The 113,941-nt window shown below is 54.9% G+C and carries 110 protein-coding genes and 1 pseudogene (1 of these 111 cut by a window edge); 74 read left to right on the top strand and 37 right to left on the bottom strand.

Features of this window, described 5'->3' with window-relative positions:
• The 5 genes from ABVT36_RS08770 to ABVT36_RS08790 all read right to left on the bottom strand — a co-directional run.
• Positions 1-450, bottom strand: a 450-nt coding sequence (locus tag ABVT36_RS08770; protein WP_368456223.1) for a hypothetical protein, incomplete at its 3' end; no start/stop codon positions are given.
• The gene (locus tag ABVT36_RS08775) at positions 443-886 is read right to left on the bottom strand and encodes a hypothetical protein (RefSeq protein ID WP_368456224.1); all 444 of its coding nucleotides are present in this window, start codon (positions 884-886) and stop codon (positions 443-445) included. The genes ABVT36_RS08775 and ABVT36_RS08770, both read right to left, overlap by 8 nt.
• Positions 883-1,374: an HNH endonuclease gene (locus tag ABVT36_RS08780; RefSeq protein WP_367152917.1), complete on the bottom strand. Its 492-nt coding sequence runs from the start codon at positions 1,372-1,374 to the stop codon at positions 883-885. The genes ABVT36_RS08775 and ABVT36_RS08780 overlap by 4 nt, the downstream gene beginning before the upstream one ends.
• Positions 1,371-1,760, bottom strand: a complete 390-nt coding sequence (locus ABVT36_RS08785; RefSeq protein ID WP_368456225.1) for a hypothetical protein — start codon at positions 1,758-1,760, stop codon at positions 1,371-1,373. Before ABVT36_RS08785 ends, ABVT36_RS08780 begins: the two co-directional genes overlap by 4 nt.
• 255 nt (positions 1,761-2,015) lie before the next feature.
• Entirely contained in the window at positions 2,016-2,693 is a 678-nt protein-coding gene (locus ABVT36_RS08790) for a helix-turn-helix domain-containing protein (RefSeq protein WP_368456226.1), read from the bottom strand.
• A 96-nt stretch (positions 2,694-2,789) separates the two neighbouring features.
• Between ABVT36_RS08790 and ABVT36_RS08795 the strand changes: the two genes are divergently transcribed.
• The 12 genes from ABVT36_RS08795 (at position 2,790) to ABVT36_RS08850 (ending at position 8,843) form a co-directional block, all read left to right on the top strand.
• Positions 2,790-3,053: a Cro/CI family transcriptional regulator gene (locus ABVT36_RS08795; RefSeq protein ID WP_368456227.1), complete on the top strand. Its 264-nt coding sequence runs from the start codon at positions 2,790-2,792 to the stop codon at positions 3,051-3,053.
• A 51-nt stretch (positions 3,054-3,104) separates the two neighbouring features.
• Complete coding sequence (locus ABVT36_RS08800; protein WP_368456228.1) at positions 3,105-3,251, top strand: hypothetical protein; 147 nt, start codon at positions 3,105-3,107, stop codon at positions 3,249-3,251.
• 18 nt (positions 3,252-3,269) lie between these two features.
• The gene (locus tag ABVT36_RS08805) at positions 3,270-3,446 is read left to right on the top strand and encodes a hypothetical protein (protein WP_368456229.1); all 177 of its coding nucleotides are present in this window, start codon (positions 3,270-3,272) and stop codon (positions 3,444-3,446) included.
• 37 nt (positions 3,447-3,483) lie between these two features.
• Complete coding sequence (locus ABVT36_RS08810) at positions 3,484-4,338, top strand: helix-turn-helix domain-containing protein (protein ID WP_368456230.1); 855 nt, start codon at positions 3,484-3,486, stop codon at positions 4,336-4,338.
• Positions 4,289-4,663: a hypothetical protein gene (locus tag ABVT36_RS08815; RefSeq protein WP_368456231.1), complete on the top strand. Its 375-nt coding sequence runs from the start codon at positions 4,289-4,291 to the stop codon at positions 4,661-4,663. Before ABVT36_RS08810 ends, ABVT36_RS08815 begins: the two co-directional genes overlap by 50 nt.
• A gap of 11 nt (positions 4,664-4,674) precedes the next feature.
• Complete coding sequence (locus tag ABVT36_RS08820; RefSeq protein WP_368456232.1) at positions 4,675-4,920, top strand: hypothetical protein; 246 nt, start codon at positions 4,675-4,677, stop codon at positions 4,918-4,920.
• Entirely contained in the window at positions 4,910-5,404 is a 495-nt protein-coding gene (locus ABVT36_RS08825) for a recombination protein NinB (RefSeq protein ID WP_368456348.1), read from the top strand. The genes ABVT36_RS08820 and ABVT36_RS08825 overlap by 11 nt, the downstream gene beginning before the upstream one ends.
• A complete protein-coding gene (locus ABVT36_RS08830; protein ID WP_368456233.1) occupies positions 5,376-5,816 on the top strand; it encodes a hypothetical protein in 441 nt (146 codons plus the stop codon). The genes ABVT36_RS08825 and ABVT36_RS08830 overlap by 29 nt, the downstream gene beginning before the upstream one ends.
• A gap of 22 nt (positions 5,817-5,838) precedes the next feature.
• The gene (locus ABVT36_RS08835) at positions 5,839-6,492 is read left to right on the top strand and encodes a hypothetical protein (RefSeq protein ID WP_368456234.1); all 654 of its coding nucleotides are present in this window, start codon (positions 5,839-5,841) and stop codon (positions 6,490-6,492) included.
• A gap of 369 nt (positions 6,493-6,861) precedes the next feature.
• Entirely contained in the window at positions 6,862-7,239 is a 378-nt protein-coding gene (locus tag ABVT36_RS08840; RefSeq protein WP_368456235.1) for a D-Ala-D-Ala carboxypeptidase family metallohydrolase, read from the top strand.
• Positions 7,240-7,394: 155 nt separating this feature from the next.
• The gene (locus ABVT36_RS08845) at positions 7,395-8,312 is read left to right on the top strand and encodes an alpha/beta fold hydrolase (RefSeq protein WP_368456236.1); all 918 of its coding nucleotides are present in this window, start codon (positions 7,395-7,397) and stop codon (positions 8,310-8,312) included.
• Between the two features lie 111 nt (positions 8,313-8,423).
• Complete coding sequence (locus tag ABVT36_RS08850) at positions 8,424-8,843, top strand: MAPEG family protein (protein WP_368456237.1); 420 nt, start codon at positions 8,424-8,426, stop codon at positions 8,841-8,843.
• A gap of 291 nt (positions 8,844-9,134) precedes the next feature.
• Here ABVT36_RS08850 and ABVT36_RS08855 read toward each other — a convergent pair whose 3' ends face one another.
• Entirely contained in the window at positions 9,135-9,572 is a 438-nt protein-coding gene (locus ABVT36_RS08855; RefSeq protein ID WP_368456238.1) for a hypothetical protein, read from the bottom strand.
• A gap of 362 nt (positions 9,573-9,934) precedes the next feature.
• Here ABVT36_RS08855 and ABVT36_RS08860 point away from each other — a divergent pair, with 362 nt between their 5' ends.
• From ABVT36_RS08860 to ABVT36_RS08940, 17 genes are read left to right on the top strand one after another with little or no spacing between them, the layout of a single operon-like run.
• A complete protein-coding gene (locus ABVT36_RS08860) occupies positions 9,935-10,312 on the top strand; it encodes a 3TM-type holin (RefSeq protein WP_368456239.1) in 378 nt (125 codons plus the stop codon).
• Positions 10,309-10,533, top strand: coding sequence for a holin (locus tag ABVT36_RS08865; RefSeq protein WP_368456240.1), 225 nt, complete (start codon positions 10,309-10,311; stop codon positions 10,531-10,533). The genes ABVT36_RS08860 and ABVT36_RS08865 overlap by 4 nt, the downstream gene beginning before the upstream one ends.
• Positions 10,523-10,771, top strand: a complete 249-nt coding sequence (locus ABVT36_RS08870; RefSeq protein WP_368456241.1) for a hypothetical protein — start codon at positions 10,523-10,525, stop codon at positions 10,769-10,771. Before ABVT36_RS08865 ends, ABVT36_RS08870 begins: the two co-directional genes overlap by 11 nt.
• Before the next feature lie 12 nt (positions 10,772-10,783).
• Positions 10,784-11,308 (top strand): DNA-packaging protein, encoded by a 525-nt coding sequence (locus ABVT36_RS08875; protein ID WP_368456242.1) that lies wholly within the window; start codon positions 10,784-10,786, stop codon positions 11,306-11,308.
• Positions 11,301-12,782 (top strand): phage terminase large subunit, encoded by a 1,482-nt coding sequence (locus ABVT36_RS08880; protein ID WP_368456243.1) that lies wholly within the window; start codon positions 11,301-11,303, stop codon positions 12,780-12,782. The genes ABVT36_RS08875 and ABVT36_RS08880 overlap by 8 nt, the downstream gene beginning before the upstream one ends.
• Positions 12,782-14,818, top strand: coding sequence for a hypothetical protein (locus ABVT36_RS08885; protein WP_368456244.1), 2,037 nt, complete (start codon positions 12,782-12,784; stop codon positions 14,816-14,818). Before ABVT36_RS08880 ends, ABVT36_RS08885 begins: the two co-directional genes overlap by 1 nt.
• 9 nt (positions 14,819-14,827) lie before the next feature.
• Complete coding sequence (locus ABVT36_RS08890; RefSeq protein ID WP_367148969.1) at positions 14,828-15,073, top strand: hypothetical protein; 246 nt, start codon at positions 14,828-14,830, stop codon at positions 15,071-15,073.
• 6 nt (positions 15,074-15,079) lie between these two features.
• Entirely contained in the window at positions 15,080-16,081 is a 1,002-nt protein-coding gene (locus tag ABVT36_RS08895; protein WP_368456245.1) for a hypothetical protein, read from the top strand.
• A gap of 9 nt (positions 16,082-16,090) precedes the next feature.
• Positions 16,091-17,008, top strand: coding sequence for a DUF5309 family protein (locus tag ABVT36_RS08900; RefSeq protein WP_368456247.1), 918 nt, complete (start codon positions 16,091-16,093; stop codon positions 17,006-17,008).
• 54 nt (positions 17,009-17,062) lie between these two features.
• Entirely contained in the window at positions 17,063-17,392 is a 330-nt protein-coding gene (locus ABVT36_RS08905; protein ID WP_368456248.1) for a hypothetical protein, read from the top strand.
• Positions 17,393-18,004 carry a hypothetical protein gene (locus ABVT36_RS08910; protein ID WP_368456249.1) on the top strand — a complete coding sequence of 204 codons (612 nt, stop codon included), beginning with the start codon at positions 17,393-17,395 and terminating at the stop codon, positions 18,002-18,004.
• 16 nt (positions 18,005-18,020) lie between these two features.
• A complete protein-coding gene (locus tag ABVT36_RS08915) occupies positions 18,021-18,812 on the top strand; it encodes a hypothetical protein (RefSeq protein WP_368456250.1) in 792 nt (263 codons plus the stop codon).
• Positions 18,809-20,344, top strand: coding sequence for a hypothetical protein (locus tag ABVT36_RS08920; RefSeq protein ID WP_368456251.1), 1,536 nt, complete (start codon positions 18,809-18,811; stop codon positions 20,342-20,344). Before ABVT36_RS08915 ends, ABVT36_RS08920 begins: the two co-directional genes overlap by 4 nt.
• Positions 20,341-23,427 (top strand): hypothetical protein, encoded by a 3,087-nt coding sequence (locus ABVT36_RS08925; RefSeq protein ID WP_368456252.1) that lies wholly within the window; start codon positions 20,341-20,343, stop codon positions 23,425-23,427. The genes ABVT36_RS08920 and ABVT36_RS08925 overlap by 4 nt, the downstream gene beginning before the upstream one ends.
• A gap of 9 nt (positions 23,428-23,436) precedes the next feature.
• Positions 23,437-23,820, top strand: a complete 384-nt coding sequence (locus tag ABVT36_RS08930; RefSeq protein WP_367148980.1) for a hypothetical protein — start codon at positions 23,437-23,439, stop codon at positions 23,818-23,820.
• Between the two features lie 29 nt (positions 23,821-23,849).
• Positions 23,850-24,362 (top strand): hypothetical protein, encoded by a 513-nt coding sequence (locus tag ABVT36_RS08935; protein WP_368456253.1) that lies wholly within the window; start codon positions 23,850-23,852, stop codon positions 24,360-24,362.
• A gap of 9 nt (positions 24,363-24,371) precedes the next feature.
• A complete protein-coding gene (locus ABVT36_RS08940; protein ID WP_368456255.1) occupies positions 24,372-25,322 on the top strand; it encodes a hypothetical protein in 951 nt (316 codons plus the stop codon).
• On the opposite strand, the gene ABVT36_RS08945 is transcribed toward ABVT36_RS08940, so the two are convergent.
• Positions 25,319-25,585, bottom strand: a complete 267-nt coding sequence (locus ABVT36_RS08945; protein WP_368456256.1) for a hypothetical protein — start codon at positions 25,583-25,585, stop codon at positions 25,319-25,321. The two genes, ABVT36_RS08940 and ABVT36_RS08945, sit on opposite strands and share 4 nt — an antisense overlap.
• Positions 25,586-25,649: 64 nt before the next feature.
• Here ABVT36_RS08945 and ABVT36_RS08950 point away from each other — a divergent pair, with 64 nt between their 5' ends.
• From ABVT36_RS08950 to ABVT36_RS08960, 3 genes are all read left to right on the top strand, one after another.
• On the top strand, positions 25,650-26,684 hold the full coding sequence (locus ABVT36_RS08950) for a hypothetical protein (RefSeq protein WP_368456257.1): 1,035 nt from the start codon (positions 25,650-25,652) through the stop codon (positions 26,682-26,684).
• Between the two features lie 230 nt (positions 26,685-26,914).
• Entirely contained in the window at positions 26,915-28,807 is a 1,893-nt protein-coding gene (locus tag ABVT36_RS08955; RefSeq protein ID WP_368456258.1) for a hypothetical protein, read from the top strand.
• 374 nt (positions 28,808-29,181) lie between these two features.
• Positions 29,182-29,592: a hypothetical protein gene (locus tag ABVT36_RS08960; RefSeq protein WP_368456259.1), complete on the top strand. Its 411-nt coding sequence runs from the start codon at positions 29,182-29,184 to the stop codon at positions 29,590-29,592.
• A gap of 9 nt (positions 29,593-29,601) precedes the next feature.
• Here the strand turns inward: ABVT36_RS08960 and ABVT36_RS08965 are convergent, their stop codons facing one another.
• From ABVT36_RS08965 to ABVT36_RS08975, 3 genes are all read right to left on the bottom strand, one after another.
• Positions 29,602-30,006, bottom strand: a complete 405-nt coding sequence (locus ABVT36_RS08965) for a thermonuclease family protein (RefSeq protein ID WP_368456260.1) — start codon at positions 30,004-30,006, stop codon at positions 29,602-29,604.
• Positions 30,007-30,130: 124 nt separating this feature from the next.
• Complete coding sequence (locus tag ABVT36_RS08970; protein ID WP_368456261.1) at positions 30,131-30,739, bottom strand: hypothetical protein; 609 nt, start codon at positions 30,737-30,739, stop codon at positions 30,131-30,133.
• Positions 30,711-31,652 (bottom strand): DNA-processing protein DprA, encoded by a 942-nt coding sequence (locus ABVT36_RS08975; RefSeq protein ID WP_368456262.1) that lies wholly within the window; start codon positions 31,650-31,652, stop codon positions 30,711-30,713. Before ABVT36_RS08975 ends, ABVT36_RS08970 begins: the two co-directional genes overlap by 29 nt.
• 1,556 nt (positions 31,653-33,208) lie before the next feature.
• Here ABVT36_RS08975 and ABVT36_RS08980 point away from each other — a divergent pair.
• From ABVT36_RS08980 to ABVT36_RS09015, 8 genes and pseudogenes are all read left to right on the top strand, one after another.
• Entirely contained in the window at positions 33,209-33,754 is a 546-nt protein-coding gene (locus tag ABVT36_RS08980; RefSeq protein WP_367152753.1) for a hypothetical protein, read from the top strand.
• The gene (locus ABVT36_RS08985) at positions 33,751-34,125 is read left to right on the top strand and encodes a hypothetical protein (protein WP_368456263.1); all 375 of its coding nucleotides are present in this window, start codon (positions 33,751-33,753) and stop codon (positions 34,123-34,125) included. Before ABVT36_RS08980 ends, ABVT36_RS08985 begins: the two co-directional genes overlap by 4 nt.
• 117 nt (positions 34,126-34,242) lie before the next feature.
• On the top strand, positions 34,243-34,515 hold the full coding sequence (locus ABVT36_RS08990) for a hypothetical protein (RefSeq protein ID WP_368456264.1): 273 nt from the start codon (positions 34,243-34,245) through the stop codon (positions 34,513-34,515).
• A gap of 110 nt (positions 34,516-34,625) precedes the next feature.
• Positions 34,626-35,339 (top strand): DUF4386 domain-containing protein, encoded by a 714-nt coding sequence (locus ABVT36_RS08995; protein ID WP_368456265.1) that lies wholly within the window; start codon positions 34,626-34,628, stop codon positions 35,337-35,339.
• 144 nt (positions 35,340-35,483) lie between these two features.
• A pseudogene (locus ABVT36_RS09000) lies at positions 35,484-35,681 on the top strand (IS3 family transposase); the annotation flags it as partial.
• Positions 35,682-35,799: 118 nt separating this feature from the next.
• Positions 35,800-36,222, top strand: coding sequence for a GFA family protein (locus ABVT36_RS09005; RefSeq protein ID WP_368456266.1), 423 nt, complete (start codon positions 35,800-35,802; stop codon positions 36,220-36,222).
• A 471-nt stretch (positions 36,223-36,693) separates the two neighbouring features.
• Positions 36,694-37,176 (top strand): GFA family protein, encoded by a 483-nt coding sequence (locus tag ABVT36_RS09010; protein ID WP_368456267.1) that lies wholly within the window; start codon positions 36,694-36,696, stop codon positions 37,174-37,176.
• Between the two features lie 176 nt (positions 37,177-37,352).
• Positions 37,353-38,351, top strand: a complete 999-nt coding sequence (locus tag ABVT36_RS09015; protein WP_368456268.1) for a hypothetical protein — start codon at positions 37,353-37,355, stop codon at positions 38,349-38,351.
• A 110-nt stretch (positions 38,352-38,461) separates the two neighbouring features.
• Here ABVT36_RS09015 and ABVT36_RS09020 read toward each other — a convergent pair whose 3' ends face one another.
• On the bottom strand, positions 38,462-38,701 hold the full coding sequence (locus tag ABVT36_RS09020; RefSeq protein WP_368456269.1) for a hypothetical protein: 240 nt from the start codon (positions 38,699-38,701) through the stop codon (positions 38,462-38,464).
• Between the two features lie 27 nt (positions 38,702-38,728).
• On the opposite strand from ABVT36_RS09020, the gene ABVT36_RS09025 reads away from it, so the two are divergent.
• Positions 38,729-39,349: a hypothetical protein gene (locus ABVT36_RS09025; protein WP_368456270.1), complete on the top strand. Its 621-nt coding sequence runs from the start codon at positions 38,729-38,731 to the stop codon at positions 39,347-39,349.
• 575 nt (positions 39,350-39,924) lie between these two features.
• Complete coding sequence (locus ABVT36_RS09030) at positions 39,925-40,314, top strand: hypothetical protein (protein WP_368456271.1); 390 nt, start codon at positions 39,925-39,927, stop codon at positions 40,312-40,314.
• A 198-nt stretch (positions 40,315-40,512) separates the two neighbouring features.
• Here ABVT36_RS09030 and ABVT36_RS09035 read toward each other — a convergent pair whose 3' ends face one another.
• Complete coding sequence (locus tag ABVT36_RS09035; protein WP_368456272.1) at positions 40,513-41,289, bottom strand: outer membrane beta-barrel protein; 777 nt, start codon at positions 41,287-41,289, stop codon at positions 40,513-40,515.
• A gap of 673 nt (positions 41,290-41,962) precedes the next feature.
• On the opposite strand from ABVT36_RS09035, the gene ABVT36_RS09040 reads away from it, so the two are divergent.
• Both ABVT36_RS09040 and ABVT36_RS09045 read left to right on the top strand, forming a co-directional pair.
• On the top strand, positions 41,963-43,063 hold the full coding sequence (locus ABVT36_RS09040; RefSeq protein ID WP_368456273.1) for a MipA/OmpV family protein: 1,101 nt from the start codon (positions 41,963-41,965) through the stop codon (positions 43,061-43,063).
• Between the two features lie 442 nt (positions 43,064-43,505).
• A complete protein-coding gene (locus tag ABVT36_RS09045; protein ID WP_368456274.1) occupies positions 43,506-43,958 on the top strand; it encodes a YHS domain-containing (seleno)protein in 453 nt (150 codons plus the stop codon).
• A 240-nt stretch (positions 43,959-44,198) separates the two neighbouring features.
• Here the strand turns inward: ABVT36_RS09045 and ABVT36_RS09050 are convergent, their stop codons facing one another.
• On the bottom strand, positions 44,199-47,615 hold the full coding sequence (locus ABVT36_RS09050) for a beta strand repeat-containing protein (protein WP_368456275.1): 3,417 nt from the start codon (positions 47,613-47,615) through the stop codon (positions 44,199-44,201).
• 342 nt (positions 47,616-47,957) lie between these two features.
• On the opposite strand from ABVT36_RS09050, the gene nadA reads away from it, so the two are divergent.
• Positions 47,958-49,016: a quinolinate synthase NadA gene (nadA, locus tag ABVT36_RS09055; protein ID WP_368456276.1), complete on the top strand. Its 1,059-nt coding sequence runs from the start codon at positions 47,958-47,960 to the stop codon at positions 49,014-49,016.
• 19 nt (positions 49,017-49,035) lie between these two features.
• Here nadA and ABVT36_RS09060 read toward each other — a convergent pair whose 3' ends face one another.
• Positions 49,036-50,529, bottom strand: coding sequence for a M48 family metalloprotease (locus tag ABVT36_RS09060; RefSeq protein WP_367152319.1), 1,494 nt, complete (start codon positions 50,527-50,529; stop codon positions 49,036-49,038).
• Positions 50,530-50,756: 227 nt separating this feature from the next.
• Between ABVT36_RS09060 and ABVT36_RS09065 the strand changes: the two genes are divergently transcribed.
• The 3 genes from ABVT36_RS09065 to ABVT36_RS09075 all read left to right on the top strand — a co-directional run bounded on the left by ABVT36_RS09065 (position 50,757) and on the right by ABVT36_RS09075 (position 53,396).
• Positions 50,757-51,038 (top strand): sulfurtransferase TusA family protein, encoded by a 282-nt coding sequence (locus tag ABVT36_RS09065; RefSeq protein ID WP_368456350.1) that lies wholly within the window; start codon positions 50,757-50,759, stop codon positions 51,036-51,038.
• 19 nt (positions 51,039-51,057) lie between these two features.
• On the top strand, positions 51,058-52,173 hold the full coding sequence (locus ABVT36_RS09070; protein WP_367152318.1) for an AI-2E family transporter: 1,116 nt from the start codon (positions 51,058-51,060) through the stop codon (positions 52,171-52,173).
• 116 nt (positions 52,174-52,289) lie between these two features.
• A complete protein-coding gene (locus ABVT36_RS09075; RefSeq protein ID WP_367152316.1) occupies positions 52,290-53,396 on the top strand; it encodes a phosphoribosylaminoimidazolesuccinocarboxamide synthase in 1,107 nt (368 codons plus the stop codon).
• A gap of 127 nt (positions 53,397-53,523) precedes the next feature.
• Here the strand turns inward: ABVT36_RS09075 and ABVT36_RS09080 are convergent, their stop codons facing one another.
• From ABVT36_RS09080 to ABVT36_RS09100, 5 genes are all read right to left on the bottom strand, one after another.
• Complete coding sequence (locus ABVT36_RS09080) at positions 53,524-55,593, bottom strand: S8 family peptidase (RefSeq protein WP_368456277.1); 2,070 nt, start codon at positions 55,591-55,593, stop codon at positions 53,524-53,526.
• An 885-nt stretch (positions 55,594-56,478) separates the two neighbouring features.
• Positions 56,479-57,792, bottom strand: a complete 1,314-nt coding sequence (locus tag ABVT36_RS09085; protein WP_368456278.1) for a lysine N(6)-hydroxylase/L-ornithine N(5)-oxygenase family protein — start codon at positions 57,790-57,792, stop codon at positions 56,479-56,481.
• On the bottom strand, positions 57,789-59,621 hold the full coding sequence (locus ABVT36_RS09090) for an IucA/IucC family siderophore biosynthesis protein (protein WP_368456279.1): 1,833 nt from the start codon (positions 59,619-59,621) through the stop codon (positions 57,789-57,791). The genes ABVT36_RS09085 and ABVT36_RS09090 overlap by 4 nt, the downstream gene beginning before the upstream one ends.
• Positions 59,618-60,610 (bottom strand): GNAT family N-acetyltransferase, encoded by a 993-nt coding sequence (locus tag ABVT36_RS09095; protein WP_368456280.1) that lies wholly within the window; start codon positions 60,608-60,610, stop codon positions 59,618-59,620. The genes ABVT36_RS09090 and ABVT36_RS09095 overlap by 4 nt, the downstream gene beginning before the upstream one ends.
• A 330-nt stretch (positions 60,611-60,940) precedes the next feature.
• Complete coding sequence (locus tag ABVT36_RS09100) at positions 60,941-62,776, bottom strand: IucA/IucC family siderophore biosynthesis protein (protein ID WP_368456281.1); 1,836 nt, start codon at positions 62,774-62,776, stop codon at positions 60,941-60,943.
• Here ABVT36_RS09100 and ABVT36_RS09105 point away from each other — a divergent pair.
• Positions 62,775-62,924: a hypothetical protein gene (locus ABVT36_RS09105; protein ID WP_368456282.1), complete on the top strand. Its 150-nt coding sequence runs from the start codon at positions 62,775-62,777 to the stop codon at positions 62,922-62,924. The genes ABVT36_RS09100 and ABVT36_RS09105 overlap by 2 nt on opposite strands.
• A 90-nt stretch (positions 62,925-63,014) precedes the next feature.
• Entirely contained in the window at positions 63,015-64,229 is a 1,215-nt protein-coding gene (locus tag ABVT36_RS09110; RefSeq protein ID WP_368456283.1) for an MFS transporter, read from the top strand.
• A 205-nt stretch (positions 64,230-64,434) separates the two neighbouring features.
• Here the strand turns inward: ABVT36_RS09110 and ABVT36_RS09115 are convergent, their stop codons facing one another.
• From ABVT36_RS09115 to ABVT36_RS09180, 14 genes are all read right to left on the bottom strand, one after another.
• Positions 64,435-64,728 carry a DUF1540 domain-containing protein gene (locus tag ABVT36_RS09115; RefSeq protein ID WP_367150707.1) on the bottom strand — a complete coding sequence of 98 codons (294 nt, stop codon included), beginning with the start codon at positions 64,726-64,728 and terminating at the stop codon, positions 64,435-64,437.
• A gap of 69 nt (positions 64,729-64,797) precedes the next feature.
• The gene (locus ABVT36_RS09120) at positions 64,798-65,328 is read right to left on the bottom strand and encodes a GNAT family N-acetyltransferase (protein ID WP_368456284.1); all 531 of its coding nucleotides are present in this window, start codon (positions 65,326-65,328) and stop codon (positions 64,798-64,800) included.
• Between the two features lie 149 nt (positions 65,329-65,477).
• Positions 65,478-67,841: an autotransporter outer membrane beta-barrel domain-containing protein gene (locus tag ABVT36_RS09125; protein ID WP_368456285.1), complete on the bottom strand. Its 2,364-nt coding sequence runs from the start codon at positions 67,839-67,841 to the stop codon at positions 65,478-65,480.
• 324 nt (positions 67,842-68,165) lie between these two features.
• Positions 68,166-68,327, bottom strand: coding sequence for a hypothetical protein (locus ABVT36_RS09130; RefSeq protein WP_368456286.1), 162 nt, complete (start codon positions 68,325-68,327; stop codon positions 68,166-68,168).
• Between the two features lie 175 nt (positions 68,328-68,502).
• Positions 68,503-70,395: an FG-GAP repeat domain-containing protein gene (locus tag ABVT36_RS09135; protein WP_368456287.1), complete on the bottom strand. Its 1,893-nt coding sequence runs from the start codon at positions 70,393-70,395 to the stop codon at positions 68,503-68,505.
• 79 nt (positions 70,396-70,474) lie between these two features.
• Positions 70,475-71,233: a transposase gene (locus ABVT36_RS09140; RefSeq protein ID WP_368456288.1), complete on the bottom strand. Its 759-nt coding sequence runs from the start codon at positions 71,231-71,233 to the stop codon at positions 70,475-70,477.
• Complete coding sequence (locus tag ABVT36_RS09145; RefSeq protein WP_368456289.1) at positions 71,217-71,567, bottom strand: hypothetical protein; 351 nt, start codon at positions 71,565-71,567, stop codon at positions 71,217-71,219. Before ABVT36_RS09145 ends, ABVT36_RS09140 begins: the two co-directional genes overlap by 17 nt.
• 677 nt (positions 71,568-72,244) lie before the next feature.
• Positions 72,245-73,798 (bottom strand): sulfotransferase, encoded by a 1,554-nt coding sequence (locus ABVT36_RS09150; protein WP_368456291.1) that lies wholly within the window; start codon positions 73,796-73,798, stop codon positions 72,245-72,247.
• Positions 73,795-74,775, bottom strand: a complete 981-nt coding sequence (locus tag ABVT36_RS09155; RefSeq protein ID WP_368456292.1) for a class I SAM-dependent methyltransferase — start codon at positions 74,773-74,775, stop codon at positions 73,795-73,797. The genes ABVT36_RS09150 and ABVT36_RS09155 overlap by 4 nt, the downstream gene beginning before the upstream one ends.
• A gap of 106 nt (positions 74,776-74,881) precedes the next feature.
• On the bottom strand, positions 74,882-77,812 hold the full coding sequence (locus ABVT36_RS09160) for a TonB-dependent receptor (RefSeq protein WP_368456293.1): 2,931 nt from the start codon (positions 77,810-77,812) through the stop codon (positions 74,882-74,884).
• Positions 77,813-78,667: 855 nt separating this feature from the next.
• Positions 78,668-81,433 carry a TonB-dependent receptor plug domain-containing protein gene (locus ABVT36_RS09165; protein ID WP_368456294.1) on the bottom strand — a complete coding sequence of 922 codons (2,766 nt, stop codon included), beginning with the start codon at positions 81,431-81,433 and terminating at the stop codon, positions 78,668-78,670.
• Between the two features lie 234 nt (positions 81,434-81,667).
• Positions 81,668-84,649 (bottom strand): TonB-dependent receptor, encoded by a 2,982-nt coding sequence (locus ABVT36_RS09170; protein ID WP_368456295.1) that lies wholly within the window; start codon positions 84,647-84,649, stop codon positions 81,668-81,670.
• 140 nt (positions 84,650-84,789) lie between these two features.
• Positions 84,790-85,839, bottom strand: a complete 1,050-nt coding sequence (locus ABVT36_RS09175) for a FecR domain-containing protein (protein ID WP_368456296.1) — start codon at positions 85,837-85,839, stop codon at positions 84,790-84,792.
• 358 nt (positions 85,840-86,197) lie between these two features.
• Positions 86,198-86,725 carry an RNA polymerase sigma factor gene (locus ABVT36_RS09180; protein WP_368456297.1) on the bottom strand — a complete coding sequence of 176 codons (528 nt, stop codon included), beginning with the start codon at positions 86,723-86,725 and terminating at the stop codon, positions 86,198-86,200.
• A gap of 208 nt (positions 86,726-86,933) precedes the next feature.
• Here ABVT36_RS09180 and dnaX point away from each other — a divergent pair, with 208 nt between their 5' ends.
• The 10 genes from dnaX (at position 86,934) to ABVT36_RS09230 (ending at position 95,144) form a co-directional block, all read left to right on the top strand.
• Entirely contained in the window at positions 86,934-88,871 is a 1,938-nt protein-coding gene (dnaX, locus tag ABVT36_RS09185) for a DNA polymerase III subunit gamma/tau (RefSeq protein ID WP_368456298.1), read from the top strand.
• Positions 88,868-89,212, top strand: a complete 345-nt coding sequence (locus ABVT36_RS09190) for a YbaB/EbfC family nucleoid-associated protein (protein WP_368456299.1) — start codon at positions 88,868-88,870, stop codon at positions 89,210-89,212. Before dnaX ends, ABVT36_RS09190 begins: the two co-directional genes overlap by 4 nt.
• 27 nt (positions 89,213-89,239) lie before the next feature.
• Positions 89,240-89,842, top strand: a complete 603-nt coding sequence (gene recR / locus ABVT36_RS09195) for a recombination mediator RecR (RefSeq protein ID WP_367150728.1) — start codon at positions 89,240-89,242, stop codon at positions 89,840-89,842.
• Between the two features lie 7 nt (positions 89,843-89,849).
• The gene (rnd, locus tag ABVT36_RS09200; protein ID WP_368456300.1) at positions 89,850-90,980 is read left to right on the top strand and encodes a ribonuclease D; all 1,131 of its coding nucleotides are present in this window, start codon (positions 89,850-89,852) and stop codon (positions 90,978-90,980) included.
• 2 nt (positions 90,981-90,982) lie between these two features.
• A complete protein-coding gene (locus tag ABVT36_RS09205) occupies positions 90,983-91,264 on the top strand; it encodes a YcgL domain-containing protein (RefSeq protein WP_367150765.1) in 282 nt (93 codons plus the stop codon).
• Between the two features lie 8 nt (positions 91,265-91,272).
• The gene (locus ABVT36_RS09210) at positions 91,273-91,728 is read left to right on the top strand and encodes a YcgN family cysteine cluster protein (RefSeq protein ID WP_367150731.1); all 456 of its coding nucleotides are present in this window, start codon (positions 91,273-91,275) and stop codon (positions 91,726-91,728) included.
• Between the two features lie 16 nt (positions 91,729-91,744).
• A complete protein-coding gene (locus tag ABVT36_RS09215; protein ID WP_368456301.1) occupies positions 91,745-92,125 on the top strand; it encodes a hypothetical protein in 381 nt (126 codons plus the stop codon).
• A 168-nt stretch (positions 92,126-92,293) separates the two neighbouring features.
• Positions 92,294-92,992, top strand: coding sequence for a YEATS-associated helix-containing protein (locus ABVT36_RS09220; protein ID WP_368456302.1), 699 nt, complete (start codon positions 92,294-92,296; stop codon positions 92,990-92,992).
• Between the two features lie 113 nt (positions 92,993-93,105).
• The gene (locus tag ABVT36_RS09225; RefSeq protein WP_368456303.1) at positions 93,106-93,951 is read left to right on the top strand and encodes an AAA family ATPase; all 846 of its coding nucleotides are present in this window, start codon (positions 93,106-93,108) and stop codon (positions 93,949-93,951) included.
• Positions 93,952-93,962: 11 nt separating this feature from the next.
• Positions 93,963-95,144, top strand: coding sequence for a VWA domain-containing protein (locus ABVT36_RS09230; RefSeq protein WP_368456304.1), 1,182 nt, complete (start codon positions 93,963-93,965; stop codon positions 95,142-95,144).
• Between the two features lie 174 nt (positions 95,145-95,318).
• Here ABVT36_RS09230 and ABVT36_RS09235 read toward each other — a convergent pair whose 3' ends face one another.
• Positions 95,319-96,800, bottom strand: a complete 1,482-nt coding sequence (locus ABVT36_RS09235; RefSeq protein ID WP_368456305.1) for a peptide MFS transporter — start codon at positions 96,798-96,800, stop codon at positions 95,319-95,321.
• Positions 96,801-96,963: 163 nt separating this feature from the next.
• Between ABVT36_RS09235 and hrpA the strand changes: the two genes are divergently transcribed.
• The 7 genes from hrpA to ABVT36_RS09270 all read left to right on the top strand — a co-directional run bounded on the left by hrpA (position 96,964) and on the right by ABVT36_RS09270 (position 106,609).
• Positions 96,964-100,884 (top strand): ATP-dependent RNA helicase HrpA, encoded by a 3,921-nt coding sequence (hrpA, locus tag ABVT36_RS09240; RefSeq protein WP_368456306.1) that lies wholly within the window; start codon positions 96,964-96,966, stop codon positions 100,882-100,884.
• Between the two features lie 385 nt (positions 100,885-101,269).
• Entirely contained in the window at positions 101,270-101,608 is a 339-nt protein-coding gene (locus ABVT36_RS09245) for a hypothetical protein (RefSeq protein ID WP_368456307.1), read from the top strand.
• Positions 101,609-101,698: 90 nt separating this feature from the next.
• A complete protein-coding gene (locus ABVT36_RS09250) occupies positions 101,699-102,574 on the top strand; it encodes a DUF692 domain-containing protein (protein ID WP_368456308.1) in 876 nt (291 codons plus the stop codon).
• On the top strand, positions 102,555-103,352 hold the full coding sequence (locus ABVT36_RS09255) for a DUF2063 domain-containing protein (RefSeq protein WP_368456309.1): 798 nt from the start codon (positions 102,555-102,557) through the stop codon (positions 103,350-103,352). The genes ABVT36_RS09250 and ABVT36_RS09255 overlap by 20 nt, the downstream gene beginning before the upstream one ends.
• A gap of 201 nt (positions 103,353-103,553) precedes the next feature.
• Positions 103,554-104,522 carry an MlaA family lipoprotein gene (locus ABVT36_RS09260; RefSeq protein ID WP_368456310.1) on the top strand — a complete coding sequence of 323 codons (969 nt, stop codon included), beginning with the start codon at positions 103,554-103,556 and terminating at the stop codon, positions 104,520-104,522.
• 33 nt (positions 104,523-104,555) lie between these two features.
• Positions 104,556-105,740 carry a PP2C family protein-serine/threonine phosphatase gene (locus tag ABVT36_RS09265; RefSeq protein ID WP_368456311.1) on the top strand — a complete coding sequence of 395 codons (1,185 nt, stop codon included), beginning with the start codon at positions 104,556-104,558 and terminating at the stop codon, positions 105,738-105,740.
• Positions 105,741-106,090: 350 nt separating this feature from the next.
• Entirely contained in the window at positions 106,091-106,609 is a 519-nt protein-coding gene (locus ABVT36_RS09270; protein ID WP_368456313.1) for an STAS domain-containing protein, read from the top strand.
• Between the two features lie 33 nt (positions 106,610-106,642).
• On the opposite strand, the gene ABVT36_RS09275 is transcribed toward ABVT36_RS09270, so the two are convergent.
• The 3 genes from ABVT36_RS09275 to dusA form a co-directional block, all read right to left on the bottom strand.
• Entirely contained in the window at positions 106,643-107,104 is a 462-nt protein-coding gene (locus ABVT36_RS09275; protein ID WP_368456315.1) for a TerB family tellurite resistance protein, read from the bottom strand.
• A complete protein-coding gene (gene tal, locus ABVT36_RS09280) occupies positions 107,076-108,065 on the bottom strand; it encodes a transaldolase (RefSeq protein ID WP_368456316.1) in 990 nt (329 codons plus the stop codon). Before tal ends, ABVT36_RS09275 begins: the two co-directional genes overlap by 29 nt.
• Positions 108,066-108,134: 69 nt before the next feature.
• Entirely contained in the window at positions 108,135-109,112 is a 978-nt protein-coding gene (gene dusA, locus ABVT36_RS09285) for a tRNA dihydrouridine(20/20a) synthase DusA (protein WP_368456318.1), read from the bottom strand.
• A gap of 513 nt (positions 109,113-109,625) precedes the next feature.
• Between dusA and ABVT36_RS09290 the strand changes: the two genes are divergently transcribed.
• From ABVT36_RS09290 to ABVT36_RS09320, 7 genes are all read left to right on the top strand, one after another.
• On the top strand, positions 109,626-110,129 hold the full coding sequence (locus tag ABVT36_RS09290; RefSeq protein ID WP_368456319.1) for an N-acetyltransferase family protein: 504 nt from the start codon (positions 109,626-109,628) through the stop codon (positions 110,127-110,129).
• A gap of 124 nt (positions 110,130-110,253) precedes the next feature.
• Positions 110,254-111,111, top strand: coding sequence for a delta-class carbonic anhydrase (locus tag ABVT36_RS09295; RefSeq protein WP_368456321.1), 858 nt, complete (start codon positions 110,254-110,256; stop codon positions 111,109-111,111).
• A 142-nt stretch (positions 111,112-111,253) separates the two neighbouring features.
• Positions 111,254-111,643, top strand: coding sequence for a VOC family protein (locus ABVT36_RS09300; RefSeq protein ID WP_368456323.1), 390 nt, complete (start codon positions 111,254-111,256; stop codon positions 111,641-111,643).
• Between the two features lie 198 nt (positions 111,644-111,841).
• On the top strand, positions 111,842-112,057 hold the full coding sequence (locus tag ABVT36_RS09305) for a hypothetical protein (protein WP_368456324.1): 216 nt from the start codon (positions 111,842-111,844) through the stop codon (positions 112,055-112,057).
• A 126-nt stretch (positions 112,058-112,183) separates the two neighbouring features.
• Positions 112,184-112,372, top strand: a complete 189-nt coding sequence (locus tag ABVT36_RS09310) for a hypothetical protein (RefSeq protein ID WP_368456325.1) — start codon at positions 112,184-112,186, stop codon at positions 112,370-112,372.
• 215 nt (positions 112,373-112,587) lie between these two features.
• Positions 112,588-113,145: a flavodoxin family protein gene (locus ABVT36_RS09315; RefSeq protein WP_368456326.1), complete on the top strand. Its 558-nt coding sequence runs from the start codon at positions 112,588-112,590 to the stop codon at positions 113,143-113,145.
• A gap of 718 nt (positions 113,146-113,863) precedes the next feature.
• Positions 113,864-113,941 carry the 5' portion of a multidrug effflux MFS transporter gene (locus ABVT36_RS09320; protein ID WP_367150758.1) on the top strand. 1,116 nt of this gene lie beyond the right edge of the window, so the window shows 78 of its 1,194 coding nt (coding positions 1-78); the start codon lies at positions 113,864-113,866; its stop codon lies beyond the right edge, outside the window.

Here is a 113,941-nt window from a genome sequence, read left to right on the forward strand (position 1 = left end):
GGCGCGCCACATCAGCATCCGCTTTGGATATTGAGTCCATGGCCCTTGCTTGCCCCACAGGCCAGCTTTCTCAGCATCGGCTTGGCTGAATGTTTGGGTATGCGATTTTTTCTCACCGCGACGCCACACTGTGCAGGCAGCTGTCATGGTTTGGTCGTCGAAGGACTCTTGGTGGCCCCCAAAGGCGGGATGGTTCTGGACCAAGGCCAGCAGGGCATCGCCGTAGATAGAAGGCTTCCCGTTAATGACCGCGATATTCTGCAGGGCCTGAATAGGGTTAAGCCCCAGCTCCACACCCATCATCATGGCTACCAGTGCGTCCTGCGGCTTGTTTTGGTATTGCTTGGGAACCATTTGGCTGGTTGCCAGCATGTTGGCCATATTCATGGCCTCACTCATGTTTTGTGGCTGTAATGCAAAGCCACCGGTTTTTGCAGTTTCCCTAGACATGAATATCTTCACACTCCCAGTTGATTTTGCGTTTAACCGCTTCCTGCTGCGGTTGCCTTTGTCGTTGTGGGGCAGGGAAGGGAATCACTTCCCCGCGTTTTGCCCCGCCTAGATCACAGATGGCATCCTCTTCAGCCCAGCTGGTGTCACGCAGCACCAGTGACAGGCGTTCCCGCATAATGGCTTGGGTTTCATCAACCCACTCCCAGCGCTTCAGGTCGCCGACCGGAAAAGGATTTTCACAGTGACCCCAGAGCTGATAGGAGCGGCGGCAGCGCTCGCGAATGGCTTTGCAGACCCCTTTCCACCAGTCCATGTCACAAGCGCGAACCACGGTTACGTTCAGGCCCGGAAACAGGTAGCTGGCCCGACGGCTGGCTGCGACCACAATGGCGCTAATGCTGGCTGTATCGAGGTTGAGCCGTATGGGTTTCATTGTTCAGCCACCTCCGCTCGCATTGCTTCGCGCAGCCGAACCTTCTCAATTACCGGGAGATTGTCAGCTTTCTGGTTGCAGGATTTATGAGCCAATACCAAATTCTCTAATCTGTTCGGGCCGCGTTGACTGAGTGCAACCAGGTGCTCCACGGTGGCATCTGTATCAAGTGGCTTCCCGCAGTAAAAACACTCATCGCCGTCGCGCTTCAAAAGCTGCAGCTTGCGTTTATTCCCATAAAAGCGCTTTGTTGGTTTTCCCTTCCCGGCCCACTTTCCATTGGAGAAATACGCGTTTAAAGCCTCCGTAACGAGTGGGCTGCTGACAGAGAGCCTCCCCTTACTGTTTCGATAGACGACGCCGACGCCTTTAGAACAACGGAAACGAATCACCTCATATTCATTGGTGATCGGCAGCATCTCTGCGCCCTGGTTGCCAAGCCATTTCATGAAGCTGATGATTCGTTTTTCAGAGAGGCGGTTGATCATTCCAGCCAACCCCAGCAGCGAGCCTCGGCTGAGAACTCCTCAAAGTGCTCCTCGGCAATGTGCGCTATGGCTTTGCGGGCAGCCTCTTGGAGCTTGATTCCTGCCTTTGCTGCGTCTTGAAGTGATAACCAGCCGATGTATTCAGGGCCGGTGCTATCGGAGCTCTCGGCCAGGCTGTCGATCCGGTCTGCCATTTCATCGGCGAATAATTCGTAGGCGCGCACGGCAGCTTTGCTCAAAATGCCGCGCTCTTTTAATAAGCGGTACTCGATGAATTCGGCGACTGCCTCGATGTCCTTTTGGGTGATTTCCCGCTGGTTGTCCTGGTGGCACTCGTAGTCGGGCAGGGCTTCCTCTACTGGCCTGGCTGAGCTGGTGGCGTACATAACTGTTGTCCCTATTGCGTATCTGTTGTTCTAAATTCAAGGATGCCTGACTACATTAATGTAAGCATGCTTGATTAATTGGGTCAAGCATACCTTCATCGTTATTTGCGACCAACTTTGTGGATTTGGTCAAGAAAAACTTCTGTCGAAATGATTGAGTCGGGAGCTAAAAAATGCTTTCAGCAAAAATTGTGCTGAAGAAAGGAGGCTCTATTTATTGGGTGTGTATGCCGGCCGAGGTATTAAGATAGCTTTTTAAACTTGCAGGATTATGTCTTTAACGACGCCAACTATGTGGCAGTTACCATTGATCTCAATGGGCCCGTAGGTAGGGTTTAGGGCGCGTAAGTATCTATTAGGTCCGTCAATGACCAGTTTCTTGAGCATGGCCTCTTCTTCATTGTCTAGTTTGGCGACAACGATGGAGCCATTTTCGTATCCGGCGTCTGGGTCCACTATGACAATGTAGCCTTCTGGGATTGATAGGCCAACAGGGGAGGTCATAGAGTCACCTTTAACACGCAGTGCAAAAGCGCTTGGGCCAACTTTGGATATTGTGTTGACCATCTCTTCGCCCTGACCAGGCGGGTAAGGGTCAATTACTTCTCCCCACTCCCCTGCTTGAACATGGGAAATTAGGGGTACAGGGTCTCGAATTTCCGGCCCAGGCTTAACATTGGTTTCATATGTGCCCGACTTCTCGGCGACCCCTGCAGTCCTCATTGGGCCCTTTCCACTGATCAGCCACTCATATGCAAAGCCAGTTGCTTGGGCAACCATGAGAACATTTTGCGCCTTAGGCGACTTTGTTTTTCCATCTTCCCACTGTGAAATTGATTGAGGCTTGATGCCTCCGCATAGCTTTCCAAGCTGTCCTTGGGTTAGCCCTGCTTCTTTACGTGCAAACTTTAAGCGTTCATGGATTAGTTTCATGTAAGGAATCCTTACATATTGGCTATCAGGAATGCTTGACATACTTAAATCAGGCATGCTTTACTTTGATGGTGCCCATGTCATGGTTAAATCGAAATGACCAAAGAACAGGCAATAGGGTTTTTCGGGAGCCCATCCGCCTTAGCAAAATCATTGAATATCACGCCACAGTCGGTTTCGCAGTGGGCGTCAATTCCGGCATACCGGCAATTCCAGATCGCACTGCTATCAAGTGGATCGTTGAAGCCAGATGAAGAGCTTCTTCCGCCAGAAAAAAATATAGCGACAAACACCCATGGCCACCGAGTTCAAAGCGTAGCTGAATACAAGGACTCAAAGGCCGCAGAAATACCAGCATAGGGATACCAAATGTACGCAGACCCAAAACATCTCAGAGACCGAGAGATCAAGTTGCGCGTTGACGACGCCACTTACCAGCTCATTGAGGCCATGGCCCAGTATCACCGCACCCAAAAGGCTGTCCTGGTGAGGGAGCTCGTCGAGGCCCAGTTAGAGCAATTCAGTGATGAGAATAGCAATACAGGACAAGCGGCCTGAAGGCCCCGGAGAGGGTCTATGAAGGAACTGACAACACATTTGAGTCAAGAGCACGTCAAAAAGCTGCAGAATTTGGCTGAAAAAACCGGCAAAACTACTGAAAAGCTTGTCGCTGAGTTAGTTGAGCAAGAGTTAAAGATTCGGACGAAACCTAGAAGTTCAAAGGGGAATCTCCGAGCGTTTAGGAGGGCCTAACGAGGCCCTGAAACGTCACTGGTAAGGGGGGCGCACAATGAGTATGGAACTGATGGTCAAAGCCATGAAGCTCAAGGTGGGGAATCCTCTGCGTAAGCTGGTGCTTTTGAAGCTGGCCGACAACGCTAGCGACCAAGGCGAATGCTGGCCTAGCTATCAACATATTGCTGATCAGTGTGAGATAAGTCGGCGCTCTGTAATTGCCCACATCAAGGCTTTAGAGAAAAGTGGATTTCTGGAGATCAATAACCGGAAATCAACGAATTCCGACAAGCTGAATGCCAGTAATTTGTTTGTGCTGACCCTGGATAAGGGTGGTGAATCTCCTGCACCAGGTGGTGAATCTCCTGCACCAGGGGGTGGTGAATCTCCTGCACCCAGAACCAGTCACTCTCTTGAACCAGTCAATGAACCTAATACTTCCTCGCAAGAGCCAGCCGAGGAAAAGCGAGTCAAAGCGTCAGACGAGGATTACACCCTGGCCAACTTTATCCTCGAAGGTGTCCGTAGGCTCCAGCCCAAATTTAAACCACCCGACCTGGACAGGTGGGCTGACGACTGCCGGAAACTGCGTGAGCTGGATAATCGTTCACCTCGAGAGATAGCCCGCGTGTTCTATTGGGCTAACAACGATGATTTTTGGCAATCCAACATCCTCAGCCCGGCCAAGTTGCGCAAGCAGTTTGACCAGTTGCAAATCAAAGCAAGTCAATGCAAGGGAGCCTGGAATGAAAACCATTCGCCAAGCCCTGGCAACCGCCTCCAGGAGCAACATCGACAGATCAACGCCGCAGCCGCTAGAGCCCAGGCACGAAGAACTGCTGCTGGCCCTGTGGAAGCGGATGAACCAGCTGTACGGCCACAAGTGGTCGTCTCAGCATGCGCTACATGATTCGAAGGCGGATGAGGTGGCGCACCGCTACAGCGAGGATTTCTTGTTGTGGGCGAAGAAGACCTGGGGATTGAGTGAGGTGGCGTGGCAGCGAGGTATGCGTTACGTCGAGTTTCGCAACCAGGAGGCCGCCCGACAGGGGGAGACAGATCAGTGGCCACCGAACTACGCCGAGTTTGTTGGCATGTGTCAGCCAACAGCCGGATCGCAGATGTACCGAAGGTTTGAGCCCCTGAAGCTGCCTGACAAGAGCGCGCAGGAGCGCTCCAGGTCAATTGGTAGCAAGACACTGGGCGACCTGAGATCCCTGCTTGCGGAGGCTTGAGGAGAGTACCTATGTCCTGGATGACTGTAAGCGACATTGCACGGCGGCTGAAATTCGCGAGCGAGGAAAGCCCGCTGGCCGTGTTTCGTGTGAATAAATCAGCAGGGGGCCACGGAGGTATGTACGACGCCGTATTCGCCAATACTGTCGCTGCGCAACATCGCATTGAAACAGGCATTGGCCTAGTGGGTGTGTTTTCCAGCCCATCCCAGTTTACAGAGAAATTAGAGCGGAGCGGATCGAGTGATGGAAGGTGAATTCTGGGTGGTGCGGACTCCGGTACAGAAGGCCAATGCTCTGGACCACCTGAACCGCCTGAAGCCAAATTCTGAGAAGCCCATGGCGGTCAAGGTGGAACCGTTCAGGGCAACTCGCAGCACCTTACAGAACCGATTCTTGTGGGGCTGGGTATATGCGGAGATCACCCGCCAGCTGGATGAGGCCGGCATAGTCATCCCTTGCGATGACGGCAGAGAGCATCCCTACACCAAGGAGCTGCTGCACGAGATATTCAAGCAGAAGTTCCTAGCCATTGGCAGCATCGAGGCGAAGGGCAAAAGCATCACGCTGTACGGCTCTACCACGAAGCTGACGAAAAAGAAGTTCTCGGAGTATTTGGAGGATGTGCGCCGTTTCGTCTTTGATTTTTGGCACATCACTGTGACGGACCCCTATGCGGGGGAATACAAGGCCATTTGGGGAGAGTTGAGCCGTGGGTGTAAAGATCACAAGTGCGGATAAATGGTTCTCAAGGTGTGTACGGGAAAGGGCTGGGTGGCGGTGTGAGGGCTGTCAAAGCGAATACCCTGAAAACAGCGCCGGGCTGCAATGTTCTCACTTTCATGGGCGGGGCAGCTACGCCGTTCGGTTCGACCCAGACAACGCTTTTGCACATTGCACCCGCTGTCACTACTTCTTTGAGGGTAACCCTCACGAGTTCACCCGGTGGGTAAGGGAAAGGCTCGGGGAGGGCGCCTACGACATCCTGCTGGAGAAAAAGCAGGTGGTCGACAATGCCCGATTCGCCAGGCGGGATGTGAAGCAAAGACACAAGAGCGAAATATCGAGGCATTACCGAGAGGAGTACCGCCGTATGCAGGTGCTGAGGAAGGGTGGCGATATGGAACGAATAGAGTTTGCCGGATATTTTTGAGGCGTATCATTACGGTCAAACCATGAGATTTCATACCGCTCGTCAAGCATGGCATGATGCTTTCGATAGCCCCTCACAGCAATCCGATTACGCGGCAGCCCTTAAAGCCCAAGCGGTGTTCGGTCGGAGTGCCAAGCGCTATACGGACGAGATTCGAGATGAAGATGGCAAAATAACGGCCAGGATGCCGGCACAGACTCTCTATGCGGTCGAAACAAGAGTAGGGAAGGGTAGTAGCGATCGGATCATGGACGCCTGTGAAAAGGGCCTGGTTCAAAACGCGGTTGCCAGGCTACGCCAAACCGACCCACTGGCCTACAGCTGGGGTATGGCTGCCTATGCGCCACCCGCAGCGCGGTTCAAAGAGCGTGCGGCGCTCCTTCACTACTTAATGACCGAGTTTGACCAATGGGGTGAGTCGCACAATCGAACCCAGGTCAGCAAGCTGGCCTTCTTCTGCATCAACGCCTGCGCCCTTAGGGATGTGAACGGCCGGCCTATCGACCTGAGCCAAGCTCGGACTATCCTGGGGTGCAGTAAAGCGAAATGGGACCAGGAGTGGGTAAGGATCTGGAAGCGCTTTCAGCGGCGCCTGGACCCGTTACCGCCAAGAGCGCTGGGTCCGGTGGCTGAACTCGTAGAAGATTATCGAAAGCGTTGCCAGCAGCTGGGTTGACAAGTTTGTCCTGAGGGGGTATAAAAACTCTAGCATGCCGTTTTTGCGCATTGCAGACTAAGAACCCGCTTAATGGCGGGTTTTTTTGTGTCCGAAATTCGACCGTTTGCTCCGAAGTAGCTACCCCTATGGATGAATTCCTCAAGTGCTTTGCAATAGCCAAGCGTTGGAACAGGTGGGTGCTCTATAACGATTTCCATTTGAAGCACGTAGTGGTTCACCCTGATGATTTCGAATTGATGGGGTTTCCTCAAGATTGGTTAGGAATTCCAGTTAAGCCGCTGGGCCAAGAGTGATTTAACGCCAATAGCCACCACAGTCAATATTCTAAGCCCGCCCAATGCGGGCTTTTTCATTTCTGGTGATCCTATGTTCAAGAACGACTACTTCACGGAAGAGGAGTTGGCTTGCCGTTGTTGTGGCAAGAACCACTTCTCGGATAACACCTTGCACCGATTGATCAGGGTGAGGGAGCGGTTTGCCAAACCGATGGTGATCACCTCAGGTTATCGCTGCCCGGCCCATTGCGCCAAGATCGGCTCCACCATGACGCATACCACGGGGCAGGCGGTGGATGTATCAGTTGCTGGTGGGCGGGCCTATGAGCTGCTGAGTATCGCGCAGGATGAGGGGTTTACCGGTATTGGTGTGAAGCAGAAGGGCGCTCATAGCAGCCGATTCTTGCACCTGGATGACCTTGAACCCGTACCGGGCGAGCGGGCCCGGCCTACTGTGTGGAGCTATTAGCCGCTTTCTGGATTGTATGAAATTTGCTCAATTTCATGGTTTGAATAGTACTTTGGCGAAGTGGCACCAGGTTGCCTCTGGCGTAGGAATTAGGATAATAAGTTTATGGTGATCAATATATAAATCTTAGATAAATTCTCCATTAGGAAGGTAGGATGAACTGTTACAGTTACCCAGCTTTGTATATTGACAAAATTCCAAGTTTTTCTAAGCCGAATCCAGAGTCTGTCTTCCATAGCCAATGGTTGAATTTGGAAAAAAGCAGAGTCAGATATATTCGGGTAGGGAATTCAGAAGCAAAGAATACTGTTGTTCTTATGCCCGATCCTCCAAATACAATTGAACATATGGAGGAACTGATAAAAATACTTGAAAAAACTTTTCAAGTTATTGCGTTTGAAGGTGCTGGGTTTGGCTTTTCAACAGCCTCTTTGTCCTATAGCTTTACCATTGAAGACAATGCCGATGTCATTATTCAGTTGCTGGAAAAGCTTAATATAAAAAATGCCATACTGGCTCTTACATGCATTGCAGCACTGCCGGCATTATTGGTGGCCAATAAACGTCCCGATATTGTGGTTGGCCTAGTGCTGGGACAAGTGCCTTCTCTGAACGAGGCTAAATGCTGGGCTAAGCGCGTTGACTTTAAAGGTCTTATCGGTACGCCATATGTTGGGCAAATTTTACTAAGATTTCTGCGGAGGAGACTAGCTGATACTTGGTATAAAAATGCGTTACTAAAGGGGGCAGATAGGAACCTCTATACTAATAGGGCAGTTGATTCATTCCGAAGAGGTGCCAGATTTTCACTTGCATCGGCTTTTCAAGCGCTTTTGCGTGATAGAACACCTGAGTCTGAGTTGATCGCCACCCAAAACGCTATAGTTTTGTGGGGTACATCAGACAAAACTCACAAAAAAACTAATAAGAGTTCCATTTTGAGTTTGCTGCCAAACGGTAAAATAATAGAGCTGCAGAATTGTGCGCACTTCCCAGATATTGAACTGCCAAAAAATTTTGCTGAATGTGTTGTCGAAATAGCGGAAAGTCTTTCATCTAAAAATCGACTTTGATATAAAGTTAAACTAGAAGTCCGTTTTATTCAAAAATTATTTATTCGTCGGCAGCCAGTGTGATTACCGCTATATAAATGTTATGCATAACTAAGAAGCTAGGTACCTGATATGACACATAGTTTAATTTTTGTGCCCGTCGCTATGCAAATAGCACTTACACTGTGGCTCTATATCGTCTTGGCAAGTGCGAAATCGAAAGCCATAAAGCGCGGTGAAGTCAAGGAAGAACGTAGAGCGTTACATGATGACGCTTGGCCCGACAGCGTGCTTCAAATCAATAACAGTATTCGAAATCAATTTGAAGTGCCCGTATTATTCTATATTCTCATTGGCGTTATATGGAGTATTGGCGCCGTCAACACCTATATATACATCGCAGCTTGGGTTTTCGTTATAAGTAGATTTATTCATGCGGCAGTGCATACTGGGTCAAACTATGTCCCACTGCGGCGGAATGTATTCATGTTGGGCTGTTTTGTTCTTATTGGACTGCTGGTTTTCATGGTGTACAAATTGGCAACTAGTTGAAAATACAATTTCAAGAAATTCAATACGGTACTTCGAGTTTAACTATCGCATTCACTGGGGAATTTACGTTAGAAAGCTTCTGCGATTTTTGCATATGCGATGATGGTAGGCGACTAACAAACTAGCGAAGCACAACTCCTTATACCAATCCTCAACCACCCAAACCGGCCACCGAGCCGGTTTTTTTATGCCTGGAGAAAGCTACTTCCCCAGGTCTTACTTGGAACTACCTTCATCAGAGTCAGAGGCCAAAATAAAGCATTCTAAAATCTTGACCTTTGAATATCCTGACTAGTTATTTACTTCACTCTTTGAGAAATTAGTACGTTTGTAGGGGTTGGATGTCAAAATGTAAGTCGCCCAAACGTATGGCCAAGGGATAACAAGTAGATCGATGATGATTCCGATCGTATTCGCATTTACAAGTTCGGCGGCTACAGGGTCGATTTCTCCTGCCAGCCAAAGTTGTGCCCCAACTGCAAGCATCCAAATTGCTTTATAGGTTAACTGCATCAACAGCACTGGTAGCATTTTCAGTGGGTGTAAAACGCCGAATAGGGATAGTAAGGTGAGAGCCCCCCAAAAACTGAATGCTACTCCTTCCAAGGGGTCCCATATTTCACCTGGGTTGATGATGGTCGGCCATACACTAAAGCCAAATACTACAGCTATAAAAAGATAAAATGCTCTTAATATATTTATTCTCCACCTTGAGACTTCTTTTTGCATGGTTTTCTCCTTCATTTTTAACGTTGCACTATGTGCTCCTGGCGTGTTTTTTATCTTTCGCCAACTATCGAAGAAATTAAAGTATTTTGGTTTAATATTTGTTTCTCATGTGGCCCTTGATGCCGGCCAGCAAGACTGGGGATACCAGAACTGTTAGAGCACTTAACATAAGTAAATTTCCAGTATGTATATTTAGGCCGTGAGGGATGCCCCAGAAGTTCTGGTCTTTCACAAACTAACCTAAAGCATATTCTAATACAACGGTATTTGCCCAAAGATGGCTTGAGGTTAAACGTGCGCTTTGGAGGACAAGAGGTGGGCCGCTTCCGCTCTCACCCCATTTTTTCAATTTGGAGCTAATGATGCTAGGTGCAATTAGTGCTATCTCTGGTTTGATCGGCAAGGCCGTTGATAAGGCGTTTCCGGACAAGTCCGAGGCGAATAGGCTCAAGGCGGAGATTGACCGCCAGTTGATCGCAATGGAACGCAAGGAGCTGGAATCGGCGACCAGTGTGATTACGGCCGAGGCGGGCGGGGAGAGCTGGCTTCAGCGTTGCTGGCGTCCTATTGCCATGCTGACCTTTGTTAGCTTAGTGGTGGCGCATTGGTTGGGATGGACCGCACCCAACCTCAGCGAGGAGCAAACACTAGCGCTGCTGGAGATCGTAAAGATCGGCCTGGGTGGTTATGTGGTGGGCCGCAGTGCTGAAAAAGCCATCAAGACATGGAAACAGTCATGACCGTTCACGACCTGATGCGAGAGGTGGCTGAGAAGGCTGGCCACGCCACAACGGTAACAGCAGGCGCTATCGGTAGTCTCTATAGCCTGTTTACTCAAAACCCCATTGGCTTCATCTGTGCTTTGGTAGCGGTCGCCTCCTTTGTGATGAATTGGTACTACAGCTACCAACGCCACAAGATGGCCAGAGAGCGTAACAGGAGAGAACGTAATGGCGCGTAAAGACCGCAAAGCACCTAAAGCTTCCGTTGAGAAGCGGGGCCTGATTGCGACCCTCTTCAAAGGTCAGCCGGATCCCTTCAAGCCCGGAGTGCTGGTACGTATCGAAACAAAAACCTTGCGCGTACTGGAGAGTGACCGGGAGACGGTGACTTTCAATGTGGATGGCATGCCGTCTGTGTGGAAGCGCGTCTGGTTAAACAACTATGACAGTGGTCATATCTTCATTCTTCCCCAGTGAGACGAGAACACTATGGCTGCACCCAAAGGTAATCAGTTCTGGAAGGCCAGGACAAGGCACGGCCGCGAGAAGTTGTTCTCCAGCGCTGACGCTTTGTGGGAGGCTTGCTGCCAGTACTTCGAGTGGGTGGAGGCCAACCCCCTTTGGGAAGACAAGATCGTCAGCTCCAACGGTGAGCCTGTCAGCATGCCCATGTTTAAGATGCGGGCCATGACCATTGAAGGGCTTTGCCTGTTTTTGGGAATCACCACAAGATGCTGGCAGCGTTGGCGGGAGAACGAAAGTGAAGATTTCGTTCGAGTCGTAGAGAGGGTTGATAACGTGGTTCGAGAGCAGAAGTTCACAGGCGCTGCGGCAGGGCTTCTCAACTCCAACATCATCGCTCGCGACCTGGGCCTGAAGGATCAATCCACACAGGAGCTGACCGGCAAGGACGGCGGCCCCATCAAGCATGAACACCGCATGACCCCGACAAGGGCCCGGGAGGTGCTGGAGCGTCACGGCATAGACCCGGAGACAGTCGGCGGCGGTGACTGAGGCGGAGGAAGTAGAGCTCGCTGAGGCCCTGGAGGTCTTGGAGCGCGAGCGGGCGTTTCTGCAGGGTATCCCCGCACGCCTTCGATGTATTTTCAGCGCCAGGCAGCGAACCATCATCCTGGTCGGTGGCCGTGGATCTGCCAAGTCTTATACAGCCGCAAAGTTTGTGGCGAGGCGCATTGATTCCGGTCAGCGCTGGATGATGGCGCGGGAGTTCCAAAACAGTATTGATGATTCCGTCCACGCACTGGTGAAGGCGCAGGTCGACGAGTTGCAATTGTCGGGCTGTCGCTACGACGGAACCCGAGTGTATGGCCCTTGCGGTGGTGAGGGTTTTTATCGGGGTCTTGCGCGTAACCTGGAGTCGATGAAATCCACCTTTGCGCTCGATGGCGTATGGGTGGAGGAGGCGGCAACCCTGTCGGAAAAGAGCCTGGATCTTCTGGCGCCCACGGTACGGGAAGAGGGCTCGCAGCTGCTGTTTACTCTGAATCGGGGTGCCAGTGCTGATCCGTTTGCCAAGCGGTACCTGGCCCCCTATGAGAAGCATCTGGCAAAGGATGGCATCTATCAGGATGACGACCTGCTGATTATCGAGATCAACTACCCGGACAACCCCTGGTTCCCGGAGGTGTTGGAACGGGACCGCACGCGGGACTTTGAATTACTACCCCGGGCGAAATACAACCACATTTGGCTGGGTGCCTACGCCGATACCGTGGACAACGCCATCATAGAACCCGAGTGGTTCGATGCCTGTGTGGATGCCCACAAAAAGCTGGGCTTCGAGCCTGTTGGCCAGGAGCGTATCGGCTATGACCCCGCTGATGCCGGCGATGCAAAAGCAGTGGCCCATGTTCACGGCTCAGTGGTGTTGGATGTGCGATCAACCGATGCCGGTGATGTGGACAGTGCGACCAACTGGGCCCTGAGTTACGCCAATCAGCGCAAGCCAGACGCCTTTATCTGGGATGTGGTCGGTATTGGCGCCGGCCTTAAAGGGCAGGTCAGTAGCGGCATGGCCGGCAAGAAAATCGAGCTGGTGGGCTTCAATGGTGCTGCTATTCCGGAATCCCCCGACGCTATCTACAAGCCGGAAGATGGCGAGATAGCGGAGCCAAAGACCAATCGAGAGACATTCGCGAATCGGAGAGCCCAGTTCTACTGGATGTTGCGGGATCGGATGTTCAAGACCTGGCTGGCGGTGGAAAAGGGCAGGTATATCAGCCCCGATGAGCTGATCAGCATCCGTGGTGATATTGAGGAGATGGCGCAGCTGCGTTCCGAGGTGTGCCGTATCCCACGCAAATACGTGGCCGGCGGCAAGATTCAACTGCTGAGCAAGCCCGATATGAAAAAGCTGGGGATCGAGTCCCCGAACATGGCCGACGCACTGATGATGTGCATGGCCGAAGTGGCAGTCGATGATGACGACTTCGACTACTCCCGCTCTAACCCTGGAATCCGTTACTGATGGCAAAAAGCAAAACCGACATTCTGAAGCTGGCCGAGCAGTGCATCCGGTTATCTGAGGGTGACGATGATTCCACCAACACGGATGACCGTGCCAAGGCGTACAAGTATTACTACGGCGAGCCCTTCGGTAATGAACGTGAGGACCGTTCCGACTATGTGAGCCGCGATGTGTTCGATGCGGTGGAGGACACCAAGGAGATCCTGCTGGAGGTATTTGGCTCCAACCGGGAGACGGTGAGGTTCACCCCGCAGGACCAGGACGATGTGTTGCAGGCCAAGCTCCGCACCAGCTACTGCAATCGAGTGTTCAACAAAAACAACGCCGGCTATTCCGTCCTGCACGATTCCATCCAGGATGCGCTGCTGGCCAAGAACTGCACGGCGAAGGTGTATTGGAGTGAGGAGACCGAATATAAAACCAAGCTGATGCAAGGCATTCCCCCGGAGGACTATGCACAGCTGGAACACTCGGACGCCGAGATCATTCAGGCCGAGCAGGACGAAACCACTGGCCTGATTGATGCCGAGGTCAGAGTCCCGGTGGATGCCTCCCACATCGCTGTTGAGATTATTGCGCCTGAGCGGGTGATTCGGGATCCGAACGCTACCGAGCCGGGCGAGGCCCGTTTCTGGGGTGAGAAAAGCGATGTGACCCGTGCCGAGCTGGTGGAGATGGGTTTTGATCCTGAGCTGGTTGCCGGCCTGACCGCCGATGGCGACGCCCAGCACGAGATGGAAGAGCAAGCACGCGAGGGTGTGGCCACTGGTGAGGATCTATTGGGCGAGCCCTCACAGGAGACACTGGAGCTCTATGAGCTGTTTATCTGGTGGGACGCCGAGGACGATGGCACCGCCCAGTTGCACCAGGTGTTCAAGGTGGGCAACAGCCTCCTCGATGTGGAGGAGGTCCAGCGCATGCCGTATTTCAATTGGGCGGCGTTGCGGGTCGCGCATCGATACGACGGTCTGTCCACCTGCGACATCATTGGCGATATTCAAAAGCTCAAATCCACCATCAAGCGTCAGATCGTCGATAACCTGATGATCACCAACAACCAGTCTCGCATTGCCCGCCAGGGTGTTTTTGTGAACCCCGCCGACTGGATTGATAACCCGGTGGGTGCGACTCACTGGGTGAAGAAAGACTTCAACGGCACTATGGCCGATGTGGCCTTGCCCGCGCCGGCGCCCCAGCTCTCCGCGCACACCATGCCCACGCTTGAGATACTGAACCAGGACAAAGAGCACCGGGCCGGTGTTTCGCGTCTGACTGCCGGCCTTAACCAAGCCGTGATCAGCAATCAAAATGCTGACGACATGATCAACCGCATGACCACCGCCGCCATGCGCCGTGTTATGGGCATGGCCAGGCGCTATGCCGAACTGTTCCTGATTCCGATCTTCCAGGAAATCTACACCCTGGGTCTTGAGCATGACCAGCAGGGCCTGATGGCGGAGGTGGATGGCGAATGGCAGCAGCTGGTACCACAGCAGCTGGGGGACGCGGTGGATATGGAAGTGACTACGGCGCTCACTCCTGACGATGCCGAGAGTCGTGCGCGAACACTGCTAGTGCTGCACAACACTCTGAGTCAGGGGATGCAGCTGGATCCGTCCATGGCCACACTCTATGGCCCCCAGAACAAGTACGCGCTGTTGCGCGAAGTATTTAAGCTCTCCGGTCAACCATCGCCGGAGTTCCTGACCGACCCACAATCTGACCTGGCGGGGCTGCAGAACCAATTGGCACAGATGGGCCAGCAGATGCAGCAGCTGCAAATGCAGAATCAGCAACTGCAAGGTGTGGTGCAGCAGGTCAACCAGGCCGAGCTAGATATTAAGCAGACCGACGCCCAGACCCGTGCAGCCAAGGTGCAAGGCGACCTGTCCTTGAAGGCGCAGAAGCAGCGCCAGGAATTCACACTCGGTGAGCGCAAGCAGACATTGGCCGAGGATGCCGAGGCGCATGAGCAGATGATTGACGAGGCCGAGCTGGTGCTGGAGCGCACCCAACAGCGTCCTGTCAGCGTATAGGAAACTCCCATGAAAAAGCTTTTGAAGCGGGTCGGATCGACCTGCCTGCACCCGCTTGACCGCAAGGCGCGGGCCCGGGAACTGCTGGAACAGCCGGTTTTTCAGCAGGCGGTCAAAGATGTGATGGCGGACCTGCAGCGGGAGTGGCTGTACTGCGAAAACGCCAATCAGCGGGAAGAGCTGCACCGCCAGACCCGCGCTTTGTCCCGCGTTACGGAAAAGTTAAAAGCCTATTACCAACCAATCGAGGAATAACCAGTCATGCTGGACTCCGAAGATACAGAGCGCAACGCGCTCGACAACGCACTTTCCGAAGTCATGGGCGAGGTGGAGGAGCCGAAAGGCCAACCAGAAACCGAGACCGCAGATGAGGAAGAATCCCAACCTGAAGCTGACACTGAAACCGAGGAAGAGGTTGAGACCGAGGACTCCGAAGAGGAGCAGACCGAGGACGATGCCGATACTGAGGAAGAAGAGTTAGAGAACACCGAAGATGACGAGAGTGGCACTGAGCTGTCCGACGACGCCACGCTCAATATCGACGGCGAAGAGGTATCGGTTAAGCAGGTGAAAGCCTGGCGCGATGCCGAGAAAAACTTTCAGGTGGGGTACACCAAGAAGTATCAAAAGCTGGCCGAAACCCAGAAGAGCGCGGACTCCAAGCTGGAGCAATCGGAGCAAATTCTGGGATTCCTGGAGGCGCAATTGAAAGCGCCGTTACAGCAGTTTCAGGGTATTGACTGGCAAGCGCTGCAAGTCAGCGACCCGGCCAAATACCAGGCGCTGCAGGGCCAGTTTCAGCAGGCCATGACTAGCCACCGGCAAGTAGAGCAGGCCGTCAAGCAACTACAGGACAAGGCGAAAGAGCAGCGCGATTCCGAGTTTCAGCGCAAGGCTCAAGAGGCTGTCGCCACCCTGAAGGAGATGCACGCGGACTGGAGCAACACACTGTATCACCAGGTACTGGACTACGCCGTGGAAAGCGGCGTGCCGCGTGAAGAGATCGCGCAGGAGGTCCGCCCCTGGGTGATTAATGCATTGCTTGCCAATATGCGCTCCGCAAAGGCGCAAAAGGTCAAGGCTGAACCCAAACCCCAATCTGTTAAGAGAACTATCAAGCAAAAGGCAGCATCGAAGCCCCGCACCCAGGCGCAGAAGCGCGCCGATCAACTGAAGCGTGACCGCACTTTGGCCGCCAAAGGTGATCGCAGCGCCCAGAACCGGGTGATTGCGGCAGAGGTGGATGCCCAGCTTGGGCTCTGAGGAATTCCCATGACGACTACTTATGATTCCGTCGGCAATGCCGAGGACTTCAAAGACGCGATCTTTGATACCAAAACCATCGACACCCCCTATATGAACATCGCCAAGAAAGCCAAGGCGACCGGCAAGCTGCACGAGTGGCAGCAGCGCGACCTGACTGCGGCCGGTGACAATGCGGTTGTGGAAGGTGACGATAATCCCACCAAGACCTACACCCCGACTGTGCTGCGCTCCAATCGCGTGCAGCTGATGGACAAGGCCTTCAAAATCTCCGATACCCTGGAGGAGATTAAAAAGCACGGCCGCAAATCCGAGTTGCGCGACCAGTCAGCAGTAAAGCTGCGGGAACTCAAGAACGATGGCGAGCACGCCATGACCGGTATGCCCACTCAGGCCGCAGTGGCCGGTGATGGTTCCAGCACGGCGGCACGTATGGCGGGCCTCGCTGGTCAAGTGCATGCGGACAACCGCGTGGATCACTCCGGGGATGGCGGCACTACAGCGACCAAATTCACAGCCGCCAACGGAGAGGCCTCTATCAAGAAGGGTCAACTGGCGGCGTACAATTCCGGCGGCAACCCGGATACGCTGTTGATCAATCCGGAGCACGCGGACGCTATTGCCGGCTTTGCTCAGCAGACCGGCCGCAACCGCGATATTGAGGACAAGCGCCTTGTGGACTGTATCGACATTATTGACACGCCACACGGCTCCCTGTCGGTGGTGAAGGGCCGCTTCATGGACAGCACCACCATTCTCGGGATCGACTCCGAGTACGCTGATGTGGCCGTCCTGCAGCCGGCCAAGCTGAAGACTCTGGCGGTCACTGGTCACTCCCAGCCGATGATGTGGAAATGGGAGGGTTGTGGCGATGTCCTCAACAATAAGACGTGGTTTGTGATCGACCATATCGATCCAGCCGCTTAATTCATAAATCGCAGCAGCAGGGCGCCTCCGGGCGCCTTTTTTATTGGGTGGATGATGACTAGAACCGTAGAAGACTTCCGTGTCGAGGATGGCAAGGTCTATCAGGTGCGTCGGGACGATGATGCCGCCTTTCGCGCCATGATGGAAAACTGCCGGCACCAGGTTGAGGCAGGTGCGGTTGATGGTGAATACCGTCGCACACGTTTTCGTATCCCTAACACAGTACAGATGGAAATCTGGAAGAAACACGGCAGGGAAATGGACGCGGCCAGCTACGGGAAAATGTCTCCGGCCATGCAGCGCAGGTTTGATCGGATCATCCATAGCGAATATCCCCAGTGTGTTGTGGGGGGATGGTCCCAAAAATACTTCCAGGGGGCCTAAATGGCGATTTCCAACTATAGGGAACTGCAGCAAGCCGTTGCGGACTGGATAAGTCGCGGTGATGACGATGAGATCCTGGCGCGGGTGCCCGACTTTATCCGGTTGGGTGAGGCGCGCCTCTTTCGCGAACTGCGTATTGCCGAAAACTCCAGTATCGCTGTGAAGGATCGCCTCGCGACTGATGGTGACGAGTGGGCGCTTCCCGACGGCTACAGGCAGGCGAAGCGATTCTACGTCAATGGTAAGCCGCTGAGCAGGCTCACGGACGTACAGTTCTTTAGCAAACCAGCCAAGGTCGGCACGCCAACCAGCTTTATTCGCCATGGCGATACGCTAAAGGTATGGCCGGTTCCCGATGCGGATTATCGCTGGATGCTTTCGTATTGGCGGGGTTTCGAGTTGTCTACTACCGAGACCTCAAATGCGGTGCTAAGCGTCGCGCCTGACGCCTACCTGTTTGGTGCTCTGGTGGCCGCCGAGCCATTCCTTGAGAACGATCAACGGATAAGTTTGTGGGAATCACAATTTGCCAACGCTATTGAAATGCTCAACGACGCGGCCAGTACGGAAGAGATTTCCGGTTCCGCGTCCATATCGAGCGCGGCCTACTAAAAAGTGAGAGCGGTCCATGGCTTTAGAAAACGCTACGAACATTTCTGAACTGGTGGCGACAAACCCGGTTCGCGGGGACGCCGCCGGCACGGCCGATGACCATGTGCGGTTGATTAAAGCTGCGCTCAAAAGCAGTTTTGGCGGTTTCACTGGTACCGAGAATGTCACCTTGTCAGAGGAAAGGGTCAACGCCCTGCCGGCAGGTGTGTCTGCTGTCAGTACCGCTCTTGGTGTGGCGATTCTGCCTCATCTGGAGCAAAAGGGGTCTATCAAGCCCTGGCTTACCAGCTACGCACCCATTCCCGAAGGCTGGCAATTGGCGGATGGCACCAATGATACGCCCGATCTGCGCGGTAGGGCCGTTATCGGTGCGGACACCACATACGAAGAGGGCAGCAATTACGGTAGTGCCACGGCCGACACGAGCGAGGCAGGTGACCACAACCACGACGGGACGACTGAGGGGCACGCGGTAACCATCGAGGAGATGCCGAGCCACGGTCACGGCGCGGGTAGTCAACGGGTGCTCGCCTATCCTGGCAATGAAGGCTCGAACTTCGGTCCTGACTATGACCCTTCCGACAAAGATGGCAAGACCCTCACCATTCAAAGCGAGGGTGGCGGAAAGCCCCATGCTCACGGGATTTCCAATAGTGGAGCACATAAACACGAGGTCAGCACTATTCCGCCTAGCATGGCGCTGAGCTGGATCATTAAGACCTCCGAAGTGACCTCTGAATCGATTGGCACAGCGATTGCTGACGCCATGATCGAGGCCGGCTTGAGTGACGCGGATCCGGGCGAATGACATTGATACCAGTACGGCAACTCGGTGAGCGTGGCGTCAATGCGGACTCGCCTGCCTATGAATTGCAGATAAACGAATTCAGCCAGGCGCAAAACGTCCGCTTTTCCAATGGCGCTGCCCAGACCATGCCGGCTCCTGTCTCTATTGAATCCCTCGCGGATGTGGCGGTATGGGGCACCGGTTGGATCGCCAACGAGACACCGCAGCTCGCCTACGCCAGCGCGAGCCGGCTCTACTTTCGTGAGAACGAAGCCTTTGTCGATCGTACAGGCTCCGCTTTTACCGATGGGGGTTATACGGGGAGTGATTGGCATTCCACCACCTGGGGTGAGTCCGTTATTTTCAATAATGGCGTGGATGTACCACAGATCAAGGGCCCCAATGATATAGCGTTTATCGACCTACCCAATTGGCCCTCGGACCTGCGAGCCGACTGTGTGCGGCCTTATAAAAATTTTCTGATCGCGCTGGGGGTTATAGAGGGCGGAGTGGAATACCCTAATACTGTGCGCTGGAGTGATGAGGCTGAGCCGGGCGCTGTACCTGAGACGTGGGACGTTGCCGATACATCCAATCTGGCGGGCGCCAATCCGATTGATTCCGGGGCGAGTAAACTGGTCGACTGCCTTCCAATGGGCTCCGCCAACATCGTCTACAGCCGTGATGCCACCTATTTGATGCAGCTGGTGGGTGGAGAGTATGTGTTTTCCTTCGAAACTATTTTCGATCAAGGAATACTCTGCCGCGATGCCGTGGCGGCGTTTGACCGGCAGCACTTTGTGGTGGGCGCCACAGAGATTTTCGTACATGACGGCCTTTCCATAAGGCCCATGGCGCACCGTCGGGTCAACCGGACCTTTTACGGTGAGCTTGGTCAACGCGAGTCTGTACGCTGTGTCACCAACCATAAAACCAAAGAAATCTGGACCATCTACAGCACCAACGCCGAGGGTCCGGCGAATCGGGCGCTGGTGTACAACTGGCTGGATGATACTTTCACCTTTTGCGACCTGCCCAAAGTACATTGCGCGTTCTTTGCGGCCAAAGCCGGTGAGGTCATTACGTTTGATGACCTGGATGCGATGGGTGTCTCTTTTTCAGACCTCAACCTGACATTTGGTGAGCTGACCGACACCTCCTATTTCCCGGTGATGTACTACCTCACTGACACGGACCTCATGGAAACAGACTTTCTGGCGACGGGTGATGCCACCCAATCGGTGTACCTGGAGCGCTCGGGTATCGACCTCGATCAAGTATTGCCACAAGCGGCGGGTAGATTGAAAAGCCTGCGCCGCATTATTCCGCAGTTTAGTGGTGTAGGGCAGGTGAAGATCACAGTGGGCGGCGCCAAGACCGCCACGGGTCCAGTGCGCTGGAAAAACCCCAAGGTCTTCGACGTTGCGAGCGGCCTGGACCTGCACTTTCGTATAAAGGCGCGTTATCTGGCCATCAAGGTGGAGTCTGTGAGCGGTGGTTTCTGGCGGCTGACCGGCTGGGATCTTGATTTAATGCCGGCGGATGGACGATGAGTTATAGAACGGGGCCCGGTGTCCCGCGTTCCCTGGCTGAACTCTGGCAGTTTATACGCCGTGAATTCATGTCCATCGAGCGTTTGTACACCCGTGTCGAGAAAGAGACGAAGGATGCCCAAGGTGATGCGGATGATGCGCGCACGCGGGCTGACAACGCTGCACAGGCAGCCGCTACCGCCAAGACTGACGCCGAGGAAGCCCTCGAAGATCTCGATAACATCGCTGCGGATGGCCAGCTTCACCCTGCAGAGAAACTGACTGCGAATCGGGAATACAATGAGATTATTGCAGAGCAATCCGGTATTGAGATCCAGGCCGAGACTTTGGGCATATCAACCGAGAAAGTCAATTACAGCAGTGCAATTTCTGCGCTCACTAGCTATCTGCAGGGCCTGACGCCAACCTGGAATGCAACCAATAGCACCACGAGTATTGGTCGCAGCACCTGGAACGGAAAATGGCAGGAGGTTTATAGCCGTCGACAAATCCTGCTGAATAAGATTTCTGCCATATTGGAGTCGTTGATCAATGACGCTCAGGCCGATGTTGATGCCGCGCTGGAGGACTTGAGTAGCATCGCTGCCGATGGAATTCTGCACCAGAATGAAAAACTACTTGTCATTCGTGAATATGCACAACTGTTCTCAGAGCAACCCGGGATTGCAGCGCAGGCGGATCGTGCCGGAATCACAACTGAGAAATCCAGCTACGCTGGCAGCTTAAATACGCTTGATCTTTATCTAGATACCCTGAGCCCCGCCTGGAATGACACTGATGCGGCGACGCCTATCAATCGCATTCTCTGGAACCTGAATTGGCAGGAGGTATACGGTGCGCGACAAGCCCTGCTCAATGCTATTGCGCAGCAGGCGCGGGATTCGGGTGTAACCGGCGCCGCCCTGCAGTTCAAGTGGGATGGCCGGCCCCTGGGATTGGCCTGGCCCCAAAGCACCAACTATGCCGGCGGCACCAAATTTACGTTTAATGCTTCGGTAGGACGCGGTTATATCCATGTGTTGGCCAACGATGCCGAGGGCGGCGCCCGGGTTGGTTTTAATGGTGCCCAGGTTGGGGTAATGAGCGGACAGGACGGCGTTAGCCAGTGGTACAGCTTTCCCGTCACGCTACAGACAGGGGTCAATGAAATCTCTGTATGGGCCAGTTCCGGCGATGGCGGCACCTATGGAGGAATCGTCGTCACCCTGGGCGGCAGTGGCGATCCCGAGGCACTGCTGGATGCCTCCGCTGCCGACGCCAAGGCCGCCGCTGCCCGGGATGCGGCCGACGGTGCGAAAGCGGATGCCGAAACAGCACTGGCTGACCTGGGGGATATTGCCGCGGACAGCAAACTACACCCGGCGGAAAAACCCCAGGTCATCCGCGAGTACAGCCAGCTATTGGCGGAGCAGGCAGGTAACGAGGCAGAGGCAAACCGTTACAACATCACCACCGAGAAAACCGCCTACAGTGGTGCCATCACCGCGCTATCGGATTACCTCAGCGGAACTGGCTGGGACAATACCGCCAGCGTCACGTCCATTAATCGCAGCACCTGGGACACCAAATGGCGGGCGGTCTATACCGCACGACAAACCCTACTCAACAAAATCGACCAGATTGCCGGCTCCCTGGCGGATTGGGGGAAAGTCTACGGCCCTGGCAAGCCGGAAGACGGTGCCACTGTGGGCGCCACGGCCCAGGAGTGGGCGCAGATCCGCACCATGCGTCATACCGTACTTGAAGACTTTTCCGATCCGGTGTGGATGGGCGCCTGGGAGGTGCCAATTGGTGACGCCTCGATGCTGGCTGACTATACGGCGGCAGGCGGTAGCGCTAACGTAAAAGTCGGTGGTAGCGCGGCGCTATTGGGTAAGGCTGAATCGGACGGCGGAGTGTATATGTATAGCGGGACAAAAGTACCGTTTGATCCAGAAAAACTCTACCGTGTTGAGTGCCGTGTATTTGTTTATAACGAGGGCGACTTGTCGCGGTTGTTGTACCTCGGCGTAGCGGGTTTCGACAAGCTCGGCAACCTCTGCAATACAAACGGAGCAGAAACAATCAGTGGGCAGCACTACCTGACCGCGGCGGGCGTAACGGCCAGCGCACATGGCCCGGATTCCTGGAAAAAGTACGTTTCCTACTTTAAAGGCAATGCCACTGGAAACTACGTGGCCGGCAGCGGTATCGGCAGCCCGGCGCAACTGCAAAGAGATGTACGCTATTTTAGCCCACTGATTCTGGCGAACTATAGCGAAAAACCCGGCCGCACAATTGTTGACTATTTCAAAATCGATGTGGTGGAAATTCAGGACCAGCGCAATCTACCCCTGATCCAATCCGGCATTGCCAGTCTGCCCACCAGCTCCGCGCTGTCGGCTGTCGATGCCGGCAGCACCGCCAGGATCAATATTGCCGCCCATAACGTGCAGTTTGATTTTGGTCTGGTCAGTTACAACGCCGGCAGTATTAGCGGGCTGTCGTTCAGCCGGAAATACTATGTCTACTGCGATGACCCAGGCACCAAAGGTGGGGCCGTCACTTATAAAGCCACCAGGAACTTTCATACGCTTGCCGCCCACACCTGGCGTCGCCAGGTGGGCACTATCACCACACCTGCCAATGGCGGCGGCAGTACCACACCGCCGGACCCCTGGTGCGTTGCCGCAGGCATGTGGTTGCGGGATGACCTAAAAGCGGAACACTGTAGCGTGGACGATCTAATCGACTGTTGGGATACCAGACAACCGGATATTCACAAGGGCGCTATTCAGGCCGTGAAACCCCAGGACGACGTGCCCTGTGTCCAGCTCACCACCAGCAGTGGTGCCAAGATAATCTGCAGCCGGGAAACCCCGGTCACCGACCGCGAGGGCGTCGTCTACGAAGCCCAGAATGCCCGGGGTGTCCTGCTCGGTGTTCTGCATAACGACGACCCCCTCGCCTGGGAAACCGTTACCCATGTCCAATGCGCAGGCCTGCGCACCGTGTACAAGATCAGTGTGGGGGGCATCAGCTATGCGGCTGGCATCGATCCCCAACACCGGGTGATTACCCACAACCAACCGCACAAGCCATAGGAAACAGACATGCCAAGCTTTTCCCCTTTGGATACGGTGCCCGGACTGGAATCCTGGCAATTTGCCTATGTGATCGATGATGGCCACTCCGCCGGCACCATCCTGCGGGCCTCAGTGACACAAACCAACGAGATGGCCAACAGCGAATCCCCCGCGACAGCAGTACTAAAATGCACCATTGCGGTCATCGACGACCAAAACAACGTGCAGGCCGACGCGGCCGGCGATCAGATGGATCGAATCTATGTGACCACTAAAACCTTGCAGACTGACGGAGGCGAAATACAGGTCGCCAATGAAGTCAGCGACCTGGTGTCCAGCTGTATTGTCGATGTGTGCAATCGCCTAGCAGTGCACCAGTCGATCGCGACAATGGGAATACCGGGTGCCTGAAGGCCATTAGAAAGTCGGAATGACTGATTATGATCAATTACAGTTACAACCCCTATTTACCTGACTGGGAAGTTGAGAAGGCGGAGCTACTGCCTTTGCTGGAGCAGTCCGGGCAACAGAACGGTGGCCTAAACCCGATGCAGGGCTGGAATATGTACCAGCAATTTGCGGGTGGCGAATCTGTGGCGGGAAGCTCAGCCGGGAGTGGCTCGAGCTGGATGGCTTCAATGGGGCCTTGGGCAGCGCTGGCGGCAATCATTGCCATTAACGAGAATCATGCCCAAAAGAATGGTTATAGGGACGAGAAAACCAGTGACTACGCACTTGATCTAATTGACGGCAAAGTGTTTGAGCAGGACGCGCATCAACGCTGGGCGCCAGCACTGGACAAGTTGGACGGGAAGCTCGGCACCAATACCGGCGATACCATGCGCATGGTGGGGGATCTGGCTACATTTGATTTTTCCAACGCTGGAAAATCGTTTGAGGATTCCCTTAAAAAGGATCCACTGGTCAAGGGGATACTGAGTCTCTTTTCATAGGGTGAAATTATGAGTTTTCTGGACAGTCTTTTTGGTGGCAATGGCGAGAGTAAAAGCCACACTTTCCTGGATGGAGATCAGCTTCCCTACTTGCAGGATATATGGGGCCAGGCTCAACAACTATACAATTCTGGACAGTCGCCGGTAGCGGATCTATCGCCTCAGATGCAGCAGTACATTCAGGCGGCGATGGGTTTTGGCAATACGGCCCAGGGATATGGCAACCAAATGGCGGATATGGCTGGTGGGTTCGGGAATACCGCCAACGCCATGCAGGACTATTTGAGCCAGGTGATGGGGAATGGGGGATTCAACGCCCCTATGCAGAACGGTGTGAATATGGACACCGTAAACTCACTGATTGATAACGACCTGCTGGATTCGCAAATCACCGCCAGTACCCGGGATATATATCGTGGTCTGAATGAACAGCAGTTGCCGGGTATCGCCTCCAGTGCCGTGAGTAGCGGTAATGCTGGTTCCAGTCGCAGAGGAGTTGCCGAGGCCATCGCACAGCGGGGAGCGGATGATCGCGCCTCTGATGTGGCCGCTGGTATTCGCTCCAATGCCTACAACCAGGCGGTGAACGTCGCAGCAAACCAAGCAGCCGGCAACCAGAATGCCGCGCTCAATACCAACAGCCTCAACGCCAATGTGGCTGGCAACAGCTTGAACACGGCCGGCAACCTTTACAACAACAGCATGGGCAATGCCTTCAACTTTGGCTATGGCGGTATCAACGCGATGGGGCAGGGTGGGAATGCGATGCAGAACTATATGCAGCAGGTCGCGATGGCACCTTGGCAAAAGCTCCAGCTTTACCAGGGCGCAATCGGTAATCCGATACTGCTGAGCCAGTCAACCCAGGCCCAGAATGGTTCACCACTGGGGGCGCTGGGTGGGTTTATGACTGGTTTTGGGGATATGTGGACGGCATTTAAGACGCCTGGAAATTCCTAGCTACAACTACCGGATAAACGCTCTTCAATTACTCGTCCAGCCTCGTTGAGCAGGTAGCGCCGGTAACAAGTGTATGATGTGCCATCAATGAAGACGGTACGCTCAAATTCGATCATACGCCCGCTTTCTAAAGTCGTTTCTCCTGTTGGGGTTCCGAACTCCATAACCAATTCGGACAGGCTGGCACCCTGCCAACTATTAATATTGGCTTGTGAAGCGCATCCAGCTACTGCCAACGAAAAAAGAATTGCTATTACCCGCATACAGTCCCCCTTTTTTGGGGATTCAAGCAAATACCATTTTTCTGGTCAATCAATAGGTTGAATTATGCGACCAATATTAACGATTGGGGAGCCACGCGGCGCCCTGGACTCACTTTTTGTTGGGGCGAAACAGTCACCGCTGATAGATCCAAATGACCCCTATGCGATGGCTATGGATGATTCCAATCAGCGAGCGATCGAGGCCGAGGACCGTATCGCCAAGTTGAAAGGTGACAAGTTAGGCGGTATTGGGCGAATGCTATCGGCCATGAGCGCCGGTTACCATGGACGCGATCCTTCACAGGTGTTTGCCGCGCACAATGCCCGTCTGGACCAACTGCAGGCAATCGCCGACCGGAACCGCCAGCGGGCCGGTGATCTGAATCTGCAAAAGGTCATGCAAGAACAGAAAGCCATGGCGGCCGAAGTAGAGGCGCCTGCAGCTGTACGAGAGTATCAATACTGGAAAGCCTTGCCGCCTGAAGAGCAGGAGAAGTATCTGACACTGCGCCGCGATACCGTCGAGCGTATGGGCAACCAGCTCTACAATACCGCCGGCGGAAAGCCCGTTGAAATGCTCAGCGATGAACAGCTGCAGCAAATCCTCAAAGACCGGGCAAACACCAAGGCTGCGGAAGTCACAGCGGGTGAAGAAGCCAGGAATCAGGCCAATAGGGAAGACTTAGCTAAAACTAATCGCACTGCATTCAGCGCCTATCAGGCCGCTGTAGACGGGCTGTCAAAGGGTCTTGAAGGCACTACCACCAACCCCATCGCCGGCCGCTTTCCAGCGTTTAGCGCCGGAGCGCAGATCGCCGATGGCGCTATCTCGGCCATGGCGCCCATCTTGAAATCGTTATTCCGCGAGTCTGGCGAAGGCACCTTTACTGACAAGGATCAGGAGTTGCTGATTGAAATGCTTCCCACCCGTAAAGACCATCCAGAAGCACGCCGGGCCAAAATGGAAATGGTCGATAACATCGTGCGGGCCAAGCTGGGTATAGACCGTGCTGATATTCAGCGTGATGGTCCCGAATCAGCCGCTGATGCCAATGGCGGCCAGGCCAAACTGACAACCGTAAACTGGAGTGACATGTAATGCCGATGGAAGTAATACTACCGAGCGGAGTCGTCATAAAGGGCGTTCCTGATGGGACCGGAAAGGATGAAATCCGGCGCAAAGCCATCGCTGCCGGCTTGGCGACCGCTGGGGACTTTGAGGCAGCAGGGCCGACAACACAGGGCGCCATAACAGGCTCTCGCGGAAGCTTTCGAGACCCCGCTCCCATAGCAGACGCAGCAGCGGTGATTTCTCCGGCACTAGAGTTCATGGCGGCAGTGAATCGTGGTGCGACGGAGCTGGCCGATTTCTTGACCACTGATCAGATCAATGCGGTTAGCGAGCTGGCTGGATCCGAGTTTCGCGTCCCGAGTCTGACTGATGCGCTCAGTGCGGGAACTGCCGGCAATTTCATGGAAGAGGGCCTTGCGAAAGATGTTGTTCGGGCTGGAGGTGAGTTTGCGCCTGCGGCCGTATCTGGCGGCGCCTTGGTCCGTAATGCTGCCCAGCAGCTGCCGGCAATGGCATCACGCTCAGAGGGGGCATTGTCTGGAGCATTGCGAGAGGCGGGCAAAAGCGGTGCCGCCGCTGATGCGGCACTTGGTGGGCTGGCTGGTGCCGGGACTGAGTTGGGGGGTGCTGCCGGGGAGGCCGTGGGCGGTGAGACTGGCCGCCAGGTGGGTGAAATGCTGGGTGCGCTGGCTTTGCCGGTCGCCGCCGGTGCTTCGGCTTCCCGGCTAGCCAGGATGCCACAAAAGCCGACTGCAGCACTGGCCGACGAGGATGGCATCACACGCGAGGGCGCACGGCTGGTGGCGTCTGGCAAGATCGATGCGAAGCAGGCCCAGCTTGCAGTGGAAACTGCCGAGCAGCAGGCTCGCCGTCGGGCATTCGAGCGCGTTGGGGTGAAGCCTACCCGGGCACAGCTGACCCGCTCCGCTGACGACTTCCGCGAACAGCAGGAACTGGGAAAGCACTCCGGTGCGATTCGTAATGCCCTGGAAGAGCAGGACTCACAGCTCACTCAGCGAGTCGACGAGCTGGCCGGTGCCACGGGCGGCGCCAGCCGTGAAGCGCATGAGACTGGCTATGCAATTGAGGATGCCATCACTCGCCGGTTGCTGTTCGAAGACGAGTTGGTTTCGGGGCTCTACCGACAAGCCGACGAGGCGGCGAAGGGTGGCGTCGAGGTCTCGCTCAATGGATTTGAGCAAGCGCTACGGGCCAATGCGGCCAAAGATCCGGCGATCAACAATGTGTTGAGGTCCATTGTAGGCACTCTGCGCGCCCAGGGCATAATCGCGCCCAAAGGGCTGAAGGTGCAGGCCAGGGTATCGCCAGAGCAGGCAGAGCGGATGATTCGGCAGGAGATCAACCAGCACCACAGCGCCACCAACGGGCTAGGCAAGCAGGTTCTACACGACCTGAAGAGCGCACTGGACGAAGATGTATTCAGAGCTGCTGGCGACGACTTCTACAAGCAGGCACGCAATGCCATGTCCCGCTCGCGCAAGGCGCTGGAACAGGTGAAGAAGCATAAGTTCTACCAGAACAATAAATCCGTCGTGAAGCAGATACTCGAGGGGGGCATAGCGCCAGAGGACATTTTTGGCAGGCTGGTGGTCGGCAAGGGCGGCAAAGTGGATGACTTGAAGCTGCTGAAAACCTACCTCAACAGCGGCGACGGTGAGCTGGGTGAGGCGGGTAAGTCGGCCTGGAATGACCTGCGCGCACAGACTCTGGTGCATCTCCGTGACCGCGCGACCAAGGCCTTGGCCACCAACCAGAAGGGTGAGCGCACATTCAGTGGCGCTGAGTTCCGCAAGGCTATCGATGGGATCGGCAAACCGAAGCTGAAAGAGATCCTGGAGCCTGAGGAGCTATCCGCGCTTGAGGCTATAGCCAGGGTCGGTGAGCTACGCATCCCGGTACCAGGTACTGCGCTTGGGGATGGACCGACAGGCGTGGCGGTAAATTCTCTGAAAGAAAGCCTTGGGGTAATTGAGCGGGCAACATTGAGGTTACTGGAACTTGGATACAAGGGGCGGCGGGCTCGCGGCGTTCTGGATGCTGAGATTATAGATATGCCAGTAATATCCCAAAGGAGGGAAGGCAAATCACTCGCCCCTTTGGTTGGGGCCTTAGATGTGGTTAATCAGTAGCCACTTATGAAAAATGCCAGTCTTTCACAAAGGGTGCGATAAAGATAGCTGCCAAGCCAAGTGCAAAAGAAATTTCTTCGATTAGCTGTCTGGTTTTCTCATTCATTTGGATATTATATCTCGACTCACGATATAAGATTGTTTAAATCGACAGGACAGATGGATTTTGTGCCAAAAGAATGTGAGCGCAAAGGTGGCTTAAAAAGGAAAACCGAATCCAGACACAAACGCCTTAAGTGGGAGCTGCGCTTGAAGATAGTTCTCTGTGCAATATAAAATCACCGATACAATAGCATTGAGTTGCTTCAGAATTAGTAATCGGAATAATAGCGGTCACATTGCGTACTATATAAACTTTGAGTAAAAGGAAAATTATGAGCAGCTATACAAAAAAGCAGATGTTGTTATATATAACTTTAGCTGGAAGCTTATCTTCTATTGTTACGTATCTTTCTCCCGATGTCTATGACAAGTATATATCCAGAGGAGACAACAGCCCTGTGGTAAAATCGGAGGGTGGGTTGGTTAGCATAAGCTACGATCAAAAAACAGGTTTGCTTGATTCTATTAGATCGTCCAAACCAAGCATATCGCTATCTCAATTTAAGATGTTGAGGAAGGGGATGACATACAAAGAAGTGGAATCTATTTTGGGGCAAAAAAGTGATGTATATTTTAGTGGTCAGTCTTTTGAGATGCACGGATGGGGAAGTGAGCATTTTCTTTATATAACAACAACCTTTGAAAGTGGAAAATTGGTTACAATGTCTCAATATAATTTGTGATCTGTAAGATCATTTACCGCACCAATTCCGCCTCTTGCCCCCATGATACTCATACCCGAGGCCAGCGGTTATAAGCAGCTGATCTAGCCGCTTACCATCTACCCATACCTCGGCTAATAACCTGAAATACTTGTCCCGCTCTATCTCCTCAAGGCGAACTTCCTGGGCACCACGGAGCAGGGTGACGGCGAATTGTTTGGCTTTTCGCGCCAGTTCCTTTTCAGCCTGGCACTTGCCCCGCAACTCCGGGGTGTCTACCCCTTTGACTCTGACGCCGATGCGCTTGCCGACTATATCGGGCCATCCTGGGACATTGGCTGTGAAGGAGTCACCGTCGTAGATTGAGACTACCTCTACGGGTCGAGCGAGGGCCAGGGTAGGGAGGAAGAGGAGGGTAAGGATCAGTGTTCTCATGGTGTAAGGATACCTCTAAGGACCAGACCCTGCCTATGGCCTTTGCTGTCGCGAGAGAGCTTACAATACTGTCTAAAAATACAGTTAAAATCAATCGTGCCAATCGGAATAATCAAAAAAGCAGCTATGGTCTTTCACACCGAGCCACGAATAATCCAACAATTTCGCTTTTCGGATAATGAGCTTTCAACTTAGTCTGCGTGGCCTTGAAATGACTTCCGGTGGTCAACACATCATCAAATATTATCAATTTAGCACCCGGCGGCAGTGGAGGCTGTCCGCGATCGTCAATTTGGTAGTAATTCACCAAGTCTTTCGGAGGCAGTCGGGCGCCCGCTACATGAAAAGGGCTGAGAGACTGCGTTTGCCGCACCAGTTCTAAAAATTGAACTTCGGGCCTTAATTTACGTAAGTAGTGAAGAATACGAATCATTCTATCGTCGTACTCTGGGTGGCCCTTTTGTTTCGAGGGTGGTACCGGGACAAAGATATAGTCTTGAAAGCTATTGTGGTCCGCCAATAGCCGAGCTACCTTCTGCTCTGCCTGCGTTTTATACTTTTGCCACCTTGCCCCTGGCGGTTTTTTAAGGTTGTAGATGAGTTTGTTTGTCGGACTGTGGCTCCAAACGTCGCCTTTAATGTATTTTTTTGGGGTGTAATGGCCGAAGTAGAAGCAGCGGTCATGGGCTTCCAGGTACCAGTGGTCACAACGGGTCTCGTCGTCGATTTCCATCAGAAGGCGTTTGCGGTTTGTCATGGGCGTGCAGATGGCTGCGTATGTCGTCGTAGTCTTTTACTCGTATGGCTCCCCGAGCCTGGTATTTAGCTGGCCACTTGATAGCGTTGTTACGGAAACAGCTATCCAGGATAAACAGCTTGCGGCCCTGTTTCAAGGCGGCACGCGCCTGATACAGGGTGCCGGAGGTATCGGAAGCTTCCACAATCACTGTCGCCTGGGACAAGGCCGACATGGTTACATTGCGGGCGGGGAAGAACTGGCGATTGCTGCGGTAGTCTCTCTCCTCATAATGCAGAAATGGCACTTGGCTGATGATCAGGTGCTCCTTTGCGATATGCTCTTGAAGCTGACGATTTTGCTTTGGATAGAAGTGAGAGAGAGGAGTGCCAATAACTGCTATTGTTTTGCCGCCCATTTCAAGGGCGGCGTTGTGAGCTGCAGTATCCACTCCTTCAGCAAGCCCAGAAACTACAGTAAAACCATCCTCTACCAAATGGCGAGTAAGCCTAACGGCTCGACGCCGACCCTCCTCTGTCACCTTTCGAGCGCCAACCACAGCCACGGATGGTGTATGGACTAAATCCCACCAGCCTTGGTAATAGAAAAGCTCTAGAGGGTGGTCAGCGTCGCGCAAGCTCTCTGGATATTCAGTAGTGCCGTGGATACAGACCCCAAAGCGGGCAACGTCACGGCGCTTCAAGGTTTCCTTTAACCGCAAAGCCAGCTGGACCACCTTTTCATCTGTAAGGAAAGCCGAAGGGGTGGCGCCACCGGCGCGCTCGAATTTACTCGCAATCGTCTTGAAAGAGGCTCCTTTCTCCAGCCAAAGAGCCTCATAGGCGGCCATCTCTTTGTTAGGTGAGATAGCTTCCTCTGTGAAATCTTTTCTAAAGTCCAGGACCTGCATGATATTGTATTTACCTCTTCTTCAGATGCTTCTGGCTTATGAGAAACCATAAACCTCAACTTACAAACGATTTCTAACTTAGAGTTCTCTGAACAACTTCTTGAAGCTCTAACTTCACGTTCTTTCTGCAATGTCTGAATGTTCTCTCAACAATACAGGAGCTATCTCTTTGTTAGGTGAGATAGCTTCCTCTGTGAAACCTTTCTCAAAGTCCAGGTCCTAGGTGTTTGACTACTTTAGGATAAACCAACATTCTTTCAACACCTAACTTTATGTTTTTTTTAATTATTCTTCTATGACCTTGTCTACATACATACGCTCAAGCCTGACGTTCTCTAACCTCAGCTTTCATATGCGCTAAAGCTGCGACACATCCCGACCACCAAATTTGGCCCTCCAGCCATAGTAGATTGGGAAGCACTGAAATCATAGATTTAAAGATAAAAGTTCAATAAAAACAATAAGTTAGTCAGTCCTTGTCGGTCAACCTACCCAATAGTAGTCAAACGCCTATGATACTCATATCCTAGGCCCGCTCCTATTCAGCCTGAGACTTGCCTCGCAACTCCTGGGTGTCTACCCCTTTGACTCTGACGCCGATGCGCTTGCCGACTATATCGGGTTGTCCTGGTATAGGGGGTAGAAATACTGTGTGAATATACAGCTTGCCTGTCCCAAAACGTGCCTTTTAGAACCAAAAATCAATAACTTAGAAGTTCCTTTACGCGACAGTGTGGGACACGTGAAAGCCCCTAACTTGTTGAAATTGATAGAAAAAAACTAATATCAAGGGAAGTCTTTTAACCAATTGGTCGCTGGTTCGAATCCAGCACGACCCACCAATAAAATCCTTCAAAATCAATAAGTTGAAGGATCATAAGAGCGGCATCAAGCGAGTTGATACCGCTCTTTTTCGTTTAAGGTGTCAACCTAAAATCAGTAGTTTCAGTTCTGAAGCTCGATACCCTCTGTTTTTACCCCTAAAGCAAAAGATCAGCGCTGATGGCCGCGGAGACTGCCTTCCAGTGTGGGTAGTATGCTGGAAGGCCCCGTTTTGACCGTTCACGCTCTTTTCAATGTGCTCAGTATATGAAAAGGGCAAAAAGTCCCTGGCCCAGAAACAGGGACAGATAAGGTATTCCCCCATTTCGTTGACCAGCCAAAAGCCCAAAACCGCGCAGGCGTGGGGAGGAGTACATTTAGACTGCGAAGGTATTCGTTTCATAAGCAAAAAGCCGAGTGCAGGCCCGGCTTGTTCACCCTTGTAGGTAGTATTCAGAATTCAGGTTTTGCCAAGGGCCGAACTAAAGAGCCACGACTGACATCCACAGAAAACCTTGTCTAACTTATTGATTCTCATGAGGGCGAAAAGTGTTCAAGACCCACTGGTTGTATCAGGCGACTTGAACCAATGGTCTGCTATAACTGGTTGCGTATTAAGCAGAACTCTATAACCTATTGCAAACTATAAACTTGGTTAGGGATTTGCGTGTAATAGACTAGAAATATTAGCCATATGATAATGAACCACTGGCTCTTTAATAAACTGTTATGCTATGAAGCAGCTAAAGTACTGTTTCCTTCTATTTTTGCTTGTCAGTAGTAAAGTACTGGCATGCTCACCAGTTCGTCCAACTATCATTCCGCCATTATCACCAGATGGTGAGTTTCAATATATTTATCCTGATTTCCAAAAAGACTTGGAGAATTCTGTCTGTACGGCAACAGATGTTGCGGTTGTAAAACTTCATAGTGATTCGCTATCTGAGTCAGAAGAAGGCCAAATTATTGCTGTGGCAATTTTGGAATTGCTCCATGGCTGGGGCTATCAGTCTGGTCGTTATATGAAGTACGTAAGAAATGAGACTTCTTGTGGGAAGCTTGAGGAAATTACGGGGTCGGGCTGGTTTGTAGTGCTATTGAACCGTAATGAAGTATATGGTGTAATTTCTTATAGCACTGTAGTGGAGCAAATCAAGTCCAGAGGTGAGCCCGAGTACGTGTACTCGGCAATAGGCCTGCTCAAGAACCAGTATAAAATCCTGGGCAGTGAAGCTACGGCCCTCCGCGCCTGCCGTGGGCGTTACGTGCACCAAGTATGACTACTTATCAAGAAGAAATAGAAGGCAGAGAATTCGACTGGTACGCCGAGGATATCGATGGAAATATCGGATTGTTCTCTACGGTAGGTGAAGGGTTCGTTCCTGATAGTATACTGGCAAACTTCACTAGCCATGATGAGATATCGAATTCACTGGATTCTCCCAACTGGGGTAGCCCTGAAGTATGGTCTGATTTCTCTAAGTTGGGCTTCTACGTCTATGATTGGGATCTGCCTGGAGGCCCATACATACAGCGGGGAGAAGCTGTTGCAACAATGTCTATCGAGCTAAAGAATAAAGTTCTTTCTATAGTGGGTGTCCCCAAATTAAACGTCAGGTTCTCCAAATTAAAGGTTGTGCAAGGTGTCTAGTCCAGCATGTAACAAAGCCAAGCACGATCGCCAGCAAAGTTGGCTGAACCTACATTCCGCAGCTTCGCTGCTCCTTTCTGCCCGTGTTGGCGGCTTTATGCATCATGGGAGAGATAGTTGCTAATCGATATCGGTCTATTTCAAGAGGATGAATTGCTCCAGCAAAGTAAGATCAAAGTCACCGAGCAAGAGCAGATTGATGAAAATGGAGCTATATCGCTGAAACGTCAACTTATCGAAGATGTCGCCCGTATTGAATTGCGGGTTTACGAGAATGGTGAGCAGCAAATCAAATCGAATCTTGATATGCCTGTGCATCAATCGGATGACTGGGAGTCAATTGAGTTGGCGCAGTATACATTGGCGTTTAGGTGTAGTCTAAATACATAACAAGTTAGTGTTGTTCGTTACAGCCGCAAAAAGCGTGCCTTCCACGGGACGCGCTATGCAGATTCCAAACTAAGGCGTTAGATACAGATGTCGATAAAAGGGAATTTTTGATGGAAAATGTTCAATCGTCACTTAAGCTATATGTTAAGCATTTAGGTGCCGCTTATTTAATTTATATAATTTTAGGGATGTCCAATTCGATGCTTTTCAAGGAGGGAATATACGACTTCTCGGTATTCGATGAAACAGAAGCAAGATTTAGATTTGCTCAGGCTATCGATATTATTATGTTTATCGCTGTTATTTGGGCATCTTGGGCGCAGTACTTAGTTACAAAAACAGTAAACAAAAACATTGCTCTTGTGGCACTGCTTTTCAGATTTGGAGAGGGGCTTCTCGGCTTTGTCGCAACAATTGTTATATTGAGCGTCATAGTGGTTTTAAAGAACCAGGAATACTCGACTGTATTTAAGCATGAACAATTGCACGTATTGGCAAGTATTTTTGTGAAAATGAGCGGTTCGATGTGGGATGTTTTGTTAATCATAATGGGTATCGGTGCAACTATTTTTATGTATTTATTTTACGTATCAAGTTATGTACCGAAGTGGTTGGCTCTTTGGGGAGCTTTCACATACATCTCGATGATAGTCTATGGATTCTCGAATATACTATTACTTAGTCCGCCTGAAGTATTGAGAGATCTGATGCTGCCAGGTGCTTTGTTTGAAATCACATTTGGCCTATGGTTATTAATCAAAGGTATTAGTATTGTCCAGAGCAGCAAAAAGATGCATAACAAGCCGCTGCAGGCCGACAGCTAACTTTGTGCACTTTATGCGCGGTCGCCGCGCTCCAGTTTTCACGCAGACTGAGCACAAGGCAAGCTGCCCCAGCCAGCGGTGATAAGAATTACTATGAAAGCAATGGTTTACTTTTTAGCTTTCGGGTTTTTGCTGGGCTGTACTCCGATGGAAAGGCGGCTCCGTAGTTTGAAAAGCGAATAAATGCCACCTCTCGGCTACGATTCAATCGCCGAAGCGCGGCGAGATGTCGGCTACTACCTGATGACCTACTACAACTGGGAACGCCGACATCAGCACAACGATGGTGTGCCTCCCGCAGAGATGGAAGAAAATCTTAACGTACTGTCCGGAAATACTTGAATACTACATTAAGGTTGGTTATAGATAACTTAACGGAGTGGGATAACAGAGAAGATTCTGATTGCGAAAAAAATTTATATATCGATCAATGTATAGTCAATATAGTTAGGGGTAAATTATGAGTAAAAGGGCCGAAGCCAAGGGAGCTTGTTTGTGTGGAGAGGTTAAAATCGAAGCATTATCTATGTGCCCGGAGAACGTCGGAGCCTGTCATTGTAATATGTGCAGAAAATGGGGTGGTGGCCCCCTTTTGGCAGTTGACTGTAATATGGAAGTAAATTTTGCGGGGGAACATAATATCTTTACTTATTCTTCCTCAGAATGGGCAGAGCGTGGATTTTGCTCACTCTGTGGAACACATCTTTTCTATAAATTAAAGAAAAATGATCAATATATAGTTCCTGTTGGATTATTTGATGAAGTGCAGAAGTTAAATTTTGACCACCAGATCTTTATTGAAGAAAAGCCGAAATATTATACGTTCGCCAATGAAACAACAAATATGACAGGAGAAGAGGTTTTTGCCCAATTTTCAGATTAAACCTTCTAGGTTAGAAAAACTAAGGATAGTTTTCGATCGAACCGGCAATGATAATTGCTAGTCAGATCTGATATTTGCTTGGAAAGCAGGGGTGAAGAAGGATATTCTACAAAGCAAGTTTCCGTGCTTATAGAGCTAAAAAGAATGTTAAACATTAAGACAAAAAATTTCATATAGGCTCGGCCTAGATTAACTTGTTTGAGAAATTTTACGCCGAAGATAATTATTTTTAATAGGCATGGTGCTCCCATAAGAAAATAGCAAGTACGATTCGGGTCAGAAAACTGAACGTGGTGCGCGGTCTTTTTCGGTTTGAAGTTATCCGGCTAGGAGTTTTTGGTAGCGCATCGGATAGTTGATAAAAATATGCTACAGCTTGTTTTATTGGAAAGTTGTACGGAGCAATATCTTAGCGCAAAATCCTGTAAGAAGAATAAATCGAGATGCCTATGACTTACAAAATTCAGTATAGTGAACTCGATTATTGCTTATTTATATGCTGCGGTTTTGGAGAAAGTTATTGGATTGCTAGATATCTATGGGGAGATTGACTTGGTCAAGGGTGAATGTAATTGCGGATCTGTCGCTTTTAAAGTGAATCTGAATGTCTCGGATGTATATGTCTGCCACTGCTCTATATGCAGAAAATCCACAGGTAGTGGAGGAATCGCCGTGGCTGTCGTGGAAAATAAATATTTTAGTTGGCTTAAAGGAGAGAGTGAAATTAGCTATTGGTCTAAGCCTGGACATGACTGGCATACGAGCTTTTGTAAGATATGTGGCTCCGTCCTTCCAGGAAAAAATGATGAAAGTAGAATGTATTTGCCAGTTGGCACCTTTACTTCCGGTGATAAAAAACTAAAGGTGGCGCATCATTTATTTGTAGATTCAAAAGCATCATGGGAGAAAATATGTGATTCAAGTAAGCAACACCCTCGAGCCTACGAGAGTTAGAGTAACTGCTAAAGCTGGTAAATGGCGTGGCTATATAGACGTTTAATCAATATTGAATTTATTGCGATATTGTGTTTTAAAGGTCTCGCGGTTTCAAGTAATAACTGCGTTTATTGGTATTTATTTTATGACTAATACCTAGAGTCAGGTTAACTGCTCCAACCAAGAGGAATGCTATGAAGTTAGCAGTATATATTGTTTTAGGGATGATTAGTTATTTAGTTCATGCTTCGGATTTAAAATCTGGATATTACCTAAAATGGGATACAGATCATACCGAGAGAAAAATAAGGCCTGTCTATCCAATTAGCACTGAAAAAATTGGTCTATATAATACATACTATATTGAGGTGGAAGATCAAAAACCTCAAAGTGTTTGCTATTTTACTTCAAGTCGGCCAAGCAATAAGTCTGATTTTGGCTCTCATTGTATTAAGTTTGCTTATGAGAAAAATAGTATCTATAGAACTTTCGTAAATATTGATGGCGAACGAATAAGTAACAATGAAGGAGTATACGCTGTTAAGTATATTCTGGATGGACAGGAGTATCCTACTAAAAAACAAAATTTCGGAGAATCCAATAACCTGATTGAGGATAAGTCAGGTAGTGCTGAATATTATTTTAAACGTGATGAACTTGGAAGACGGTATAGTGAAGTAAGGAAGAATGCCAATGGCGATGTAGTATTAGAGCATAATGGATTCTATGAAGCTCGATTCATTTTTGATGCAAATGATTATGCTGCTTATCGAAGAGGATTTGATAGAGATGGAAATATTATGGAGGGAAAATATGGATATGCTACAGCTCATTTTTGGTTTGATGAGAACGGAAATTTTGAAAAAGAAGAGTTTAGGAATTCTTCCGGAAAGTTGGTTCTAGGACCTTCTAATAGATTTGCAAGAATTGAGTATAAAAATATCGATAGTTTTGGAAATTGGCACGAAGTTAATTTGTATGATGCTAGTGGAGAACTTTTAAAAGATTCCCCCGCTATACTTTTAGCAAGGTATCATAGAAATGCGCGTAGGGAGTCAATAAGTTACTATGACTCAAAAATGAACCCATCTGAAAATGCTCAAGGTATAAATAAATATTTATATATTTATGACAAAGTAGGACATCTGATTGAGAGAAAGGGGTATTCTCTTAAAGATGAATTGGTTGAATAGAGAGGTTAGAAAAGCGTTGGTGGAGAAATTTAAATCTATATATCTTTCGTTTATGTTTGCGCCACTCATATCAAAATTCAATCACTCAAACCGGCCGCTGAACTGGTACTTTATGCTTGGAGATCATTATGCACTTTAGCGGCCATGAGGTAGGCAGCGCCACCACGACCGGACAAGGAGTGGATGTCTCTGTGTTCCTGAGCCGTGCTTATGTACTGCCGAGCAGCGCGCTGGAATAGGGTTTTATCGGCATCGGCATCGGCATCGGCATCGGCATCGGCATCGGCATCGGCATCGGCATCGGCATCGGCACGAAGCAGAAGGACACTTATGGCGGCCGATTTCTCCATCTGGAGGACCTTATATTTCTGAGCAGTGTGAAAGCATCCTACAGTCTGGAGCTATTAGCCGCCTGTTTGTACTGTGAAAAACTTATTAAATGGGCTATGGGCGCGCAAGTCATGTGCCATGCTGGTAAGGGCAATCACCCATTGAATTTGAAATGGATGGGGAAAATGAGTGTTCATTCGTTTCGCAAAAGGCTTAAAGCGGCTCAGTCTCGCTTGCACCGGGAACAGCTATACAGAGCGTGGTCTTCTGCTGTTGGGATAATCGCACTTTTGCTCGCTATCGGGCTATCTGGCTTCATCCCTGACGTGGGCTTTCCCAGCACGGCAGATCAATGGCTTTACCTTGCATGGGTATTTTCTGCTTGGTTAGGTTGTATAGGGCTCCTTATCTTCGGCTTGGTGCCTGAGCCGTCCAGACGGGTTCGAGGCCTTATTTTCGTTGGCCTGTGGGCTGGGAATATAGCGGTTGCTACTGGCGTTACGCTGGCGCCCCCGGCCTTAATCGTGCTGCTCTTGCCTGTCGTGATTGGTGCCATAATTATATGGCGAGCTTTTGGAAATAGTTTTGCAATCATCTACCTATGCATACCATTTCTGGCAGTGGTCGGTAGTGTGGTGTATCAATCTTATGAAGCCACAGCTATATAACAGAGTACAATATCTCAGAGGCTATATTTTTCCGGCTTGGTATTAAATATTTGAACGAGCTAAGCTGCCGAAAGCTATTCAGAAAACGCGTTAGTGTTCAGGAATTCCGTGTGGGTTAACCTGATTTCAATGAAGTCACGGATGAAGAGGTGCAGGCGGTGATGCATCGACTGAACAACCGCCCGAGAAAGACGAGGGGTTGTCGATCACCAAACGAACTATTGATGGGGCAGAGAGCAGATTTACTCGCTGCGCAACGAAATCGCAGTTATTACTTGAAACCATGATAGTCATCGAAGCCGTTATGTAGGAATAGCCTCGAAATAAATAAAAGTAAGTTCAATCGTGTACTATCGTACAATTTATATTGAAAGTCTGGATAGAAAAAGGCTTGCTGCTTTACGGATAATAATTAATATGGATAATGGGCCGCGGAAAAGTCCAGTGAGATAAGTATTTGGGTCAGGTTAAGGCAGTTTATTGATTGCTTGGTCGCTCCAAAACCGGTTGCTATACGGAATTATCCCGCTTAGAGCAATTCCACAATCGATTTATTTTAAGAAGAGAGAGTTACTATGGCATTTACTGATGCCCAACTTGGGCACGCAATGAGTCAAAACCTGGTTGATTCGGGGGTGATGACAGCCGATCAAGCAAAGGTTTTACTTGAAGACCCAACAGAAAACAACGTTCGCGATAGTTTAACGGAACAACAGCTTGCGAACTTTCAAAAGTATTGGCAGTTACTGGGTGACTGGATGGCCAAAGATGGTGGAAATATAGCTGAAACCACTGGCAATAATGTGCCTGGGCGGGATGGAGGAAACCCCGGAGGCCTGGGCCCCAGGGCGTTGTACAACGATGCATTCCGAGATGTGAACCAGCACATTAATCAGCCGGGCTTTCTGCCTGTTAAAGCGGTATCAAACCAGCTGCGATTTGTATCATTTTTCTGCGAAGAATAGGCGGGTTTAAGCTGATCTCCCCTCCGCTAACCATCGTATATGGTTGGAAGGAAAAAGAGGATTTGGAAGTTTTAGTCGGCTAATAGAATGATTGCCGACGACTTGATGCAAAGAGTCAGCTTTACAAATGTATCGTGCCAATAACAGTGGCCTTATCCGGGTGTGTCCACCTGAATAAGGCCACCACGGCAGAGGTAATTAGAATAACCAGCGTGTGCCGATTTCAGCAATCAGGCTGTCAACTTCCACTTCAAATTGCGCGTCGAACAAGCCGGCGTCAACTTCTACTTTATCGGTCTGCCGCCAGCGTAGCCCGCCGTAGAAAGACAGTTGCTGGTTCAGCTCGTAGTCGAGGCCGGCCATCAGCTGATAGGCCAACACACTGTCATCATCATCGATAATTGCGACACCGGAGGGACTGTAATCCACGTCTACCCAAGCGTTGCCGATACCCGCACCGATATAGGGGTTTAATACCCAGTCGGTTGCAAATTCATAGAGAACATTGAGGAACAGGTAGTCGGTGCGGAATTCACCCTGCCCTGAGGCGACCAGTTCGCTTACGCTAATGCCCAGGTTGTCCGGCGCCCCGCTCACCAGAACGCCTGCGTCCTCCCCGCCCAGTGGAATGTCGGACGCGCTCACCCCGCGATGGGACTCCACGTCGTTTTGTACTCGCGCAAACTCCGCCTCAAAACGAAGTTGATTGGTTTGCCATCCCAGCGAAAAGCCTATGGCTGAACCGCTGTCCACACTGGTATTCCAGCCGACGTCGGTACCGGCGGGCAGAACAGTGCCTGCGGGAATATCAGTACCCGGCCCGGTAGTAAAATCGCTGGAAAAGCTGCCGGAGGTGGAAACATTATCCATATCGCTATAGCCAATATTGCCACTCAGATAAAAATCTTCTGCCTGGGCCAGGGCGGAGAAGGTGGTGGCTGCTATAGCTGCCAGTAAATAATGTCCTTTTAACATGGTGGATACCTTAGCTTAAGAAATTAGTGGTCAGATGCCATCACATCTACGCGGGAACTGATAAGGTGGATTTATCAATAAGGTCGGGCGACGCCTATTGCTGCATGGATCAAAGTTTTGGAAAAAATACAGTCCGACGGTGATCTAAAAACCTTTGTCAATTGTAATTTAGTGATTTGGCTGTTTGATAGTTTTGGGGTTGCGCAATTCCCTCTCGCCTCACGTGGTGCGTGCTATGGTGCTTAAACTTAGGCTCAGATAGAGAAATAGAGCAGCCAATAGTAAATAGTGCTATAGGATTCAGTAGTTTATAAAATAATCAATGTGAGGCTCTGATGGGTAGTTTTCTCGCTGCAGCACAGACATATTGCTCTGCGCGGTATCTGCACCGCTTGGGGGGATTAGCCGTATACGGCTTGCGCGGCCTTTCTCTGTGCCTGTAACCGATGAGGCCACGTAAGTTCAACAGCGCGGCTTATGTAATCCGTCGGTGTATCACCAACAGCTTGTAGAGAAAGCTTTCCCTGGCTTTTCTGAATTTTTTCAGCAGCCTGCTAAACTTCACCTGGTTACTTATGGGATACGGGGTTTTGATTGGATTAGTGGATGATCCGAACTCGAATGCCGGCCGTAAAAAGAAAAAGTCCGTTAACAGGGAATCTGTAGCTTAGCAATGACCAGTAAAATTCTCCTATCGACACTGCTTTTTCTCTATTCCGCGGCTTCTGTCGCGGAAGTTACTGTGCGACTGCTGAATGCCCCGGAAGAAGGATCATTGGTGTTGCAGGTTTATGACGATCCAGATGCATTTGGCGACTTTCGCAACCCGGCCAGGGAAGAACGCTATTCAATCCAGCCGGATGGAAGCTACCGCTTGTCGGATCTCCCAGCGGGCCAGATTGTGGTTCTGGCCTATGTGGACGAGAATGACAACGGGGTATTGGACAGGAATTTCATAGGTATTCCACGGGAGCCTATGGGCCTGTCCAACAACTACCAGCCCAAGGGCCCCCCCAGTTTCCAACGGGCGGCCTTTTACGCAGCAAACGACCAGGCTATCAGTCTGGATATCGAGCTCTACAGTGTTCTGGGTGAATTCGGTCAGTGGGGCGTTGGTCTCGGCGTAATAGGGCGCAGCAGCCCCTACCGGGGTTCGGATACCAATGTGACCCAGGTAATACCGGCGATCACTTACTTTGGGGAGCGGTTGCAATGGATAGGCCCGGAGCTGCGCTATGGCATTGCAGGCAGCGACAAGCTGCGGCTGGCGGTCATCGCCGCGTATCGGCTTGGTGCCTATGAGGAAGACGATAGTTATGTGCTGGAGGGGCTCGGCGACCGAGAGGATACGCTGTTTGGTGGTATCGGCCTGATTTACGAAGCCTGGAACGGCTTTGAGCTGGATCTTCAATACACCCATGACCTGCTCGACAGGTCGGGTGGTGGCCTGGCGGAAGTGAGGCTCTCGAGGGGATTTCACCTGGGTAACTGGCGCCTGGTTCCCAGGCTCGGTATCAACTGGCTTAGCTCAGAGCTTGCGAATTATGACTATGGTGTGCCGGTATCCGCAGCAGAGCCCGGCAGACCGGCCTATGAAGTTGGAAGTAGTGTTACTGCGGAGGCGGGTGTTGGCACTATCTGGGAGCTATCGGAGGACTGGCGGATGGCGTTGAATCTGGCCGTGGAGCGGCTGGACAATGATATAAACAACAGTCCAATTGTGACCGATCGCCAGCTGCTCAAGGGTTTTATTGCGGTGACTTATACCTTGTAGTGATTCCTTGTAATAGCTGTCATGGCTTTTAGTGTCGAAGTGAAGAAAGCGTTTAGCCTTTTCGTATCAATCAGCTCAGCTTTTCACGCTTAAAGCCCAACCGTTATTCTCAATTGCTTGAGTGATTCAGGCTCCTTTGGCTTCGACACAGCCGTTGCAGCTTCCTTGGCTGCGGCATTCTATATGGTCTCTCATGGGTACTCTTTAGGTTTGACGCTATCGGATCCAGGTTTTCGCGGCGTGGTTGGGCTTCCTTTCTAGCACCATTCAACTGACCGTTTAACGCTCCATTAATCTTTAAAATAGTGGTTAATCGATACAATTCAGTAGCGAGAATAGGGTTTCTATTATTTTCTGTAGGTTGCTTCCGGATCATTATAGCGCTCAAGAAAGTGGTTGCTTTCTATACCTGAATCTACACATTTAACTATGGAGTCCTCTTATGAAGGTCAAGCAGTATCTGGTTGCTATATTGTCAACCTTGGTGTTTTCCGTTGGCGCAAAGGCTGGAGAATACAAACACAGTACCCCGGCGGTTCAAGGTTATGACGTTGTCTCTTATCAAACGGGAAAACGGCCGGTGCGGGGAAATGGAAATTTTGTCTCTGAATACCAGGGCGCTACCTACCTGTTCTCCAGTAAGGACAATCTGGAAGTCTTTGAAGAGACTCCGGAGAAATACGTACCTGCCTATGGTGGCTACTGTGCCTTTGGCGTATCTGTAGGGAAAAAGTTTATCGGAGATCCGGAAGTCTGGCGTGTGGTGGATGGCAGGTTATATCTGAATCTGGATTCCGGTATTCAGGACGAGTGGCTGAAGGATGTTCCGGGGCGTATCAAAACGGCCAATGTGAAATGGAAAGCAATTCAAAGTAAATCCCCGGCGTCACTGTAAATTTCAACTGTGTATTGTTTACAGCAATAGAGCAAATCTATCCCCCCTGTTCGATGAGCAGGGGGAGCTTTATCATTGATCCCTTATTTCAAATCGCAGCTGATGTACTACCTCCTCCCTAAACACCATACTTGAGGGCACCACTGAAGATAAGCTTCTACTCCAGTGGAGAATTTAAATATGGCGTTTTTCTTCTATTATTCACTCCAGTTATCCCCCCTGGGATTTTGTCAATAAGCTCTATGGCTGTGTTACACAAAGAGGCACAGCCCTGATTGTGACGTCTGATAAGGGTATAGGCGTGCCTGCCGTCGCGCCGCCTGCGTTTGTGAGTGTGATAGGAACATATTCCGGCATATCATTAACAGTAAAATAGTCTTCCGAGACGGGCCAGGAAGAGGGCGGCGCACCGAATTGTGCCGTGGTATTGGCATTGAGAAAGGAGACAAAATCCGTGATGGGAATTAAGTCGCCAAACGCATCGCGACAATACTGTATTAAATCATCGACGCCCAGCTTGGCGAACTCGACACCGCCTTCAAAAAATGATTCCAGGGTGGCGTAGGTGCCGGTGGCTTCCACCTGTGCTCTGGTAGGAGCGCAGTAGAAGGTCTTGGTGACCAGGTTGCCATCAATATCCAGTTGTGTTCCCTGAAAGGAAGGGACATTGCAGAGGGTGACGGCAGCAGTAACAGTAACCGCCACAGTATTACTGGTAATGCCGTCCTGGCTGGCGGTGATATCGGCACTGCCCACTTCCACCGCTGTGAGTTCTCCCAGCAGGTCCACGGTGGCCACGGCAGTGTCGTCGCTGTTCCAGCTGACGGTATTGGTGATATCCAGGGTACTGGCATCGCTAAAGGTCCCCTCGGCGGCCAGCTGCTGGGTATCGCCCTTGGGCAGGCTCACTGGCGCCGGGGTTACCTGGATATTGGTGAGTACGGCACTGGTGACGATGACTGCTACGGCATTACTGGTGATACCATCCTGGCTGGCGGTGATATTGGCTCTGCCCAATTCCACTGCTGTAACTTCCCCCAGAAGATCCACGGTGGCCACGGCAGTGTTGTCGCTATTCCAACTGGCGGTGTTGGTAATGTCGAGGGTGCTGCCATCGCTAAAGGTTCCCTCAGCTGCCAGCTGCTCGCTGTTGCCCTTGGGCAGGTTGGCAGCGGCTGGTGTCACTTGAATACTGACCAATACAGCACTGGTGACGGTGACCCCCACGGCATTGCTGAAAACGCCATCCTGATTGGCGGTGATATTGGCGCTGCCCACTTCCACCGCAGTGACCTCGCCGAGGACATCCACGGTGGCTACGGCGGTGTTGTCGCTATTCCAGTTAACGGTGTTGGTAATGTCGAGGGTGCTGCCATCGCTAAAGGTTCCCTCGGCGGCCAGTTGCTCGCTGTTGCCCTTGGGCAGGCTGACGGTGGCCGGTGTTACCTGAATGCTGGTCAATACAGCGCTGGTCACGGTAACCGTCGCGGTATTGCTGGTGATGCCATCCTGGCTGGCGGTGATATCGGCGCTGCCCACTTCTACTGCCGTGACCTCTCCCAAAAGATCCACAGTAGCTGCCGCGGTATTGTCGCTGTTCCAGCTGGCGCTGCTGGTGATATCGAGCGTGCTGCCGTCACTGAAAGTGCCCACGGCGGTGAGCTGTACGCTGTTGCCCTTGGGCAGGCTCACCACCGCTGGTGTCACCTGAATACTGGTCAATACAGCGCTGGTTACGGTGACTGCTGCGGTGTTGCTGGTGATGCCATCCTGGCTGGCGGTGATATTGGCGCTGCCCACTTCCACCCCTGTGACCTCGCCGAGAATATCCACGGTGGCCACGGCGGTGTTGTCGCTGTTCCAACTGGCGCTGCTGGTGATATCCAGAGTGCTGCCGTCACTGAAGGTACCCACAGCGGTGAGTTGCTCGCTGTTGCCCTTGGGCAGGCTCGACACCGCCGGAGTTACCTGGATACTGGTCAATACGGCGCTGGTTACGGTGACCGTTGCGGTATTGCTGCTAATGCCACCCTGGCTGGCGGTGATATTGGCGCTGCCCACATCCACGGCTGTGACCTCGCCGAGAATATCCACGGTAGCTGCGGCGGTGTTGTCGCTATTCCAGTTAACGGTGTTGGTGATATCCAGGTTGCTGCCGTCGCTAAAGGTTCCCTCAGCGGTGAGCTGCTGGCTGTTGCCCTTGGGCAGGCTCACCACTGCCGGTGTTATCTGAATACTGGTCAATACAGCGCTGGTCACAGTGACTGTTGTAGTGTTGCTGGTGATGCCATCCTGGCTGGCGGTGATATCGGCGCTGCCCACCTCCACCGCCGTAACCTCGCCGAGGCTGTCCACGGTGGCCACGGTGGTATTGTCGCTGTTCCAGCTGGCGCTGCTGGTGATGTCGAGGGTGCTGCCGTCACTGAAAGTGCCCACGGCGGTGAGTTGTTCGCTGTTGCCCTTGGGCAGGCTCGATACCGCCGGTGTCACCTGGATGCTGGTCAATACAGCGCTGGTCACAGTAACTGTTGCGGTGTTACTGGTGATGCCGCTCTGGCTGGCAGTGATATTGGCGCTGCCCACATCCACCGCCGTGACCTCGCCGAGGCTATCCACGGTTGCAACAGCGGTGTTGTCGCTGTTCCAACTGGCGCTGCTGGTAATATCGAGCGTGCTGCCGTCACTGAAAGTGCCCACAGCAGTGAGTTGTTCGCTGTTGCCCTTGGGCAGGCTCGACACCGCCGGCGTCACCTGGATACTGGTCAATGCAGCGCTGGTCACGGTGACAGTTGCGGTATTGCTGGTGATGCCATCCTGGCTGGCGGTGATATTGGCGCTGCCCACTTCCACCGCCGTGACCCTGCCGAGGCTATCCACGGTGGCTACGGCGGCGTTGTCGCTGTTCCAGCTGGCGCTGCTGGTGATATCAAAGGTACTGCCGTCACTGAAACTGCCCACGGCGGTGAGTTGCTGGCTGATGCCTTTGGGCAGGCTCACCACTGCCGGCGTTACCTGAATACTGGTCAATAGGGCACTGGTGACGGTGACCGCTACGGTATTGCTGGTAATGCCGTCCCGACTGGCGGTGATACTGGCAGTACCGGCGGCCACCGCTGTGGCGTTGCCGTCGGCGTCGACGGTGACTGTGTCGGTATCGCTGCTTTGCCAGGTCACGCTGTCGGTGATGTCGGCGGTGCTGCCGTCACTAAAGCGACCCAGGGCAGCCAGCTGCTGGCTGGTGCCGGGGGCCAGACTGACAATTGGAGGTGTCACCTGGATACTGGTCAGTAAGACGCTGGCTACGTTGACCGTCACCCTATTGCTGAGCACTCCGTCGCGCCTGGCGAAGATACCGGCGCTGCCCGGGGCGACGGCGGTGGCATTGCCGCTGGAGTCGATGGTCACTGTGGAGGTATCGCTGCTGCGCCAGACCACGCTGTTGGTGATATCGACGGCGCTGCCGTCGCTAAAGCGGCCCAGGGCGATAAACTGCTGGGTGTCGCCCACCGCCAGGGACAGATCGGAGCTGGCGCTGGTACTGGCTGGAGCGGGAAAAATCTGGATGAACAGCAGAGTGTCTGAACGGTCTTTCTTATTCGAGTCACAGCCCGCCATAAGGGCGCAAAGCAGAGCCAGTAATAGTAGTCTGAAAGCCATATCCACATCCCTGTGAATTGTATTGACGAAGGGTCAAGTCGCGCTCTGATGATTCCGTTTGATGCAGTGGCCGTCGCCTGTCAGTCCCTATATCGTTCCTTATAGATAGGAACGGGTGCTGAGAGCCCTTAGTGCCTGGCGGTTAGGATAAAACCCTAACAGGGCCGGAAACTCTGTTGTTTCAGGTATCCAGTTTATTAGAACTGGGCGGTTTTGCCATCGCCTGTCGGGCAGCCGGTCCTGGGCTGGCGCACGGGAATACCGAATCGGCATTTGGGGGCAGAAAACCACGATGGCCAGATAGCGCTATAATGCGGGTTTTTCCACAACCGATGGATATGTATGGGTCGGAAACAAGCCATTTCAGAGTCCTTTGATCCCCGCTCGCTGGTGCAGTTGCACCTGGCGGAGCCCACTGGGCGTCACTACAGCGACGAGCAGCTGCTGCTGTGGCGCGAGCGTATCAAGCGGTTGCTGCGGGAGCGGAACGCGGTACTGGTGGCCCATTACTATACGGACCCGCTGATCCAGGCGCTGGCGGAGGAGACTGGGGGTTGTGTTTCCGACTCGCTGGAAATGGCCCGCTTCGGCGCGGAGCACCAGGCGGATACCCTGATAGTGGCCGGGGTCAGGTTTATGGGGGAAACCGCCAAGATACTGACGCCGGGCAAGCAGGTGCTGATGCCCGAGCTGGAGGCCACCTGTTCCCTGGACCTGGGCTGTCCGCCGCAGGATTTCGCCGAGTTCTGCGATGCGCATCCGGATCGCACTGTGGTGGTCTACGCCAACACATCCGCTGCGGTCAAAGCCCGCGCGGACTGGGTGGTTACGTCCAGTATCGCCCTGGATGTGGTGGACCACCTGGACGCGAGCGGGGAAAAAATTATCTGGGCACCGGACAAGCATCTGGGCAGTTATGTACAGCGGGAAACCGGCGCCGATATGCTGTTGTGGAACGGCAGCTGTATCGTGCATGAGGAGTTCAAAGCCAAGGGGATCGCGGACCTGAAGGCGCTGTACGCGGACGCGGCGGTGCTGGTGCATCCGGAGTCACCGGCGGCGGTGGTGGAAATGGCGGACCTGGTGGGGTCCACTTCACAGATCATCAACGCCGCCAAGACCCGCCCTGAGCAGCGGTTTGTCGTCGCCACAGACCAGGGCATTTTCTACAAGATGCAGCAGGAGTGCCCGGACAAGGAGCTGATCATCGCGCCCACGGCCGGCGCCGGTGCCACTTGCCGCAGCTGCGCCAACTGCCCCTGGATGGCGATGAATTCGCTGGAGAGCCTGTGCCGTGTGCTGGAGCGGGGCGACAACGAGATTCTGGTGGACCCGGAATTGGGCCGGCGCGCCATGAAACCGCTGCAGCGCATGCTGGATTTCCGCAAGCCGCTGGACTGACAGCGGGGTTACCGGGTCGCTAAAGCTCCTTGGCCTTTTGCTGCATATTGATCACGTCCTTGAGACGCTGTTCCAGGATGGCGTGGATCTGGTAGTCGTTCTTGGCCAGACGGATACCGTGGCGCAGGTGTTGTTGGGCCTTGTCGAAGACACCGTTGAGAATATAGTACTCGGCCCTGGCCTCGTGTACACCGACGATGTCGCCGGCGAGGCCATGGGTTTCGGCGAGCAGATACCAGACGGCGGGGTCTTTTTTGCGCACGCGGCTGTATTTCGCCAGTATCCGTTCTGCCGCCAGGTAGTTGCCGGCTTTGAAGTGCGCGCTGGCGAGCCCCATGATCAGGGCGTGATCGGTGGGGGTTTTCTGCAGGGCTCGCTGCAGGCGCTGAATGGCACTGTCATAGTCGCTGCGGGCTATATCGATATCGGCGCGGGCGAGCACAAAGGCGGCTTTACCGGGCTCCCGGTCCAGCAGGGGTTGCAGGGTTTCCAAAGCTGCGTCGGGTTTACCCGCCGCTGTCTGCGCGAGCGCCAGACCATAGCGGGCGGCGTCCTCGTCATCGTTGACACCGCGCAACTCCGCCTGGAAACGCTTGACCGCCTGCTGGGGTGTCGCTTCGGCCGCAACGCGGACACGGGAGCGCATCAGGTGGTATTCGCGGCTGTCGGAATAGTGGGCCTGGGGCATGCGACTGGCGCGCAACTTGGCATCCGCAATCCGCTTTTCGGTGACCGGGTGTGTGAGCAGAAATTCCGGTGGCCGGCGGTAATAGCGGGTCGCCTTCAACATCTGCTCGAACATCTCTCCAGCGGCGTCGGGGTTCATGCCGGCCTTGGCCAGGGTCTCTATGCCGATACGGTCCGCCTCCTGTTCATTCTGGCGGGAAAAACGGAGTTGGTTGTCCAGCGCGGCGGCCTGGGTGGCGGTGATGGCGGCGATGCCGGCGTCGCCACCGGCGGTGGCCGCCAGCACCAGTGCGCCGAGCATGCCGGCGAGGGTGGGCAGGGTGCTGTTGCGCTGGGCCTCCAGCGAGCGCGCATAGTGCCGCTGACTCAGGTGGGCCAGTTCGTGCGCCAGTACCGAAGCAAACTGATCCTGGTTTTCGGCAAACAGGAACAGGCCGGTGTGAATGCCGATGACCCCGCCGGGCACCGCGAAGGCGTTCAATGAGTCGTTGTTGACCACAACGACGTCGAGGGACTTGTCCTTTAAAGGAGAATACTGCGCCAGATCTTTGAGGGTGTTTTCCACATACTGCTGCAGTAGGGCATCGCTGGAGGTGGGCACCTGGCTGCGGAACATGCGCAGCCACATCTGGCCCAGTTCCTTTTCCCGCGCCTGGGAGACGACCCCACTGCTGCTGTCACCCAGCAGGGGCAGCTGGATCTGGTTGTCGTCTGCGATTGCCAGCGGCCCGGTGCCCGGCAGCAACCCGAAAACCAGCACAGCCAGCAGGGCAGAGAGCCACTGGCGCAGGCGTTGGCGCGGTAAAACTGTGGTGTTGTCAGTCATTTGCATACTGCTGGAAGAGCCGACGGTGAAGTTAATACAACAACTCTATACGCATCGCGGCGAAGCTGTCGAGACTTGGACCGGGAGACTGGGGGTTGGTTCGCGAAATTCGCTATCCGGCGCGCCCCGGGGACTGCGCCGCCGGCAAGGGGTTGCGGGTGTGTCGCCAGTGGCGACCGGAACCGGGTTATAATCCGCCGCGGTTCACAAAGCGCGGCGGGCAGTCGATGTCAGAGGAAATTTCCAGCAGCCGGGCGACCTCGGGCGGCGGGGTCCAGTGGGACGCCGCAGCGACCATAGACGCCCGCGGCTTGCGCTGCCCCCAGCCTCTGCTGGCGATGCGCCGCGCCCTGCGGGAAGAGCCCGCCGGCCGCCTGGTGCGGGTGCTGGCCACCGACCCCGGCTCCTGGCGCGATTTTCACAGTTTTGCAGAACTGAGCGGTCAGCCACTGCTGCGGGCCGAATGCATTGATGGCGAATTCCGCTATTGGCTGCTTGCCACCACTTAAGGACGGGAACAGAGAATCCATGCTCACCATTTTCAAAAACTGGGTAGACAGGTATTTCAGCCAGGAGGAGGTGATCCTGCTGGTACTGTTCCTGCTGGCATCACTGGTGGTTCTGGCAACTCTGGGGCAGGTGTTGGCGCCGGTACTGGCATCGCTGATCATCGCCTTCCTGATGCAGGGGTTGGTGGTGCGGTTAAAGTCGTGGAAACTGCCCCATGGCGTGGCGGTGAGTCTCGCCTGCCTGGTGTTGGTGGGCGTTATCGCCACGCTGTTTTTCGTGATCCTGCCGATTTTCTGGCGCCAGCTGGTGAAGCTGTTCGCGGAGTTGCCGAACATGGTCGAGCAGGGGCAGCAGCTGTTGCTGCTGTTGCCGGAACGGTACCCGCGCCTGATTTCCGCGGCGCAGATTGACGAGATTTTCAATAGCGTTGGCAGCGAGCTGGGCACCATTGGCCAGACACTGGTGACTTTTTCTCTCGCCAACCTGCCGGTGCTGGCCGGGGTACTGATATACGCGGTTGTGGTGCCTATTCTGGTGTTCTTTTTCCTGTTGGATTCGGCCCAGTTGCTCAATTGGTGTGCGTCCTTCCTGCCCCAGCACAGGCCCATGCTGCGCCAGATCTGGCACGAGATGAACGACCAGGTGGCCAACTATGTGCGCGGCAAGGTGATCGAGATAGCTATCGTGGCCCTGGTCAGCTTCGCCGCCTTCCTGATGCTGGGCGTCAACTATGCGCTGCTCCTGGCGGTGGCGGTGGGGCTCAGCGTACTGATCCCCTATATAGGGGCGGCGGTAGTGACCCTGCCGGTGGCCGCCATCGGTCTGTTTCAGTGGGGCTGGAGCAGTGAATTCCTCTACTTGATGCTGGCCTACGGCATTATCCAGGTGCTGGATGGCAATGTGCTGGTGCCGCTGCTGTTTTCCGAGGCGGTGAATCTGCACCCGGTGGCGATTATTCTGGCGGTGCTGTTCTTTGGCGGCATCTGGGGTTTCTGGGGGGTTTTCTTCGCCATTCCGCTGGCAACGCTGATCAAGGCGATCATGAATGCCTGGCCCACCAGCGAGCACCAGGCGGAGTGGCAGGCCCGGGAAGCCGAAGCGGCACAGTGTGACGGGGAGAGTTCGCCGGAGTGAGCCGCGGCCGGCCTATCCAGAATCAACCTGTGCGCCCCAACCTCTGTCGAGGCATTGGGGCTTTTGCTAGAATCCCGCGCTTATTTTCCAGCCCAATATGGTAATAGGAGCCATCCATGAGCCTCGCTGACAGAGTACTGGCGGTCAACGACGATTTGCCGATCCGCACCGACAAGCCCGTTCACAGTGGCAAGGTCCGTTCAGTTTACTGGTTGACCGAAGCCGACAGCCGTCGCCTGATAAAGGAGAGGGGCTACCCGGTGGCAGAGGACGCACCGCTGGCGGTGATGGTGATCTCCGACCGCATTTCGGCGTTTGACTGCATCTGGCAGGGAGAGGGCGGTATGCGCGGCGTACCGGGTAAAGGTGCGGCGCTAAATGCGATTTCCAACCACTGGTTCAAACTGTTCAGGGACCGCGGGCTCGCCGACAGCCATATTCTCGATGTGCCCCATCCGTTGGTGTGGATAGTCCAGCGGGCGCGCCCGCTGATGATCGAGGCGATCGCGCGCCAGTACATCACCGGCTCCATGTGGCGCGCCTACCGGGGAGGGGAAAGGGAATTCTGCGGTATCCAGATTCCCGACGGGCTGCAGAAAGACCAGAAACTGCCCGAACTGCTGATTACGCCTTCCACCAAGGGGGTACTGAAAGGCATACCGGGGGTGCCGGAAGCAGACGATGCGAACATCACCCGCAAGAATATCCTGGACAACTACCGCGCCTTCAACTTTCGCAGCGAAGCCGACATAGACCTCTACGAAAAGCTGCTCAAGGAAGGTTTTGATCTTATCGCCGCGGAGCTGGGGCGGCTGGACCAGATTTTTGTCGACACCAAATTTGAATTTGGCTATGTCACCGGCGCCGATGGCAGCGAAAAGCTGATCTATATGGACGAGGTGGGCACGCCGGATTCCTCCCGCATCTGGGACGGCGCCGACTACCGTGCGGGCAAGGTGGTGGAAAAATCCAAAGAGGGATTTCGCCAGGCACTGCTCAGCCATTTCCCGGACCCGGACATTCTGCTGAATAAGGATCGCATGCCCGAGCGCCAGGCGCTCGCGCAAAACAGCGAATTGCCACAATCCATGCTGATGGACTTGTCTGCCACCTATGTGGATATTGCGGAGAAAATCACTGGCCGCAAGCTGGAGATGTCCGACAACCCGAAAGCGGATTTGATCGAAGTATTGCGCCGGGACTTCGGCCTGATCGATTCCTGATATCCAACCGGCAGCTCTTCGGCACTCTTTTGGCTGCTGCCTCGGGTATGGGGCAAGGGCTCAAGCGGATACAGAAAAGGCCGGCATTGCGCCGGCCTTTTTGTTACTGCGGAATAAACCGCTGGGGCTAAGGGGTGGCCTCGGCTTCCAGGGTGACTCCGGAGTAGGCCCGGTAGGCACGAATACTGATGTACCAGGTGCCCGCATCCGGGTTGGGGATACTGCAGTTCTCGTTGTTGCCTATTAAATAGGGGCGGCAAACGTGGCTGCTGGTGGTGGGCTGGGTACCGTAGCGCAGGTACAGGTCAGCGTCGCCACTGCCTCCCGACATCACCGCATCCAGCGAGGACATACCTTCGTTCACCTGCAGGGTGAAGTGCTGCCAGCTGCCCTGGGAGCCGGAGAGGTTGGTTTCGGTGAAGCTGGTGGCGCCACCTCCGGAACCGGCTTCATCGTAACTTCCCACCAGGCTCACACCGCTGAAACTGCTGTAGGCACGTACCATCACATGGTAGGTGCCAGCCTGTACATTAGAGATGTTGCAGGTTTCATTGCTTCCGCTGAGATACGGCCGGCAGTCGTGATTGGTGAGGTCGGGTTCCGAACCGAACCGCACATACAGGTCGGCATCGCCGTTGCTGCCAGCTATCTGGAAGCTGAGATTGCTTGCGCCGGCGGGCACTTCCATGGTGAAGCGCAGTACTTCGCCGGTGCTGGCGGAAAGGCCGGTCCTGGCGACCCCATTCTCCAGACTGTCGGTAACCGGATCGCCACCGCCACCGCCACCGCTGCCGGACACAGCGGCGACCGCCGCGGCTGCGTCGACTATGCCAGTGCCGCACTGGCTGCAGCTGGCTGGGAAGCTACGGGTGGTGTTTTTGAGGATGGTTTCAACCTCGGTCGGGGTAATGTCACTGTCCAGCGCATACATCAGTGCGGCCACGCCCGCGACGTGTGGTGCCGCCATGCTGGTGCCCTGGTAAAACTCGTAATTGTCGCTTCCCGGGCCCCGATTGCCGCTGTTCAGCGTGGACAGAACGCCGTTGGTGCGGATGGAGATATCACCCCCCGGTGCCGCCACGTCCACTACGCTGCCGAAGTTGGAGTACCAGGCGCGACCACCGCTGCGATCCGTAGCGGCGACTGAAATCACACCCGAGCAACTGGCGGGATTGAAGCCGCCGGCGTCTTTGCGGGAGTTTCCAGCGGCGACCACGACGGTGGTACCCAGGTTGCGCGCAATATTAATGGCGTTTTGCGTGGTGGACTGACAGCTCTGTTCGCCACCGAGGCTGAGGTTCAGCACCTGCGCCGGGTTGGGGTTGGCCGGTACACCGCTGACACTGCCACCGGCGCCCCAGATGATGCCGTCGGCGATATCGGAAGTGTAACCACCACAGCGGCCCAGTACCCGGATCGGGACTATCTTCGCTTTGTAAGCAACGCCCGCAACGCCGATACCATTGTTGGTGACGGCGGCGATGGTGCCGGCCACATGAGTGCCGTGCCAGCTGCTGTTACTTCCGGGATCGTTGGGATCGCAGGTTCCGGCCGGCGCCCAGTCACCCGGGTCAGTGGCATCGCTGTCGCGGCCGCCGCCATCCTGGGCGACGAAGTTATCGGAAATCATGTCATAGCCGGGCAGCAGATTGTCCACCAGGTCCGGGTGGGGACGATAACCGGTATCCAGTACCCCCACTACGACGCCTTCTCCCTCAGAGCTGTCCCAGGCAGTGGGCAGGTTGAGGCCTCCGGTTGCTTCAAAGTAGTGCCACTGCTGGTTGTAACTGGGATCGGTAGGTGTTGCCATGGGTTGCAGCAGCAGGTCCGGCTCCACATATTCGACATTCGGATCCTGTCGCAGGCGATTCATCACCGCCCGCAGGGCGGCGCCACTGCGGCGTTTTTCCATTTTGAGCAGCTGGGCACCAGTGGCCAGGCGTCGCGAGTGCGCCAGTGGTTCCCCGGCCCGGTAGGACATTGAATCCACCATGCTGCGGGACATGACTGCAGCATTGGTTGCGGAGACAGTGTCCTTGAATTTTACGATAAGCCTGTCCGTGCCTATTCCGGATTGTGCGGGTACGGCTGAAGGCATGTTGCGTTCAACGGCTTGGGTTGTGACTGAGCCGCACAACATTAGCGCAGTACAGAGCAAAATCGATTTGCGCTGCACTTTAGCAATTGAGCTTTTCATTACTGTGAGTTTCTCCTGATTTATTTTTATTGGCACACTGCCATGATTATTTTCATGGTGTGCCTTGGATACATCCTCGTAACTTAGTTATCGGCTTGTTTTGTCCTCCTGTGTGAGTGGATGAATAAACTCTGGATTGAAGCTAAAAAAACAGGAAATTCAGGTCTTGCTGTCCGCCGACGGAATACTGGATGGTCGGGCAGGATAGTCGGACAGGTACCTTTCTGTGTTATGTGAGTTTGTTGTAATGACGATAACTTTCGCAGTCACGGCAGTATCTCAGTACGGTTGCCAACAGGTTTGTGAACTCATCGTATTGATTCAATGCAAACAGTAGCTAGTTGACGAAGGTTGCGCCTAAATCCTCATACACATCAGTGTTCGATATGTTGATTTTGACGCCAATCGGTCAATTTAGTGATGTGCCTGAAATAAAGCGGTTCGAAGTTTGCGTTGAGTCACAATTGAATTGAGAAGATACACAGATGCCAGTGCCCGGGTTGTCTGGCTTTGAACGCCGAGCGCCAGAGGGCTGGTTAAAATCGACACGCTCTCCGTGGGCCGAAAGCAATAGACACACAGTTTGGTAACTGGAAAGCGCGGAATTGAGGAAGGTTGAAAAAAGAATGAATGGGCCCGTGTCTATACGGACATTGGTTTAGTCAGCTGTTACTGCTGTCATTGCTGAACGGGCCTGACGCTTATGAAAAGCTGCGCAATTGCGTGGAGTCGCATCATGCTCTGGTGGGGCATATGCCGCATTAACCCGCCAACTTGTTTAGCTGCCGGGTCAATAGCAGGCACTTGCGATCTAACCGGGTCTGGAAGTGTCAGCCCAACGGCAGCAGGGCGGACGACTTATTGTCCCCGCAGTTCGGCGGGGGTTCAGGCTACTGCGACCCGGGACGTCTGCGGGGTTATCCACTTCATAAAATTGCCGGTCTGGCGGATGTCGTACACCTCCGTTTCGAGCAGGTCATTGACCACCTGCGCGGCCCGCCAGGCGGACAGGCTCAACTGTGGCTCGGCAATGCCGTGGCTGGCCCGGCCGGTACCCAGGAAATACAGGCGGCGCTCGCCGCTATCCCCTTCAAGCCGGGTGGCAAAGGCGTTGTCCAGCAGCAGGCGGCCATGGTCATCGCGGGGAATTCGCTCCTGCAGGGGAGCGAGGCACGGCGGCAGGGCTTCGCTCAATCCGGTGCACAGGATCACCATGTCCGCGCTGATCCATTCGCGGCCACGGGTATCCCCCAGCAGGTGGTTTTCCAGCTGCAACTGGTAATCGCCGCGGCAGGACATAGCCACCAGTTCCCGGTTGGGCATCAGCACCACGCGCTCGGAATCCCCCTCCAGGTGCGCCAGCCGGTAGAACAACTGGTAGAGTTGGGTGAGGGTGGCCGGGGAAACGCCGTCCGAGGCCAGTTTTTGCTCGGCGACAATTTCCTCGCGGCGGTGTGGGCTCAGCTGGCGGAATGCATCGACGTATTCGGGGGTAAACCAGTCGTTGGTGAAGGGCGTTTCATCCAGCGGCAGGTAATTGCTGCGGCGGGATGCCCAGGTTACCTGCGCCGGCCGTCCCCAGTGTCCGCTCAAAAGGTTGATCACTACTTCGGCGCCGGTCTGGCCGCCGCCGATTACCGCAATACGCTTGTCGTTGACGTCGGGATCGCGCAGGGCGATTTCCAGCGCATGGAAACACTTGTCTGACAACAGTGGTTTGCTGCACAGGGGGAAGTGGGGCTTTTTGCCGGCGGCGATACACAGGTTTCGCGCGCATACCGACTCACGCCCACTCGGGCCCTGTACATCCAGCCGGAAGTGGTCGCCCTGGTCGAGGACACTGTGCACCCGGCTGCCCATCTGCACAGACTTCAGGCGGTGGGCGGCCCAGCTCAGGTAATCCGCGAATTCGCAGCGGCTCACGGTGCGCTGTTCCGCGTGCAGGAAATCGTAAAAACGTTTTTTTTCCACCAGATAGGCGAGGAAGCTGCAGGGATTGGTCGGGTCCACCGGGGTGACCAGGTCCTTCAGGTAAGAAGTCTGCATCATGGCCCCCGGCAGCATCAGCCCCGGATGCCAGGAAAACTCCGTTTTGGCTTCGAAGAAACGGTGGCTCAGGGATTGTTCCCGCATCAGGGCGGCGACCGCCAGGTTAAAGGGGCCGGCGCCGATTCCGGCGAGATCCAGGCAGTGCATCATAAAGTGGCCTCCGCTGGGGAAAGGGTCTCTGGTTCATTGGAATCCTGTGTGCGCTGCCGCTGTTCGGCCAACCACAGGGGATTGTGCAGCTTGCCGCCGATAATGGGCACAGGCCGCGCGGCACTGTCATCGTAGCCCTGGCGCAAGCGCACGCGATTGATACAGACCCGTTCCACATACTGGCGGAACAGGTTGAACTGGTGAAAACGCTGCGTCATCTGCGGGTCCTGCAGCACAGCTGCATTCTGGTAACGGCGCAGAACCCGGGCCAGCACGCCGTAGAAGTCCAGTTCGTGCAGCCCGGTTTCCGCCATCAGTTGTGCCGACAGATAGCGCAGTACCGTGACAAAATGCCCGGTGAACAGGTCGTGGAAAATGTGGCTGGGGGGCAGTTGATCCAGTGCCGCCAGTGCCTCAGGAGGCAGGTCTGCACGATCCGGGAAGTCCCCCTGCGCCAGGCGCAGATCACCCTGGAAATCTTTCAGCAAAACCCGCACGACCCTGTCCGCGCGCAATACCAGGGTAATATTTTGTGCGTGCGCCACCAGGCCGATACCGTAGCGGCTGAGCAGATGGTAGAGGGGCACTACGGTGGCATCGAAGAGGTGTTCGAGCCATTCCTGGGCGGACAGGGCGGATGCCCGGATCAGTGCTGCCGCCACGGAGTTGCCGCCTTCGTCGCGCTGCAACAGTGCGGCCATCAACAGGTGCCGCTCATCCGGGGCACACAGGCTGGCGGGACTTTGCCGCCAGGTGGCTCCGAGCAGTTCGCGGTAGCGATAGGGCCCCCCGTCTATCTGCTCCTGGTGCGCCTGTGGGACCTGCACTCCCGCCACTTCCTGCATAACACAGGTACCCCGCGCGCTCAGTTCCGCATCGCGCTGGCAAAGCTGCTGCATCCAGGCGGACAGAGCCGGCCCGCAGCGGGTGTACTTGCCCGGGATGCCCCGGTAGCAGGAAGTGTTTAACACAGTCAGCGGCAGTTTCAGGTGCAGTGCCTGTGGGCGCGACAGGTTCGACAGGGTGCGCAGCGATACCTGCGGCAGGTAGGCATCGCCAAATTCGCCCAGGAATACCAGGTCACCGCGGCTGATTGGCTGCGCATAGTGCTGCCGGATATGGTGCTGCCACTGCCAGGGGTGTACCGGCAGGGGCAGGAAGGCCTGCCAGTCGATACCTTTCTGCCGCGCTACCCAGTCCAGTTGCCGGCACTCCTCTTTGTTGAGGCTCTCGGCTAACAGTTGCGGCCAGTCCCAGCCACCCCCCTTGCCGCTGACAGCTAATTCGCGCCTGACCGCCAGCCATAAAAGGCGCACGCCTTTGGCGGACTCGGTGCCGTAGGCATCGAACTCCTGCGCTCCCCAGCCTATGCGCCCCTTGTTGACCATGGCTTTGGGGTGTCCGTCCAGCAGGCACTGCAGCTGCTCGTCAGGCAGCTGCGCCAGTGTGCCGGCATCAAGCCCCTTCTGTTTTTGCAACAGGGTCACGTCGGCCACCAGGGAGTTGGCCAGCTCCTGCAGCAAATTGCCCAGGGTGGCGGGACTGGCCTCCAGGTTGGCGGCGGCGTCGATAAAGAACTGCGCTGCGTCCTCCGCCGGCGTGGTTCGGCCGTTATATACGCGCTCCAGGCTCGCGACATCTATGTACAGCCAGTCCCAAATGGTCAGGCGGGCGCGAAACCGATAGTCCACTCCGGATTTGAGTGAAACCCGGCAGATGCCGTCCTTCCCGGGGCTCGGCACCAGGGCCTGCTCGTAGCAAAGCTCCGCCAGTGATTTTGCCAGCAGTCTGCGATTGGCCTGCCTCCAATAGAGATCCTCCATGTTCATACGCCCCCCATGGCACGAAAAAAAATATCCCTTTCACACTGCACCAGGGCAGCCCGCTTGTGCGGGAAATCAAATTCAGCGATTTTTTGCCAGCCGAATGTCTCGTTTAAATACTTCAGCATGGCGACATTGTCGGCCCTGGGTTCACCCACCAGGGTCTGGGTGCGGTTATCGTCCAGAAATAAAAAATGGGAGACGCCATTCAGCCAGGCACGGGTAAAACGGTTGCCCAGAAAACGCTTGTTTCCCACCAGTAGATGAAAGCCGCGGTCGTAGGGTTGTGCGTCGCAATGGGGGCCAATGCGGTCCTCCATCGCCCAGTAGATTTCAAAATAGCCAAATGGCACATCGTCGAAGCTGGCAATAAGGGGGGATTTATGGGGATCCTGCAGGACCTGGTCTATATAGCGTCTCTGCTTCGCAATATCTCCGGCTTCTTCCCAGAAGCGCGCCACACGTCGCTGGTTCATCCACTGGGTAAATAACTCCAGGTCCTGTTCGGGGTCCAGATGGCGCAGGCTTAAATCCATACCCAGGGAGTAAAAGTGGCGGCGGTATATTTCGCCCCTGAGCGGTGCCAGTCGCAGGGGATGGCGAAATCCCGATTCACTCTCCACCCACTGCAGGGGAAAGTTGCCGCCATTGTTGCCGCGATACCATAATTCCGACCGGCTGTAGAAATCCACCCTGGATACTTCCTTGACGGCAGTGGTGCGGATACGGCCCGGGGCCGATACCACTATGCGTTGCAAAGCGGGATTCAGGGCGAAAAGCCAGTCAAACCACTGGTCGAGTTCCGCAGCTGCAATGCCGCCCGAGGGCCCCGTAATCCGGGCGGACTCGCCCCCGGAGATATAGTCGATCGCGATCAATACCCCCCCGTTGAGTTGACAGCGAAAGCCCCTCTCGAGGGCATCCCAGCGGCGTCCATCGGGCAGTGTGCCGCTCCGCCGGTTCATTGATTCGGTTCTGGCCGCGAGGCTGTTCATTCTCCTTTCCTTATAGTTGCGATAACCATTGGGATCTCCAGCGCCGGGGTAATCCCTCTCTGGGTGTTTGCGGTTATTTTTAACGCGGCAATCCAATAGATGGTCCTTCATCCATTGGATTGTCGCCCTTGAAAACCTGCGCAATTACGCGGAATCGCCTGGTTTTCAAGGGCTTGCGCCGGCCTTTGCCCGGCGATGGCACATCCCTATGCCACGTTAATCCGGCAATTTATTGAGTTCCCGGGTTAAGAATCTGGTGAAACTGCTTTATCTGATGAAGTCCTTTTCAGAGCCGGCCTCCATTCGCTGGAGACACATCCTTGCGCAGCCTTAACCCTGCGACTTGTGCGGTTGCCGGATTAACAAAGGGTTTGGCAATCTGTGATATATGGAAAATGGGTCTGCACTGGTGGTTTCGTTCATTCCGGTCAGCGCACACTGGAAGTTGCCTTTGGCCCAGATTTCCGCGTCGTGCAATAGATACTCCAGGCAACTGCGATCCTTTCGTCTTCCCTCCCACAGCAGTTGCAGCCGATCGCGCAGCTGACAGAGTAATTCCCGCTCGGTCAAAAGCTCCGCGGCGGCCAGAGCGGAGATGAGGCCAAAAGTGCTGTTGACGATCAGGTAGTAAACGAAGAGACGGTTTGCCTGCGCCTCGTGGATCAGGTTGTCACCATCCCGGGCAAGATCCGGCAGATGGGGGCGCAGCAGCTGCTCTCCCAGTTGGCTGTATCCCGTGCCCTGGCAATCGCGAAAGTAACCGGCAACCGGGATCCCGTCCCGGAAGGCGAGAATCAGGTTTTGCTGATGGGCGCCAAACAGCATGCCGAAATCCGCCTGGGCAATCAGCAGTGGCTCAACGACCACATCCAAAAAGGCGGCGAACCAACGCCTGGTGGCTGCTGCCGGGGAGAGATTCCGCCGCTGCCCCAACTGTAAAATAAGTTGTGCCGCGCGGCAGGGAGCCCCTTGCGGATGGTCCTGGGTCAGTGTCGCCAGCACACAGGTGTGTTGGGACTTTTCCCCAACAAACGGATTCTCGCGAAACATCACCAGGCTCTCGACGATCTGTTCGCCCTCACTGTCGGTGAGCATCAGATAGGCCGGCTCTGCCAATATGTGGAAGTGAGGGTAGCGAGAAGTGAATTCGCGCCCCACCGGGGTATCGCGCACCTTGAGCACTTCTAGGCCACGGGCTGCCTCCTGGGGCTGCAGGGTGCGAACCGAATTGGTCAGGCGCAGGCTGAGGGAGAATTTCAGCATATAAGGGCTCTGCGCACTGTAAACGGCGCGCAGCGAGGAAGTGGCGTGCCAGGAGGCTGCGCCACAGCCCAACTCGATAATTTTCCCCTGTGCGATCAGTGCCGCCAGTCGCGTGTCTTTGCGCAGTCGGCGCCACTGCCAGGGATGGGCCGGCAGGGCCACCATGCCCCCCGGTGCCGGGGCAACGCCGTCACCCTCCCTCACTTGGTCGGCGACGGCACCCTGGCTGAGTTGGGCACTGCTGGCGCCGCACACAAATTGCGCATCCACTCCCAGCCAAGTCAGGGAAAAATGGTTGCCGAATTCCGGTGCGTAACACTGCGCGTCCTCATCGGTGAAAGGTTCCCGGCTTTTGGGGGTCGGGTGGATGGCGTGGCCGCACAGAAGCCCCTGCTCCGCCTCTACAAAAGTCAGTGGCTGAGTAAACAAGTGTTCGCAGTCGGCGCTGCGCGCTCTCAGGGCTTGCGCCATATTGTCGACACTGGCCTCTACACGCCGGGTAAACTGCGCGCGGGATACCCTGTCCGCACCGGGGAAAAAACCGGGTTCATCCGCCACCAGCTGTGCGGCCTGCGCGAGATCCACCTGGGCACAGTGGCCGTCGCTACTGCGCCATACGATTGGAAGTGCAAACTGGTGTCTGCCACACTCGCTGAAATAGGAGACATTCAGCCACAACTCGGTTTTGCCGGTGGCAAGTGGGATGCAGACAGCCGGTGCTGAGACACCGTTCGGCAGTGGTCTTCTCTCCCGGCGGTACCAGGTGCCACAGCCGGTTTCCCGCAACAGTGCGTTGAAAAAGCAGTTGGCTGACAACCTTTGTGCCGCCAGAAACACATTGCGGCCATGGTTCGGCTCTGCGGCGGGGAGCGGAGCAGCCATACCGGATGGGGAGATGTTCATGTTGGGCATTTTTTCTTTAAATAAAAACGATAATGGTTTGCATTTAAAATATCATGCAGGTAATTTGGACGCACTGCAAGCCTGTGGGCGGGAAATTTTTCTGCTTTTTTCGGGCCTGTTGACACCAACTCAGTTGGCCCTGTTGTGACAGCTCAATAAATTGCCGGGTTAATAGTTTGCGAATAGGGAAAGGGCGCCTGGCAGGATTTCGTTTTTATTTTTATTGGTGGAGTCCCGGATGCGGAAATCGCTGCAGCGGCGGAAAATCCATGGTGTGGTGGCCAGCCAGGGCGCTGTGCAGATGGTGTTGCTCACCCAGATTCCTCTGATTGCAGAACACTGTGGTCTGGAGCTGGCCAGTATTGGCGGCCTGGTGGCCCTGGGTACCTTCTGCCTGATGATTGCCGGGCCCGCATGGGGCAGCCTGGGCGACAGGATAGGTCGCAAGTCAGTTGTACTGGCGGGTCTGGTGGGTGCGCTGCTCGCCCAGTGCCTGTTTGTGGTCCTGTTGCTGGGGATGGCGCTGGGCCATTGGGACGGGAGTCAAGCAATGCCGGCCCTGATGGCCAGCCGGGTGATGTACGGATTGCACGCTGCCGCCATTTACCCCGGCTGTCAGGCCTGGGCGGTGGAATCCGGTGATCCGGCCAGGCGACTGGCCACTCTCTCGGGGCTCAGTGCCGCAGCCAATCTGGGCCGGGGGCTGGGGCCCTTGCTGGTGCTACCGGCCCTGCTGCTGGGGGATCTGTGGCCACTGGCCTGGTTGATTGTGCTACCCCTCGCTGCATTATTGTTGACGGTGAGCTTCCCCAGTGCCAGGGCGGCCGACAAACCGGCGAAAATTCCTCTGCAAGCGCCTCTGCCCCCGGCTGCTCTGGCACTTTTTGCCACAGCTTTGCTGGGCACGGTCAGTGTGGGCCAATTGCAGGTGGTAATGGGGCCGGTGCTGCAGGATTTATATGGCCTGAGCGCCCTGGGGGCGTCATCCACCGCTGCGGTGCTGCTGGCTGCAGTGGCTATTTGCGGTTTTGTGGTCCAGGTGGGGTTAGTGCGTCGACTCGAGGCGCCGCAGTTGAGCCTGACTCTGGGGGTGGTGTCCCTGGGCGTGGGTACATTGTTGCTCTACACGACTCTGGGGGGAGGCGCGGCGGCGGTGGGACTGCTGTTGTTTGTGGTGGGTACCGCTTTTCTGGTGCCGGGTTACAGTGCCCTGCTGAGTCAGTCGGGACTACGCGGCGGCAGGCTTTTTGGAACCCTGTCGATGATGCATACCGGCGGTTACAGCATAGGGTTCGCCGCCGGAGGCTGGCTTTATCAACAGCAGCCACAGCAGTCATTACTGGGGCTGCTGGTCAGTGTTGGGCTGATCGCAGTTTGCACCGGTTTCGCACTGATGCCGGGCCGGGGGAGTGGGCGGCGACGACCCGCCGACAACCGCCAGGCGGGCCAATAGGGTTTAGCGCCCGCAAGTCGGGGCTTAGTGTAAACAAGCCCTGGTAGGCTGTTGAAAAAGTATTTTTCAGCAGCCTGCCGTCCCGAACAGGGATGTTCGGGCCGCACATCAAGCATGTAACTGCTTGATTTGTCGTTGAGGGTTTGCGGACATGCACCGCAAACCCGGGTTGAGGAAAGCCAGGGAGGGCTTTTTCAACAACCTGCTAATGGGTACTGTAGGTCATACAGCGCACACTTGTGCCGTTGGTATCCATAAGGATGCTGTCGGCGGAACACTCGAAGTCGTCGTTGTGGCTGCAACTGGTGACCTTGCAGGCCCCGACGCCGGCGGCGCGACTGCTGAGGGTGTGGCTGGAATTGGCAAAATAAGTGTCGCAGCCGGGGTTTGCATCTCCACCAATGGTGATGGCGCGGGCGTGGCAGTTGTGGTCACTGTTGTAGGCGCATTGAATCGCGGCGCACTGAGCGACCTCCGGCATGTCTGTGGCAATGATCATGATTCGCCTCGTGATTCCTGAACAGGGGATAATTTGCAGCCTAGTTCACCGCCGGCTCTTGTCAAAGGGTTACCTGTCCAGGTCCTGTGACGCTTCCCTATGCAGCGCCATTAAACTCAGGGGCTCGTCGCTGTCGGGCAGGCGAAACCAACCCTCGGCCTTGAAGCCGATTTTGCGCAGTAATCGGATCGAGCGGAGATTGTCCGCCTGCACTATGGCAAACAGGTTGGGCTGTCCCAGCTCCTCCAGGGCATAGTTCAGAACCGCCCGGGCTGATTCCTCTGCCAGACCCCGGTGGCGGAATTCCGGCAAAAACGCGAAACCGATATCCGCGTGGGCCAACCTCTGCCGCTGCATCAGCCCACAGGTGCCTATGGGTTCACCGCTGTGGGTTTCGACCATATACAAACCGAAGCCGTGGTCGCGGTACATGGCGATGGGGCCTGTTTCGAGATAGGCGTGCGCGTCCTCCAGATTGCGAACCTTGCGGTCACCGATATAGCGCAGGAAATCCGGATCGTTCACCAGCTTGAGGATAAAGGGGGCATCGCCGGGATGGAAACGCCTGATACGCAGGCGTGGGGTCTGTATCAGGTGCATATGGTTGTCCGGGGTAGAGCCCTTATATTGCCAGGCCTTGTATCGGGAGTCCGCGGCAGCGGGAGGCTTTGAATTCGTTCAGCAGCCCCAAGGCGTAAGGAAGGGAGAAGTGCCCACTGCAGATGCAGCGGGCACTTCTGTTTTTGTGGCTAGAAACGGTAACTTACGCTGATGGCGCCGGTCTCTGAAGTGGGTCGCGCAGTCAGGTTGGCGCTGACGTCAATGGCACTGGCCACCTGCCAGCGCAGGCCGACCTGGGCGCCGGCGCCGTCCTCGAACAAGCCGGTGTCGGTGCTGTCATAGCTGGGCATGGCGTTCATGTTCCCCTCTATGGATTTCACTCCAACCTCCAGCGAGTCGGTTTCGTTGCCGGTGGTGTCTTCATACCAGATCTGGCCGTAGGCACTGACCGAGTTCCAGTCCATGCTGGCGAAGGCGCCGAGGCGCATGGTGGTGTAGCGGCGCTCCTGGGAGCCAAAATTCATGCCGAACGGGTCTCGCTCGACACCGTTGGCATCAGTGTAGGTAAAGCCACTAATGGCATCTTCGCTGTATGCGTCCACCTCCACCCTGGTCTGGGCGACATTGGCGAAGGGGCCAAACTGCGCTGCACCGGTGGAGAGGTTCACTCCGCCAGTGAGGCTGAGGGACAGGCTTTCACCGCTGGTACTGGCGTCAAGGTTCTGGTTGAAACTGCTGCCCAGACGCAGGTTGCGCGATATGCGGTCGTAATCCATATCGGTGAGGGTGGCGCTGGCGTCGACGAAAAATATGTCGTGGTGGAGGCGACCGAACAGGCTGTAGTTGGTTGCGGTGGATTCCACTGCGGACAGGTTGTTGTCTGTCTCCATGTCACTGCGACTCAGGGCAAAGCCCACTTCGGCATTGTCGCGCAGGGCGTAGGTGGCTCCGATCAGCCCCCCGCTGCCGTCGCCGCTGGCGGCCAGGCCCAGGCTGCCATCGTAATCGTTCTCGCCAAACACACCGCTCACAAATACTTCGCTGTGTGCGTCGCGGTAGCGGCTGCCCAGCAGGCGGGCATCCAGGGTGTTGGTGTGGGTGCGGGCGGCCTGTACGCTCAGGTCCGGCAACTGGCCGGCGACCTGGGCGGCGTTGACCACTGCGGTATAGTAGTCGGCCAGTAAATTCTGGCCCACCTGGGTCGGGTGTACTGTGTCGTTAAAAAGTAGCCTGGTGTCGTCTGGATCGCTGCCGTTGATACCGTACACCGGGTGTTCGATACAGTCGCCGCCGCTGCCGTCATAACAGAATCTGCTCTGGTCCAGGTCGGGCGACAGGCCAAATGCGGCGGCGTTGGCGAGCGAAACCTGAAGTACACCAAACTGGTCCACTATCAGCACGCCATCTATGTCCCGGGCGGCATTGACCAGTGTCTGGTTGAAAGCGTTGCTGGCGGCACTGGCCTCGGCCAGGGTGGTTTCGATGGCATCGTCCAGCTGTGCCTGGGCCTCTTCCGCAGTGATCAACCCTGCGGCCACGGCGCTCTGGAGTTGCGCCGCTTCGGCGCTGCCGTTGACGGCGGCGCTGACCGCTGCAAACAACCCTGGAGTTTTGCTCACGTCGGGCACATTGGACACCAGGATATAGTTGGCGCCGGCATCCGACAGGGCGCCGGCCGCATCCGCCAGCATGCTGGCGGCGGTGTTGATGCCGGCTGTGTATTGGCCGGCGTCGATGGCGCCGGAGAGAAGTGCACCAAAACCGCCGAGAAGGTCGTTGCCGCCGCCATTGACCCAGTAGAGGGCCTTTGGATCTGCGCGGCCAAATGTGGTTTCCAGATAACCGAGGCCCAGGGGATGCGGGTTGCCGGTAACACCGGAGTCGGCCACGATGGTCGCCGGTGCCGCATCAATCTGGGCTTGCAGCGCGTCCGCCTGGGCATCGTAAGCCGCGGCACTCGCCAGGTCCCCCGCTGCCTCAAACTGGTCGGCTGCGGCGCGCAGTTGCGCCACTACAGCATCGCCCTGGAGCAGTAATCCCAGCTGTTCCAGGTCGGCGTAGAGCCCGGTGCTGGTTTGGCGGGTTGGATCGGGCAGCAGTGCGCTGACAAAGTTGTGCGCGTCAACGTCGAGGGTCATACCGTTTTGGGACAGATAGTCCAGGTAACCCCGGGTGCCGAGAATGTTCAACAGTACGTCGGCGGTGTGATGGCCACCGACGGCCCAGCCGCCGCCTACACTGGGCAGGGCGGCCTGGACCTGCGCCTGGGCAGAGGCGAGCAGCTGCTCTTCACTGAGGCTGGGGTCCACCTCCGGCAGGCAGAGGTTGAGGCCGGCGCAGGAGGGGGTGACCGGCCCCAGCCCCAGCTGCTGGGACATGATGCTGATGGCAGCCTGTTTGTTGTCGCCGCTGGTGAAGATACCGGCGTTGCCCACATCGGTGAGGCTATCGCCGAAGGCGACCACCTGGCTGAAGGGGGATTCCTGGGCGTAGCTGGTGGATGCACATGCGAGGGCGATTGCCGCCGCGAGGCTGCGCTGGGCGTTGGACATAATTCTCTCCTGTCGCGTATTTCTAGCGACCCCGGCAAATTGGTCTATGGCTCCGTAGAGAGCGGAATTAGAGCGGGGCGCACTTTAATCGTTGTTGCGTTCCGGCACCTCTGGAAAGCCGCCCCATAGTATCCTAATGGACTCAATTAACAATCCCGGTCACTGGACTGCTCCAGCGTCGGGTTACAGTGAGTGGCAAAGTCAGTCGGGAATGCTGGAGATGGTCGGCGTTTTGCGCCAGTGTTGGACCTGTGACTAGGACCTACTCAGTTAGTGTCAACAGGCCTTAGTGTGAACTAGCCCCCTAACAGATCAATCTGCCCGCTATCCGCCACCAGTTCCTGAACGGCGCCCTCTTGTGTGAGGTCCCGGGTATCGGCCACAATCTCCGTCCCGTGCAGCAAACAGCTCGATGGTCGCCGGCCCCATATAGTCCTCGGCCCGGGTCACCAGTACCCTGTTTCCGATCAGTCGTTGCTCACTCATTTTCTTGCCCCGTCGCGCCAGTGAAAGGCGGCCCAGCCTGGCGCAACAGGCCGCGCCGGACCAGGGACAGTGAAATTACTGCGGTCTAGATCTGGTAGCGCACCGCCACCTGGATCTGCTTGCTGGGCATCGCCTTCGGCGCCATCCTGAGATGGCGCCCAGCTTCCAACAGGATTCAATGACTCATCACATCGGCTTTACCGTTACCGGTAAAATCGTGTACCGCCAGATCTTCTATGTGGATGGATGACCTATTGACTCCCCTCCATTCAGTCTTTTCAAAGCCTCTACTCAACCCAACATACCATTTTGAATTTTTCACTCTAAAAAAATCGTCTTTACCATCGCCGTCGAAATCTGCGAAGCGAAGTTCTTCTATGGAAATCCCTCCGCTAAAATACTCCCAAGTGCCAGTGTTAATAAACCGGAAAAAGCCCCCCTTATCGCGCGATATAGCTTGGCGCAGTCGTGTTCCCTCAGCCCAATAGACTTCCGTTATGCCATTCCCATCAAGATCTGCAAATCGGGTCTCCGACAATCGCGTCGCTGGGCGAGACAATACCAGATCCCACCCGGATCTCCCAGACCACGATACAGACCAAGCTCCGGAGTTAACCACGTCGGTCAATAAGTCGTCGATACCGTCTCCGTTAAAATCACCAACATAGAGGTCCTTTACCAAAACCACAGATGTGCCAATTTTCTGCCAGCCACTGGTTCCGGACCAGGATACATACCAGTGCTTGCCATTGGCCCGAAAAACGTCGGTTTTTCCGTCGCCATTAAAATCACCAAAGCGCAGGTCTTTGAGGGGGGCTGCCGATGTATTTATTTTCTTCCAGGATTTTTTTGCCTTTGAGGATAAATACCAGTGCTTGCCGTCGGCAAGAAATGCATCGGTTGCCCCGTCGCCGTCGAAATCCCCCCATGCCACGCTGTCGAAGTCATGACTTGTGAAACGACGGTATTGCCAGCCCTGGTTGCCGGAAAGGGAAATTTTCCAGTCATTCGGTTTCGGCTCTCCGTAGTGATTGTCGAAAACATATATACTTTCGGACCCATAGAGCAGTTCGACGGCGCTGCCCTGATTACTGTGGGAGAACACATTGTCGTAAACCCTGGCAAATAGGACGGGTTGTAGATCTAGTCTGATCCCGGCCCCGCTGGGTTTGAAAAAAGCATTGTGATGAATTTCAAAAGAGTGTGTGATGTAAAAATTAAAATTATGAGGACTGCGGCGGTAGAAAACAAAATTCTCACCGATATTGCCGCCGAGAACCAGGTTATACGCTGCCGTAAACCTGTAACTGTAGTCGGCTGGCGCCTCCCACGGCTCCTCACGGCTGACAATATCCTGGCCATTGTATTGAAAAATATTATGCTCAATGTTGAGGTCTTTACTGAGGTTAGTCGCCACGGCTTGACCCAATTGGCCGTCCTGGCACTGCCCGGCGCTGACATTGCGTCGGTTGTGGTGCAGAGCGTTGTGATGCACTTCAATGGACTGTGAATTGATGATATTGATGGCGGCGCGGGGCCAGCCAAAAAATTCATTATTATCGATCTCAATAGCCTGGGATGAGCGAATGTTGACGGCATCCACTTCCTCGCCATCACAGCGGGAGGTGTCGGCGGCAAAGTAGGGGCCTTTAAATCGCAGACCCGTAATCCGGATATTGGAACGGTCGTGCAATTCGAAGATAAGCCGGCTGTTGCCCCACGCCTCAGTGAACAACAGCGCACCGCTGCTGCCCTCTCTCCCCCTGCCTGATGCAAGGGTTACCCCGTCTGGAATCTGTAAAAACGCATAAGTACCCAGATTGATCTCCGCATCATCGTCCACATAGATAATCTGCCCGAAGGTCGCCTGACTTAGGGCGTCTACCAGTTCCTCCCGGGTGGACACCAGATAGTTCGCCTGCCCGGGCTCAACCCAGTTTTCGTAATACTCCCCCCCGCCTTTCTGGTCCAGGTTGAACTCATCGGTATAAATTAATGGCTGGGAGAGAGCCGCTTTGGATAAAAAAAGGAGACAAAAAGTCAGTATAGAATATTGAGCTGGTTTCATTGTTAAGCCAAAATCCCTGGTTATTAGTTATGAAAGAAATTTTTCTATCATTACCAAAAACCAGCGGTAGTGTAAATATTCATTCGCACTTTTTTCGCGGGTCTTCCCGGCCATTCATCAAGCTGCCGAGTGCATGACCTCCTGATCCATCTCGTTGACAAGTTTCATATTCATGTACTTGCCGGCTTCCCCAGGAGGTGCTGGATACGTGTCTCAACTTGGCAGCCACCAGCATCAGTGCAGAATTTCCATCAGGGAATGCGCCCACCACTTCGATCCTGCGCCGGGCCTCCTTGAGAAGCCGCTCCATAGGGTTGTTGGTCTTGATTTTCAGCCAGTGCCGCGGCGGGTAGGCATAGCGGGCCAGTGTCTCGTGGATCGAATTCTCCACCAACTCCGCTGCTGCCCTGAGCTTCATGGCCTGCAGCTTCTTGATCACGTCCTTTGATTTGCTCTCGGCGGCCTCACGGCTCCCCTGGGCAGGAATGGCCTTCAGCATTGCCGCCACCTCCCGCATTTTCCCACGTGGTACGTGGGACAACACATCGTGGTAGAAGTGGACCGCACACCGCTGCCAATCGGCATCCGGGAAGACCCCCGCTGCGGCCTCGGCCAGGCCAATGCACGCGTCCGCCTGGGCATCGTAAGCCGCAGCGCTCACCAGATCCCCCGCTGCTTCAAACTGGTCGGCTGCGGCGCGCAGTTGCGCTACGCCAGCATCGCCCTGGAGCAGTAATCCCAGCTGTTCCAGGTCGGCGTAAAGTCCGGTGCTGGTTTCGCGCGTTGGATCGGGCAGCAGTGCGCTGACAAAGTTGTGGGCGTCAACGTCGAGGGCCATACCGCTTTGGGACAGATAGTCCAAATAACCCCGGGTGCCGATAATGTTCAACAGCAAGTCGGCGGTGTAATGGCTCCCTACAGCCCAGTAATTGCTCTTCACTGAGGCTGGGGTCGGCGCAGGAGGGGGTGACCGGCTTCAGAGCCAGCTGCTGGGACATGATACTGATGGCAGCCTGTTTGTTGTCGCCGCTGGTGGCGATACCGGTGTTGCCCACATCGGTCAGGTTATCATCGAAGGCGACCATCTGACTGAACGGGGACTCCTGGGCGTAGCTGGTGGATGCACATACGAGGGTGGTTGCCGCTGCGAGACTGCGTTTGGCGTTGGACATAATTCTCGCCTGTCGCGTATTTCTAGCGACCCCGGCAAATTGGTCTATAGCTCCGTAAAGGGCGGAAGTCGGGCGGGGCACACTTTGATCGTTGTTGCGTTCCGGCACCGATGGAAAGCCGCTCCATAGTGCCCTAATGGGCTCGATTAACAATACAGATCACTATACTGTGTTAGCGACTGGCTACAGTGATTGGTAAAAATTGCTAAAAAGTCATAGGTGGTCGGCACTTTGCACTTTTTTTGGATCCGTGGTGAGATATTGGGATCGAAACTGTATTAAATACGAGCTGAGGCGCCCAACGATATAATCTTACCGTGTCGGTTGCGCAGTTTTAGCTGGTGGACATTCCGGCGCTTCTCGACAACCACTCAATGGCGGCGCCCGAAGTGATTAGAATCGTTGATGTGAAGGGAGCTTAATTAGATTTGCAGGGTTTCGTGCAGGTCGGCGATTTCCAATCCCAACAGTTTAACGCTACCCGGCCCAGTTTTAGGCGGAGTTATGGTACATTGAGTTGGGAATCGGAAAGTTTTTCTACAAACTTTAAATCTATGGAGTGTCTACTTTGAAGATTGCAATCTGCAGGCGAGCGCCTTAATTTCTAAACTACACTGGAATTGATAGAGCCATTTGATCTCCTATGTGAAAAAAACACATAAGCATGGCCGTAGACGTTAAGTTTTTTCGTTATTAAGGGTCTGATACAAAATAGTTAGATGCTGTTTGAAGTTTTGATGTTTTCGAATGGATGACTGGTGGATAGGTTGTCTGACCTGACGTGAGCTTGCAGTCATAACTGCCCGTTTAGTTTTATGTGGTGTCAGGCAAGCGGTTTCAAATGGCATCTCAAGTTTTTTGAATAGCTTTCTGATTTCTTGTTCTGGTTCGCTCACCAGCTTTTCATAATGCACTTCAATCAAGCGGTTTCCTAATTCCTGGCGCCAGAAGTCTATGAGCTTTGAGTAGGCAATGTAATACCTGGCAAGGCTTTTCTGTGAATAAGAAAACATATACTTGGATGCGAAAAGTTGTTTGAACATTGCAAAACAGCTATCTTTTGCCTCACGATTGACGTGTACAATCTTTGCTTCTGGAAAGGACTTGGCAATAATTCCGAGATAGAGGTAATTATGAGGGAGCTTGTCTATCATCCAGCGTTTGTTGGTTCGCAAATACCTGGTTCGATCTTTGTAAATGCCAGCTAAATTAGAGACAGATTCTTCAGAATATTCAATAATGTCACGCCCTGAAAGCTGCCTGGTCAGGCGCGATTCCTGGATGCAGTTTTCTATAGTCTGCAATTCCCCTGCACTGGATATTTCGGAGTGAGAGGATAGGATTTGGTCAACTAGTGAAGTTCCAGAACGCGGGAGCCCTGTAATGAATATACAGCCCTCATTGTCTTGTCCGCTTTCTTGGAGTTGTGCTTGGCGTCCGACAGTATTTGACTGATAGTTTGCTGTTATGATCTCATCTACTAGTTTTTCGTCGAGCGCTACATCGTAGTTTAAATGCTTGTTGACGGTTGAGGCGGCCAGATCATAATGCTTAAACGCCAAATCCCATTCTTTAAGGTCTTCAAATTCCTTCCCTATTGCGTAATTGTAAAAAACGCAATGCTCTGGTTTGAGTTTACGCTTTTGGATAATCCCCTTCATGTTTTTAATGTGGGAGTAATCCGTTGCCGTGGTTATCTTGGATAGTTGCCAGTGACACCTCTGATTATGAGGCTCCTGTGTGATAATTTTGGAAAAGAGTGCCCTAGCGGTATCGATATTGCCCAAATGCAGGTTGCAAATAGCGAGATTGCTAAGTACAGAGGTCGAAGAAGAGTCGATTGTTGAAGCTTTTTCCAGGTATGGGAGAGCTATATCCGGTCGGCCAACATGGCTGAATACTGTCCCAGCCATGTCCAGAAAATATGGGTCTTCCATTGGCACCGAGCAGCCTTTTGCAAATGCGAAAGCCAAATCATTTCTACGCTGTTCTAACTTGCACCTGGCTAAAAACAAGGTGGCATCGTAACGATTAGCATCGTGTTGAGTTGTCTTCTGAAATAGATTCTCTGCGGTGTCGATATTGCCAAGGAACAAGTTTGCAAGACCTAAATAAAAATCTGACTCAGGATCTTGCCCTGGGACTACTCCACTGTTTTGGTATGTTTGTAGAATTTCTGGCCAACTATTTATGCTTGCCAGATGTTTTATCCTCTGACTGAAGGCTTTCATCCGCTGCTACCTCGCTGCGCGGTGATCAGCCATGCGCAGTTTTCTCCGCCTTCCACAAATGGCAGTTTTTCTACTGTATTTACATGTATGTTATTTTCCAAGAGGATGTTTTTGATATGTTGAATGTCTGTCTGGTCGAGGGATGCTTCACACATAGAGCGCATCCTTTCCGAATAGGCTATTAATTCACTCTCCATCTTTCTAAGCCAGCTGAGAACTTCGGTTTTGTCAAAATTTTCACTTGACCTGGAAATCTTTGCGGCATCCATAAATACTTTATCGATAGATCCTCCGGCAACGTTTCGTCCGTATTTTTTGACTATATCCACGGTCGCTTCTATCGCTGGTTTTAGACATTCCATTCTAGTTTTTATGTCCAACTGGCTGAAACCAGGAGTCATTTTTGTTTCAAGCAGATTATGAGTCAAATTTAGAAAATCCGTTCTGATAAAATCCTCAACAGCGGCGCGGTTGGCGTTGCACTCTTTGTGAATCCCTCCATCTGTCAAATGGGAAACAAACGCTATCAAACCGCCGGGTTGGAGCACTCGTCCAGCCTCGCGAAATGCATCCATACCGGCATATTCGACGCCAAACTGACTGGTGATGAGCGTGAAAGAGGCATCGTCAAAGGGAAGTTGCGCGGCATCACAGACTTTTGTATTAACGTGCGGTACTTTCTTTTCAATAGCTTCTAACGCGGATTTAGAGATATCAACGCAGGTAATGGAGGTGTTTCGGGGCTCTAAAGATTTGTAGGCAAGGGATGCCAGGATTCCGTAGCCGGAGGCTATGTCGAGCATATGTGTATGCTGATTAGCTATGCTGGTGAAGATCACATTCCATTTTTGCATGAGAATATGACTTTCAGTTTCACCTCCCTTATAAGTTGATGCCTGCTTGGTTCCCTCCCAATAGGTATCCCAGGCATTTCTTCGCTGCTGTTCCGCTGACTCATGGAGTTTACTTTTGTTCATGTGGTCAGTTTACTGCACAAATTTTGATTGACCAACAAAAAAACCCACACCGGAGTGTGGGTTTCCTATCCTTATAGGATGTTACCAGCTTGTATGATTCCCGGAATTAGAATTCCTGAGAAACACGCAAGTAGTAGGAGCGGCCAAAGAGGCGGTAAGTCGACGGGTCGGTACTTGCATTGAAGCCGAAGTCGATGTACGGAGGCTCTTCATTGGTCAGGTTGGTTACACCCAGAGACACGCGAGTGTTAGTTGGGAAGGTGTAAGCTGCTGCCAAGTCGTGGTAGAGCTGAGCATCAATCTGCTGAGTGTAGTCGATAAAGCTGGCAGGGGCTTCGATTTCACCGATGTACTCTCCCAGATAGGAGACACTCAAGTCATTCCAGTACCAGTTGATGGAGTAGTTGGCTTTATCCTCGGCGTAGACATCACCGTTTTCAGACATGGTACCAACCTGCTCTTCAACTTCGTCGCCAGGAAAGGCGACGCGGCTGTTTTCCAGCTGGCGCACCCACAACAGCGAGGTCTCAAAACGACCGAAGTCAGTGTCAAAGCCATAGCGGGCTTCGACATCGACACCTTTGGCAGTTAGTGAGGCGACGTTGAGGGAGGCATCCAGAATCTGTGCAACACTGTAGTCCGCACGGCGGGTTACCAGATCACAGGCGCTGGCGTTGCCGGATTGGTAGCAGTCATCCAGAATGAACTGAACACCCAAAGAGGAGATCAGGTTATCCATCTCTGTCTGCCAGTAGTCCAGAGTGATAGATAGATCACCGAACGGCAGTTCCGGAGTGATTACGAAACCAGCAGTGAAAGTGTCACCAGTCTCAGCCTCGAGGTCCGGGTTACCACCCTGGCGGGCTAACACCTGAGTGTCGAGCTGTTGTGGAGCAACACGGTCACAGAAGGGAGAGCTGGAAAAATCGTTGGGCCCACAGGGGTCACTGTACTGTGGGAATGCATCCACCTGGCCGGCAAACAGTTCACTAATGCTTGGGGCGCGGAAAACTTGACCCTGGGTGGCACGGAACCTCAGGCCATCGGCAATTTGTGCTTCCAGCCCCAGTTGGTAAACCGTATCGTTGCCAAAAGTGCTGTAGTCATCCCAGCGCAGGCCTAGTGATACATCTATGCTCTGAGTGCCGTTGTCATACAGCGGCGCCAAGAATTCGGCGAACAGAGAGTTGGTGGTATAGCCGCCTTCGGTGCCAGCGCCGGTGTTGCCGGTAATTTCACCCAGTACCTTGCTCGAGTCCGGTGCGCTGACAAAATGTTCGCGGCGATACTCGTAACCGAATGCAGCGCCCAGTGGACCAGCCGGCAACTGGAACAGCTCGCCGGCAATGGAGGCGTTAAACTGATCCTGATCGGTTGTAAAGGCATCCACCGCAACGATGCCCACATAGGAGAGCATTTCGTCTGTAATACCACCGGCACCACTGAACAGGTCAAGGGGGACACAGCCTGGGATCAGTGTGCTGGAGTCGCTAACATCTGTATAACATTCCGGAGTTCCGTCGCCGTCGAGGTCGGCAGACGGGCCCAGTGCATTGCGCAGGTTGGGGCCGAAAAACTGGCCAAAGTCCTGGTCGGTGCGTTCGCGGAAGCCCTTATTGTAGGAAACTTCCCAGTCCCACTCTGCGAAACTTCCTGTGAGGCCGGCAACTGCCTGGAACTGGAGTACTTCCTGTTCGAAACGGCGCGAGGTCTCAACAATACGGCGGCGAGCGTCAGTCACCGGGTGGCCAAGGGTGTTGTAGAAGTTGTCTACGGAGATACCGGAGAAGGAGATGGGGTTAACGACCCTGCCAAGGGCTTGGTCGTCAGTGTACACATAGTCGGGTTCAGCCGCAGTGCCGACATTGACCTCACGCAACGGATCACCTGTGAGCGGGTCGATCGGGATGTAAGAGCCATTATAACCTGGGTCAGTCGGTGAATTGTAGGGCTGTGGCGCCAGCTCCTGGGAAGAGCTGCGCAGGTTAGCACGGAACTCGGAGTAGAACTGAACATTGTCAGTGATATCGAAGTTCGCCTCGGTGAAGACGTTTATACGCTCGTAGGGTGTCTGAATATAGTTAACAGGCGCATAGTTGTAGGTGCGACCGTCGAATTCTGTTAGGCCGTTACCCGGATTCATCCATATCCGATTTCTAAACGCTGGATTACCGGTGTTGGTAGTGGTGGTGGCACCCTCGGAATCCAGAAAAAGCGGGTCACCGTCCGCGTTCAGACGCTGTACCAACTCGCCGGAAGTCAGGCGGCCTTCGGGAATACGGGAGGAGCCAATTGCAAAGCCTCCAGTGGGGCCCTCGCGTTCAAAGCCCGCTGCATCTGGGTATATAAAGTAAGAATTCTGGAAGAAGTCCCAGGGAGTATCGGTCTGGTAAATCTCCTCCTGTTTCACATATTCCGCACCGAAGGTGACATTGCCGCCATCGAAAGACTTGCCGGCGATAAAGCTGACGCTGTCCTGGGCGCCGGCATCGGTTTCAAAGGAGTCCGAATTCTGGATTTCCAGTTTTACGCCGTTAAAGTTCTTTTTGGTGATGATGTTTACCACGCCGGCAACAGCGTCGGCACCGTAAGTTGCAGAAGCGCCATCCTTCAGGATTTCAACGCGCTCGATCATTACTGCGGGGATGGTCTGGTAATCGCCGCCGTCCACGGTGCGCTTACCGTTCACCAGGGTCAGTGTGCGGATGGGCCCCAGACCGCGCAGGTCAACCTGCACGGAGCCGTTGCCGCCGTTGTTTGTAGTGGTGCCAATCGGTGAGCCAGACATGGCGGGCAGACGCTGCAGTAAGTCGCCTACGTCAGTGATGCCGGTCGCCTGCATTTCTTCCGCAGTCAGAACGGTTACAGGGCTGGAGCTTTCAAGATCGGCACGCTTAATACGGGAACCGGTTACTATGACCTCTTCCACCAATTGTGCATCTTCCTGCGCAAAAGCGGGCATAGCGGGAACCATGATCGCAGCTGCGGAAAGGCCCAGAGCGCCCTTCACGGCTGCGGACAGGAGGTTCTTTTTCATTGTAAATCCTCTCTTAATCGTTGGATTTATAGTGTGTTGCCACGAATGGCGGTGATCGGAAGCAGCTACCCCCAAGTGGCCACTTCCCTCCCAACACAATTAAGGACGGATGGCGGGGAAAACCCCTCAAAGAAATCTGGACATTATTCCTAAATGCCGGTTGAGGCAGTTTTGGTATTTGATGACTGGTTGAAAAGCGAGCAGTTGCCCCTTAAGAGCAGTACTTGGGATGGGAGGTAAAAGGTAGTGTGGGTTACGAAGATTCATGCGGTTTGTCGGTCATAAGAGCCTAGACACAAGGTGTTGGTCGGTCGACTCTTCTCAGTGGGGGTGATACAAATTCCAGTCGGTGTATCAGCTGTGTGGGTAGCCAGAGTATCTCCCTTGGCAGAGGTCGCGCGCCGTGCCTTTTAACGGAAAGTTTACCCATAAGGCCCTACGAGCAAAGCTCGTCATTGAAACTGATTCGTTACGGCAGTCTTGTCGGTAACCAAGGTTGTTACTGAAGAAGAGGTTGCGCAAACAGCTGGAAAACCAAGAAAAGCGCTCTCTATGGTTGTACTGTGGGTAGTGGCATGGCTAAAGGTGTCACCAGCGCGGATTTTTTTGCTGCAATTGGTGAGCGTAAGGGAGATATTTTGCTATAAGTCGATGATTTTAGAGTATACAGTAGCCTGGGCAGGCTTTGGGACATTCGCTTCAGCGGTGAGGTACGGGGTCTAAGCTAACTCAAATAATGTGTTCTTTGTGACCCATTGAGAGTTACTGACTTCAGAGGTTACTAATAGTAAGGCCACCGCAATATCTGGTGTGGGGAGGCGACTGCTCCCCAGATTGAGGAGCAGTGCGAGAGGGCTAAAACTCGAACTGTACTCTGCCGTAGAAGTAGCGACCCACTGTGTCATAGTTGAGTGGCAGGGTGTTCATGTCGTCGTAGTTGGTGACATACGGCGGCTGCTGATTGAAAGCGTTGCGGATACCACCGGATAGGGTGATGCCCTCCCAGCGGAAGTAGCGGAAGTTGAGGTCTGTATACCAGGTGTTGTCCACATGGGTGGAGAGGTCGAATTCCCCGGGGGCAATATCGTCAACCTTGCCCTCCATACGCACAATGGCGGTGGCGGCCCAGCAGTCGTACTCATAGTCGAAACTGGTCCACAACTTCCAGTCCGGAAATGCGGCGATACGGGTAGTCACCGGATCGACGCCAAAGTGTCCGGCTAGGTCCACCGTGGGTTCGAATTCACTGGCCTGGTATTTCCACTCATCCAGCCAGGTGGCGGAACCGCTGAAGGTAAATACCCCGGGACCCAGATCTGTACTGTAGTCCATGCCCAGGTCTACCCCGGAGGTTTCGAAGGTGGCGATATTCTGGGCGTTCAACAGTTGCCCGGCGATGGTACCGTCGATGGCACGTCGCGGACTGGTGGGCAGCGGCCTCACTCCCACCGCCTGGGCCCCTGTAATCAGGTCGCAGGAGGGGGAACTGAAGTTTGGACTGTTATAGCAGGTGCGGGCGATGGTGTTGGTGTTAAATGTACCAATGGCATCATCGATACTGATATCGAAATAGTCGAGCGTGAAGCTCAGGTCCTCGACGAAGGTGGGTGTCCATACGATACCCACCGTCCAACTGTCGGATGTCTCTTCCTCCAGGTCTTCATTGCCGCCGAACAGGCCGGTGGCCTGGGAGCTGCCCAGTTCGAAGTCCTCTGGCAGCCCGTCGGCGGCACAGTTGGCGCGTAAAATCGGGTTGCTGCTTTGGCCCCAGTTGATACAGGGGTCGGTGTAGGTTTCCGCGGACTGGGTGGGGGGCAGGAACAAATCATCCAGGCCCGGGGCACGAAACCCCTCCGAGTATGTGGCGCGAAAGCGCAACTGCTCGATGGGGGCATAGTCGATCACTGCGGCAAAGGTGGTGTCGTCGCCGATGGTGTCATAGTCGGAATAGCGGAAGGAGGCTTCCACGGCCAGCAGATCGGCCCATTCGCAACCCTCGATCAATGGCAGCCGGACCTCGCCGTAGAATTCGTCCACTTTATAGGCGCCACTCCAGTCCTCGCCGGACACGAAGTAAATCTGCCCAAGTGAGGCTGCACCATCCGCAGTGGTTTCGGTGGTCTCGCGGCGTCGCTCGTAGCCGGCGGCCCACTGGAAGGGCTCGTTGGCATTGCGCATGGTAAAGCCGCCAAAGTCACCGACCAGGTTTGCCTGGATGATGTTCAGGCTCGATTTCTCCACCGGGGAGTTCACCACCAGGGCATAGTCCTGTAGGGGTTGGGTAAAGGTATCCGGCCGGAAGGGATCCCAGGCGGTGACACCCGCCTCGTCAACCGCCGCGGCACATTCCGGGTCGGCGGCACAGGCGACCGGGTCCAGCAGCAAATCGAAACGACCGGGATTGGCACGGCCGCGGTCGATCTGAGCATCCACCCAGCGGGAGTAGTTGTAGGAGATGTCCCAGCTCCATTCGTTGCAGAATTCTCCCTCGAAACCCACTACGCCGCGCCAGGTATTCACGTCCTGGGTAAAGAAGCGGCCGCCGGTCTCCGAGAGGCGTCGGAAGATGGTGGCATCCTCTCCGGTGGGGTTGCCGGGGTTGTCGGCAGGTGCGACGGGCGTGAAGAAGGTTCCCTCCGCGGCCAACAGCTGATCCGACTGGCGGTTGGCGAAGAGTATCTCGCCGAAGGTGCCAAAAGTGCTGAAATCCTCCCAGTCCCACAGTTCATGCTCGCCGTAACCGTAGAAGGTGACAACTTCCTGGGGAGTGACCAGATAGCTGACCTCGGCAAAATTGAAAGAATCCGTTACCGGATTGAAAGGGCGCAACTGCCCGGTATTTGGGTCCAGGATAAAGCCATCAAAGCTGTCGGAGAAAAACTGTGCGGGTGTGGTGGTACCACTGCCGCCGCAGAATACGGCCCCTCGGGATTCAAATATTGGACAGTTGGAAAAGCGGCGGTCGCCCTGGAAAATATCCTCGCGCTTGGTGTACTGGACGTTGAACATCGCATGGCCATCGTCGGAGGATGCGCCAAAAGTCCAGGCTGCGAGATATTCATTGCCGTCCCCCTTCTCCGCAGTGCCGGCGTCGAAAAACACCTCTGCACCCTCGAAATTCTGCTTGGTGATAATGTTGATCACCCCGGCGATGGCGTCAGAGCCGTAAATGGTGGAGGCGCCGTCGCGCAGTACTTCTATCCGCTCAATGGCGGTGGTGGGTATGGTGTTCAGGTCCACCACGCCCGTGGCTGACCCGGACGAGCTCAGGCGGCGCCCATTTAAAAGAATGAGTGTGCGCGACGAGCCCAGGCCCCGTAGGGATACAGTGGCGAGCCCGGGGTTGCCATTGTTCACCGAGGCGCCCAATTGACCGCCGGTCATTGAGGGTATTTCCTGCAGGAAATCCTCCAGTGTGGTCTGGCCTGAAGCCTCAAGGGCGGCGGCGTCGAAAACGCTGATGGGGGTGGCACTGTTGGCGTCGGTGGGGCGTTGGATACGGGTACCAGTAACGACCACCTCTTCCACTTCCTGTGCAAATGATGTGGTGATAAAACTGGTGGAAACGGCCGTGACCGCAATAGTGCCCTTTATTGCCCGGGATAAACGGGATCTGTCCATGATATACCTCTCCTGATACCGGTTCCGAACGCCGGATATGGCTGAGCCCTCCCTGACAACTGCGAACCACTATCAACAGAGGCTTGCTAAAACACTAGAACATTTTTTCTACAAGGTGGGCAAAATGCGAAAAGCGGCACGTCTTTGGCGCTTAAGTTTGATTTTCTGTGGCGCGAAGCGGTGGGGCTTGCGTTGCAGGTGGCGGGATGTGTTCGGCGCCCATTGGGCCGGCGCCTATAGAGTGAAGGAGATGGTGCCGTACCAGTAGCGCCCGCTGAGGTCGTAGGTCCGGCTGTCAAAGTTGTTGCTGAACGCCTTGGCGGCAAAGGGAGGCTCCTCATCCAGCAGGTTGTCTACGCCGAGTGAGAAGCGCCAGCCTTTTTGGGGCAGGGAGTAGGCAAGTTGCAGGTCGTGACTGAACCAGTTGTCGATCTGGCGTGTCACTGCGCTGCCCTCAAGGGTAAAGGATTCCCTCAGTTCTCCTACATAGTGGATGGTATAGCCGCCTTCCCAGCGGTCCTTCTTCCAGTAGAGGCCTGTGTTGGCTTTCCAGTGGGGCAGGGAGCCGGCACCGCCGCTGGAGTTGTCAGCGAAAGTTCCGGCCAGGTCCTCAAATGCCTCGCCCGGTACCGCCTGGTTCAAATAGTGATGCATGCGGCCGGCGTTCAGGGCCCAGCGAAGCTGACCGAGTTTCCCCGATTCAAACCCGTAACGCAGTGCCAGATCGGCGCCGCGCACCTCCCGTGCACCAATGTTCAGCCGGGTTGCCAGCACCTCAATAATGTCACCGCCCTCGTCCCGCAGCACACGGTCGGTAAACAGGCCGTTATAGGCGTTCTGGTCAATGAGATACTGGGGGCTGGTATCGATTACATCGTTCTGGCGAATGTCAAAAATATCCAGGGTGGCACTGAAACCGGGCAGGGATTGCGGAGCCCAATGCAACCCCAGCGAGCGGTTATCGGAGGTTTCCGGTTGCAGCTCTCTGTTGCCACCAAAGGTGGTCAGGTACTGTATACGGGTAGTGTCGGCGCGACCCCGACAACCGGGCAGCTGCCCGCTGTCGGTGCGGGTACAGGGGTCGAACAGAAATTCCTGGCTCTGGTAGCCTCGCTGGTGCATGTCCAGCAGCGTGGGCGCCCTGAAGCCGCTGGCATAACTGGCGCGGATCATGACCGACGGATGTGGTCGCCAGCGCAGGGCAAATTTCGGGTTGGTGGTATTGCCGAAGTCGCTGTAATCAGAAACGCGCACCGCAGTGTCCAGCCACAGGCGCTCGGATAACAGCGGCAGGGATACTTCGGTGAAAATCTCGCCGATTATCCGGTGGCCCAACGCGGAGCCGGAAGCGCTGCTGCCGATATAAGACAGGCCCAAGGCGTCACTGGACTCGAGGTCAATCGCCTCGCGACGCACTTCGATCCCCAGTGCTGCGGGGATATCGCCGGCGCTGTAACTTCCCAGGGCACCGTTGGCGACAAAGGTCAGAGCGCCCATGCGCGAGGAGCCTTCCGTCCGGCTTTCGCCACGGATGTAGCCCAGTTGGGCCCGGTCTATTGAGCCGGGCGGGCCTACCAGGTTGACCGGGATACAGCCGCTCTGTTCGGAACAGATATCGGGGCCTTTGAGCCCGCGTACCAAGCGGTTCGGATCGATCAGATTGGTGATGCGTTCGGAAGTGCCCGTATAGTGGAGTGAAAGCGCCAGATCCCACTGCCAGTCATCCCAGGCGCCTTTCAGGCCCGAATTAAGGCGCCAGTTATCCGTGTGGTTTTGTTGCTCGCGCGGTCCCAGTTCGAGCACACGCTTGCGGATATCGGTGATATCAATGCCAAATGGATTGTAGATGTTATCGGCGGCCAGGGTCAGGTCTCCGTTATCGAATCGGGTGAAGACCGGGGTTGGCGCCGCCGCGAATTCGGACTCGGTGCGAACGGCCATGGCATCGATAAAGAACAGGGTACCGTTACTGAGGTCTAGATTAGCTTCCACATAGGCGGACTTCTGCCCGGCGGGCACCAGTGCCGTGGTGTCCTGGCGGTAGTCGTAGAGATCTTCCTGGGTCCAGCGGCGGTAGTTGTTGCTACTGCTACTGCTGTCGTCGGGGCCGTCGGCGATGATGTCGTTCTGGGAGTCGTTGTCGATGTCGTTATGGGAGCCGTTGTCGTTGGTGGCGGTCAATATCAATAGGTCGCCCAGGGCAATAAAGCCATTTGGGGTAGCCGGTGAGCGACGGTCTTCGCCGCCCATTAGTCGGCTGTCGGCAGAGGCGGAACGGTTGCGGTCCCGGCTCAGTATCCCTCCCCGGCGGTACTGGGCCAGGTTGACCATCACATGCCCGCGATCCCCGGTTGTTCCCCAGGTAATATGGTGGGATTTGGTTTTCTGGTCTCCCGCCTCCGCCGAGCCGTAGTATGTATTGACGGACAAACCTTCGAAATCGTTGCGTGGAATGATATTCACCACCCCCGCGACGGCGTCGGAGCCGTACACCGCAGAGGCCACATCCTTGAGAATCTCTATACGGTCCACCATGGACAGGGGGATACTGTTCAGATCCGGGCCCCCGCTGTCAAAGTCGTTGCTGATAATGCGGCGCCCGTTGAGCAGCACCAGGGTATTGCTGGCCGGCAGTCCCCGCAGCATTGCAGTGGCGGTGCCATTGTAGTTGTGGTTGACCGCCGTGCTGGTGGAGTTGCCCGATATGGCCGGCAGGAATTTGAGCAATTCTGCCAGGGTCTGTGCACCGGTGAGCTCCAGTTCCTCCCGGGTAAGCAGGTCAATCGGCGCATACTCATCCAGATGGGGGTGGCGCAGGTGGGTACCGGTGCGGCTTCCCCTTACCGTGACCTCTTCGGTCTCAACGGTCGGGAGCACTTCCCTGTCCTGCGGCGGCTCGCTGGGGCGCGGGAATACGGCGACGGCGGTGGGGCCGGAAAACTGGTAACTAAAGGGTGTGTTGGCCAGCAGCTGTCGCAGCACGGTTTCGAAGTCGCCACCATCGGTGGACAGGGTTTGCGCTGGTATGCGGTGGCCATTGGCCGCCGAAGCTCTGACCAAGACAGAGACCTGGCACCGGCGGCCGAGCTCGATAAGGGACTTGGACAATTTGCCCGCAGGCAGCTTGATTTCGGCTTCCGGGCAGGCGCCAATGGCGCCCTCGGGAAGCGTGCCAAGGCTGGCCAGCACGAGTAGTGCCCGAAGTTGTTTCGTCAATTCTGTGCCTGTTTCGCTCGCAACACCTGCCGGAGCACCCCCTACCTGACATATTTCTTCTTAATGTATGTTGCCTGGTATTTGGGGCAGGATAAAGGATCTATTGTCTATTAAATAAACGCCCGGGCCTTACTTATATCTCAGTTAGGCTTGGGAGACAAGAGAGTCTGGTGGGGGTTGCTGTGATCCAGCCGCAGATCCAGGGCTGCTGCGATGGCCTTGAGGGCGTTGTCCGGGTTGGAGAGTTCGAAGGTTCCGGAAATGGCTCGGTCCCGAATGCTTTGGTCGGCCGCGGCGGGCACTGACAGATAGCGGTTCAGCTCTTCCAGCGCGTCACTCAATGCCGTGTTGTCAAACACCAGGACGCCCCGGGTCCAGTCGAGCGCCTCGTCTGCTGAAGTTGGGCTGACATCACTCAGGCCGCGGGTAGAAACGCTCACTTTCTGGTTGCGCTGGAGCTTTACGGACTCCGGCTGCAGACCACTGGCAGTGCGGGCCTCGGTCACCGCAACGGTACCACTGGTGACAGAAACCCTGGCGTTGTTGAAATTGCGCTCCACATTGAATTCTGTACCCAGTACACGGATATTGGCCCGACCCGCCGCAACAGTGAAGGGGCGGGATGTCTGCCGCACCACGTCGAAAAAGGCTTCGCCACGCAGCAGCTCAGTGTGTCGTTCTGCGCGGCTGAAGGCTACGTGAAGTTCGGAATTGGTGTTCAGCTGGACCTGCGAGCCATCGGCCAGGGTGACTGTCTTTGTCTCCCCGAGTCGGGTGATATAGATCTGTTTCTCCGGGTCGCCACCGTCGAACCAGAGGCCACCGGCCCACAGTGTGACAACCAGGCAGGCAGCCACCAAGCCCCCTCCCATCAACCAGTGGGTAGGGTTCAGGCTATGTACAGGGTTTGGCCTCGAGGGTGCGGCTATCTCCCGCGGCGCTGGCCGGGATATCGAAGTGAAGGACTCCGGGAACAATTGTTCCACCGGCATCTGGGAGAGGACTCCGAGATCACCCCAGAGTTCGGCCATCTGGTCAAATGCCAGATGGTTTTCCTCAGTCTGCATCCAGCGGGCGAACGCCTTGCGGTCGGCCCGACTGACGGTATCCGAGCGCAGGCGCGCGATCCAGGTACAAGCCTGATCGAGACTCTCCTCGCTCACCGCTGCTGGCTGGCCCTGTGTGTTCACCCTTATTACCTTGCTAACTGAATTGGTTGACTATCTCGGCGTTCAGGGGAGTCCCCACTGTGACGCATTGTAAGTTGAAAATGCTAATCTGGCGTCTCTATCTATTCGAATCTCTGTTTGGATCCAAAATAGCGCAATAAATCTGTATATTTGTACCAATACTTGGTGCTTCCTGTTTCCAGCCGCCTCATTTCTGTGCGCAAATAGCCGCTTTTCGAGAATGAGACGGCTGAATCCGGCTACCCCTCAATCGAGTTTTCGCATATTTCGGTATCAGTTTGCACCCGGTTAGTGCGCTGGCTCGCAAAAATAAGACTTTCCCCTCTGCACAGGGGTTCAGCGGGAACCAGCTTCCGCCTTACCTGTCTGACTCGACTTTTCGTCTGCATATTTTGAGTGCCTGAAGAATATATTTCTCCACACTGCTGACTGATACGTTCATCTCCTGGGCTATTTCGGTGTAGGAAAAACCCCGCACCCGGTGCAGGAGAAAGGCCTGGCGGCATTTTACCGGCAGGCTGTCCATGGCGTCGTGAATGGATTGCAACTGCTGGCGGGCGGCGAGCACCCGCTCCGGGGACTGGTGGTGCGCGTGGCTTTCATCGACAGTCTCCCCCTCTGCCGGCAACTGCTGGCTGACATATTCCATATGCAGCTTGCCGCGCCGCAACTGGTCCACAGCGAGATTGTTGGCGATCTGGTAGAGATAGGCGCGCGGGTTGTCCAACTCCTTTTCGCTGCTGAGTCTTTGCAGGCGCAGGTAGGCGTGCTGGGCAATGTCTTCGGCATCTTCGCTGTTGCGGACAATCCGGGTCACGAAGCGCACTACCGCCTGGCCGTGGTCGGCAAACAGCTGCTCCAGTAGCGTCTTCCGGGCTTTGTTCATCAGTGGCTGGGGTCCCCTGCTTCGCGCCTTATTTTTGGCTGTCGTCTGCGAGTTGGCACATATTTATAACATAGCCACGGGGTTGTCGACGAATCCGCGGGGGTTACCCGCAGCTGTGTTCCAGTGTTTCGATACCGTTATAATGGCCACAGCGCTACAGGCGCTTGGAATATCTATAGGGCAGGGCGCTTGGGGCGCTGGAGAGCGGATGAGCTATCAAGTACTGGCGCGCAAGTGGCGGCCGCGGTTGTTTCGCGAGATGGTGGGGCAGGAGCATGTGTTACAGGCGCTGATCAATGCCCTGGACAAAGGCCGTATGCACCACGCCTATCTGTTTGCCGGTACCCGTGGGGTGGGTAAGACCACCATCGCCCGGATCCTGGCCAAGTGCCTGAACTGCGAGACTGGTGTCAGCTCCGAACCCTGCGGGCAGTGCGCCGCCTGTACAGAGATCGCCGACGGCCGGTTCGTTGATCTGATCGAAGTGGATGCGGCGTCGCGCACCAAGGTGGAAGACACCCGTGAACTGCTGGAAAACGTCCAGTATGCACCGACCAGGGGGCGCTACAAAGTCTATCTCATCGACGAGGTACACATGCTTTCCAACAGCTCATTTAATGCGCTGTTGAAAACCCTGGAGGAGCCCCCACCACACGTTAAGTTTCTGCTCGCTACCACCGACCCGAAAAAACTGCCGGTTACGGTATTGTCCCGCTGTCTGCAGTTCAACCTGAAGAATATGAGCCCGGAGCGGGTGGTCGAACACCTGCGCTTTGTGCTGGAGCAGGAAATGGTGCCCTTCGAGGAAGCGGCCCTGTGGCTCCTGGGGCGCGCCGCCAACGGCAGTATGCGCGATGCCTTGAGTCTCACCGATCAGGCCATCGCTTTCGGCGGGGGCAAGATCGCCGCGGCGGAGGTGGGCGCGATGCTGGGCAGCATCGATTCGGGCCTGGTGTGGAAGCTGTTACAGGCGCTGGCGGACGAAAGTGCCCCCTCGCTGTTCGCGGCGGTGGGGGAGCTGGCGCAGCAGGCGCCGGATTACAGCGCCGCACTGGCGGAACTGGCAAACAATCTGCACCGTATCGCCGTGGCCCAGGTACTGCCGGAGTCCGCTGACAACGCGTTTGGTGACGGCGAACGGTTAGGGGAATACGCAGCGCGGCTGGCGCCGGAAAACGTACAACTCTATTATCAGATGGCACTGCTCGCGCGCCGGGACCTGCCACTGGCCCCGGATCCACGCAGTGGCTTTGAAATGGCCCTGTTGCGCATGCTGGCGTTCCGCCCGCAGGGTGTGACCGATATTCCTACAGCCCGACTGCCGGACGGGCAGGTGAAGCCTCCCCCCGGGGAAGGTCGGCCATCGTCCGGGAAGTCGGAGATTGAGGCTCAGACCCCCGCCGAGGCTTCCCGGGGGACGGCCGGTGTAGAAGCGGTACAGGGGGAGGCAGGCCCGATCTCTCCGACTGCCTCAGAGAGCGGCGCGGTACAGGCGTCCAGATCTAATATGCCCGTCACAAAACCGCCACAGCGGGAGCCGCTGGCGGCGGCCGACGAGGGCGCTGTGCCTGCGCCGGCAGCGGAGCTGGTGGAGGCTGCGACCGATACCCGTGCGGCGCATCGCGAACAGCTCAGGGCTCAGGTGGCCGCGGTGCAGGCGGCTCCGGCCACTTCCACGCAACAGCCCGCGGCAGCGCATATGCCGGGCAACAAGGCTGCGCGCGCGCGCCTGGAAGCCCTCACCCCCGGCAGTTGGCCCGCGCTATACGGCCAGCTGGGTATTGCCGGCATACTGCACTCGATTGCGTTTCACCTCGAGCTGGTGGGGCGCCGGGACAATATAATTGCCTTTACCCTGGATGAGTCCTACAGCAGCCTTTACGACGAGGTGCACCAGCGCCGCCTCGCGGATGTGTTGAGCGACTTCTTCCAGCAACCGGTCAGCGTCCAGATTCAGGTTGGCCAGGTGCACGGCGGAACCCCCGCGAGTATAGCCGCGGCAACCCGCGAAGCGAAGATGGTGGCAGCGCGGGATGCGCTGTCCCGGGACGCCTTGGTGCGGGAGTTGCGGGACGAGCTGGGGGCGGAACTGCTGCCCGACTCGGTGGAATATCTCAGTGAACTGGAAAGTGAGCAAAGCGAATGAAAGGTTTGGGCAATTTGATGCAACAGGCCCAGCAAATGCAGGCCGACATGCAGGAAAAAATGCAGCAGATGCAGCGGCAGCTCGACGAGCTGCGCCTGCAGGGAGAGGCGGGTGCCGGTATGGTCAAGGTGGCCATGAACGGCCGCCATGACGTCATAGCAGTGGAGATCGATCCCGGCCTGATGGGCGAAGACAAGGAAATGCTCGAGGACCTCTTGGCGGCGGCGGTCAACGATGCCGTGCGCCGCGTGGAGGAAAAGAGTCGGGAACTGCAGCAACAGCAATTGGGTGGTCTCGCCGCAGGTATCAACCTGCCCGAAGGTTTCAAGTTTCCGTTTTGATGATTGTTGCTGGCAAAAATAGTTTCTATGTTTAGTCCCCTGGTTGAAGACCTAATCCGCGCATTGCGTTGCTTGCCCGGTATCGGCCCCAAGTCGGCGCAACGCATGGCGATGCACCTGCTGGATAAAGACCGGCACGCGGCCGATACACTGGTGCGCGCCCTTGAACAGGCGGTACAGAAAGTTGGCCGTTGCAGCCGTTGCCGCACGCTCACTGAGCGGGAAATCTGCGCGCTTTGTGACAGCAGTCGGCGCGATGGGAAATTCCTTTGTGTCGTTGAGACCCCCGCCGATGTATTTGCTATCGAACAGGCGGGCAACTATCACGGGCGCTACTTTGTGTTGCATGGCCACCTGTCTCCCATCGACGGCGTAGGCCCCGGGGATCTCGGTATCGATCTGCTGCAGCGGCGTCTGGATGAAGAGCCGCTGCAGGAACTGATTGTCGCCACCAACCCAACGGTGGAGGGTGAGGCCACTGCGCAGTTGATTGCCGACCGCGCCAGGGCCAGTGGAGTGGCAGTCAGTCGCATTGCCCACGGCGTCCCCCTGGGTGGAGAGCTGGAGTATATCGACGGCGGTACCCTCGCCCACGCCTTCAGTAGCCGCACTGAATTTTTTGGCAGCTGAGGGTCAGATGTCGAACGTGGATACCAGGCCCATCTGGGTTGAGAGTGGACCCGAGCTTGCGGAGCTTTGCCGGCGTTGGCGCGCGCAGGCGATGGTGGCGCTGGACACAGAGTTTATGCGCAGCCGCACTTTTTTCCCGCAGCCTGCCCTGGTACAGGTGGGCGATGGTGAGCGCAGTTATCTGATCGACAATCTGGCCGTGGATGATTTGCAGCCGCTGCGGGATCTGTTGCAGGATACTGGCGTGACCAAAATCATGCACAGCTGCAGCGAGGATTTCGAGACCTTGCAGCGGCTGCTGGACACAGTGCCGGCGCCGATTTTCGATACCCAGATTGCTGCAGCCATTGCCGGCATGGAGGCCGGGCTGGGTTACGCTGCCACGGTTAAAGCAACCCTCGGTATTGAATTGCCCAAGAGTGAGACCCGGTCCGACTGGCTGCGGCGGCCGCTGAGTGAAGCGCAAAAAAATTATGCCGCTCTGGATGTGGCCTGGTTGCCGGCGGTTTATGAGGTACTGCTGCAGCGCCTTTGTGCAAAGGACCGTCTCCAGTGGCTGCAGGAGGATTGTGCGGCACTGGTGACCGCGGCTAAGAGCCCCACCGCCCCCGAATCTTATTATTGGAAGGTTAAAGGTGCCTGGCGCCTGCGCGGTGGGAATCTGGCAGTGCTACAGGAGATCTGTGCCTGGCGGGAAAGGGAGGCGCGCCGGCGGGATCTGCCGCGCAATCACCTGTTGAAAGAAAGTGTCTGTATCGCCATCGCGCAGGGCTTGCCGCGGCACAGCGCTGCGTTGGCCCAGGTGGGGATCGAGGGCCGGGCCCTGCGGGAATACGGCGACCAGCTGTTGCAGATTGTTGCACAGGCTTCCAAGCGTGCAGATGCGCCACCCAGCCTGCCGCAGCCGTTGAATCGGCTTGAGGGGGAAGACCTCAAACAGCTGCGACAAATGGTGGCGCTAGTGGCTGACCAGTGTGGTCTGCCGGCGGAGATACTGGTGCGGCGCAAAGAACTGGAACATCTGGTGCAGGCCCCGCAGCCAAAACTGGAGGGGCGCTTGCGTGGCTGGCGCGCGGAGGTGATTGGTGAGCGGCTGTTACAACTGCTGGAAAAGTTGCGCAGTGAAGGGGCGCAGTGACGATGATTTGTGACATCTACCGCAGTGCCTGTGAGAGTGAAATGTATCTTTACGTCGCCAAGCGTGATGGTATGTCCCGGGTGCCGGATCAATTGCTCGCGCTGTTTGGACAGCCCCGGCATGTGATGACACTATTGCTCACAGCGGAAAAGCCGCTGGCCCGCGCCGATGCCGGCAAGGTACTGGATGAAATCGCACAACGGGGTTTTTACCTGCAGATGCCCCCGCAAGCGGACAGTGCAATGAGTGCTATTGCGGTGCAGAACAGCAAGTTGCAACACTGAGCGAGCTGATGCAGCAGAAACCTTTTTGGCAGCGCAAATCGCTGCAGCAGATGACCGGGGCGGAGTGGGAGTCGCTGTGCGATGGCTGCGGACGCTGCTGCGTACACCGGCTTGAGGATGAGGACAGTGGGCAGGTTTACACCACCAATGTGGCATGCCGGCTGCTCGATACCCACAGCTGCCAGTGTGGTGACTATGCCCACCGAAGACAAAGGGTGCCGGACTGCATCCAACTACAGGGGCGGGATCTGGCGGCTCTGGACTGGCTGCCAGCAACCTGTGCCTATCGCACTCTGGCGGAGGGCCGTCAGTTGGCAGACTGGCATCCGCTGGTTTCCGGAAGTCCGGAGTCCGTGCACCAGGCCGGGATATCGGTGCGCGGCTGTGTCGTCAGTGAAGACCTGGTGCACCCGGAAGATTTAGAACAACACCTGATCACCTGGGTGGGTGATGATGAACAATAAAACAGCGAAATAGGATATGGCCGAAGAATTCAGATTCGCCTGGATGGTTTATAGTGCTGGAACACTGGTGTTATTACTGGCGGGCTGGTGGTTTATGCGCAACTGGAGCTGGGCCTGGCTGCGCTGGCTGATACTGGCGGTCACCGCCGCCGCCCTGCTCGCACCGACCCGCTGGGGGGAACCGGATACCCCTGTGATGCCGGTGTTGCCGCTGTTCGTCTATCAAACCCTGTTTGATCAGAATGGGGCAACCCCGGAAGTAACCGCCAGCCTGGTAATCGCCAGTGGCGGTGCAGCCTTGCTGGTTATCCTGTCGGGCCTGGGCCTTGTGCTCATCCGTCGCCTCCGCGCGCGCAGACGCGAGCGCGACGAGGATCCCTACCTAAACGTCCGTTAGCGCTGTGTGTCTGTGACGGCGCAAAGGCGCCGTTTTTGCTTTGCCTGGTCTCTATTGGCTGTGTCAGCTGCTATATCTATAAAGCTGAGCACACCCCTTGCGCAGCCTGGACTAAAATAGAAAAACGCGCCAATACATCTTCTGGCAGTGCACGGCAAAGGAACACGGATGCTCGACCACCTGCTTATCTTGACCGCGGTGATGCTGGTATCAGGGACTCTGGGCGGCCTGGTGAACTACTACCAGATGCTGTTTACCGAGGAGGATCCGGCCGGCCTGGCCCGATGCCTGATCATGGGACTCTGCGGCGCTCTGATGGTGCCGGTTTTACTCAAATTCACCCGCAGCGATCTGTTGCTGGAGATTCAGGGTGACCCCTCTCGCCTGCTGTTGTTTACCGGATACTGTCTGCTGGCGGCTATTGCCTCCCGCGTATTTGTGTTTCACGCCGCCCGCCGGCAGCTGCGTGACGCCAGTATTGCCAGGGCCCGGGTTGAGAATCTGGAGCGGGAACTGCGCACCCTGCAGTTGGAGATGGTGCCCCTGCTGGAGCATGAAATCGAGGGCGACCCGGATTCCGGGCCTGCGCTCGACTTCAACCAGATCCGCAAGCTGGACGACAATGCCCTCCATGTCCTGCGCCTGCTGAACGGCGGTGACTGTGTGTTCCGCTCCCTTCCCGGTATGGTGCGGGAGGGGGGAATGGAAACCAATTCCGGCGCCCGTGCCCTCAACAGCCTGCTGGTGCTGGAAATGGTGGGCAAAATCCACAGTCACCTGGGTATCCGCTGGTATATCACCGACAAGGGGCGCCAGGTCCTCTACCGTCGCAGTGCCCAGCCGGTCGCCAACCGGGTCAGCAACTGAACCCGCACCCCATGCTGTTTATGGGCAAGCCTTCGTCGCCAATTTGTCATTGATCTGTGCCCCGCCTCCTATACCATCCTCGCTATCAGTGAAACTGCAGGATGGAAGCCAAGATGAAATTTACCGGCACCGACAGTTACGTTGCTACTGACGATTTGCAGATGGCCGTCAATGCTGCAGTTACCTTGCAGCGTCCCCTGTTGATCAAGGGGGAGCCCGGAACCGGCAAGACCCTGTTGGCGGGAGAGGTGGCGCGCAGCCTGGGCCTGAAACTGGTGCAGTGGCATATCAAGTCCACCACCAAAGCCCAGCAGGGGCTTTACGAATACGATGCGGTGTCGCGGCTGCGCGACTCCCAGTTGGGTGTCGAGCGCGTACAGGACATCGGCAATTACATTAAACGCGGCAAACTCTGGGAGGCATTCACCGCGGATGAGCGGGTGGTGTTGCTGATTGATGAGATTGACAAGGCGGATATCGAGTTTCCCAACGACCTGTTGGTGGAACTGGACCGTATGGAATTTTTTGTATACGAAACCGGCCAGACGGTAACCGCCCGGCAGCGCCCCATCGTAATTATCACCTCCAACAATGAAAAAGAACTTCCGGACGCATTCCTGCGCCGCTGTTTCTTTCACTACATCAGCTTTCCCCACAGGGACGCTATGCGACAAATCGTGGAAGTGCACTATCCGGGCATCAAGCAGCAATTGGTGAACGAGGCGATGGATATTTTCTTCCAGTTGCGGGAGGTTCCCGGGCTCAAGAAAAAACCGTCTACATCCGAACTGATCGACTGGTTGAAACTGCTGCTGGCGGATGATATTCCCGAGGAGGTATTGAAGAATCGCGACAACAGCAATGCGATACCCCCCTTGTGTGGTGCCCTGCTGAAGAATGAGCAGGACGTCCATATGCTGGAGCGTCTCGCATTTATGGTGCGCAGGGAAAGCCGCTGAGCGGTACCGCCATGCTGATCGGATTTTTCCTCAACCTGCGGCGCTATCAACTGCCCGTGTCCATTACCGAGCTATTGGCACTGCTGGGGGCTTTGCAGCAGCGATTGGTGTTTGCCGATGTAGAGGACTTTTATTTCCTGGCCCGTACCTGCCTGGTCAAAGACGAAAAACACTTTGACAAGTTTGACCGCGCATTCGATACCTATTTCAGGGACCTGGAAAGCCTGGATGATATCGTCGAACAGCTGATTCCCGAGGACTGGTTACGGGCCGAGTTTCTAAACCAGCTCAGTGAAGAGGACAAGGCCGGGATAAACAGTCTGGGCGGGCTGGAAAAACTGCTGGAGGAATTTCAACAGAGGCTGAAACAGCAGCAAAAACGCCACAGTGGCGGCAACCGCTGGGTCGGCACTGCCGGCACCAGTCCTTTTGGCAACAGCGGCTACCACCCCGGGGGTATCCGCGTCGGCGGAAGTAGCCGCAACCGCTCGGCGGTAAAGGTCTGGCAGCGGCGCCAGTTCCGTAATCTGGATGACAAAGTCGCTCTGGGCAGCCGCAATATCCAGGTGGCACTGCGCAAGTTGCGCAAGTTCGCCCGCACGGGTGCGGCGCAGGAACTGGATCTGAGCGACACCATTTCCGCCACCGCGCGCAATGGGGGGCTGTTGGATATCCGTATGGTGCCGGAGCGTCACAATGCCATCAAAGTACTGATTTTTTTCGATGTCGGTGGATCCATGGATCCCTATGTGCGGGTGTGTGAGGAGCTGTTTTCCGCCTGTCGCTCAGAGTTCAAGCATCTGGATTATTTTTATTTCCACAATTTTATTTACGAGCATGTGTGGCGGGATAACCAGCGCCGTCACCGGGAGACAGTGTCTTTGCCGGAGGTGCTGCGTACCTACAGCAGGGATTACAAGGTGATATTCGTCGGCGATGCCTCAATGGCGCCCTATGAGATCACCAGCCGTTACGGCAGCGCCGAACACATGAATGAAGAAGCGGGTGCGGCCTGGATGGAGAGAGTGACCGGCACCTACGGCAATCTGGTATGGCTGAATCCGGTTGCGGAGGAGTACTGGCCCCTCACGGCCAGCATCGGCCTGACACAACGCCTGGTCGGTGGTCACATGTATCCCATGACCCCGGAAGGTTTGGACCGCGCTATTGCCCGCCTGGTAAAAGGCCGCTGATACCTCGGCAGCTCCCGCCAGTTTGTTGAAAAAGCCTTTGCTCGACCTGTGCCGCACAAATGCACAGCCGCTCTACTACAAATCCAACACTCGCACGCTTGATTATTGGCCCGAACATCCCTGTCCAGCTTGGCTGTCAAAAATAGTTTCATCAACAGCATGCTGAACCAGTGTTCACTGGTTGCCACTGAAGTGTTTTGGGGGGGTGCCGTCGTGATCGGCGGTGATGGCGATTTCCTCCTGCGCGGTGGGGCCAAACTCTGCATGGGCTTCCTCTGCGCCGTGCATCCAGTCCACCAGCTTCTCGCGGATCAGAAACAGAATGATACCGGCACCGATCGCCGCGATCGCTACGCCACCAAAGGTGGCCAGTGGACCTGCCTCGCCCACCAGCTTGCCTATTTCCGCGGCGCCTTTGTTGGCGATACCAATAAAGGCGAACCACAATCCCATCATCAGCGACAGGTAGCGGAGAGGCGACAGTTTGGTAACCATCGACAGGCCTATGGGCGACAGGCAGAGTTCGCCAATAGTGTGAAAGATATAGGCCAGTACCAGCCACCAAAGGCTGGCCTTGGTGGTTTCCGCAGGACCTATCTGCAGCGCCGCCCCCACCATGAACACAAAACCCAAACCGAGGAAGATCAGACCAAAGCTGAACTTGGCTGGCGAGTTGGGTTCCCGGTCCCCAAGTCCTATCCAGATACTGGCGATCACTGGTGCCAGAATGATGATGAATAGCGGATTGACCATCTGTAGCCAGCTGGCGGGAATCTCCCAGCCCATGACGTTGAGATCCGTGTTGTACTTGGCGAACAGGTTCATGGAGCCAGCGGCCTGTTCGAATCCGGCCCAGAAAATCACCGTGAAGATTCCGAGAATCAGGATCACTTTGATGCGGTCCCGCTCTTCCGGCGTCAGGGGTGCGTGTCTGTCCTCCAGGTTCTGTTGCAGCCCCAGCTTGGCCGAGGGCTTGGTGCCCACCGCGCCCAACAGACGGTTTGCCTGGGTCATCTGCAGCAACAGGCCCAGCGCCATGCCCAGGCCGGCGACGAAAAATGCCAGCTGGTAGTTGACCTTCTCGCCGATCCAGCCGATCACCAGGTAGCCCAGGATGGAGCCCAGGTTAATACCCATGTAGAAAATGGTAAAAGCCGTGTCCCGCCGCTTGTCACCCTCCTCGTAGAGGTCGCCCACCATGGTGGAGATGTTGGGTTTGAAGAAGCCATTGCCGAGAATCATCAGTGCCAGCCCCAGCCACAACAGATAGATCTCGCGGCCATCGGGCAGCCAGGCGTGGGGAAAAGCCAGCGCGAACTGGCCCAGCATCATCAGAGTGCCACCGACCATGATACAGCGGCGCTGGCCCCAGACATTGTCCGCCATCCAGCCGCCGAGTATCGGTGTCAGGTAAACCAGCATGGCATACCAGCCCAGATAACTGAGCGCCTTGGACTGCAGCTCCACGTCGGACAACTGCTCCCAGCCGAATACCGCCGCGGTTGTTGCGGACGTCAGGTAGAAGACGAAGATGCCCCGCATCCCGTAGTAACTCAGGCGTTCCCACATCTCGGTGCCGAACAACAGGAAGAGGCCTTTTGGGTGACCAAGTGCTTCCCCAGCTGTGGCCGGGGGTTTGGGTTTCAGATCTTGCATGGAGGCTTCCTTCGGACAAACAAACTGCGGCAATGAATGGCCGTGATGGCGGATGAGACTACCACCATTTAGTGTAGTTCAGCGCCAAGACCTGGAGTTGGCAACACTGTGCAGTGATTCTGCGCTGGGTATAATCCCCGCTTTGTAGAGTTGTTCCCGAATCATGAGTCACGCCGAAAACCAGAAGTTGTTGGATACCGCCGCCGGGCAGATAGCCACCTGCATGGCGCGGGACCGGCAGCGGCTGCGCAAGGTGATTGCCAGCGCCCGCCGGAGGTTGCGGGAGGGCAGGCCCGTGGACCGGTTGCAGGCTCAGCTGCGAGAGCAGCTGGCCGCCTCCCAGGCCCTGGCAGCTGAGCGCCGCGCAAAACTGCCGGAGGTAACCTGGCCGGAGGAGTTGCCGGTGGTGGCGCGGCGGGAAGGGATCGCGAGTTTGATAGAAGCCCACCAAGTGGTGGTCGTGGCTGGTGAAACAGGTTCCGGCAAGACCACCCAGCTGCCCAAGATCTGCCTGCAACTGGGGCGGGGGATCTTTGGACAGATAGGGCACACTCAGCCGCGGCGTATCGCCGCGCGCACAGTGGCGAACCGTATCGCCGAGGAGTTGCGGCAACCCCTGGGGCAGGCGGTGGGCTATCAGGTCCGGTTCACCGATCACGGCGACGAATACACCCATATCAAGCTGATGACCGACGGGATACTGCTGGCAGAAATTCAGCGCGACCCGTTGCTGACCAGGTACGACACGCTGATTGTCGATGAGGCCCACGAGCGCAGCCTGAATATCGACTTTCTGCTGGGCTACCTGAAAGTGGTGCTGCCAAAGCGCCCGGATCTCAAACTGATCATCACTTCCGCTACCATTGATGTGGAAAAATTTTCCCGGCATTTTGATGATGCGCCCATCATCGAGGTATCCGGCCGCACCTACCCGGTGGACATTCACTACCGGCCGCCAGTCGACTCCGATGCTGACTTGGGCGAGCAGCTGGTTACTGCGGTCGAGGAACTGCTGCGCGAAGAAAAAAACAGCGGTCGCCGCGGAGGCGACATTCTGGCGTTTATGAGCGGTGAGCGCGAGATTCGCGAATGCGCCAAGGCGCTGCGGGATGCCGATATCCCACAGCTGGAAATCCTGCCGCTGTATGCGCGGCTGAGCCTCGCCGAGCAGAGCCGGGTGTTTCGCGCACACCGCGGCCGGCGCCTGGTACTGGCCACCAACGTGGCCGAGACTTCCATCACCGTCCCCGGCATCCGCTACGTGATAGACCCGGGCACAGCGCGCATCAGCCGCTACAGCTACCGCAACAAAATCCAGCGTTTGCCGGTCGAACCTGTTTCCCAGGCCAGTGCCAATCAGCGGGCCGGGCGCTGCGGGCGTGTCAGTGCCGGCATTTGTGTGCGGCTTTATGAGCAGAGTGATTTTGAACAGCGGCCCGAGTTTACCGATGCGGAAATCCTGCGCACCAACCTCGCCGCCGTCATCCTGCAGATGCTGCAGTTGCGTATTGGCGATATTCGACAGTTTCCATTCGTAGACCCGCCGGATGAGCGGCTTATCAACGACGGCTACAAGCTGCTGCAGGAATTGCAGTCCGTAACCGGGGGGGGGGCAGTGACCCCACTGGGGCGGTCCCTGTCGCGCCTGCCGGTGGATCCCCGCCTGGGAAGGATGCTGCTGGCCGCAGCGGAACTGGGCAGCTTGCGCGAAGTGCTGATTATCGCCAGTGCCCTGGCGGTGCAGGACCCCCGCGAGCGCCCGGCGGAGAAGCGCCAGGCTGCGGATGAGAAGCACCGCCAGTGGCGCCACGAACAATCCGATTTTCTCTCTTTCGTGCAGCTCTGGGATACGTTTGAGGAGCGGCGCCAGGAACTGAGTCAGAACCAGTTGCGCAAATGGTGCCAAAAAAACTTCCTCGCCTGGTTGCGCATGCGGGAGTGGAGGGATATTCATCACCAGCTGCGCGTCGCCTGCCGGGCGCTTAAGCTGTGCGAAAACGCTGATCCGGCAGATTACGCCACCGTACACAGGGCCTTGGTGCCGGGATTGATCGGCAATATTGGTGCGCGTGACGAAAACAGGGAATTTATCGGTTGCCGCAACCGGCGTTTCCATATATTTCCCGGGTCCGGGCAGTTCAAGAAGCCGCCACACTGGGTGGTATCGGCGCAGTTGTTGGAGACCAGCCGCCTGTTTGCCCACACAGTAGCGAAAGTCGAACCCGACTGGGTTCTGGCGGCGGCGGAGCATCTGGTCAAACGGCATTATTTTGAGCCTCACTACGATGCCCGCGCGGGCCAGGTAATGGCGTTCGAGAAAATCTCCCTCTACGGCCTGGTGCTGGCGGAGAAACGCCGTATCCACTACGGCAAGCTGGACCCGGATACCGCGCGGGAGGTGTTTATTCGCCAGGCACTGGTGGAAAGACGCTATCGCGGCAAGGGGCAGTTTTTCCGTCACTATTGTGAACTGCTCTGTGAACTGGAGGCGCTGGAGGCCAAGTCCCGCCGGCGGGATATCCTGGTGGATGACGAGGTGGTGTTCCGCTTCTTTGATGAGCGACTGCCGATGGGGGTCGTCAACCTCGCCGGTTTCGAGCACTGGCGCAAACAGGCCGAACAGCGGGACCCGAAGCTGTTGTACCTCCCGCGGGAACTGCTGATGCAACAGAGTGCCGACCACCTGGGAGAGGCGCAGTTCCCGGATCTGTTGCAAACGGGGGGAATCGAATTTCCCCTGAAGTACCATTTTGAACCGGGTAGCATCAATGACGGGGTGAGTATCCTGGTGCCGGTGGGGGCATTGCATCAGGTGCCCGCAGAGCGACTATCGTGGCTGGTGCCCGGGCTGCTGCGGGACAAATGCATCGCCCTGATCAAGGCGTTGCCCAAGCAGTGGCGCAAATACTTTGTGCCGGTACCGGCGGCCGTAGACCGGGCGCTACCCCGCCTGCGGCCGGATGGCACCCCCCTGTGGCAATCCCTGGCGCTGGAGTTGAAGCGGCAGACGGCACGGGAACTGCCGGATTCCGCCTGGGAGAGCGCCGAGCGGGGATTGGAGGATTTTTACCGTATCAATATCCAGGTGCTTGATGAAGGCGGTGAGTTGCTGGATCAGGGGCGCACACTGTCTGCGCTGCAGGAGCGCTATCGCGACCGGGTGCAGCGGCAGTTGGCAACCGCCGGCGATGACTTTGAGCGCGACGGCATCACCCGCTGGGACTTCGGGGACCTGCCGGAAACCTATAGCCTGCAGCAGGGTGCCCTGCGGGTTCGCGCCTACCCGGCGCTGATCGAGTCGGGAGACACAGTCGCACTCAAATTGCTCGACAATCCCGATGATGCGCGCCGGCAGTCCCGCGCAGGAATCTGCCGGCTGGCACTGCTGCACCTGCCCGAGCAGGTCAAATACTTGCGCAAAGAGCTGCTGCGGGGCAGGGAATTGGGCCTGAGTGCTGCAGATCTGGGCCGTCGCGAAGAAGTGGCAGACGACATTATGCTGGCGGCCGCGCGCGAGCTGTTCTGGCCGGACGAGCAGTGGCCCCGCAGCCTGGCCGAATTTGAAGCGGCGTTGCAGAAACGAAGCGAACTGGTGGCTGTTGCGCAGACCATGGCCGACCTGCTCATCAAGGCACTGGCGCTGCTGGTGCCACTGCGAAAACAGCTAAAACAGCAGAGGAATCTGGCACTGGCCATGGCTGTGGGCGATATACAGCAGCAGTTGGCGGGCCTCTTCTACCGCGGATGTATTTTTGATACGCCGCTCGAATGGCAGCGGCAGTTGGGACGTTACCTGAAGGCCATCAGCCTGCGACTGGAGAAGGCGGCGCTGGACCCCAATCGCGATCGCCGCCTGCAGGCGGAGTTTTACCAGCCCGCCGAGACTTATCTCGCCCTGCTCGACCGGCACAGCCCCCGGCTATTGGCCGCAGACCCGGCCCTGCGCCGCTACCGCTGGATGCTGGAGGAATTTCGCGTGTCGCTGTTTGCCCAGTCGCTGAAAACTTTGGCGCCCGTTTCCGCCAAACGACTCCAAAAGCAGTGGCAGGAAATTCAGCAAAGCAAGCCGGCTGGGGCCTGTTGACACTAAGACATGCTGAGCCGAGCTGCCATTTTCTGCCGCATCGTGGGGGTATCCCGGGGCTTAGGGTCAGCGCGGTCAACATGAATAGCCTGCTTGTTTTGGTCAATTCTGCGTTTAGAGCCTGCTTCTATCCTGCTGAAGCCTCCCTTTGTCTCACTGAGCGTCAACAAAACTGCTGAGGTAATGTAACAATCCTGTTTCGTTGTCGACTAACTTGGCGAGATCCCACATGCGTACAGTGCTTCCGTACCGGGGTAAGGTGTTACGCCAGTGGTCTCGCAACGTAACCGTCAATCCCCCGGCGATGTTATACTCCTGGGACGGCGGCATCTCGCGCCGTTGGATTGCTTGTTTGTGTAGTTAGGGTATCAATAGGAGACTTTATATGACTAAAAAGAATCTACCTCTCGTGGCAGCAGTGGGCGCGGCTTTCTTGACTTCCGCTTCTATGAGTGTCGCAGCGGCCAATGCCAACCCCTTTGCCGCCGATGAATTATCTTCCGGTTACAACCTTGCCATGAGCGGGCACGGCTCGGCTGACAAGGATAAGGAAGGTAAGTGCGGCGAAGGCAAATGCGGCGAAGAAGGCAAAAAGAAGGAAGGTAAGTGCGGCGAAGGCAAGTGCGGCGAAGGTAAGAAAAAGGAAGGTAAGTGCGGCGAAGGCAAATGCGGCGAAGGTAAGAAAAAGGAAGGTAAGTGCGGCGAAGGCAAGTGCGGCGGATAATAACCGCATAGACCCCTGCGTGGGGGTGAGGTGTCCATCTGTCGCTTCCACCCCTGCGCCCGCCAGTTACAATCCCCGCCGACAATTCCTATGAGCAAATTCAAGACCGAAGACAAAACTTTGCAAGACCACCCCGTATCCGGTGCCGGCCTGGGCTTGCGGCGCTCGATGATGGGTGAGGATATCTCCACTGACCAGGTCGATTTCCTGGAGGTTGCTCCGGAAAACTGGATTGGTGTGGGTGGCCGTTACGGCCGCTGGTTTCGCGAATACACCGAGCGCTTCCCATTCGTTCTGCATGGCCTGTCACTGTCAATCGGTTCCCCGGCTCCCCTCGATCTGGAGCTGGTGCGCTCTATCAAGCAATTTATGCGGGAGCACCAGATACTTTGCTACAGCGAGCATCTGAGTTACTGCTCGGATCACGGTCACCTGTACGACCTGTTGCCGATTCCCTTTACGGCGGAGGCCGTGTCCTATGTGGCCGAACGCATCCGCAGAGTACAGGATGAGCTGGGCCAGCGTATAGCGATGGAAAATGTATCCTACTATGCGGCGCCCGCACAGGAATTGTCCGAGCTGGAATTTCTTACTGCAGTACTGGATGAGGCGGACTGTGGTTTGCTGCTGGACGTCAACAATATTTATGTGAATTCCATTAACCACAGCTACGATCCGGTGGCGTTTTTGCGTGGGCTGCCCAGTGAGCGCATTCTCTATGCCCATATCGCAGGCCATTACGACGAAGCGGAAGATCTCAAGGTGGATACTCACGGCACCTCAGTGATCGACCCGGTATGGCAGCTGCTGGAAGAGGCCTACGCAGTGCACGGATCGGTTCCGACTCTGCTGGAGCGGGACTTCAATATCCCTCCTTTGCCCGATCTGTTATCCGAAGTGAATCGTATCAAGGAAGTACAGGCGGATGCCGTGACAGAGGTGGTTTATGCCCGCAATCACCGGTAAAGCGCATCGGGAGGCGGTTGGGCGCCCGGGTGATTTTAAGCAGGCACAACGGGAATTTGCCGCGCATTTGCGGGCACCCGACGAAAAGCCGGCACCGACCGACATTGAAGATCGCCGGCTGGGCATCTACCGGGACCTGATATACAACAACATTGAGAACTTCGTCGCCAGCGGCTTCCCGATTCTTCGCAGTATATACAGCGATCCGGACTGGCATGCGATGGTGCGCGATTTCGTGCACCGCCATGCCTCTGAGAGCCCCTACTTTCTGCAAATCAGCGAGGAATTTCTGCACTACCTGCAATCGGAGCGCGACCCCCAACCCTGCGATCCGCCATTTTTACTGGAGCTTGCCCATTACGAATGGGTGGAGCTGGCCCTGGATGTCAGCGATGCGGAGTTTCCTGCGGATCTTTCCTCGCAGGGAGATATCCTCGATAGCATACTGGTAGTGTCACCACTGGTATGGAGTTTGAACTATCGTTTTCCCGTGCATCAGCTCGGGCCCTCTTTTCAGCCCAAAGAAGCACCTGAGCAGGCCACTTTTCTGTTGGTCTACCGCAACCGAAAGGATAAGGTAGGCTTTATGGAAGCCAATGCAGTTACGGCCAGGCTGCTGCAACTGGCCCGTGCTGAGGAGCTGAGCGGAAGAGAGCTCATAGAGGCGGTCGGTCGGGAGATGCAACACCCGGATCCGGAGGCACTGCTGGGATTTGGCCGCGATCTGCTGGAAAAACTAATGGCTCTCGATATTATTGCCGGACTGAACGCACGATAACAGGTACGACCGCCTACATTGCCAGCTTAAAATATGGCCCTCTAAGGGCGGCTGCGGCCGGCGATGCTCGTGAACACACTATCCCAATTGATCGTTCAAGGTTCCGATAGCCCCAGCTGCTATGCTGCCAAAGGTGGTTTAGCCTTGATAGGGGCGGTAGAATCTTTGTAGTCACAGAACTAATACTTGGAGGAATCAGGTTTGTTAGGACGCCTGTTCATTTCGCCCTGGTTAATCGCCGTTTTGCATTTGGTGCCACTGGCGGTGGTGGCACAGGGAGACCCCTTTGCCGAATCTGGCCAGGCTGACGTCGATGTCGTCGAACAACCCGGTGACTCAGGCCCCGCTGAAACTGATGGCGATGGCGGTAAGGGCCCGGAGCAGCAGGCCGGGGGGCAGGGAGAGTCCGAGGTCAGTGCCGACACGGACAATCTGGAAGACGAGTATGGCTTCGACCCCGCGGAAGAATTTGCGAGCGAGCAGGAGCCCGGCGAAAGCGATCCCTGGGAGGGGGCCAACCGCGCTGTATTTCGCTTCAACACTGCCGTCGACAGTTGGGTACTCAAGCCAGTGGCCACCAGCTACCGTCAGATAACTCCCATTTTTATGCAGCGGGGCGTCAGCAATTTCTTTGGCAATCTGCGCGAAGTGACCAGTGTCATCAATGGCGCACTGCAGTGGAAGTGGGGCCAGGTGGGAAATGACGCTGGCCGTTTCGTGGTGAATAGCACCGTAGGTGTGGTGGGCCTGTTCGACGTGGCGCAGCATATGGGGTTGGAGCGGGGAGACGGTGAAGACTTTGCTCAGACCCTGGCGGTGTGGGGTGTCCCCGCCGGACCCTATGTGGTACTGCCGCTCCTCGGGCCCTCTACAGTGCGGGATGCGCCAGCCCTGGTGGTGGACTATTACACTAATCCCATGAACCACGTGGATCATGACCAGACCCGCTACGCGCTTCAGGCCACCGATCTGGTGGAGATTCGCGCGAGTCTCCTCGACGTTGAGACGCTGTTGAAAGGTGATCAGTATGTTCTGCTCCGGGATGCCTATCTGCAGCGGCGCGAGTACCTGATCAACGACGGGAATCTTGAAGACGATTTCGGCGAAGAAGACGATTTCGGCGATGAGGAAGATGATTTCGGCAGCGACACGGATGAAGATCCCTTCTGACTTTGTCGGCGCGCTTCGGGGTTCGCCTTTCCCGTGGCGGTGACCAACAGCCTGTTATTGATTGAGGCAGACAGCCCGTCGCGCGAGTTTGTGCGCGGCGCAGTCGCGCGTCAGGGGTTCGATGTCACCTGTGCAAATAACGGGGCTGAGGGGGTGGATGAGTTCGCTCCCGGGCGTTATCAGTTGGTGATCACTGACTTGCACCTGCCCGACATGGGTGGAATCGAAGTATTGCGCCGGATAAAGCAGCTGTCCCCGGACACTCCGGTGGTAGTGCTGGCCTCCAACAGTGAGGTCAGCGACGTGGTACAGGCCCTGCGTCTCGGGGCCAGCGATTATCTGCTCAAGCCGATCAACGACTCTGCAGTGATCGATCACACCATCTGCCGCATCACCCAGGAAGAATCCCTGGCCCGGCAGAACCGCGAATACCGCGACGAACTGGAGCGGCGCAATCGGGAACTGCGCGAGCATGTAGAAGTTCTGCAGCGGGATCAGGAGGCAGGTCGGCTGCTGCAGCAACACCTGTTGCCCCGCAGTCCCTACCGTTATCCGGCGGGCATAGAAGCTTCCTACTGTCTGGTGCCGTCCCTGTACCTGAGCGGTGACTTCATCGACTACGGCCTGTTTGGCGAGCGCTTTGTGGCCTTCTACCTGGTGGACGTATCCGGACACGGTGTGTCCTCGGCTCTGGTTACTGCACTGATCAAGCACAGTATTATGCACTTGCTGCGCGAGCGGCCGCTGTTCACCCGGCTGGACTCTCTCCATGCCGATTTGCTGGATATTCTCGAACTGATCAACCGCGAATTGCTGTCCACCAAGCTGGACAAACACGCCAGTATGTTTGTGGGCGTGATCGACAGTTGTGCACGCAAGCTGCATTACGCAGTGGCCGGACAGATGCCCATGCCGGCCATTGTCACCGTCGAAAATGCCCAGTGGTTGCCGGGCAAAGGACGCCCACTGGGGTTGTTCGAGCAGGGCGACTGGCAGGCCATGGAAACCCGACTGCCACAGGACTGGTGCCTGGTTGTCTGTTCCGACGGCGTGCTGGAACTGTTCAGCGGCGACCTGATACAGCGCGGGGAGGAACTGTTAAAGGCCATCGATACCAGCCGTGGGGACCTGGACAGCCTCTGTGCCGCCCTGCACCTGGATACCGCCGGTGCTTTGCCGGACGATGTCACCATCCTGACTTTGCGCCAGAGCAGTTGAACTGGCCCCCCCCCCGAGAGCCGACGCCACCGCACAGGGTAAAAAAGCTACAACCCTTCTCAGCCGGGGCTGCCGGACCTCCGGGGAAAATTGCACTGACCATTCAGTCTGCCTGCTGGGGTGCAACTTATAGGTAGGAGGTCTACTGGACTGCCCGGTCTGTGACCTGGTACCTCTGGCGGGCTGCCAGCGCTTGCCAGTTCTCCTGGTCAGGAGTAAGCTCCGCGCACTTTATACTTAAATTCATCCGATGACGGTTTTACCCAACTGTTGCCGGGTGTGTCCCAGGTTGAACTTTTGCCGTCGGCGTTACGCCCAAGAGGCGTCGGCCGAGTGTGCCAGAGGTCGTTATGCAGTCCGGGCAGATTATGGTCGGGGCCCACAAGGGCATATATGTAATCAAGCTGGTGGGTGACGTGCGCCTTAACCTGTGTGCGTCATTCGACGATTTTATCGACAGCATGTTTACCCACGAAGACTTTACCGACGTGGTGTTTGACCTTCACGGTACCCAGGGTGTGGACAGCACCACCCTCGGGCTGATGGCGAAGATTGCCATCCGCGCTTTGGAGCGGGGCTGCCAGAAACCGCTGGCACTGAGTGCAGATGCGGGGATACGGCATCTGCTGGATGCAATGGGTTTCGATGCCTTGATTGAGGTAAGCGACGAGCGGCGCGATTACGGTGCCGAGACCAGGCCACTGCAATGCACTGCACCGGATGAATGCGCCGCGCGAGAGAAGGTACTGGAAGCGCACCGAGTGCTGATGAGTATGAACCAGCACAATGCCGACACCTTCCGCGACCTGGTCCATACACTGGAGCGTGGCTGTGCTCCGGTTGCCAAGCCATCCACCCGCATGCACTGAGCCGACCCCTGCCACTGCTTTTCAACCCCGTTTTTAGCCTCTATCGCCCATATCCCGCGCCTCGGCCCGGGCGCGGGTAAACAGGCCGTGGGGCAGGTAGATAAGCTCCGCCACCCGCCGGATCAGGTGCTCCTCAAGTGCCTCGATAACACCATCTGCGAAAGCCACCTGCCACATCTGGCGCACCAACAGGTATTTGTCGTGCTCATCGAACTGTTCGTTGACAGTCTGGGTGAATTCGTACAGGGAGGTGGCCTGCTCCCGTTGGTCAATGGCGTTGTGAACCATGTCCCGCGCCAGGCCCGCATCCAGTTGATAGCGTTCCCGAAGCAGTCGTACCAGAGTGTCGCGTTCCTTCTCGTCCAGGCGCTGATCAACCGTGGCCACCTCGACCATCAGTGCCGCACTGACAAGGCGCACATCCTGTTCATTGTGCACATCGATATCAGAGCCGCTGCCTATCTGTTCAAACAGTTTGCGAAGAGGTTGTAGCATTAATTTTCCTATTACCTGTGGCTTCCGCCCACAGTAATTGTTCCAGTTGTTCCTGGTCTGTCACGAACTTGCGGATGCCCTCCGCCAGTTTTTCCGTGGCCATGGCATCGCCGTTGAGTTGAAAGCGAAAGTCCGCCTCCCCCAGGCGCCTGCTTGGCCGCGCCCGAGTCTCCAGCTCCACAGTGAGGCCCTTATCGAGGGTCCCGCTGTCCTCATCCAGTGATTGCAGTAGCTGTGGGCTTATGGTGAGCCGGTCGCAGCCGGCCAGCGCCTCGATTTCCCCGGTGTTGCGAAAGCTGGCCCCCATGACCACCGTATCGTAGCTGTGGGACTTGTAATACTGGTAAATGTTTCGCACGAAGATCACACCCGGCTCACTGGGGGCGGTGAACTCGGTGCCTCTATTATTCACCTGGTGCCAGTCGAGAATGCGACCGACAAAAGGTGAGATCAGCGTAACGCCCGCCTCGGCACAGGCAACCGCCTGGCAAAAGCTGAACAGTAGGGTCAGATTGCAGCGAATACCCTCCCGCTCCAGAATTGAGGCCGCAGCTATGCCCTCCCAGGTGGATGCTATCTTGATCAGCACCCGTTCGCGCTCAACACCCTGTTGTTCATACAGGGCGATCAGGTGGCGGGCAAACTCCACAGTGGCCCGCGTATCAAATGACAGGCGTGCATCCACCTCTGTGGACACCACCCCCGGCACTATCCCCAGAATCTCTATGCCAATGGCTACGCCGAGCCTCAGGGCGGCGACTTTTGCCAGGTCTCCCCCGCGCGATTCGGCCCACTGCAGCGCTGATTCCAGGTGTGGCCGGTATTGGGGCAACTGGGCGGCCTTGTACAACAGCGAAGGGTTAGTGGTGGCGTCATGGGGCCGGTAGCGGCGGATTGCCGCGATATCACCGGTATCCGCGACCACCTGGGTGCGCCGGCGAAGTTGTTCCAGCTTGCTCATGAGTTTTCCCCTGGTTATTTGCAAATCGGGTTTGCATTCCGACCGCGGCTGCACAGCCAGCCGATTTCTCTAGGCCGCCCGGGTCACCATTGCCAGTGCCTGCTCCACTACCTCCGGGCCAGCGCCAGCCTTATGCGCATTTTCGCTCAGGTGGCGACGAAAACGGCGCGCGCCGGGTACGCCCTGGAACAGGCCCAGCATATGCCGGCTGATGTGATTGAGCTGTCCGCCGTGGCACAGCTCCCGCTCGATGTAGGGCAACATTCTCTCCACTACCTGCGCGGGTGAAGGGCCGGGACAGCCGCCAAACAGAGCGCTGTCCACCTCCGCCAACAGGGCCGGGGTTTGGTAGGCAGCGCGCCCAAGCATAACACCATCCACCTGCTGCAGGTGCTGCAGGCACTCACCGATGGTGTTGATGCCCCCGTTGATCACCACTTCCAATTCCGGGAAGTCCCGTTTCAACTGGTGAACCATAGAGTGGTTGAGTGGCGGTATCTCGCGGTTTTCCTTTGGGCTCAATCCATTCAACCAGGCTTTGCGGGCATGCACGATAAATGTGTCGATGCCAGCCCGGCTTTGTGCCTCTACAAATGCTGTGAGTCCCGCATAGTCCTCCATATCATCAATGCCGATACGATGCTTGACTGTCACCGGAATGGACACCGCAGCGCGCATGGTTCCAAGACAATCGGCAACCAGTTCGGGTTCCATCATCAGGCAGGCGCCGAAGCGGCCGGACTGTACCCGGTCGCTGGGGCAGCCACAATTCAGGTTCACCTCACTGTACCCCCAGTCTTCGGCGATGCGGGCACACCTGGCCAGAGCCTCAGGGTCGCTGCCGCCAAGCTGTAGCGCCAGCGGTTGCTCTGACGCGTCGAACTGCAAGTGCTGTGCCCGGTCGCCGAACAGGATCGCGCCGGTCGTCACCATCTCGCTATACAGTACCGCACGCTTACTGAAAAGCCGCCACAGATAGCGGCAGTGGCGGTCACTCCAGTTCATCAATGGCGCAGTGCAAAAACGATGTGGTGGGTAATCTGGCATAACTACTTGATTTTGCGGCCCTTTAGGCAATTTAAAACCAACGGGTCAGGGTCGATATAAGCGCTTAAAGTACCTATTCTACCTCATTTCCCTCCCGGCTATGGGACATTCCTGGCGCAGAAAGAGCCGGTTCCCTGAGGGCCTATGGCGACGGTCCGGTCGGGAAGTACACCGGGGGGAACCGGGCTGCGCTAAGTGACTCCAGGCCCTTGAGAATGCGAAAATGCCGGCAAGGGTTAAAGTACAGCTCAACTAGTGGCAATTTCCCTGGATTAGAGGTGACATTCATTTATCTCGGGATTTACTCTTATGCGCCATAGCGACGGCTCAAGCTAAAATGGATCTGGTTGACCGGGATCAATCGAACCGCAGCGCAAGGACAAAAATGATTTTAGTGCCACAAGATTTCTTAACGCCGTTTACTTTCCCTGCGGCATTATCTTTCTAGGTTTATTCGCCTGGATCAAAAGCTCGCATTGATTGGTAGTAAAAAATTTGCAGGAAGATTGAACGATGAAAGCGTATGAGGTAATAAGGGACGCAACCTCTTCTGATTCCGGGATGATCGCAGAGATATACAATGATTATATCCTGAATACAGCAATTACCTTTGAAGAAAAAAGAGTTTCATCTGCTGAAATAAATGACAGGTTAGGCAGGGTTCAAGGGAGCGGCTTGCCGTGGATAGTTGCGATCGAAAACTCCGCAGTTCTTGGTTACGCGTACGCTGTAAAGTGGAAAGATCGATCCGCATACCGGTTTGCCGCTGAAATGACTGTCTACCTTGCAGCTGACGCCCAGGGAAAAGGAATTGGCACAAGTCTATATAAGGAACTTTTGACTAGGCTTAGAGACAATGATATCCAGACAGTTATTGGCGGTGTAACTCTCCCAAATCCGGCGAGCATTGCCTTGCATGAAAAAGTGGGAATGAAGAAAGTGGCGCACTTTGAGAAGGTGGGCTTTAAATTCAACCGGTGGCATGATGTTGGCTATTGGCAGTTAAATTTTATCTGATATGTAAACGGGTTTCCGGCTATTGTTCGTAGCTAAGACTGGGAATAGGGAGAATGGGAAGCTCTTCCAGATAATCCTATTTCAATCGATGTAAAAACTCCATTGCGATATTCTGGGTAAAGGTATGAAAAGAGTAAGCTTTTTATTATCTGTGACAGCACTGGTGCTATCAATTAAGGCTGATGCCAGGCCTGGTGACCCGAATCAGGTCGGCGACGAGGTGATTGCCAGGCAACGGTCTAATCTCGAAGAAAATACAAGAGGGAAGGGATTTGGTCCTCAATCACCACGCGACATTGATTCCGTGGCTGGGAACAACCAGGTCACGTTTGCTGCGGCCCCGCCCTACAGTGAAATGAATTTATGCAATATACATTTTCACAAAAACGCAGAGCACACAGGGGGTCAATATAAACAATATGCCGGTAACGGAGATGGCCAGGGGTATCAAACGGGATACATCTACTCAGGCAAGCTAACCAAAAGAGAGAAAGCGCCGCTTACCCGGGAAGTATGTCCAGGCAAGCGAGGTGGTTTACAGTCAGGGGATACCATTGAAATTCATTATGTTCACTCCTCGGCTCGGGTAAAGCCAGGTCATACACTGGGCGCTTGCCTTAGTGATTCGATCAAAAACCCGCAATTGCGTGTGGAAGCCCAGGTAATGGTTTTAGTTAATGATGCCAATGCAATGGATTTTTTGGATCTCACACGTTACGATATGAAAAACGGTTTTTACAGGGCACTGACTATACCGAATAACACGGGCACACCTGTAGTATATTCTGGCTCAACAACTGGTCCTGGCTATAATGAAGTAGCCTCACCCTTTCAGGTAACTTGGAGCGTCCGTCCCAATATTCTCAAGGTCAATATAGAAACGCTGGGGAAATGGTGCCAAGGCAATGCATTCGATGAAGATCATGCGCATGGTGTTAGAAATCTTATTGTTAATCCAGAACTTCTTTCTCCCATTAAATAGCTGCTCTGCATATACTTTTGTTAGGGGCAGTAGGTTGAGGGGTGGTTATTAATTATTTCGCTATCCGGAAAGCAGTAATGGAGGGATTCTGGTCCTAGTGGTAATAAGATAAATGTAATTTTCTCTATAGTGTAGAATGCCGATGATTAAACCCTTTCATTTGTCTATGGTTGTTGCAGATTTAAATAAGACCAAAGAATTTTACGTCAAGACATTGGGATGTGAGGTCGGCCGTGAGGCAGGCACTTGGATTGATATTCTTTTCTTTGGCCATCAAATTACTCTTCATCAAGAATATGAGGGGTCAGAGGCGAAGGCTATCGACCATTTTGGTCCCATATTAGAGAAGAATGAATGGGAAGCTGTTTTAAGTAAGTTGGCCGCTGATAATATCTTTTTCGAATTGACGCCATTTGTCAGGGGAAGCGGAACCGATTCTGAAATGGGGAAATATATTGTTAAAGATCCAGCCGGAAACTTGATTGAGTTCAAGTATTATAATAACTTTCCCTTAACTATAGGAAAAAGGTAATTAGTTGTATGCGACTCCAGAATAACTGTTCTGGGTAATGGCTTGTGTCAATTTCTGGATAGACAGATATCGACAAAAGGGGATGCCGTAGCATAAAGTGCTACCCTGATAATTCTATAAATATTTTTAGTGAGATTAGTGATCACAGAAAAGATGATCTGAGCTTTTATTGTTTAGTTGGTAGATACGGAAAATAATATGCATATATTAATTGGGATTATTACTGCAATTGCAGGACTGGTATGGGCGTTAAACAGTCTCCAAAATTCCGGGGTTAATTTAAATGCGTTTAACCCTTTTATGTGGCTTAGGCGCAGAAAATGGGAGAAGAGTCTGGGTACAAAACCTATGCATGCCCTTACGGATTCCATGGAAGTGGCAGCATTATTGGTGGTGGCGGTGGCAAGGGAGTAGGGGGATATAACACGCGATTCAAAGGTTGAAATATTATCCATGTTTGAAAGGGAGTTTGGAGTGCGGCATAGCAAGGCAATTGAAATGTACTCTTCCTCAGTGTATTTAATACAGGATACCCTGAATATGGCTGAAGAAGTTCGTCATATTTTGAAGCCGAGCAAAGAAAGTTTTACATCGGTGCATTTCGATAAGCTTATCAGGATGCTTAAAGAAGCCGCCAGTCTTGAGATCACCACAGAGGGACAACAGGCAATAATTAAGTCAGTTGAGTTAGAGTTTAAAGATGATGAAGATTCAGCAAGTAATTGGTAGGCGGAGAGATTAATAAATTGCGACTTGGAATTTGTGCACTACTATTGGTGAGATAGCTTGTTCCGAAGTTAAACCTATTTTATTTTTCTTTCTTATTTGATGGTTTTGTTTTTCTTTATATCTGTGAATCTATTATTTTGTGGCAGTTGGGAAAATAATTGCGAGCCTTCACCTAAGATTTGAGTTCGCTATAGGGAAAGATTGTAGATTATATAATGAAAATTGCTTTTGTATATTTTACGAACACGGATATAACAGGTCAGCTTATTGCGGCTGCTCTTGGTGAGGTTGAAAAAGAGGGTGTAAATTCCATATCCCATAAAATTTCCGGCAAAGAAATTATTGATGGAAGATTTATAAATGAGCATTTAATGAAGTCTCTCGAAGCTTGCAATGCAATTATTTTCGGCTCGCCTACCTATATGGGCAGCGTATCGGCGCAATTCAAGGCATTTGCCGATGCAACCAGTGTATTTTGGTCAGGTCAGGCTTGGGCTGGCAAGGTCGCCGCTGGCATTACTTCAGGCACGGCCCCAAATGGAGATCAGGCATCGACTCTGCAGTATTTCTCTATACTTGCCAGTCAGCATGGCATGATATGGACTGGTCTCGATGCCTCGGTTACTGACAGGAATAAGGGTGTTAATCGACTCGGGTGTCACCTTGGTGTTACAGCCTCCAGTCCCGATGGTTCGGTTCATAGGGATGATCTGGAAACTGCCAGGTACCTGGCTCGCAGGGTTATGCAGATAACCAGAAAACTGGCGATTTAACTATGAAATAGATAATGCTTAAACATAGCAGCGTTCAATGATTCTATTTTCCGTTGCGGGCGGGCTTGTGGTTTTTCCTGCTGCCTGGGCCAACTCTGGAATGGACGGTGTGGGGTTGGGTAGCGACAGTGACGTATCGGCCGCCAATAGCAGCAATTCCTGCCTGATCTTTGGCAAGGCGAAGTTTATTGGAGCTGGGGTCCTGCTGGGGGTAAGTGGGCAGTGCAGCCAATGGGAAAGCCAGTCTGGATAAGCCTACACCGGGCGATTTACATGAGGGCAATATCGTAACCGGCTTGAAGCTGTATAAAGCAGGCGAGGCCGGATTGCCATTCCCATCCGGGCAATCCGGCCCGCCCTGGCAGGGCTGGCTGTTGTATGGTGGCTATATCCCGGAACCCACCAAAACGGGCTATTTAACATCGGTGACCACTTCCAAGGCCTACTGGAAAGACATCTCAATCTGTGATAGTATCCGGTCGTCGCCGGGGCGGGCCAGTATCCCAATTTACTCTGTAATCTCGGCAAGTACAGGGTTAATCAGAGGCTCCTCAATTCTGGAAAGTCTGGACTCCTACGGTTAGCAGCCCCCACAAATCCGCTGGATTTTCTTTTTCGCCAGGATACTCTCCCTGTCTATGGAGCTATAGTAAGCGCGCATCAGCTGCTATGGGAAAGGCCCGCAGTCCAAAGACGGCAGTGCATTACGGAAGTTTATATGAAGTTTGGTTTATTGAAGATGGCATTGATTCTGGGGCTGTTGAGCTGTGTTGGTCCCATCGCTATCGATATGTAT

The organism is Microbulbifer sp. TYP-18 (genome assembly GCF_040932045.1).
Taxonomy (GTDB): domain Bacteria; phylum Pseudomonadota; class Gammaproteobacteria; order Pseudomonadales; family Cellvibrionaceae; genus Microbulbifer.

Coding starts and splice junctions, on each gene's coding strand:
- ABVT36_RS08775 (WP_368456224.1), bottom strand. CDS start 886: ATGAAACCCATACGGCTCAACCTCGATACAGCCAGCATTAGCGCCATT.
- ABVT36_RS08780 (WP_367152917.1), bottom strand. CDS start 1,374: ATGATCAACCGCCTCTCTGAAAAACGAATCATCAGCTTCATGAAATGG.
- ABVT36_RS08785 (WP_368456225.1), bottom strand. CDS start 1,760: ATGTACGCCACCAGCTCAGCCAGGCCAGTAGAGGAAGCCCTGCCCGAC.
- ABVT36_RS08790 (WP_368456226.1), bottom strand. CDS start 2,693: ATGAAACTAATCCATGAACGCTTAAAGTTTGCACGTAAAGAAGCAGGG.
- ABVT36_RS08795 (WP_368456227.1), top strand. CDS start 2,790: ATGACCAAAGAACAGGCAATAGGGTTTTTCGGGAGCCCATCCGCCTTA.
- ABVT36_RS08805 (WP_368456229.1), top strand. CDS start 3,270: ATGAAGGAACTGACAACACATTTGAGTCAAGAGCACGTCAAAAAGCTG.
- ABVT36_RS08810 (WP_368456230.1), top strand. CDS start 3,484: ATGAGTATGGAACTGATGGTCAAAGCCATGAAGCTCAAGGTGGGGAAT.
- ABVT36_RS08815 (WP_368456231.1), top strand. CDS start 4,289: ATGAACCAGCTGTACGGCCACAAGTGGTCGTCTCAGCATGCGCTACAT.
- ABVT36_RS08820 (WP_368456232.1), top strand. CDS start 4,675: ATGTCCTGGATGACTGTAAGCGACATTGCACGGCGGCTGAAATTCGCG.
- ABVT36_RS08825 (WP_368456348.1), top strand. CDS start 4,910: ATGGAAGGTGAATTCTGGGTGGTGCGGACTCCGGTACAGAAGGCCAAT.
- ABVT36_RS08835 (WP_368456234.1), top strand. CDS start 5,839: ATGAGATTTCATACCGCTCGTCAAGCATGGCATGATGCTTTCGATAGC.
- ABVT36_RS08840 (WP_368456235.1), top strand. CDS start 6,862: ATGTTCAAGAACGACTACTTCACGGAAGAGGAGTTGGCTTGCCGTTGT.
- ABVT36_RS08845 (WP_368456236.1), top strand. CDS start 7,395: ATGAACTGTTACAGTTACCCAGCTTTGTATATTGACAAAATTCCAAGT.
- ABVT36_RS08850 (WP_368456237.1), top strand. CDS start 8,424: ATGACACATAGTTTAATTTTTGTGCCCGTCGCTATGCAAATAGCACTT.
- ABVT36_RS08855 (WP_368456238.1), bottom strand. CDS start 9,572: ATGCAAAAAGAAGTCTCAAGGTGGAGAATAAATATATTAAGAGCATTT.
- ABVT36_RS08860 (WP_368456239.1), top strand. CDS start 9,935: ATGCTAGGTGCAATTAGTGCTATCTCTGGTTTGATCGGCAAGGCCGTT.
- ABVT36_RS08865 (WP_368456240.1), top strand. CDS start 10,309: ATGACCGTTCACGACCTGATGCGAGAGGTGGCTGAGAAGGCTGGCCAC.
- ABVT36_RS08870 (WP_368456241.1), top strand. CDS start 10,523: ATGGCGCGTAAAGACCGCAAAGCACCTAAAGCTTCCGTTGAGAAGCGG.
- ABVT36_RS08875 (WP_368456242.1), top strand. CDS start 10,784: ATGGCTGCACCCAAAGGTAATCAGTTCTGGAAGGCCAGGACAAGGCAC.
- ABVT36_RS08885 (WP_368456244.1), top strand. CDS start 12,782: ATGGCAAAAAGCAAAACCGACATTCTGAAGCTGGCCGAGCAGTGCATC.
- ABVT36_RS08890 (WP_367148969.1), top strand. CDS start 14,828: ATGAAAAAGCTTTTGAAGCGGGTCGGATCGACCTGCCTGCACCCGCTT.
- ABVT36_RS08895 (WP_368456245.1), top strand. CDS start 15,080: ATGCTGGACTCCGAAGATACAGAGCGCAACGCGCTCGACAACGCACTT.
- ABVT36_RS08900 (WP_368456247.1), top strand. CDS start 16,091: ATGACGACTACTTATGATTCCGTCGGCAATGCCGAGGACTTCAAAGAC.
- ABVT36_RS08905 (WP_368456248.1), top strand. CDS start 17,063: ATGACTAGAACCGTAGAAGACTTCCGTGTCGAGGATGGCAAGGTCTAT.
- ABVT36_RS08910 (WP_368456249.1), top strand. CDS start 17,393: ATGGCGATTTCCAACTATAGGGAACTGCAGCAAGCCGTTGCGGACTGG.
- ABVT36_RS08915 (WP_368456250.1), top strand. CDS start 18,021: ATGGCTTTAGAAAACGCTACGAACATTTCTGAACTGGTGGCGACAAAC.
- ABVT36_RS08920 (WP_368456251.1), top strand. CDS start 18,809: ATGACATTGATACCAGTACGGCAACTCGGTGAGCGTGGCGTCAATGCG.
- ABVT36_RS08925 (WP_368456252.1), top strand. CDS start 20,341: ATGAGTTATAGAACGGGGCCCGGTGTCCCGCGTTCCCTGGCTGAACTC.
- ABVT36_RS08930 (WP_367148980.1), top strand. CDS start 23,437: ATGCCAAGCTTTTCCCCTTTGGATACGGTGCCCGGACTGGAATCCTGG.
- ABVT36_RS08935 (WP_368456253.1), top strand. CDS start 23,850: ATGATCAATTACAGTTACAACCCCTATTTACCTGACTGGGAAGTTGAG.
- ABVT36_RS08940 (WP_368456255.1), top strand. CDS start 24,372: ATGAGTTTTCTGGACAGTCTTTTTGGTGGCAATGGCGAGAGTAAAAGC.
- ABVT36_RS08945 (WP_368456256.1), bottom strand. CDS start 25,585: ATGCGGGTAATAGCAATTCTTTTTTCGTTGGCAGTAGCTGGATGCGCT.
- ABVT36_RS08950 (WP_368456257.1), top strand. CDS start 25,650: ATGCGACCAATATTAACGATTGGGGAGCCACGCGGCGCCCTGGACTCA.
- ABVT36_RS08955 (WP_368456258.1), top strand. CDS start 26,915: ATGGCGGCAGTGAATCGTGGTGCGACGGAGCTGGCCGATTTCTTGACC.
- ABVT36_RS08960 (WP_368456259.1), top strand. CDS start 29,182: ATGAGCAGCTATACAAAAAAGCAGATGTTGTTATATATAACTTTAGCT.
- ABVT36_RS08965 (WP_368456260.1), bottom strand. CDS start 30,006: ATGAGAACACTGATCCTTACCCTCCTCTTCCTCCCTACCCTGGCCCTC.
- ABVT36_RS08970 (WP_368456261.1), bottom strand. CDS start 30,739: ATGGAAATCGACGACGAGACCCGTTGTGACCACTGGTACCTGGAAGCC.
- ABVT36_RS08975 (WP_368456262.1), bottom strand. CDS start 31,652: ATGCAGGTCCTGGACTTTAGAAAAGATTTCACAGAGGAAGCTATCTCA.
- ABVT36_RS08980 (WP_367152753.1), top strand. CDS start 33,209: ATGAAGCAGCTAAAGTACTGTTTCCTTCTATTTTTGCTTGTCAGTAGT.
- ABVT36_RS08985 (WP_368456263.1), top strand. CDS start 33,751: ATGACTACTTATCAAGAAGAAATAGAAGGCAGAGAATTCGACTGGTAC.
- ABVT36_RS08995 (WP_368456265.1), top strand. CDS start 34,626: ATGGAAAATGTTCAATCGTCACTTAAGCTATATGTTAAGCATTTAGGT.
- ABVT36_RS09005 (WP_368456266.1), top strand. CDS start 35,800: ATGAGTAAAAGGGCCGAAGCCAAGGGAGCTTGTTTGTGTGGAGAGGTT.
- ABVT36_RS09015 (WP_368456268.1), top strand. CDS start 37,353: ATGAAGTTAGCAGTATATATTGTTTTAGGGATGATTAGTTATTTAGTT.
- ABVT36_RS09020 (WP_368456269.1), bottom strand. CDS start 38,701: ATGGAGAAATCGGCCGCCATAAGTGTCCTTCTGCTTCGTGCCGATGCC.
- ABVT36_RS09030 (WP_368456271.1), top strand. CDS start 39,925: ATGGCATTTACTGATGCCCAACTTGGGCACGCAATGAGTCAAAACCTG.
- ABVT36_RS09035 (WP_368456272.1), bottom strand. CDS start 41,289: ATGTTAAAAGGACATTATTTACTGGCAGCTATAGCAGCCACCACCTTC.
- ABVT36_RS09040 (WP_368456273.1), top strand. CDS start 41,963: ATGACCAGTAAAATTCTCCTATCGACACTGCTTTTTCTCTATTCCGCG.
- ABVT36_RS09045 (WP_368456274.1), top strand. CDS start 43,506: ATGAAGGTCAAGCAGTATCTGGTTGCTATATTGTCAACCTTGGTGTTT.
- ABVT36_RS09050 (WP_368456275.1), bottom strand. CDS start 47,615: ATGGCTTTCAGACTACTATTACTGGCTCTGCTTTGCGCCCTTATGGCG.
- nadA (WP_368456276.1), top strand. CDS start 47,958: ATGGGTCGGAAACAAGCCATTTCAGAGTCCTTTGATCCCCGCTCGCTG.
- ABVT36_RS09060 (WP_367152319.1), bottom strand. CDS start 50,529: ATGACTGACAACACCACAGTTTTACCGCGCCAACGCCTGCGCCAGTGG.
- ABVT36_RS09065 (WP_368456350.1), top strand. CDS start 50,757: ATGTCAGAGGAAATTTCCAGCAGCCGGGCGACCTCGGGCGGCGGGGTC.
- ABVT36_RS09070 (WP_367152318.1), top strand. CDS start 51,058: ATGCTCACCATTTTCAAAAACTGGGTAGACAGGTATTTCAGCCAGGAG.
- ABVT36_RS09075 (WP_367152316.1), top strand. CDS start 52,290: ATGAGCCTCGCTGACAGAGTACTGGCGGTCAACGACGATTTGCCGATC.
- ABVT36_RS09080 (WP_368456277.1), bottom strand. CDS start 55,593: ATGAAAAGCTCAATTGCTAAAGTGCAGCGCAAATCGATTTTGCTCTGT.
- ABVT36_RS09085 (WP_368456278.1), bottom strand. CDS start 57,792: ATGATGCACTGCCTGGATCTCGCCGGAATCGGCGCCGGCCCCTTTAAC.
- ABVT36_RS09090 (WP_368456279.1), bottom strand. CDS start 59,621: ATGAACATGGAGGATCTCTATTGGAGGCAGGCCAATCGCAGACTGCTG.
- ABVT36_RS09095 (WP_368456280.1), bottom strand. CDS start 60,610: ATGAACAGCCTCGCGGCCAGAACCGAATCAATGAACCGGCGGAGCGGC.
- ABVT36_RS09105 (WP_368456282.1), top strand. CDS start 62,775: ATGTTGGGCATTTTTTCTTTAAATAAAAACGATAATGGTTTGCATTTA.
- ABVT36_RS09100 (WP_368456281.1), bottom strand. CDS start 62,776: ATGAACATCTCCCCATCCGGTATGGCTGCTCCGCTCCCCGCCGCAGAG.
- ABVT36_RS09110 (WP_368456283.1), top strand. CDS start 63,015: ATGCGGAAATCGCTGCAGCGGCGGAAAATCCATGGTGTGGTGGCCAGC.
- ABVT36_RS09115 (WP_367150707.1), bottom strand. CDS start 64,728: ATGATCATTGCCACAGACATGCCGGAGGTCGCTCAGTGCGCCGCGATT.
- ABVT36_RS09120 (WP_368456284.1), bottom strand. CDS start 65,328: ATGCACCTGATACAGACCCCACGCCTGCGTATCAGGCGTTTCCATCCC.
- ABVT36_RS09125 (WP_368456285.1), bottom strand. CDS start 67,841: ATGTCCAACGCCCAGCGCAGCCTCGCGGCGGCAATCGCCCTCGCATGT.
- ABVT36_RS09130 (WP_368456286.1), bottom strand. CDS start 68,327: ATGAGTGAGCAACGACTGATCGGAAACAGGGTACTGGTGACCCGGGCC.
- ABVT36_RS09135 (WP_368456287.1), bottom strand. CDS start 70,395: ATGAAACCAGCTCAATATTCTATACTGACTTTTTGTCTCCTTTTTTTA.
- ABVT36_RS09140 (WP_368456288.1), bottom strand. CDS start 71,233: ATGGCCCTCGACGTTGACGCCCACAACTTTGTCAGCGCACTGCTGCCC.
- ABVT36_RS09145 (WP_368456289.1), bottom strand. CDS start 71,567: ATGTCCAACGCCAAACGCAGTCTCGCAGCGGCAACCACCCTCGTATGT.
- ABVT36_RS09150 (WP_368456291.1), bottom strand. CDS start 73,798: ATGAAAGCCTTCAGTCAGAGGATAAAACATCTGGCAAGCATAAATAGT.
- ABVT36_RS09155 (WP_368456292.1), bottom strand. CDS start 74,775: ATGAACAAAAGTAAACTCCATGAGTCAGCGGAACAGCAGCGAAGAAAT.
- ABVT36_RS09160 (WP_368456293.1), bottom strand. CDS start 77,812: ATGAAAAAGAACCTCCTGTCCGCAGCCGTGAAGGGCGCTCTGGGCCTT.
- ABVT36_RS09165 (WP_368456294.1), bottom strand. CDS start 81,433: ATGGACAGATCCCGTTTATCCCGGGCAATAAAGGGCACTATTGCGGTC.
- ABVT36_RS09180 (WP_368456297.1), bottom strand. CDS start 86,725: ATGAACAAAGCCCGGAAGACGCTACTGGAGCAGCTGTTTGCCGACCAC.
- dnaX (WP_368456298.1), top strand. CDS start 86,934: ATGAGCTATCAAGTACTGGCGCGCAAGTGGCGGCCGCGGTTGTTTCGC.
- ABVT36_RS09190 (WP_368456299.1), top strand. CDS start 88,868: ATGAAAGGTTTGGGCAATTTGATGCAACAGGCCCAGCAAATGCAGGCC.
- recR (WP_367150728.1), top strand. CDS start 89,240: ATGTTTAGTCCCCTGGTTGAAGACCTAATCCGCGCATTGCGTTGCTTG.
- rnd (WP_368456300.1), top strand. CDS start 89,850: ATGTCGAACGTGGATACCAGGCCCATCTGGGTTGAGAGTGGACCCGAG.
- ABVT36_RS09205 (WP_367150765.1), top strand. CDS start 90,983: ATGATTTGTGACATCTACCGCAGTGCCTGTGAGAGTGAAATGTATCTT.
- ABVT36_RS09210 (WP_367150731.1), top strand. CDS start 91,273: ATGCAGCAGAAACCTTTTTGGCAGCGCAAATCGCTGCAGCAGATGACC.
- ABVT36_RS09215 (WP_368456301.1), top strand. CDS start 91,745: ATGGCCGAAGAATTCAGATTCGCCTGGATGGTTTATAGTGCTGGAACA.
- ABVT36_RS09220 (WP_368456302.1), top strand. CDS start 92,294: ATGCTCGACCACCTGCTTATCTTGACCGCGGTGATGCTGGTATCAGGG.
- ABVT36_RS09225 (WP_368456303.1), top strand. CDS start 93,106: ATGAAATTTACCGGCACCGACAGTTACGTTGCTACTGACGATTTGCAG.
- ABVT36_RS09230 (WP_368456304.1), top strand. CDS start 93,963: ATGCTGATCGGATTTTTCCTCAACCTGCGGCGCTATCAACTGCCCGTG.
- ABVT36_RS09235 (WP_368456305.1), bottom strand. CDS start 96,800: ATGCAAGATCTGAAACCCAAACCCCCGGCCACAGCTGGGGAAGCACTT.
- hrpA (WP_368456306.1), top strand. CDS start 96,964: ATGAGTCACGCCGAAAACCAGAAGTTGTTGGATACCGCCGCCGGGCAG.
- ABVT36_RS09245 (WP_368456307.1), top strand. CDS start 101,270: ATGACTAAAAAGAATCTACCTCTCGTGGCAGCAGTGGGCGCGGCTTTC.
- ABVT36_RS09250 (WP_368456308.1), top strand. CDS start 101,699: ATGAGCAAATTCAAGACCGAAGACAAAACTTTGCAAGACCACCCCGTA.
- ABVT36_RS09255 (WP_368456309.1), top strand. CDS start 102,555: ATGCCCGCAATCACCGGTAAAGCGCATCGGGAGGCGGTTGGGCGCCCG.
- ABVT36_RS09270 (WP_368456313.1), top strand. CDS start 106,091: ATGCAGTCCGGGCAGATTATGGTCGGGGCCCACAAGGGCATATATGTA.
- ABVT36_RS09275 (WP_368456315.1), bottom strand. CDS start 107,104: ATGCTACAACCTCTTCGCAAACTGTTTGAACAGATAGGCAGCGGCTCT.
- tal (WP_368456316.1), bottom strand. CDS start 108,065: ATGAGCAAGCTGGAACAACTTCGCCGGCGCACCCAGGTGGTCGCGGAT.
- dusA (WP_368456318.1), bottom strand. CDS start 109,112: ATGCCAGATTACCCACCACATCGTTTTTGCACTGCGCCATTGATGAAC.
- ABVT36_RS09290 (WP_368456319.1), top strand. CDS start 109,626: ATGAAAGCGTATGAGGTAATAAGGGACGCAACCTCTTCTGATTCCGGG.
- ABVT36_RS09295 (WP_368456321.1), top strand. CDS start 110,254: ATGAAAAGAGTAAGCTTTTTATTATCTGTGACAGCACTGGTGCTATCA.
- ABVT36_RS09300 (WP_368456323.1), top strand. CDS start 111,254: ATGATTAAACCCTTTCATTTGTCTATGGTTGTTGCAGATTTAAATAAG.
- ABVT36_RS09305 (WP_368456324.1), top strand. CDS start 111,842: ATGCATATATTAATTGGGATTATTACTGCAATTGCAGGACTGGTATGG.
- ABVT36_RS09310 (WP_368456325.1), top strand. CDS start 112,184: ATGGCTGAAGAAGTTCGTCATATTTTGAAGCCGAGCAAAGAAAGTTTT.
- ABVT36_RS09315 (WP_368456326.1), top strand. CDS start 112,588: ATGAAAATTGCTTTTGTATATTTTACGAACACGGATATAACAGGTCAG.